Below are 107,736 nucleotides of genomic sequence, written 5' to 3'. Positions count from 1 at the left end.
TCCAGCACGAAGGTGACGAACTCGCTCGTCTCCTGGCCCGCGTCGACGTCGGTTTCGGCGTAGCGAATCGCCTGTTCGACGACCGACTCGTCGTAGTGTCGGTCCTCGGCGTACACCTCGGCAGCGACGGCGGCCGCCTCGAACGACAGCTCCGCGAGTTCCACGACCGCGCCGTCGTGGGTGAGTGCGGGCGGCCCTCCCCGCTCGATCACCTCGGGGTCGTCCCCGAGCGCCCCCAGGAACGATCGGACGGCTGTGAGGTCCACGCCGCGGTACTGCTCGCCGAGGTCGACGAGGTACGCCGCGGCGCTGTCGGCCAGGCCGGTCGCGCCCGCCCAGTTGCGCTCGCTGGCGTGGTGGACGGCGGCGGTGAACTGGATGAGCCCGTGCAGGAACTGCTCGTCGTCGGTGTCCCGTTCCAGACCGAGCCAGTACTCCTCCCAGGCGTCGTGTGCGGCGTGAAAGTCGCCGGCGTTGTAGATCGCCAGTCCCGCCCGGAGGTTCGGCTCCATACGGGCAACCAGGAGCGCCGCCGAGAAATGGATTGGGACTTCCCCGTTAGAGCCGAGTGCGCACGTCCTGTTCGGCACCCGGTAGATCGCAGGGAGGACCCGTCGACACGTGTGAAAATAGATATCTGGGAGCCGGTCCGAGTAGCAAACGTGACGGACAGTCAGGAAGACTCGGGTGGGGAAAACGAGGACTCGACAGTGAGCCGTCGGGACGTACTGCGACGGGCTGCGATCGGGGCAGCAGCGCTGACGGGCGTGGCAGCGGTCGTCGGCGGTACCGAAGCGAAGAGTTGTCTCTCCCTGGCTGGCACCGATGCGCCGGACGACTTTCCGATGATCGAACACGGGAGTACCAGCGGGGACTTCCCAGCGGCCCCCGACGAACTGACGATCTTCGTCCACGGTTGGTTCGAACGCCTCGGCGGTGACGCGACGGGGCAGTCGTATCTCGCGAAGCAGGCGCTCCGCGATGCGGAGTACACCGGCGCAGTCGCCGGCTTCGAGTACGACGGAAACGACCCGTGGTGGTGGGCGGCCAAGGACGACGCCGAAGCGGACGGCCGAACCTTCGCCGACTGGCTCACGACCTACCAGTCCCAGCATCCGGCGACGGACGTCCACGTCATCTGCCACTCGCTCGGCGGGCGCGCATCACTGGCGTGCCTCGACGAGCTCCAACGGGACGACGCGCGCGTGACGTCGCTCTCCTTGCTCGGGGCTGCTGTCGACGCCGGGTCGGTCACCGAGGGCGCGGGGGAAACCGGCGACTGGTACGACGCCGTCGCCGACGGCGCCGACGACGTGTACAACTATCACAGCGCCAACGACGGCATTCTCGAATACGTCTACAGCGTCGGCGAGTTCGGTGACGAAGCGCTCGGCGAGGAAGGCGCCGACGGGACGCCGCCGGACAACTTCACCGACGTCGACGTGACCGACCAGATAGACGACCACTGCGAGTACTTCCAGCCCGACGTCGGCTGTCTCGGCGACGTCGGCAGCCGGCTCTAATCGGCGGGTTCGTCGCGTTTCGTCGTCCACTCGGCCACGCGCGCCAGCACCGTTTCGAGCGTCGTGAGCACCGGATCGACGCCGGGTTCGTCTTCGTACAGGTCAGCCACGATCCCCGTCGACTCGTGGTCGAGGATTGACTCGCGAGCTGCCATTCGATCACGACAGCGTCGTTCGATGTGGGTCACCCTGCTCCGCTCGTGCGCTGTCGCTGTGGCCGTCGCCGCCACCGCATCGAGCAGATCGAGCGCGAGCTGTTCGGTCCGGTCGAGCGTCGCCAGTTCGGCGTCGATGGTCCTGATTCGGTCGACGCGTCGCTCGTGGGCGGTACTCGCGGCATCGACGATGCGCGCCCGCAGCTCCGGGGTCAGCATCGTCGCCCGGCGGACCGTCCGGGCGAGTTGGCTCCCCAATTCCGCGGCGAGGTGAGTCGTGTACGGGTCGTCGTACGCGTCGCGGTAGTGCGGGACGGCCATGACCGTGGTTTCGTACGCACGCCGGACCGCCGCCAGTCCGTCGTCGTCGGGGCGCACGCTCGCCGCACAGGTCGGGTCGGGCGCAACGGTCGCGTGTGCGCCGTCGACGGAGAGCCGTTCGGCGCGCTTGCAGAACTGGTCGAACGCGGCCCGTTCGTCCACGAGTTCGCGACGGACGAGCCGCAACTGCGTTCGGGCTGCGTCGAGCGACGCCGTCGGTGGAATCTGCTGGGCCATCTCACTGCCCCGACGGTGCCATGTCGCCGCCGGACGCTGTCGCGGGTCCCGGCCGCTCGTCCACGAAGGGGAGCTCGGAGAGGAGGCCGCGATCGAGGCAGTCCGCGACGGCCTGCCCGTGTTCCCGCCCCTCGTTCGCGTGTGCGTACGCCTCCTCGAACCCCGCACGGTCGACCAGCGGCACGACGTCGATCGTCGTCCCCCGCGAATCCATCTCGACGTGGAGGAACGACGGCGGGAGCGAACAGATCGCCGGCGCGATGACCTCCCGGACGCCAGCCACGGTTGTGGTTGCCGGCCAGTGGATGTGCCCGGAGATCACGAGTTCGACGCCCCCGTCGGACAACACCGTCGCCAGTTCGCTCGCGTTCCCCATCTGGTAGAAGTCGGCGTTGGCGAACTCACCGGTGTGTTGGTCGGGGTGTGTCAGGTTGTGGTGACAGACGACGACCGGATTCGCGAGCCCTGGCAGGATGGATTCCAGCCAGTCCAACTGGGCCGTCGAAACGTGGCCCGCGTGATCGTCGGTCAGACGGTCGTCCGAGGTCGTCGCCGTGTCGATTCCGACGATATCGACGCCGCCGACGTGCTTGACGAACGGCAGTCGACCGGTCGCGTACGTCTCCGCGAACGTCTCCACGGGCGGCGTCTGGTGACTGTCGAACGCCTTTGGAACGTCGTGGTTGCCCGGCACCGCGACGTGCGGTGCGTCGAGTTCCTTCAGTAACGCGTCGACGCGAGTGAACTCGCGTGGAGCGCCGTCCTTGGTCAGGTCGCCGGCGAACACCACCGCGTCGACGTCGAGGCGATTGGCCTCGGTGATTGCCGTCCGAAGCCGCTGTTCTGTCCGGTGAAGTACCTTCCACGTCCCCGTTCCCCACGGCGTCACGTGTGCATCCGCGAACACCGCAAAACTGGTCGGCGTCGCCGTCTGCGGGCGACGAAGCCGCGCCACTGCCGGCCCCGGCGCACTCCGGTAGAGCATTACACGGTACTGATTCTTACCAGCAAATAAAAATATCGTAATTTTTATATTTTCGGCTACGTTCGGCACTTGGCACCTGCGAGCGGTATTGAGCGCTATTGAGACGACGGGTCACCTACGCTGGCGCCCCCGTGAGCAGCACTGGCAACGTCACGGCGGCCGTCAGACCCGTCGTGCGTGACCGACACCTGGCTCGGCAGCGACTCCGCGAAGGTAAACCGTGCTTCGTAATCGATTTCGACGATCGCCTGGGTACAGGCGTCGCTAGTGGGTACGTCGATCGTCTGGACCGTGACCGACAGGTGGTCGGCCTGTTCGTCGTAGGTCACCTCGCCCAGTTCGGCCGTCGTGCATCCGTCTGCACCGGGGATCGTCCCCGTCACGACGACCTCGGTTTTGTCGGCATCGAAGTCGACCGTCGCGTCGTGTCGCTCGGTGCCGGACCCGGTGTCGGTGACTGTGAACGACTGATTCACGAGGCCGTCCTCGACGGTGGTCGTCGGGTGGTCACCGGAGTCCGTCGTGGTCGTGTCGTCAGTTTCGGTGGTGTCGGTCGAGGGGTCGGTCGGCTGGCTGCCGGGGTCGTCCGAGTCATTCGTGTCGTCGTCGGTGCTGCGGTCACCGGACTGCGTACAGCCGGCGAGCGCGAGCAGGGCAGTCGTGGAGGCGGTTCCCGTCAGGAAACTGCGTCGGCGCATACTCGACGTGTTGGTAGACGTGAAAAAGGACTTTGGGAAGACACAAACGCTCGTTTGACACAGCGGCGACCCGCGAGCGCAGGTGGTCAGCGCGTCTTGACGGACCACTCGCCAGTCTCGTCGACTTCGACGACGGCGTCGAACAGCCCCTTGATCGTCGCGAGCGTCTGCTCGTCGTGGGCGTCGGGATCGAGGTGATAGTGCCCGACGCCGTGCGCGGACTTGACGCGGCCGGTGACGACGTGGAGGAACCGGAAGGCGCGTTTGAGGTCCGCGTACTGGAGGAGCGCAGTCAGCGAGTCGAAACAGAGTCGCGGCCGGTCGACGGCGTCGGCCTCGTAGGCGTACTCCAGGAACTCGCTGAGTTCGATCCCCAGGCCGGTGAGATCGGACGCGTTCTCGATCACCGAGACGGACCAGCGGTCCCCGGCGTCGGGGCTGCCATCCGACGAGAACCGGGGGTCGGCTCGGTCGCCGACGCTGATTACCATTCCGTGTGCAGGGGCAGTGCCAACGTGGGCCTGCCAGTCGTCGATCCATTCGGCCGGCGACTGGCGATAGGAGATGCCCAACACAGTCGCACTGGGAGGGTCCTCACCGGCCAGGAGATCCAGACAGACTCCACTGGTGGAGGTCCCGAACGACGGTTCCATGACGAGGATGTTCGCCGCCCCGCGCAACCGCTCAGAGAGGGAGTTTGTTTCTCGACTTGCGACCGGCTCAGCCATACCACTCATCCGTCACCGGGCAGTATAATATTGCTGATTCAGACAAGAAATTAACCAAAAGCTTGCCAGTGAACGTGAGTAAGTGCAGGCAAGCGAATGTGGCCGGCGAATCGTAACCCCTTTATCTACCACCCCGAAATGGATGAATGAGTCCTGATAGGGTAGTGGACTATCCTCTTGGCTTGCGGAGCCAGGGACCGGAGTTCAAATCTCCGTCAGGACGCTACACTTTCCGAGAACTAACCTGTGAGCGACTTCCATGTCGCTCACTTCGTTCTCGGTTATGCGACTCACGGAGATTTGAGCAGCGAACGAGCGCAGCGAAGTGAGTGAGTTCAAATCTCCGTCAGGACGTTCATTCCTTCGGAATGCTTCGCTTCGCTCAGCATTCGCTCAGTCATCATCGGGCGACTCTGTGAGTCGCCCGATTGTAAGCGAGACCAGAGGTCTCGCCCTATTCACGTCCTGACTTGCCCTACGCTCGCTTCGTCGCCGGCGCGTAGCGCCGGCTGCCAGAGGGACCAAAGGTCCCTCCCTGCTCGCGTAGGACTCCGTCAGGACGTTTCTGCCGACGCAATCCGCCGAGCGACGCTACTGTCGCTCACATCGTTCTCGGCTGTTCCACCGACACGAACAGCCAGTCAGCAACAGCAGTTCACGCTCCTCCCCAACCGCCTGACTCACTACGCTCGTCAGTTGAGCCTTCGCTCGCAGGATTCGCGAAGGCCTCTCGCAACTCCATCGCGGCATGGACGCCGCGACAGCGCGCGCCTCGTCCGGGATCGCGACCGGCCGCATGTTTAAATCGGAGAACGCAGCAGCTACGGGTATGCCTGGCAGGAGAGAGAACACGGAATCGACAGACGGCAGCGGCCCGGAGGAGCGACGACAACGCTTAAGCGGAGCCCAACCTTCCACTTGCACAGACAGATGGGTGCGATAGAGGATATCTACGCGGACGTCGAGGCCGACGACGTTTCTCTCGAGGAGTTCCGTGAGGCCGTCGAGCAGAAGGTCGAGCAGATGGGTGGTCTCGCCGACGAGGAGACGGCGGCGATGCTCCTCGCGCACGAACTCTCCGAGGGCGAGGTCAACGCCATCGCGGACATCGAACCGGGCATGGACGAAGTGAAGTTCATCGCGAAGGTGATGAGCGTCGGCGACCTCCGGACGTTCGAGCGGGACGGCGAGGACGAAGACGGTCGCGTCATCAACGTCGAGGTCGCCGACGAGACCGGCTCGGTGACGCTCTCCTTTTGGGACGAACAGGCAGTGAGCATCGACGAGGGCGAACTCGACGTCGGTCAGGTGCTCCGCATCGCGGGCCGACCGAAAGACGGCTACAACGGGCTGGAAGTGAGCGTCGACAAGGCCGAACCCGACGACGACGAGGAGGTCGACGTCCAGCCGGGCGGCACGACGGCGATCGAGGCGCTGACGCTTGGGCAGTCCGACGTCAACGTCCGCGGGCTCGTCCTCGATACGGAGGGCGTCAGGACCTTCGACCGCGACGACGGCTCCGAGGGGAAGGTCGCGAACCTGGCCATCGGGGACGAATCGGGCCGGGTTCGGGTGACGCTCTGGGACGAGCGCGCGGACAGGGCCGAGGAACTCGATCCGGGCGTGGCCGTCGAGGTCGTCGACGGCTACGTTCGCGACCGCGAGGGCGACCTCGAACTCCACGTCGGCGACCGCGGTGCCGTCGAGGAAGTCGACGACACCGTCGAGTTCACGCCGGAAACCGCACCGATCGACGCGGTCGAGATCGGCCAGACCGTCGACGTCGGCGGCGTGATCCGATCTGCGGACCCGAAGCGGACGTTCGACCGCGACGACGGCTCCGAAGGTCAGGTTCGGAACGTCCGCGTCCAGGACGAAACCGGCGACATCCGCGTGGCACTGTGGGGAGACAAGGCGGACAAGGACATCCAGCCGGGCGACGAGGTGTTCCTGGCGGACGTCGAGATTCAGGACGGCTGGCAGGACGAACTCGAGGCGTCCGCCGGCTGGCGCTCGACCGTCGTCGTCCTGGAAGACGGCGCGTCAGACGCCACGGCAGGGGGCTCGACGGCCGAGAGCGGCGACGGCGCGTCGGCGGACAGTGGCGCCGACACGGGGCTGGATGCGTTCGCCGACGGCGACGGTGCTGGCGGCGGTGCGGCGACAGCGGCGACGACCACACAGGACGACGCCGAGAGCGCGGAGGTCGTCGAGTTCACCGGGACGGTCGTCCAGACGGGCGAGCCGGTCGTATTGGACAACGGAGAGGAAACGATGAGCGTCGAGACGGACGCGACGCTCCAGTTGGGGCAAGAAGTCACAGCACGCGGACGGGTCGACGAGGGTCGCCTGGATGCCGAGGACGTGTTCTAGGGACTCAGCGGGCGCCAACGGCCTCACGGAAAGTCTTAAGAGCGCGACCGCCCCGGTATGGCGTATGAGCGTCGAGCTGCCGTTCGCCCCGGTCGACACGGTCATTCGACGGAACGCAGGGTCCCTTCGGGTGAGTGCAGAGGCGTCCGAGGAACTCGCCCGTCGGATTCAATCGCGAGGTGCGAGTCTCGCCATCGATGCCGCCGAGGAGGCGACGGCGGAGGGACGGAAGACGTTGATGGCCGACGACTTCGGCGTCGCGTCCGTGCCAGACAAGAGCACGCTCGAGCTTCCCATCGCGCCCGTCGACCGCATCGCCCGCCTCGACATCGACGACAGCTATCGGGTGTCGATGGACGCGCGCATCGCCCTGGCAGAGATTCTCGAAGCGTACGCGGACGACGTCGCCGCGGCCGCAGCGACGCTGGCCCACCACGCCGGTCGTCGAACGATCAAGGCCGAAGACATCGAGGCGTACTTCGAACTCGCCCAGTACTTTGAATGAAATTCGGCTATCACGAGGACTGTCTCGAACACACGACGGGCTATCGCCACCCGGAGAGTCCGGACAGGCTCCGCGCGATCCGGCAGTCCCTGGCGAAGAAACACGGCGTCGAGTACGTCGCGGCCGACCCCGCGTCGAAAGCTGCCGTCGATGCGGTCCACACCGACGACTACGTCGAGGACATCAAGGCGTTCTGTGCCGACGGCGGCGGGAACTGGGACGCAGACACCGTCGCCGTCGAGGCCACCTGGGACGCCGCCCTCGCGGCCGCCGGCCAGGCGATCTGGGCGGGCGAGCGCGCGCTCGCAGGTGACGACGGCCGCCAGACGCCGTTCGCGATCGGACGCCCCCCGGGCCATCACGCCGTCGCAGACGACGCGATGGGCTTCTGTTTCATCAACAACGCCGCCGTGGCCGCGCGCCACGCCATCGATCAGGGGGCGGCAGCGCGAGTCGCGATCTTCGACTGGGACGTCCACCACGGCAACGGCATCCAGGACATCTTCTACGACGACGACGACGTGTTCTACACGTCGATCCACGAACAAGGGCTCTACCCCGGCACCGGGAAAGTCGACGAAACCGGCGAGGACGAAGGCGAGGGACGAACGATGAACCTGCCGTTGCCGGCCGGGAGCGGCGACGCCGAGTACCTGACGGCGATCGACGAACTCATCGCACCCGAACTCCGGGCGTTCGATCCCGACCTCGTGCTCGTGAGCGCGGGGTTCGACGCACACCGGCACGACCCGATCTCGCGAATGAGCGTCTCGACCGAGGGGTACGGCGCGATGACGGACCGCTTCCGCGACATCAGCGACGAGATCGGCGCCGGGCTGGGATTCGTACTGGAAGGCGGTTACGGACTGGACACCCTGGCCGAAAGCGTCAGCATGGTCCACGAAGTGTTCGACGGCCGTGAGCCGATGGAACCGGACGACGAGCCGAAAGACCGAGCCATCGCCGTCCTCGACGACGTGCGCGATCAGGGCTTCGGCGAGAAGTAACGCGCCAGGTCCCGCCCGAACGCGGGACAGAGTGCAGTGATCTCCCCACCGACCAGCACCTCGTAGTCGTCTTCGAGTTCCGTCGCGACGTGTGCGCCCAGGCCGACGTCGAACAGCGCTTCGCTCCGAAGGAACTCGACGGCGGTCGCGAACTCGCGTTCGCGTTCGACCACGTAGCGACCGTCCTCGACGAACGGCCCGTACGCGTCCGTCGCCTCGTACTTCTCGTAGAAGCCCGTCGCGTGGTCGCGGACGTGGATCGGCGGACCGTCGTGGCGCTCGATCCGTGGCCGCTCCGGGACGGCGAGTTCGACGAGCAGCACCGCTTCGTCGCCGTCGTCGACGTCGGCAAAAGCCTCGGCGCGGAACACGTCGAAGCCACGGCGGTCGAGTTCGCTCGTCACCCCGTCGAGAGATTTGCGAAGTTGGGGCCAGAGCTGATCCGCGACGATGTCGGGTGCCTCGAACCTGAGTGCGACCGGCGTCGTGCCCCTGTCCTCGACGTACCCGCGGACTGCGTCGGGCGACAGCGGCTCGGGCTCGTCGGGGTCGAAGCGGTCCTCGCGAGGGGCGGCGAGAAAGTCTCGCGCGTAGTGTTGCAGGCGCGCGACGTTCGTCGCCGAGAGCGCGGCGGCGACGTTCCGAGTGGGATCGGTCGGATCGATGACGACCAGCGCGTCGTCAAAGGATTCCGCGCCGTGGGCTTCGGGATCGAGTTCGACCGGTGGATGCCAGTCGGCGGCGGCGTCGAGGAACTCGCGAAAGCCGCCGTGTTCGAGAACGAGCAGCTCCGTGAGATACCCCGAGAAGCCGCGGGTCTTGAGGTTGCTCCCATAGACGCCGATTCCCTTCAGGAACGCCTTGCAGACGCGGACGTCGCCGGCGATCTCGTCGTCTAGCCGCGCCTCCAGATACTCGGTGTGGAAGGGCGTGCGGTCGACGGCCGACTGGATGGCCGTCGCGTCCTCGACGTCGTAACACGGCACCAGATCCACGGTGAACCCCTCGAACTCGCCGACCGTGTACGGATGTTCGGCGTACTCCTCGTGCCCGTCCGGGAGGACCTCGCGACCGATCCGGAGACCGTACTCCTCTAAGCGCTCGCGGTCGAGGTCGTCGGGAAAGCGGACGAACAGGTCCACGTCCCGGTCGCCGGCCAGCCACGTCCCGCGGGCCGTGCTGCCGACGAGCAGCACGTCGGCGTCGACCGGCAACTCGGCGACAGCCGCTTCCGTGCGCTCGGTGAGGCGTTCGGTCGCCGCACGGAGGCGGTCTCGTTCGTCGTCGTCGGGCGTAACGCGCTCACGCACGCTGTCGACGACGGCTGCGAACTCGTCAGTCATACCCGCTCGTTTCCGGTGACCGCGTGAAAGCGTGTCGATGCAGGTCGAAAACGAAAGCCCTTTCAAATAACTCCGGCTACCCAGTAGTGCAGACAAACGGGCCGCCGTAGCTCAGTTGGTAGAGCACCACGCTGTTAACGTGGTTGTCCCAGGTTCGAACCCTGGCGGTGGCGCTTCTCTGATCTCAGTTCCCACGAGCGACGTTGCCGTGATCTCCGCTCGTGCATCCCGATAGGCTAAAGACGAGTGATGCAGAACCACGGCATGCACGGGCCCTTAGCTTAGTCTGGTTAGAGCACCCGGCTCATATCAACTGCTGACCTCGGTCAGAGTTGTGGGACACCGGGCGGTCGGTGGTTCAAATCCGCCAGGGCCCATAGAACCGCGCCGCATTGCGGCGCGTGTGAGATGCTGCACAAGGATTTGAAGCAGGGAGCAGCTTGCTGCGACCGAGGTTCAAAATCCGCCAGGGCCCTCCTGCTGAGGAACAGAACCCAGAGAGACCCATCGAGATGGGAGTATAGAAGGCGTTTAACCCGACAAAACGAGCGATTTGTTACACACCAGGGTCGGAGCGCTGCCGGGACGTGCCAAAGATGACGTTTGCAACGTGATGGTCACTGAGGAGCAGCTGCAGTGACCCCATAACAAATCGAAAGTCGACTATTGGTGTTCGCATGCCAGATGAAACGAACGGCACCGACAGCAGCCTCGATCGACGGAACGTCCTGAAGGGCCTCACTGTAAGTGGCGCGGCGATCGCCGGCTTGAGCGGGCTCTCCGCGAGTTCGGTCGCACAAGAAAGTACGCTTCCGGCACCGTTCTGCGAAGCCGCCTCGTTGCCCCCCGTGCGTCCACCTGGAGGACAGGCGGGTCAGTGTATCAACTGCGTACCGTGTGACAATCCCATCGCCGTCAAGTTGGTTAGCGGCCTTTCCGGCACGTCTTATACCATCGATTCAGATGAGATTCCAGAGAACGCCGAGCACGTCACGTTCAAAGCGGGGCAGAACTGTTTCCTGGGCGAAGTCCCAGAGAATCCAACGGGGGATGTCACGTGGCAACTCGAACAAGACAACGGGCAACCGCCGAAGTTGCAGGACATCAGCAACGCGACGTTCTACACGTGTGGGGGTCAGAACCCGCCGACAGTCGACGACGTGAAGGTTACCTGTGATAAGATTACTTTCACCACCTCGAACATAGAGGACGTTACGACACTGAACGTAGCGGTAAAGTTCTCGGATCAGCCGTCGGATGATCCGCCCGAAGACTTCACCCCGACCTTGGAAAATGGACAGGCAACCGTAAATCTACCAGGTAACCGCGATCCAATACATGTTACAATAACGGATCAAAATGGTCTGATCCTGTTCGACGAGGGAGTGACAGCATCTGACGCACCGTGTGGGGATGCCCCGGCAGTCACCGGTGTCACAGTCAGGTGTGCATCGATCACGATTCAGACCGCGAACATCCAAGAAGGCGAACCGTTGGACGTGACCGTTACCTTCAGCGACGACTCCCAAAAACCGTACACGCCGGAGGTGGACGCCAACGGCGTAGCAGAGGTCACGCTCCCAGGGTATCTCGATCCGGAGTTCCTCGAAGTGCAGTACGACGGGCAGACGCTGTTCGAGGGTTTTGTCGCTGCGGAAGACGCGCCGTGTGCGAAGTGTCCGCCAGACCTCAACATCGCGTTCAAGTACAAGTACGGGACGTGGTGGCCCGACACCTACGACGACATCGGTGAGGAGGTCGACCCCGACGTGTTCTCGATCGACGGAGGCCGGAAGGAAGTGACCATCTGTGGTCCCTTCCCGTTCGCGGTCAGCTACGCGACGCGGACGAAGAAACATCACGACGGCTGCGACGGCGGGAAACATCACGACGGCTGCGGCGACGGAAAACACCACGACAAGAAGAAAAAACACCACGACGACAAAGACGGCCACGACGAGTGGAACAGCTGCGGCGACGGGAAACACCACGAGAAAAAGAAGCGTCACAACGACTGCGACGGGAAGAAGAAACACCACAAGCACCACGACTGCAAGTCGTGTGGCTGCTTCAAGGACTGCGAGGAACAGGAGCCAGTCACCGCCGAAAAAGAAGACGGGCAGTACTGTGCTACGATTTCGGCCACCACGGACGGCAAGAAGAACGGGAAGATCTGCTGGTTCCGCCTGCACTGCCCGGAGAACGACGTCAACGGGTGAGAACCCACGGCACAGACGTCCGCTGGACAGACGTGTCTGAGTCGGCAGCAGCCACACGTCCCCTGACCGGGCCGGGCGCGACGAGGTGGGTTCAGCGGGGAACTTAACGCCGTCCGCGCCCTACTCGGTTCCATGAGCGAAGACCGCTACGAGCAGGCGACGATCGCCGGCGGCTGTTTCTGGTGTATCGAAGCAGCGATGAAGGAACTCGACGGCGTCGTCGCCGCGGTGTCGGGATACACCGGCGGCCACGTCGAGGACCCCAGTTACGAGGCGGTCTGTCGCGGCGAGACCGGGCACGCAGAGGCCGTCCAGGTGACCTACGACCCGGACCGACTCGAATACGCGGACCTGCTGGAGGTGTTTTTCAGCGTCCACACCCCGACGACGAAGGATCGAGAGGGACCGGACGTGGGAAGCCAGTACCGCTCTGCGGTGTACTATCACGACGAGGCCCAGCGCGAGACCGTCGAGCAGTTCGTCGACGAACTCGACCGTTCCGGGGCGTACGACGACCCGATCGTGACGGAAGTCGAGCCGCTGGAGACGTTCTGGGAGGCAGCGGAGTACCATCAGGACTACTTCGAGAAACACCCCAACAAGCCCTACTGTGCGGTCAACGTCCAGCCCAAAGTCGAGAAGGTGCGCCAGAAGTTCGCCGGGAAAGCCGCCGAGTGAGCCTAGCGTCGCCGTGCGAGCAGAGCGAATAGAACCAGCATCGCCGCGAGGGTGACGCCGGCGCTGAACCCGGGGCCGTTCGCGGCCGTGATGGTGTAGGGAGTGAAGCCAGTCGTGGTCCCGGTGGCGCTAGGCCGGCCGTCCGTCGGACCGGGGAACTCGGACGCAGTGGCCGACCGCTCCGATCCGCCGGACGCGGTCGTCGATGTGGTTGGCGCCCGTGTGGTCGTTGCCGGTGGACGGGTCGTCACCGCCGGCGTTCCGGACGTACCGCTCACGTCCACGGTCGCGGAGACGAGCGTACTGCCCGTCCGGTAGGGCCGGTCGGGGCCGCTCCGGTCGAAAATGCGGTCGGTGTCGACGTCGACGTAGGCACTCACGTGGAGCGCGTCCGCCTTGACCGGTTGGCTGAACTGGACGGTCAGTCCGTCGTAGGCCCCGGCCTCGAGGAATCGGTTGCCGACGATCGGGCCGTCGGGACCGCCGGCGCGAACGATCAGGAAGCCGTCATGCGAGAAGTTGGCGCGCTGGAGGCGGATGCGGTCTTTCGTGTCGATCCGATCCGGGACGGAGAGTGACGCGGTGAGATTGGGAATGCGTCCCTCGGCTTTTCCGACGTTCTGGTCGCCGTTCTTGACGACGAACAGGAGGGGGATGCCGTCGGGGGCGTCGACCAGATCGTAGGTGGCGGTGAACGCGGGTTGGTCGCGACCGGTCACGCGGACGGTCTTCGTTCGCTGGAACGGCTCCGCGCCCGTGCCGGTGAGTTCGATTCGCAGTTCCGTCCCGGGTGCGAGCGTCGTGTGTGCACGCACCTGCTGGTCGGGCATCGGGAACAGGACCGGGCTGTTGCCGCTCTCGCCGGCCTCGAAGTCGACGGCGACCGGGAACACCAGGATGCTGGCGTTGGTCGCGTACTCGTCGAGGGCGAACCGGACCTGGTACACGTCACCGGAGTCGATCGGGCGAGTCGCGCCGTCGTCGGGGCGGCCGTTCCGGTTCTTGTCGAGGACGGTGTCGACCGCCGAGAGGTTGACCACCAGTTGGTAGGTGCTGCCGTCGACGTGAGTGACGGCAGTGCTCTCGGGATCGGTCAGCGAGAACACCTTCGGCGTCGTGTCCGACGGCGTGAACGCCTCGGTGCCCGTCAGCGACGCTCGCTCGCCGTCCAGGAGGGAGAAGAACTTGGTCGTCGTCTCGTTGCCGGGCTGGGACCGCACTGCGTCGTCCAGTCCGGGGGCGCTCACCTGCAGGACGAGCGTATCGGACAACGTCACGTGCGAGCGGGCCGTGATCGTCACGTTCCCGTACTCGGCGACGGTGTCTGCGTCCTGCATCGCGTCGAGATGGCTCCCGGGTGCGACGAACACCGTCAGGTTTGCCCCCTCGTCGGCCGCTGTCGCGTCGGTTCCCCCAGCCGTCGTCGGTGCCCCTGCCGCGACCCCGCTGCCCACAGCGAGGGCGAGTCCAGCAAACAGGACCGCCACCACCAGTGTCCGAGCGCGCTGCATCTACCAGTGGTTCCGTAAGCGAACATATGAGTGCTGGGGTAAGAACGATATTCAGACAGGTCAACGCACTGTTCACTCCAGCGTGTGCTCCAGCGCAGCGGTGACGCGGGCTTCGAGCAGTCCGCTGGCGACCAGTGCAGCCACCCGATCGACGTCCGGACTCGGCGGCCGGTCGTCGGTGAGCGGGTCGACGACCTCGCGGACTGCCTCGTAGGCCGCGCCGGTCCCGACGCCGTGAGCGAGATCGTCGTCGACGTACTCGGCGGCCTCGCTGGCACAGAGCAGTTCGATGGCGACGACGGTCAGCGCGTTCTCGACGGCCGTCTCCGCCTCGAACAGCGACTGGGCGCTCATGCTGACGTGGTCCTCCTGGTTGCCGCTGACGGGGACGTTGTCCACGGACGGACGGCCGCGGGTCCGGGCTTCGTCGACCAGCGCGGCAGCGGCGTACTGGGCGAGCATGTAGCCCGAGCGCACGCCGCTGTCGGCCGCGAGAAACGGCGGGAGGTAGTCCTCCTGGACGTGGGGATTGAGCATCCGATCGACTCGGCGCTCACAGATGGCCGCGAGGTCGGCAACTGCCCCGGTGAGGTAGTCGAGCCGGTGAGCCAGCGGCGCGCCGTGGAAGTTGCCGCCGGAGAGCACGGCGACTTCGTCGGTACCGGTGGCGTAGTCGTTGACCTGGTCGCGCGGGTAGATCAGCGGGTTGTCCGTCGCGCTGTTGAGTTCGGTCGCGACGGCCTCGCGGCAGTGGGCGACGGCGTCCCGGACCGCGCCGTGGACCTGCGGGAGACACCGGATGGAGTAGGCGTCCTGGACGCGGTCGCAGTTGCGGTGGGACTCGACGACGTCGGAGTCGGCGGTCACGCGTTTGACGTTGCGGGCGCTCGCAGCCTGCCCGTCGTGCGGTCGAACCGCAGAAATCGCCGCGTCCGAGGACGCCGTCGACCCCATCGTGACCTCCGTGGTGAGCGCGCCGGCCAGATCGGCCATCCGGACGGCCCGCGCGGCGTCGTGAACGACCAGGGCACCGACGCCGCAGGTGAGCTGGGTGCCGTTGATGAGCGCCAGGCCCTCCTTCGGGGCGAGTTCGATCGGGTCGAGCCCGGCAGCGTCGAGGGCCTCGTCGCCTGGCACTCGCTCGGATCCCTCGCCATCGGGCACGTCCGCTTCGCCCTCGCCGATCAAGACGAGTGCCATGTGGGCAAGCGGGGCGAGGTCGCCGCTGGCCCCCAGACTCCCACGGGAGGGCACCACCGGATGGACGCCCTCGTTCAGCAACGTCGTGAGGTGGTCGACGACGACCTCGCGGACGCCCGAGTAGCCTTTGACGAGCGTGTTGCAGCGCGCGACCATCATCGCACGGACCTCCTCGCGGGTCAGTTCGCGCCCGACGCCGGCGGCGTGGCTGCGGACGAGGTTCACCTGGAGGTCGTCCAGGTCGTCCCGGGAGATGCGCTCGGTCACCAGGTCGCCGAAGCCGGTGTTGACGCCGTACACCGCCTCGTCGGTGTCGAGCAGCGATTCGACGCGCTCGCGGGAGGTCCGGACGGCCTCGCGTGCGTCGTCGTCGATCGAGACCGGCGCGTCCTCCCGAGCGACTGCAACCACGTCCGCGATCCCGAGCGTTTCGCCGTCGACGGTCACCTCGTCGGGCAGTCGGTCGTCAGCCGCGGCGTCGCTCACGCCGCTCCCTCCCGGTGGACGAGGGACCCCCGTTTGAGGACCGCGTCGACGACGTTCACGCCGACGTTGTACGGGACGTGGACGTGCGAGGGAGCGTCGAGCACGAGCAGGTCGGCGGGAGCGCCCTCGGTGAGGGTGCCCGTCCCGTCGTCGCGATTCAGCGCCGCTGCGCCCCGGCGCGTCGCCGCGAGCATCGCCTCGGCCGGAGCCATTCCCATGCCGGAACAGCCCAGCGCCACGGCAAAGCCCATGCTCTGTGAGTAGCAGTTCGGATTGCAGTCGGTCGCGATCGCGGGCGGTGCACCGGCGTCGGCGAACACGTCGGGGTCGGCGTAGTCGGCGCCCAGCGAGAACGCGGTCCCGGGAAGGAGGACGGGCGTCACGGCCGCGTCGGCCAGCGCAGCGGCGTCCGCGTCGGTCGCGTGCAGCAGGTGGTCGGCGCTGGCAGCCCCGAGGTCCGCTGCGAGTTGCGCACCGCCGAGTCGCGTGAACTCCTCGGCGTGGACCTTCGGCGTCAGCCCGTGGTCGCGACCGGCTTCGAGGACGCGTCGAGACTGCTCGACGGTGAACACGTCTTCCTCGCAGAACACGTCGCAGAACTCGGCGATCCCCTGGTCGGCGACCGCCGGGAGTTGCTCCTCGACGACCGCAGTGACGTAGTCGTCCACGTCGCGACCGTCTGGGACGGCGTGAGCGCCCATGAACGTCGGGACCACGTCGACCAGGTGCGCGTCGTCAGCGCGTGCGATCACGTCCAGCATTCGCAGTTCCGTCTCGCGATCCAGCCCGTACCCGGATTTCACCTCGACGGTCGTCGTCCCGTGGGCCAGCATGACGTCGAGTTCCCCGAGCAGGTTGTCGAGTAGCGTCTCGTCGCTGGCGTCTCTGACGGCGCGGACCGTTCGGAGGATGCCCCCGCCCTCGGCGAGGATTTCCTGGTAGGTCTTCCCCCGGAGTTTCGCGGCGAACTCGTCGGCGCGGTCGCCGGCGAAGAGCGCGTGCGTGTGCGAATCGACGAAGCCGGGGACGACAGCGCGGCCGTCGGCGTCGATGGCCGTCGCCGCGTTCGCCGGCGGATACTCGCGGGTCACCGCGTCCGTGGGACCGACGGCTGCAACGCGACCGTCGACGACGGCGACGGCTGCGTCCTCGTGAATGTCTGGGTCGGTCGGTCCGGAGGCAGTCACCACCTCGCCCGCGTCGTGGACGACGGCGGTCAGGTCAGTCATCCCCGGCCTCCCAGTCGTCACGGGCAGTGAGGGCAGACAGGAAGTGACCAATTGCACGTGCACCCGCCCGAGCAGTGCGGTCGCCCTCGTCGAGCGGGGGTGCACACTCGACCACCTCGAACCCGGCCACCCGGTCGTCGGTCGCCAGCAGCCGCAGGAGGCGGTACAGTTCCCGTGTGGTGAGCCCACCCGGCGTCGGGGCGCTCACGCCCGGGGCGGCCGCCGCGTCGAGTACGTCCACGTCGAGGCTCAGGTAGATCGCGTCGACGTCGGCCATGGCCTCGCGCAAGCGGTCGGCCGCCATCACGGTGTCCAGTCCCACTTCGTCGGCGGTGACGATGGTGCCACCGCGACTCGTGACGTACTCGGCGTAGGTCGTGCTCGTCTCGAAGTGACGCGCGCCGGCGACGGCGAAGGCGTCGAGACCGGCCTCGTGGAGCTGTCTGTAGGGGGTGCCGCTGGTCGGTTCGCCGCGCACTTCGCGGCAGTCCAGGTGGGCGTCGAAACTCACGACGCCGACCGACCCGCGGTCGAGGAGCGGCGCGACGTTGGCGTAGGTCAGCGAGTTGTCGCCGCCCAGGAACACCGGCAGCGCGCCCCGGTCGTAGACGCGCGCGGCCACGTCTCGAACCGTCTCCTGGACCTCGCTGGAGCGCATGGTCGTCCACTCGCCGGCGATGGCCGCGACGTTACCGAGGTCGCCCACCGAACTGACGGGGCCAGCGTCGAAGTGGTGGGTCTTCATCGCCGCCAGTTCCCGGCGGAGCGCCGACGGCCCCTCGCTGGCGCCCGGCCGTCCGATCACCGCGCCGTCGTACGGTTCGCCGACCAGCACCGCCGTCTCCTCGCTGGCCGTCGTCAGCGTCGCCGGGAAGACCACGTCGCCGAACTGCTCGTCGTTGGGATCGGTCGACGGCCCGTCCCACTCCGGCGGTTGCGTGAACGGGTGGTCCTCCCCGCTCATCGCTCGCGCTCCCGCATCGGAATCGGAACGCCCGACGCCTCGGCTTCGTCGAGTGCGGTCTCGTAGCCGGCGTCGGCGTGCCGGACGACGCCCATCCCGGGATCGGTCGTGAACACCCGGCGCGCTTTCTCGGCGGCCAGGTCCGACCCGTCGAGGACGACGTGGTTGTTCGTGTGCAGCGCGTTTCCGATGCCGACGCCGCCACCGTCGTGGACGCTGACGACGTCCGCGCCGGCCGCGCAGTTCAACAGCGCGTTCAGGATGGGCCAGTCGGCGATGGCGTCCGAACCGTCTTTCATCGCTTCCGTCTCGCGGTTGGGGGAGGCCACGCTCCCCGCGTCGAGGTGGTCGCGGGTGACGACGATCGGTGCCGCGATCTCCCCGTCCGCGACGAGGTCGTTGATGCGCAGGGCGAAGCGAGCGCGTTCGGTGAGACCGTCCGGGTCGTCGGCTGCTCGATAGCCGAGCCAGCAGACCCGCGACGGCAGCCCCTGGAACTCGACCTGCTCCTGTGCGAGGTCGATCCAGCGGTGGAGGGCGTCCTTCTCGGGGAACAGTTCCGTGACGGCCTCGTCGGTCCGGCGGATGTCGTCGGGGTCGCCCGAGAGCGCTACCCAGCGGAACGGTCCTTTCCCCCGGCAGAACAGCGGCCGGACGTACGCGGGGACGAACCCGGGGAAGTCGAACGCGGTCTCCATCCCGCGGTGTTCCCGGACCTGGCCGCGGATGTTGTTGCCGTACTCGAACGCCACCGCGCCCCGTTCCTGAAGGTCGAGGATGGCCTGGACGTGGCGTTCCATCGTGTCCAGCGATTCCGCGACGTACGTCTCGGGGTCTGCTTCGCGGCGGGCGTCCGCCGCCGCGACGGTGTAGCCCGACGGGTAGTACCCCTCTAACTCGTCGTGGGCGCTCGTCTGGTCGGTGACGACGTCGGGGATCTCGTTGCGGTCGACGAGTTCCGCCAGCATGTCCGCGGCGTTCATGTGGACGCCGACGCTGTACGGTTCGCCCCGGTCGGCGTACTCGGCAGCCTGCTGAAGAGCGACCTCCAGGTCGCTCGTTTTGTCCATCAGATAGCCGGTCTCGATGCGGCGGTCGATGCGGTCTTCGTCGACCTCCGCAGCGATGCAGACGCCGTGGTTCATCGTGACGGCGAGGGGTTGGGCACCCCCCATCCCGCCGAGGCCGCCCGTCGCCACGACCCTCCCTTCGAGGGAATTTTCCTCGAACTCCTGACGAGCGAGTTCCGCCAGCGTCTCGAACGTCCCCTGAATGATGCCCTGAGTACCGATGTACGCCCACGAGCCGGCGGTCATCTGGCCGTACATGATGAGGCCCCTCGCTTCGAGCTCGTGGAAGTGGTCCCAGTCGTCCCACTTCCCGACGAGGTTCGAGTTGGCGACGAGGACGCGGGGCGCGCGCTCGTGGGTCTCGAAGCGCCCGACGGGTTTGCCGGACTGGACCAGCAGCGTCTCGGCGTCGCCGAGGTCGCGGAGTTCGGCGAGGATGGCGTCGTAGGCGTCCCAGGAGCGAGCGGCCCGTCCGGTCCCGCCGTACACCACCAGCTCTTCGGGGTTCTCGGCGACCTCGGGGTCGAGGTTGTTGTTCAGCAGCCGGAGGGCCGCTTCCTGCCGCCAGCCCCGACACTCGATGTCGGTCCCCGTCGGCGCACCCCGGTACTCGCGCCACTGCTGGCTGGGTTCACCGACGTCGTGACCCGACTCCCCTGTTTGGTGTGCCATGACGTGCGTTAGGGGACGATCGGACGTAACTGTTGGGCGAGGCCGCTGACGGCCAGGCGTGGCCCCTACTCCGCGTCGAGGCCGTCGAGCAGGTAGCGGGCGCCGGTCTCCGTGGTGGCCAGTGGGACGTCGTGGACGTCACAGACGCGCAGGAGCGCGGAGATGTCCGGTTCGTGGGGCTGTGCGGTCAGCGGGTCGCGGAGGAAGACGATGCCGTCGACGGCGTCGTCGGCGACCTCGCTGGCGATCTGCACGTCGCCACCGAGCGGGCCGGAGGCCTTCCGCTCGACGGTCAGGTCGGTCTCTTCAGTGATCCGCTGACCGGTCGTCCCCGTGCCCAGGAGGTCGTAATCGGCGAGGGTCTCCTCGTACGCCTGGGCCATATCGATGATGTCGGGTTTCCGTTCGTCGTGGGCGATGAGCGCGACGCGCGTCATGGTACACCAGATGTGGCCGTGACACCGTATCCCTTCCGCCGCCGGTGAAAATCAGAATCTGAAACCTCGCCGCGAGCTTTATTCCCGGTGGGTTCGTCTCGCCGGTAGCTGACGTATGGGACGGAGCCGACGGGTTCTCGTGGTGGACCCGGACAGCGAGTGCAGGGAGTCGATAGTGACCGCGCTGGAGTCGCTCGACGAGACGACGGTCGAGACGGTCCAGGCCGACGGGATTCCCAGGGAGGTCACCGGTGACGACAGCCCCGCGTGTCTCGTCACCCGCCACGCGGCCGACGGACCGGACGTGCTGCCGGTGTTCGAGTCGGCCGACCACGACAGCGTCCCCGTGGTCGTCCTGCGCGACCCGGACAGCGAGGAGAGCGCCACCGATCTCCTCGACGCCGGCGCGCGGGAAGTCGTCGAGTACGAGGGAGAGTGGAAGCGCCTCCTTCAACGGAGGGTCGAGCGGGCGCTCGACGACGTGGGTCGACGGTCGGCCCTCGACACCTACGAGACGATCGTCGAGACGATGCGGGAGGGCGCGTTCGTGTTGGACGAGGACGGCGATCGGCTGTTCGTCGACGAGCGGACGAGCGAGGTGCTCGACCGGCCAGCGACCGAGTTGGTCGACGCGTCGGCGGAGAGTTACGCCGAGGCCGGGATCATCGACGAGGGGACGCTCACGCACTACCAGCAGCGCCGCGACGCGGTACTGTCGGGCGACAGCGAGAGCGAACAGATCGAAGTGGAGATGGACCTGCCGACCGCCGAGGAGTCGATCACGGCCGAAACCCGCCTCAGTCGGATCGACCGGAACGGCAGCGACGGGGCGGCCGTCGGCATCACCCGAGACATCTCCGAGCGGAAGGAACTGGAACGGCAGCTCCGAGACAGCGAACTCGCGCTCAGAGAGCTCACCGCGGTCTCCTCGCGGACGGACCTGACCTTCGAGGAGAAGGTCCAGCACGTCCTCGACATCGGCCGCGAGCGGGTCGGCCTCGAATCAGGGTTTCTCGCCGTCATCGACCCGAAAGTGAACCCCGAGCAGGCCGGCTTCCGGATCGTCGTCGACGACGGCAACGACGAGCAGTTCGCCGAGCGAACCGACCAGCCGCTGTCGAAGACGTACTGTCGGAAGACCATCGACGCGCACGGGCCGTTGGCGGTCACCGACGCCACCGAGGAAGGGTGGGAGGACGATCCCGCCTACGAGAAGTACGGACTGGGCTGCTATCTCGGCGGGACGGTGACCGTCGACGGCGAGCTGTACGGGACCCTCTGTTTCGCCGCACGCGAGGCGCGAACGGAGCCGTCCACCGAGAGCGAGCGCCAGTTCGTCGAACTACTCACCCAGTGGGTCAGCTTCGAACTCGAACGCCGCCGGCGCGAACACGAGCTCAGACAGTTGCTCGCCCGGATCAACGGCCTCATCCGCGACGTCATCGAGGTGCTCGTCGAGTCCGCGACCCACACGGAGATCAACGAGCGGGTGTGCGACCAGCTCGCGGCGGTCGACGGCTACGACCTCGCGTGGATCGGCGACGTCGGCGTCAGCGGCGGGTCGCTCGAACCGACCGCGTGGGCCGGCGAGACCGACCTCGACGTGGCCGACCTGTCGCTCCCGCTCGACGCCGACGAACCGGGGCCGAGCGTCCAGGCGCTCCGCGAGGGACGGACGCGACACCAGGAGTTCACCGCCGGTGCCGAGACCGGCGAGTTCGCGGCCGACTCGGAACACGGCCTCCGGGCAGCGATCGCCGTGCCGCTGACCTACAAGGACACCGAGTACGGCGTCATGACGGTCTACACGACCGATCCCGACGCGTTCGACGCACACGAGCAGGCCGTGCTCTCGACGCTGGGCCGCGCCATCGCGAACGCCTACAACGCCATCGAGACCGGGCGCATCCTCGGGACCGACCAGGTCGTCGAACTGCAGTTCACCGTCGGCGACGACGACCTGCTGTTCAACCGGGTCGCCGCCGCCGCGAACTGCCACCTGACCTACGCGGGCTCGGTCTACAAACCGGACGGCGCCCTGCGGCTGTTCGCCGAAGCGTCGGGAGCCGACGCCGAGGCAGTGCTGGCCGCCGCCGAAGAGGCGGGCGTCGAGAGCGCCGCCTGTCTCGCCGACGAGGACGAGCAGTTGTTCGAGTTCATCGTCACCGACGCGTTCGTCGAACTGCTGGCCGACCGCGGGGCAGTGATGCAGGCGTTGACGAGCGAAGCGGGGCAGGCGCGTGTGACGGTCGAACTGCCGGCGAAGGCCAGCGCCCGCGAGTTCTTCGAGTTCGTCGCCGACCGGTACGACGGAACGGACCTCGTCGGCTACCACGAACACGATCGCCCGGTCGAGACCCGCCAGGAGTTCCGGGCGGCGCTCGAAGACCGGTTGACCGACCGCCAGCAGACCGCGCTCCAGTCTGCGGTCCTCAGCGGCTTCTTCGAGTGGCCCCGCCCCGTCTCCGGCGACGAACTCGCCGAGTCGATGGACATCTCGCGCCCGACCTTCCACCAGCACCTCCGCGCGGCCGAGCGGAAGGTCTTCACGGAGTTGTTCGATCCCGAGTGACTCCCGCTGGCCAGCTACCTAACGAGATAGGCATATAGCATATACTGTTCCTCCCGATAACTAGTCGTGCGGTACCCGCCTGCTCGGGCGCTGCGTACCCAAGGCTCCGCTCCACACGCACCGAGTCGGCGACCGCACCGACGCAACGCCACCGTCACGGCGCCACCACACGACCCAGACCACCACACGGCTCCTGCTACCGCACGCCGGACGGACGGTACGAGCGTCTCTCTCGCAACCATCTTCTCAGAATCCCACACGTCGCGAGCGTCCACGCTGGCGAACCGGTCGCTCGATTAGTGCTGGTCGGCCAGATCCGGTTCCGACGCGCTCTGTCTGGTGAGGTCGCGGATCACGCCGGCCGTCCCCTGGTACGCCCCGTCGTCGTCCGCGAGGAGGCGAAACCGGACCTCACACGGGATCGACTCGCCATCGGCGGTCTGGACGTCGAGGGCGAGCGTGCCCACCTCCTGATCGGCGTCGCGGAGTTCGTCGCGCGCAGCGAGGGCGTTTTCGGTGTCCGCCTCGTCGAGGATGAGGCTGGCCGACGAACCCACGAGTTGCTCGCGACCGTACCCGGACAGGTCCGTCATCGCCTCGTTGACGGTCACGAAGCGGAAGTCGTTGTCGAGGACGTAGACGCCGTCGCCGACCGTCTCGACCATTGTCTCGTACTGTTCGAGTTCGCGCTCTCGTTCCTTGCGGTCGGTGACGTCGATCAGGGCACCGAGCAGTGCGGGCTCGCCTTCGTACTCGATGATGCCGCTGTGAACCTCGAAGACGAACTCCGTCCCGTCCTTCCGGACGCCGGTCAGTTCGTACTGCAACTCTCCGACGTCACCCTGCTCGCGGCGGTCGATGTTCTCCCGTAACAGGTCGTGGTCCTCCTCGGCGACGATGTCGAAGGCAGTCATGCCGTCAGTCATCTCCTCGGGCGTGTAGCCGAAGACGCTGGCCGCCTTGGGATTGACGTACTGGATGACGCCGTCCTGGATGATGTAGATCGCAAAGAGGTTCTGCTCGACGACGCGACGGTAGCGCTGTTTCGTCTGCCGGAGTTGGCCCTCGCGTTCCTTCTGTTCGGTGATGTCCGTGATGACGCCCTCCAGAACGGCAGTCCCGTCCGCGGTCGTCTCGACGGCGCGGCCCTGCTCCCAGACCCAGCGGGTCTCCCCCTGTTTCGTCTCGACGCGGTATTCCAGTTTGTACGGCACGCCGTCGTCGACCGCAGCCTGGACCGCCTCCCAGACGGCCTCCTGGTCCTCGGGATGAACGACGTCCTCGCCGTAGGAGACGTCGCCGCTCGTCAACTGGTCGGGCTCGTACCCAGTGACGTCGATCGACCCGTCGCTGACGAACGACATCGGCCAGTGCCGTTCGTTCCGAGCCCGGTAGACGATCCCCGGCAGGTTGCTCATCAGCGTCGAGAGCACCCGCTCGCTCTCTTCGAGCGCGTCGACGGTTCGCTGTTCGCCGACGGCCCGCTCGATTCGGTTGGCCAATAGGGTGTACTGATCGGTGCCGACCTCCTTCTGGAGGTAGTCGGTGACGCCCGCCGAGATCGCTTCGCTGGCGATCTCTTCGCTGCCTTTCCCGGTAAAGAGAATGAAGGGGAGGTCCGGGTGGGTCTCGCGAACGGCTTCGAGGAACTCCAGGCCGTTCATCCGCGGCATGTCGTAGTCACTGACGATGCAATCGACGTCGTCCTCGGCCAGTCGGTCGAGCGCGTCCTGCGCACTGGTTTCGGTCACGACCGAGAGCCGGTCGCCGACCTTCTCTAACCAGACTGCCGACGTTTCGACCAGGGTGGACTCGTCGTCGACGTGAAGGACGCGGATCTGGCGCTCACCAGTCACCGCGACTGGTTCACGATCCACCGGGTCACCCGCCGCGTCGCTCATTGGAGGAGGTTGGACAGGTCTACATATAAATAGTGCTTCAGTTTCGAAGCGGAAGTCGCGCAGAGTTACAGATGTTCGCCCTGGTACGACCCGTCGTAGGTCCCCTCGTGATCGGCACCGGCCAGCACCAACTGCGCGATGCGAGCACCGGGTTCGAGTTCGATCTCGTGGTGGACTTCAAGCAGCCCCTCGCCGCGACCCTCGTAGCCAGCGTCCCAGACGGCCGTATCGAGCATGCAGGAGTTACGTAACAGCGACGAGCGGGGGTAGAGGAAACCGACGTGTTCTTCCGGGATGGCGATGCGCTCGGCGTACCTGACGACGTACCCGCCCGGCTGCAGTCGGTAGAGTTCTCCGTCGTCGGTCTCCGCAGGGGTGAGTTCGCGGCGGTCGCCGATGGTCTTCCCGTCGCGTTCGATGCGGCCAGGACTCGTCTGCTCGAAGACGGCACCCAGCGTGAGGTCGACACCGTTGGGCTGTACCTGTTCGTCCCGGAGGTCGCCGAGTTGCTCGGCCAGAAAGGCCCCGCTTCTGAACATGCCTGGTGAGGTGGCGAGCGTGAGTAAAACACTGCCGGTCCGCGGCGCCTCGCAGGCGCGACGACGCATCCAGTCACCACTAACTGTTTATCTAGTATCTACCGCGTCAAAAAGCTGTCCGTGAAGGACCGAAAACAGGTCAAAGGGATACTAGTACTGTGGGATACAGTGGAATACACTAATTGAATTAACTCGCATGATTTATGGGCACGGACCCGTCACCGTCAGACGTTATGGGACAGACGCTTACTGAGAAGATTCTCGACGATCATCTCGTCGAAGGCGAACTCGAAACCGGTGAGGAGATCGGCATCGAGATCGACCAGGTCCTGACACAGGACACGACTGGCACGCTCGTATGGCTGCAGTTCGAGGCGCTCGGCCTGGACGAAGTCCAGACCGAACTCGCCGCACAGTACTGTGACCACCAGACCTACCAGTTCGACTTCAAGAACACGGACGACCACCGCTTCCTGCGCTCTGCGGCAGGCACGTTCGGTGCGTACTTCTCGCGCCCCGGCAACGGTATCTGCCACAACGTCCACAAGGAGAACTTCGCGGCCCCCGGCAAGACGCTGCTGGGCTCGGACTCCCACACGCCGACCCCCGGCGGGATGGGGCAGCTCGCCATCGGCTCCGGTGGCCTGGACGTCGCCGTCGCCATGGGTGGCGGTGCCTACTACATCGAGATGCCCGAAGTCGTCAACGTGCGTCTCGAAGGCGAACTCCCCGAGTGGGCGACCGCCAAGGACGTCATCCTCGAGATGCTGCGCCGCCTCTCCGTGAAAGGTGGCGTCGGCAAGATCTTCGAGTACACCGGGCCGGGCGTCGAGACGCTCACCGTGCCCGAGCGGACGACCATCACCAACATGGGCACCGAGCTCGGTGCTACCTCCTCGGTCTTCCCGACCGACGAGAAGACCAGAGACTTCCTCGAGCGCGTCGGCCGTGAGGACGAGTACGTCGAGATCGGCCCCGACGAGGACGCCGAGTACGACGACCAGATCACCATCGACCTCTCCGAGCTCGAGCCGCTCATCGCCGAGCCCTCGATGCCCGACAACGTCGTGCCCGTCCGCGAAGTCGAGGGGCAGGACGTCGAGCAGGTCATCGTCGGCTCCTGTACGAACGGCGGCTACGCGGACATCCTCCCGGCAGCGAAGATGCTGGAAGGCCGCGAAGTCGACATGAAGACCGAGATGATCGTCGCACCCGGCTCCAAGCAGGCCTCCGAGATCCTCGCCCGCCAGGGCTGGAGCGCCGAGATGATGGCCGCCGGTGTGAACTTCTCCGAGGCGACGTGCGGTGCCTGTATCGGCATCGGCCACGTGCCCGCCTCCGATTCGGTCTCGCTGCGTACCTTCAACCGCAACTTCGAGGGTCGCTCCGGGATCGAAGACGACAACGTCTACCTCTGTTCGCCCGAGGTTGCCACCGCGGCAGCCATCAAAGGCGAGATCGTCGACCCGCGTGACCTCGCGGACGAACTCGGCGACATGGAGGCACCCGGTCTGGAGCTGCCCGACAAGTTCGACGGCTCCAAGACGGACATCATCGAGCCCGAGGAGGCCGTCGACGACGACCTCGTCAAGGGCCCGAACATCGGCGACGTCCCGCTGAAGGACGAACTCGACGCCGACATCGAAGGGGAAGCGCTCCTGAAGATGGACGACAACATCACGACCGACCACATCATCCCTGCGACCCAGGACATCCTGATGTACCGGTCGAACATCCCGAAGCTCTCCGAGTTCACCCTCTCGCGCGTCGACGACACCTTCGCCGACCGCGCGCTCGACGCCGACGGCGGCTTCCTCGTCGCCGGCGAGAACTACGGCCAGGGCTCCTCGCGTGAGCACGCCGCACTGTGCCCGATGTACCTCGGTATCGAGGGCGTCCTCGCACAGAGCTTCGCCCGCATCCACAAGGCGAACCTGTTCAACTTCGGCATCATCCCGCTCTCGATCGACGCCGACGACTACGAGCAGATCGACCAGGGCGACGACATCGAGATCGTCGACGACGTCGCCGAGGCCGTTCGCTCGGGGCAGGAGGAGTTCACCGTCCGCGTCAACGACGACTGGGAACTCACCGCCACGCTCGACGCCTCCGAGCGCGAACGCGAGATCCTCGCCGACGGCGGGAAGCTCCCCCACACCAAAAAGCAGACCGAAGGCAGCGGCGCCGCGCCCGCCGACGACTAGATCGCTCCGTAACTCTCACGTTTTTTCGACTCGCTCGCCGCGTAGCCGCAGCTTGGCCAGCAGCGCAGTTCGCAGGCGAGTCGTTTCGACAGGACCTGGCGGTCCACTCCAACACCGGCTCGGACTACGGGCCGGGTAGTATCTCACCAGCCGACGCCACGGTGTTACCACTCGTCGATCGGTAGCAGAAAAATGTCCGTGGCCGGTATAACGAAAGAACAGCCGGATTAGGCGACGAAGCCGTTCCAGCCGCAGTCCACACACCCGAGCACTCCCTGCCCGTCGAGGACGCTGCTCTCACACTCGGGGCAGGTCGCCACGTGGCTCGGCACCGCATCGTAGTCCGCCGTTAGTCCGCCAGTCACCGTCTTCGTAGATTTGAGTTTGAGTGCCATCTGGGTCACACCTCCGGTCGGGTTACCACACCTGGCCCCAGACGGGGCCGTTCGACCGTACCTGAAAATTCGGCCCATCCGTATAAAGAGATGCCCGTTTATATACCCCCAAATCGCCAGACGGCAGGTTAGAGTGATGATGACCTAATATGCATAATAATATCACGACCAGTGACAGAACAGAGTCGACTGACGCTGTCGCTGGGCAGGCGTCGTGTTTGTATCAGGAGTGATGGTACGCCACGTTGAGAGTGGTGGCTCGGGTGAATTCCTCGTCACAAGGGGCTCAGAGGGGGTAACTGTTCGTCACGGCCACCAGCGAGAGATAGAGTGCCGTGTCGGAAAAACTCGTCTATCGAATCGGACGGACCGTCACTCGTACGCGAGTTCTTCGTAAATCTCTTCGTGCTCGTCGAGATCCTGTCTTCCGAGGAACCGAATCAGGTATCGCCTGGCCTCCTCGGGTGACAGATCGTCCGGCAGACTGGGTCCGTCGCTCTCAGCAGCCATATCTAGTTGTTACTACGCGAGTCTGAGTCATAATCGTTGGGTTCACCGCGGTTCTGGCTCTCGGACGGGTCGGGCTCGATATCATCCGGGATTCGTTCAGCGTCCATAATTTGTGCTAACCACAACTCGATTGTCGCTTTGTATTCCGGTTCGAGTGGCTCAGTGTGTTCGCGGAGATACGAAAGAACGACTTCTTTCTCGACGTTCGTTTCGTCCGTAGCCAACGTTTTCAGAATCTCCTTGATCTGACGGTCGTACGCGAACTCCAGTCCGTTCAACGCGCAGAAGACACGGACCGACATGAGTGCCGTTCGTTTGTTCCCGTCGACGAACGGATGGTTGACGTCGATGAGACGGAGTAGCTGGAACGCTTTCTCGTGGAACGACTCGGGGACGTGGCCAAAGTGACCCTCACGGATGTGCTCGACGGCGTATTCGATGTCGCCGGTCGAGGCGACGCCAGCCTCAGTATCCTCGTTCGACTCGACGATCAGCTCGTGGATCGCGAGGATGTCGTCTGTAGCGAGGTAGTTGAACGAGTCTGATCCCTCGGCCATCACTCTCGGCTATCGTCGGTAGACGTATCCAAGTACTGATTTCGGAAACTGACTGTTGCTTCCGACGGATCTATTAATAGAACCTGGCTCTCAGAGGGGGTAACTGTTCGTCACTGCCACCAGTCGCAAGTTGCAGTCCGTGGCCCAAAAGCAATCCGTTCTACCCTCTACCTGCAACCGCGTGTGGTCACACCGAAACCGGACTTCACGAAGGTTCGTCGGTCACGTCTATCTGCTACCCAGTCGGAGCAATCTCAGTATTCTTCCACATCAACGACTTTCTTGGTCTCTTCGTGCGTGAGATCTCCATCTGCCGAAACCACCGGCGCATCTAGCTCACGCCCGACGGCGGCGATAAGCGCGTCGAGACCGCCGAGGAACGGACCCTCGGGCCCGACCTCGTTTGCAATCTCACCTGCGAGGACAGCCGTGTGTTCGTCGACAGCGTGTTTCTCGCCCCACGCGAGGTCAGCACGGGCATCCTCCACATCGCCACCCGGGAAGTTCCCTTCCCCGACCAACACCTCGGCGTACGCCGGGACCGGAATCACCCACCGCTCGGAGTCCCCACCTTCGTCCTCGTAGAACTCCTTGGTCGCCACGACGCCGTTGAGGTAGTCGATGAGAAAACTCGCGTCGAGAACCTTCATGCGTCCGGGTCCTCGCCCTCGTCACCGCCCAGTCGCCGCATCCGCGCTTTCCGCTTCTCTTTGGCCTGCTCGCGCTGTTCGCGAACCCGCTCGGCCTTCTCGTCTGACCACCGGCCGAACCCGTCATAGAAGTCCCCGCCTTCTTCCTCTTCGAGAACACGCTCGAGGACATCGTTGTACGACTCACCCTCGTGCCGGCGTCGATCGAGGATACGCTTCACCCGGTCGCTGACTCGAATCTGCTCGTCGGCTGTTGCCATCGTTACGTTGACGTTGGCGTTGACATCGGTTAATTGTTTGCCCGGGCAGCCCCGTTCGGAATCTATTCATACTTCTGTTGACATTGGTCAGCAACCGATACATGTCGAGTATACAACACCTCCACAGAAACCTGTCACTGTTGGGGAAACCGTCGAGACAGCCAATCTATTAATAGAACCTGGCTCTCAGCGGGGGTAACATTTCGTCACTGCCACCAGTCGCAGGTTGCAGACCGTGGCTGAAAAGCAATCCGTTCCGGCACCGCCCCAGACCGCACAAATCAGCGTACCGTGATAAAAAGAGCGTGCTGACTACAGAACGCGTAGTCGGTAGAAACACTTCGGACAGAGGTATGCCTGCTATCGGACGAAACGACTATGCGTAAGACTAACGTATTACTTCTATATGTCTGAAGCAACTACAGGCGGTGACGACGGAGACGAAATCGTCACGGTGAACTTCAAGGCCACCGAGTCGTTCCTCGACGACATCGACGACACGTGGCAGGGCCGTGGCTTCAACAGCCGAAGTGAGTTCATTCGCTATACGCTCCGGGACGCGATCGAATTTCCGACGTTCGACCGCGACGAACTCATCGCACTGCTCAAAGCCGAGGAAGAGGTCCGCGAGGGGGAGACGATGAGTGCTGCCGAGGCACGCGAGCAGTTCGGCACGAACGATGAGTGACGACGGATGGGTGTGGGAACTCTCCTCGACAGCACAGGACGATATCGGTTCACTCGATCCTGCTGAACAGGATCAGATCCTCGACAAACTCGATGAGGTTGTCGACTCGCCGTGGCGTGATCCGCCCGACTACGGTGAACCGCTCCAGAACAGCCCATATAAGAAGATACGAATCGGTGAGTTTCGTCTCTCAGTAACGTTCAAACGGGGCGACCAGCGTCTCGTCGTCGCACGAATCAAACGTCGCGGCGGTGCATACACTGCCGATGATGATTAACCGGTCTCCCGGAATCCCGGATGTGGCCGATATACGCCTTGTATGCAGTACGACCACTGGAACCTGTAACTGTTGGAGAATTCGATAAGACCAACAATCTATTGATAGAAACTGGGGCTCAAAGGGAGTAACTGTTCGTCACGGCCACCAGCCGGAGGTCCCAGTCCGTGGCTGAAAAGCAATCCGTTCCAGAACCGGTCTCAGACCGCAAACCCGGGTATCGTGACAGAAAGACCGCGCTGACTACAGAGGAAACGCTCAGTGGCGGGCCACTGGTAGTGTGACCGCACACTACATTTTTCAAGGATGCTCTCCTTGTTTCGTCTATGAGCAGTGAGGGCGTCGACTCAGAGAGCAAGGTCTCGGGGAACCAGGCGAACATTCCCGCCCGCATCCGTAACGAGTTAGATATCGACGACGGTGACACACTCCGCTGGCACGTCGAGGACGACGGCACGCTTCGCGTTCAGGTCGTCCAACAGCGCAGCGGGACGTTCAGCGACTTCGACGGTTACGAAGGCGATCGGGAGACGAAGGTCACGGCCGAACACGACGCGTGGGGCGTCGACGCCAACTAAATGCCGCGCGCACTCGTCGATACGTCGGTTCTTTTCGCATCGGTGTACCGTCGGGACGAGGCACACGACGACGCCCTTCCCATCCTCACAGGGATCGACTCGGCGGACCTACCGGAAGCAGTGGTCCTCGATTACGTGCTCGCGGAGACGCTGAATGGCTTGACGACGCACGCTGGTCACGACGCCGGTGTCGATTTCCTCGACCGAGTCGAAGAGAACAGGCGCTTTCACATCGACTCCCTGACTGCGGACGCGTTCGCCACGGCGAAAGCGCTCTTCCGGCAGTACGAGCAGTTCTCGTTCGTCGATGCCGCGATTGTCGCGTATATGCAGGCAGACGGGCTCGGATATCTCTACGCGTTCGACGACGACTTCGATGCCGTCGAGGACGTCTACCGTCTCAACACCGCAACCAACCCCTATCGACCAGAGTGACCGTCCGACGACCGAGACACGTCCTGAGTACAGCACGGTCACTGAGACCTGGCACTGCTGGGGAGTCCACCAAGCCACCGATCTACTAATAGAAACTGGGTCTCAGAGGAGGTAGCTGTTCGTCACTGCCACCAGCCGACTGTATGGGACACGCGGCGAAAAGCCCATACATCTCGCCGCCCGCGGTCGGGCCGTCGGCAAGCAGCCGCCTTCATTGTCCTGCGGGACATACCTCCGGAAAATGACAGTCCGACACGACGGGCTCACCGCCGAGTGGCTGGGCTACGCCACCCTCCGGGTCGCCGGCGATGACACCGTCGTCTACATGGACCCCGGCCGCTACGGCGTCCTCACCGGCGAGTGGGAACCCGACGAGGACGGCGTCGGTCACCCACCGAGCCGCGACTATCGCCCGGAGGACGGCGACGTGATCTGCGTGACGCACGTCCACCACTACGACCCGGAGGGCATCGAGCGGGTCGCCAGCGACGACGCCACCATCGTTGCCTTCGAGGGCATCAGCGGTCGCGACGTCGACCGCGACCTCCCGCCGGTCGTCGATCTCCCGTACGACGTGGTCGAAGTGGGTATGAAAGAGAGCCGCACCGTCGACGGCGTGCCATTGTGGACGATCCCGGCGTACAACGAACCCGGCGGCCCGCACACGCGCCCCGACGGGACGCCGTACCATCCGCGGGGGTTCGGCTGCGGCTTCCTCGTCGACGTCGAGGGAACGAGAGTGCTCTGGACGGGCGACACGGACGTGCTGCCGGGACACAAACAGGTCGACGTCTCGCTGTTCTGTCCGCCGATCGGCCAGCGCTTTACGATGAACCGCCACGAGGCCGCCGCGCTCGCGGCCGTGATGGAGCCCGAACTCGTCCTGCCCGTCCACTACAACACGTTTTCGACCCTGGCGGCCGATTCCCGGGCCTTCGCCGCCGACGTGGCCCAGGCCGGGATTCCGGTCGTGCTGGACGAGTCCTGAATCCCGGGGTCAGTCCTGCCACGCCGCCCTGGCGCTGTGTTCGTCGGCGACGGCCCGGACCGCATCGCCGTCGAGCAGGCCGTCCTCGGTGACGACGCCGGCCAGCAGGTCCGGTGGCGTCACGTCGAACAGCGGGACCGACACGTCGAGGTCGGCGTCCCCGTCGTACACGTCGGTGGGGTCGGCGGTCTCGACGTCGACTGCCGAGTCCGGACTGATCTTGTCGCTGGCCGCGACCGCGTAGATCGGGACGTCCTCGTGGGCGCCCGCGAGGGCAGCAGCGCGCGTTCCGACCTTGTTGACGACGCGCCCGTCCGGGAGGACGGTGTCGGCCCCCACGAGCACAGCGTCGTACTCGCCGTTGGCGAGTTCCCACGCCAGCCCGGCGTCCGAAACGAGCGTCACGTCCGCGCCGTCGGCAGCGAGCGCTTCGGCGACGCCGACGCCCTCGCGACCCGGCCGGGACTCCGCGACCAGCACCGCCTCGGGGTCGGCGCGAGCGAGCGCAGTCGAAACGGTCCCCGACCGCGAGAGCGTCGCGATCCGCTGCCCCGCGAGTGTCTCCCCGGCGGCCTCGGCCGCCGCATCGTCAGCCTCCAGCGCGGCGTCGATCGCCTCGTGAGCGGCGTCCTCGACGGCACGAGCCGTGCGGTCCGCGACGGCGGCAGCCATCACCCTGTTGACGCGATTGGCGACGACCGTCATCGTCGGGCGAGCGGCAAGCAGTTCCCCGGCGAGCGACGCGAGCGAGTCCCAGTCGCCCGCGTCGCGGTCGGCGGCCAGCGCAGCCGCGTCCCGGAGGACCTCCAGCGCCCGGACCGAGATGTAGGCCGCGCCGTGCTCGCGGTCGTCGGCCACCGTCTCGACTGACGGCCGGACCCGATCGTAAGAGGTCCAGAGGTCGGGGACGGTCTCGCGGCGCAGCATCTCGGTCGGCGGGACCCACTCGTACTCGGTCGTCTCCTCGTTCGGCGTCACGTCGCGCGTCGCGCAATCGAACAGGTACGGATGGACGACCCAGCGTGTCCCCAGGTCGGCGTCCTCGACGGTGAAGGGGTCGCCGCGGCGCACGAGCGTGACGGCGTCGGCGAGGTCGGCCTCTTCGTCGATCTCCTGGCGGGCGGCCCAGTCAGGGTCGGGCTCGTCCGAACCGGGTTCGGCAGCGTGGCCCGCCACGGCGCCCCACTGGCCCGTGTAGGAGCCGACCTCTCCGCTCCGACGGAACAACAGGACGCGCCCGCGATTGCGCAGGAAGCAGGTGACGACGTGGGTTTCCTCCATGGCGAAGCCTGCGGCCGGTGCGACCAAAAGTCCCGTCCCGAGAGCGCCAGCAGGGACGACTTTTGTAGGTGGCAGCGAAACCACCGGCCATGAACGTCGCGATCATCAGCGACACCCACGTTCCGTCGCGCGCGAACCGCCTTCCGACCTGGGTTCGCGAGCGGGTCCGGGGCGCCGACCACGTCATCCACGCCGGGGACTTCGACGGGATGGACGTCCTGGCGACGATCGAGGACCTCGCCACCTCGTTGACGGCCGTCTCGGGGAACATGGACCGGGGGCTGGGTCTGCCGACGGTCGAGACCGTCGACCTCGGCGGCGTGGAGTTCGTCGTCACGCACGGCACCGGAAGCAAAACCGGGTACGAGGAGCGCGTCGCGACCACCGTCCGCGAGCACGCGGGCGACGGACCGACGGTCGGCGTCTCGGGTCACACCCACGAACTGCTGGACGCGACCGTCGGCGGCGTGCGACTGCTCAATCCGGGGAGCGCGACCGGCGCGGCGCCGGCGACGAGCACGTCGATGCTGACGGCCCACGTCGAGAACGGGGAGCTGTCCGTCACGGTTCACGAGCGGTGACGCGTCGGCAGTGCCGCCGGCTGAGTGAACGGGAGAGAGTGGAGCGTGGCGGGGAAAGGGGGAACCCCGCCGTGGGGGACGTCGCGGCGGGTAGGGGAGCGCCCCGCCGCGAGGGGAACGGATCCGGAGGGGAGTGGTGACCGGAGCCGCAGTGTGGGGGAACGAGAGTGAGCGGTGACCCGATCAGCCCGCAGCGCGACCGAGCGCCGTGTTTCCGGCAGACCGCAGCACGTAACCGACGATGACGACGTCGACCGGCGCCATGAACAGCCCGTAAAACAGCAGGAAGCTGTTCATCGGGGCCAGGAACATGAACGGGAGCAGGATGAACCGGCCGAAAAACAGGATCATCGCCACCTCACCGAGCGCCACCGTCTCGTCGACGGCGGCGACCAGCAGGAACAGATCCATCGGCGCCATCCAGATCAGCGGCAACACGACCGACTGCGTCTGCGTCGTCAGGAACCAGCCCTCGGCCGCGATCAACGCACACGTCGCTACCAGGAGCTTCAGATCGACCTCGGGAACGGCGAGTCGGGATCGAGTTGCGGTTGCCATCGGAGTCACCGTGCACTCGATAGTTCGCCAGTTCCGCCACTTCAATCTATTGTCCACACCTGATATATCCCCCCGCGACAATAGCCGGTCATTTTTATACAGAATATAAAAAGACCCACCCATATTCGGATTTAAGATACCTGAGAGTTACGGCCACAGATGTCCGGGTGTTTATGCCGTCGGCACCTCGGTGCCGGCGCCAGACCGGTCCGTCGAACCCACCGCGCGCACAGATCCGGAAATTGTTGCCTATTTTGGCCGACATTGCTCCTAACGCGGTCCTTTTTGGTGGCCACTCCGCAGTGAGGGTATGGAAGTGTTCGCGGTTCCGGGGCTCCCGGAGGTCGAGGCGGGCGACGACCTGGCCAGTCTCGTCGACGAGCGCGTCCGCCTCCGGTCTGACGACGTCGTCGTCGTGGCGAGTACGGTCGTCTCGAAGGCCGAGGGACGACGAGCGTCGCTCGACGACTTCGCCGCGGGCGACCGGGCCGAGGCCATCGCCGCCCGGCTGGAGCGCGTGACCGGCGAGTCGAAGGACCCGCGGTTCGCCCAGGCCGTGATCGAGGAGAGCGCGGACCTGCTGATGGAGGCTCCGTTCCTGTTGACGCGGACGCGGTTCGGCCACACGACCGTCAACGCGGGCATCGACCGCTCGAACGTGCCTGACGCGGACCTGCTCTTGCTCCCCGAGGACCCGAGCGCGAGCGCCGAAGCGCTCCATCGCGATCTCGGCGTCCCGGTCGTCGTGACGGACACGTCGGGCCGCCCGTTCCGACACGGCCAGCGCGGGGTCGCGCTCGGTTGGGCGGGCATGCCCGCGAGCCGCGACTGGCGGGGCGAACGCGACCGCGACGGTCGCGAACTCGACGTGACCGTCCAGTCAGTGGTCGACGAACTGGCCGCCGCGAGCAACCTCGTCGCCGGCGAGGGTGCGGGCGGAACGCCCGTGACCGTCGTTCGCGACTGGGCGTTCGGCGACCACGCGGGCAGCGACGAACTGTACCGCGACCTGGACGGCGACTTCGTGCAGCAGGCACTCCGCGAGTGGCAGTACCAAGACTCATGAAAGCGATCGAACTCACCCCGGAACATCCAGTCGAAGAGCTCACCGAACTCGCAGTCACGGCAGAGGAGGCGGATTTCGACGCCGTCTTCGCGGCCTGCCACTACTTCAACCGCGACCCGTTCGTGACGCTGTCGCGGATCGCCGACGCGACCGACGAGGTCGCGCTCGGCCCGGCGGCGGCCAACCCCTACGACAGCCATCCGCTGACGCTTGCCTCGCGGGTCGCGACCCTCCAGGAAGTCAGCGACGGCCGCGCGGTCATGGGCGTCGGCCCGGGCGACCGGTCGACGCTCTCCTCGCTCGGCGTCGAGCGCGAGAAGCCGCTCCGCAGAGTACTGGAGACGTTCAAGACCGCCCAGGACCTCTGGGCCGGCGAGTCCGTCGACCTCGACGGCACCTTCACCGCCAACGACGCGGCCCTGGAGTACGAGGTGCCCGGCACGATTCCGGTGTACGTCGGTGCCCAGGGACCGCACATGATACGGATGGCAGCCAAACACGCCGACGGCGTCCTCTACAACGGGTCGCACCCGCGAGACTTCGCGTGGGCGGCCGAGCAGGTCGAGAAAGGCCTGGAGGAACGGCCAGACGAGCGCGGCGAGTTCGACTTCGCGGCCTACGCCAGCGTCAGCGTCGCCGAGGACGAGGAAGCGGCCCGAGAGGCTGCCAGACCGCCGGTCGCGTTCATCGCCGGCGGTGCCGCGCCACCAGTGTTAGATCGACACGATCTGGACAGCGAGCGAGCGACCGAGGTCGGCCAGGCCATCGAAGCCGGCGAGTTCAGCGAGGCGTTCGGACTGGTGACCGAGGAGATGATCGACGCGTTCTGCATCGCTGGGACGCAAACGCAGGTCGAAGAACAGATGGCTGCCGTCCGGGAGTACGTCGACAGCTTCGTCGTCGGGTCGCCGCTCGGACCGGACCTGGCGGACGCGATCAGGCTTGCCGGGCAGGCCCTTCGCTGACCTCGGGCGTCACGAGGTCGACGACTGCCCCGAGCGTGAGGTACGTGAACGCCAGCACGGAGCCGCCGACGAACAGCGACCCGAACAGGATGAGGATGGCGCTCAGGGGGTCCGACAGCGCGATGTTCGTGAACTCGGTGATCATCGTCGTAACGTTGCCGATGAGGTCGACCATACTCGGCGGTTGCGAGCGCTGGTACTTGGTTCTCGTGGTTGCGGGCTGTCCCGCTACCCCTAAGGTCGCGGCCGTTCGAGAACGGCGCATGGACGACGCATCGCTGGACGATTTCATGTCAGACGGCGACGAGTCCGACGCCGGCGACGACCCGGCGGCTGCCGACCCGGGTCCCGACACGACGTCGGACACCGAGGACGACAGTGGGGACGTCCCGGCAGTCGGCGCGGCCGACGTCGACCCGGCGGTCTCGACCTACGCGTGGAGCGACGACGCCGCGACGTGTGGCGCGTGCGGGGAGCCGGTCGAGCGGCGCTGGCGTGACGGGGACCAGCTGGTCTGTGCTGACTGTAAGGACTGGTGAGGACTGGGTCGAGGGGTGCAGTGACCGGGAGCATTAGGTAGTGCAACCCCATTGACTACCCGTGAGTGCAGCTACCAGGTGTGGTGGGACCGGTGGAACCGCCGGTATCGCGTCTCGGTCACTGGTGAGGGGAAAACACTTGTTCCTCGCGCCGACACGTCCGAGCGACCGCCCTCCAGGAGCCAACCCCGCGAGTTAGCCATGACTGATGCAGACACATCGAGCGCCGGAGCCCGAGCCGACGAATCCGTCGAGGAAGCCGGTGCACTGGCCCGCCGCGTCGCAGCGAACGTCGAACAGGTGATCGTCGGCCACCGCGACGAGATCGAACACATCCTGACCGCCCTCCTCGGTCGCGGCCACGTCCTCCTCGAGGACGTACCCGGCGTGGGCAAGACGATGCTCGCGAAGTCCATCGCCGCCTCCTTCGACGGGTCGTTCAAACGCGTCCAGTTCACGCCGGACCTGCTTCCCACCGACATCACCGGCGTCAACGTCTTCAACCAGAAGACACAGGAGTTCGACTTCCGCCCCGGCCCCGTGTTCGCCAACGTCGTGCTGGGCGACGAGATCAACCGGGCGCCCCCGAAGACCCAGAGCGCCCTGCTGGAAGCCATGGAGGAGGAGCAGGTCACCGTCGACGGGGACACCCACGAGATGCCCTCGCCGTTCACGGTGATCGCGACCCAGAACACCGTCGAACGCGACCGGACCTACGAGTTGCCGATGGCGGAGCTCGACCGGTTCATGAAGAAACTCCATCTCGGGTATCCGGGCCAGGACGAGGAGGCGGCGATGCTCGACCGCGTCGTCGGCGACCATCCCATCGAGGAACTCTCGTCGGTCGCGACGCTCGACGACCTCCGAGACGCGCGCGATGCGGTCTCGAACGTCACCGTCGAGAAAGCCGTCCGCGAGTACGTCACCCGGCTGTCGGGCTACACGCGCGAGCACGCTCAACTCGGCGTGAGTCCCCGCGGGTCGATCGCCCTGCTGCGGGCCGCACAGGCCCGCGCAGCGCTGGCCGGTCGCGCCTACGTCGTCCCCGACGACGTCCAGGCGGAAGCGCGGGTCGTCATGCCCCACCGGGTCCAGACGACGACCGCCGAAACCACCGGCCAGGACGTCGTCTCGGCCGCACTGGACACCGTCGCCGTCGAATGACGCTGCGTCCGACAGTCCGCGGCGTCGGGGTCGCCGTGGTCGCCGGCGGCGCCATCGGAATGGCGTCGGCCGCCGGGCCGCGAGCGCTGAACGCCATCGCAGCGCCCGCGCTCGTCGCACTGCTCGCGGGCGCCGTCCAGATCATCCTGGCCGACGTCCCCGACGTCGACCGGTCCGCACCAGCTGCCGGCTTCGCCGGGGAGCGACGAACAGTCACGCTCGACGTCGCGGGCAGCGGCGTCGCGCGGCTCACCGACCGACTTCCCGGCGGCGTCGCAGCCGTCAGTCCCGCAGTGAAAGCGACGTTGCCGGCGACCGTCAGCTACGAGGTCGAACTCCGGTCACGCGGGGAGTGGACGCTCGGGCCGCCCGAAATCGTCATGACCGACGTACTGGGGCTGTTCGTCCGGACGGCGACCCCCGAAGCGACGACGACCGCTCTCGTGTATCCAGACGTGTACGACCTGCGGGGCGACGACGCGTTTGCGGGGCTGTTCACGCACGGAACGTCGAACGACCGGCAGGCGTTCGACAGCATCCGCGAGTACGCGCCGGGCGACCCGTTGCGCGACGTCCACTGGAAGTCGAGCGCCAAGCGCGAAGCCGACGAACTGGTCGTCAAGCAGTTCGTCGCCGAGGAGACGACCGAGGAGTTCCACGTCGTCGCCAGCGCCGCCCCGGGCCACGCCGACGCGATGGCGTCGGGCGCCGCGAGCGTCGCGCTCCTCGGGCTGCAGGCCGGGCTCTCGGTCGCAGTCACCTGTCCCGCCGGCGAGGTCCAGCCCGGACGCGGCGACGCGCATCGCCGCCACGTTCTCGAACTGCTCGCTCGGACCGAGGCCGGCGACGTGCGCAAACAGGCTCGCGAACGCGCGGACGCGGCGGTGACCGCCGACGGCGACGGCGTGATCGTGACGGTCGGCGACCAGGAGCACGCGCTCGACGTCGAACCGGAGCGCCGTCGGACCGCGGTCGCCGATGGGGGTGACCGCCGATGAGTACCGAGACGGGGCCGGAGAGCGTGAGTCAGACAGCCGACGACGAGAGCGCGACCGCGAGCTGGCTCTCGCCGCGTCGATTGGCGCTGGCGTCGGCGGGGACGCTCGTGTTCTCGTTCGTCGTCGCGCTGTACGAGATCATCGAGGTCGTCGGCGAGCCGGACGCGTTCCTGCTGGTCGTCGGCGGGTCGCTGGTCTTTGCAACGTTGCTCTCGCGGGTCCTCCGAGAGGAGATCGCGTTCGTCATCGGGGCGGTGTTGCTCGTCGGGGGCATCTGGTCGTACGCGTCCGCGCTGGGCGTGGACGTGTTCGCGATGCAGGACCCCATCATCAGCGACGTCATGTCGCTGTTGACCGGGCTGTCGGTGCTCCGACTGGAGAAAATCGAGTTGTGGGTGCTGGGCGTGACGCCGGCGCCCGTGTTCCTGACGTGGTACCTGGCGATGCGACGGCGCTACGTGGCGGCCGTCGTCGCCGGCGGCGCGACGCTGACGTTTTTCGTCCTCACCGGTGACGTCGGGACGACCATCGCCCTGTTCGGCGTCCTCGGTGCGGCGGGAACGATCGGCTTCGGCCGGCTCGAACGGTTCGGGGGCGACCACTCCACGACGGACGTGCTGGCCGTCGTCCTCGCCGCGATGGTCGTCCTGACCGTGACCGTCAGCGTCGTTCCGGGCGGATCGGGGCAGCCGTTTCAGCTGTTCGGGAAGGGCGGCGATCGCACGATCGAAGCGAGCCTGATGAACTCGGATCAGCGCCTCACCATTCAGGGGAGCATCGAACTCTCGCCGAAGGCCCGGTTCACCGTCGAGAGCGACGAGCGCGCATACTGGCGCGTCGCCGCCTACAATCGCTACACGGGCGACGGCTGGGTCAGGAGCGGGTCGTCACAGAAGTACCCGGGGCAGTTGCCGAACCCACCGGGACGGTACGAGACGATCGAACAGCGGTACGTCGTCGAGTCCCGGCTCAACGCGATGCCGGCAGCGTGGCGGCCGGTGCGGGTCTCGGAGACGGACAACGCGCGCGTCTCGGCGCTGGCCGGACTCAGGCCGGCGACGCCGTTCACCGCCGGCGACAGCTACCGCGTGACGAGCCGACGACCGGCCCCGACCACGGCCGAACTCGAAGCGGCCGGCGACGACTACCCGGAGGGGCTCGAAGACCGCTACACGCAACTGCCAGCCACCATCCCCGACCGGGTTGACGAGCGCGCCGACCGCATCACGGCGGACGCCGACACTCCCTACGAGGCGGCCACGCGGATCGAACAGCACCTCGAAGACAACAAGGCGTACTCCCTGGACGTCGAGCGGCCGGACGGCAACATCGCCGATTCGTTCCTCTTCGAGATGAACGAGGGGTACTGCACCTACTACGCGACGACGATGGCGACGATGCTGCGCACTCAGGACATTCCGGCGCGGTTCGTCACCGGCTACACGCCCGGGGAGAAGACCGCCGAAGACGAGTACGTGGTGCGCGGCCTGGACTCACACGCCTGGGTCGAGGTCTACTTCCCCGAGATCGGCTGGGTGAAGTTCGACCCGACGCCGGCCGGCCCGCGAAGCGACGCCGAGCAACAGCGCCTCGAGGAGGCGGGCGTCTCCAACGACGCCGACATCGACATCGACGACGAGGACGACGACACCGACACGCCGACCGACACCCCGGATCGACGGACCGCGGACACGCCCACGCCGGCGGGGCCGATCACGCCCACCAGTCCCCCTGGGTGGCAGTCGACCACCCAGTCGGGCGACGATCGGACCACCGAGCCCGAGACGACGGCGCCGGACCGGGAGGACGGCGGGCTCTCGCTCCCGGAGCCGCCGTCACGCGAGCAGTTGGCGCTCGCGCTCGTCGTCGTGGCCGGGCTCGCAGCGGGGGTCCGCCGCACGGGCGCGGCCGAACGGGCGTATCGCGCGGTGTGGCTTCGCTGGCAGCCCCGTTCCGACCCGGCGAGTGACGTCGAGCGCGCGTTCGCGCGCCTCGAGTACGTCCTGGCACGGGAGCATCGGCCGCGGCGGCCCGGCGAAACGCCGCGACAGTACCTCGCGGCGATCGGTGCCGACCCGCGCGTCGAGCAAGTGTACGACTGCTACGAGCGCGCACGCTACGCCGGCGAGACGACCGAGCAGGTCGCCGACCGGGCGGTCGAGCTGGTGAACGAAGTAGTCAGCGACCGGGTCGGACCCTTCGGGAACTGAACACGAAATCCGGTCGTCTCGGCGACGAAACCCGCTGTGGCGTCCGGTCACCCGACAGTATTTAATAGGTAGATTTCGTAGGGTCGGCCTGTAATGTCGGAAGTCTGCTCGACGTGCGGGCTGCCCGAGGAGCTCTGCGTCTGCGAGGACGTCGCGAAAGAGTCCCAGGAGATCAGCATCCGCATCGACGAGCGCCGATACGGGAAAGAGGTAACGGTCATCGAAGGGTTCGACCCCAAGGACGTGGACATGGACAGCCTGTCCTCGGACTTGAAATCGAAGTTCGCCTGCGGGGGAACGGTCGAAGACGACCAAATCGAGCTCCAGGGCAATCACACCGGGCGCGTCGAGGATTTCCTCCGCGAGAAGGGATTCAACGTCGCCTGATCTCTCTGTCTCCCGGCCGACTCGCCGGTCCGGGTATCACCATCTAAACTCAGAACGGAGCCGACGGCCCCTCGTCGGGTTCCGAGTCCGAACCGCCGTCAGCGGTTGCCACGGGGCCGTCCCACGCTTCGAGTCCGCCCGCGAGGCTGACGGCCGTCCCGTCGTCGATACCTTCGTAGGAATTGATGAGCCGAGCGGCCTGAATGCTCGATTTGCCGTGGGGGCACACCGTGACGATGCGGTCGGCGTCCGCGAGCCGGTCGACCTGCGTCGCCAGTTGCTGTAGCGGGAGGTTCTCGCTGTCGGGGATGTGGCCGTGGCGGAACCCGTGGGGCGAGCGGATGTCGACGATGCGGAGGCCGTCCTCGTCGAGGCGATCCTGGAGTTCCTCGCCGGTGATCTCGTCGACCATCAGAGCAGTCCCTCCGCTTTCGCCAGCAGGATTCCCTCGATGGTGGCGTCGTTGGCGGGGTCGCGGCGGGCGACGTCGAGGGCGTCCTCGACGGGGACGGTCGTCACGTCGAGGAACTCGTTGTCGTCCAGGTCGGTCTCGACCGGTTCCAGCCCCTCGGCGAAGACGATGCCGCGGCGGTGCCGGAGGACGCCGGTCGAACACCAGAACTCTTCGAGCAGGGAGACGCCGGCCGCGTCGAAGCCGGTCTCCTCGCGGAGTTCGCGCGCGCCGGCGGTCGTGTAGGACTCGCCGTCCTCGACGATGCCGGCGGGGAGTTCGAGACACTGCTCGCGGATGGTCGGCCGGAACTGGTCGACCATCACGAGGTGGTCGATGCCCTCGCCGCCGTGTACGCCGGGGCCTTCGACGGTCGCGACGACGACGACCGCTGGCGGGAGATCGGCCCAGTAATAGGACTTCTCGGAGCCGTCGGGCTGTTCGACGCGGTCGTAGCCGCCGGTGTACCACCCGGTGTCGTACTCGGCCTCGGATTCGGTGACCGGCCAGTCGTGGTCCGGGGGCGCGCGAGCGGGCTCGCGGTCGGGATCGAACTGTCCGGGGACGCGGTCGGTATCGTCGTCAGTCACGGTTGTTGTGTAATGTCCAGGCGGTAAACCGTATTGTTCTGTCGGACGTAGACGGTGTCACCGTCGACTGCGCTGGTGTTCCGCTGCGTGAGTGCGTCGCGTTCGTCGAACGGCGAGTGGGTGAACGCGCCCTTGATGCCGATCGGCCCCTTCCAGTAGGGGTCCGACTGGCCGGTCTCGTTGGCGGAGGCGTTGGCCAGCGCACCCGTGGTGTAGGGGTACCGGTCCGGCGCCAGGTCGGCACTGTCGATGGCGGTCCGGTTCTCCGCGACGGGCGTGGCGGTGAGATAGTAGGGATCGCCGCTCTTGAGATAGCTCGGGAGGGCACCGAGCGCGAGCAGGAGCGCGACGACGAGCAGGATGCCGAGAACGAAGTTCCGCGTGACGCGGCGCATACTCGCGGTAGGTGTAGCGAGCGGAAAATCGTGCCGAAATCCACCGTCGCCTCAGGCCGTCTCGGTCACGATCTCGCGGTAGACGCTGCCGAACGCCTGGCGGCGGAGCGTGCCGACGGCGGCCGCCTCGCGGTCCTGGAAGGTGGCGGCGACGACGGTCTCGGCGAACGGGACGGCGTGCCAGACGACGTTGTCGACGTTCTCGCTGCCGATCGTCTCGACTTCGAAGTCGGGGTGGTCATCGCACCAGTCGTCGAACTCCTCGCGGGAACCCACCCGAACTTCGAGCAGCGAGGCGAAGATGGCCTCCCGTGCGGTCTCGACGACGGCACCGGTGACGCGGTCGTCGTACTCGTCCTTGTCGAAGTCCATCGCCTTGGCCACCTCACTGACGGTGGTCTGGGCGGTCGGTCCCACTGCCTCGTACCGGTCGCGCGCCGCGTCGGCGGTCGCCGGTGCGAGCAGTCCCTCGGTGTGCATGGCTGGAAGTGGGCGTCGCTGCCGTTACTCGTTTTCGGCTTCGTCCGCATCCTCGAGCATCCGCTCCGTCATTTCGCGGGCGTCTTCGAGGATGCGTTCGGCGTCGGCGTCGAGTTCCCGGCCCCCCTGGGCGCGTTCTCTGGCGTCGGCGGCGAACTGCGGTTCGTCGTCGAACAGCGCACCCGAGCGTTCGTGGGCGGGGTCCCGGCCGTGCTCGTGATCGTGGTCCGTCGCGTCGCCGGACTGCGTCCGGCTGCTCGTCGACCGTCGGTCGACGGTGTCCTCGAACACCTGAGGGTACTCTTTCTCCTCGGCGTGTTCGGTGACGATCGCCGAGAGCGCGTCGGCGTCGCGCTCGCTCCAGTCTGGGGCGTGCTCGTCGAGCCACGCCTCGTGGTCGGCGTCGCCCAGCATCGCTGTGAACGCGAGGTGGTTCGCGAGGTGTTCGGCGTCGGCCTGGGGGTCGTCACACACCGGACAGGCGTATCCCATACTCGCGGGAAGGGTGCGAAAACAGAAATCAGTTGTCAACGGTGAGGTCCGCGAGCATCACGAGGGCATCCTCGCCGTTGTCGTAGTACCGGGGAATCGTCCGGGCGTGCTCGAAGCCGAACGTCTCGTACAGCGAGCGTGCCGTGTCGTTGGACTCCCGCACTTCGAGTTTCACCGAATCGATTCCCTGGGCTGCCAGCACGCCGATCGCCCGCTCCAGCAGCAACGAGCCGATCCCCTCACCGCGGTGGTCGGGATGGACGGCGATGTCTTTGATGTGGCCCAGCGGCCGCCCGTGGTTCGGGACCGCGTCGGCGACCACGTAGCCCGCGATTCCGGGGCCGAGTTCCGCGACGAGAAAACCCGGTTCGTCGACGTAACGCTCGAACGCAGCGAACGGCCACGGTTGCGGGAACGAAGCCTTCTCGATCCGGAAGATCGCCAGCAGGTCAGCCGTTACCGCCGTCCGGACCGTCGGCGAAGCGGGGTCCGACTCGGATGCGGGCGTCGTCACACGCGGGGCTACGACACCCACCCACTAAGCCCCATCGGCCGTTCCACCCCCATCCGGGGTGTGAACTAGCCGAAACGTTGAATATTATCAAGTATGAATATCCGCGTGCACCCTCGTTTCGGGTGCCACCCCCAACACCCCTCTACCCCCGTTTTCCACGCTACGAGCGCTAGCTGTAACTATTCCAGCCACCAGCACGGACAGCGAGAGATCGTCCGAACGGTTCTGTTTTCGTTGTTGATAATCAAAGGGCGGGCGACAGGCGCGGGACTCTCAGAAGAACTGCAGCAGGTCGTCGCGTTGCTGCTCGTGGAGGTGGTCCCGGACGGCGTCGGTGAGCGGCTCGATACTGCCGCGTTTGGCCGTGATGGGAGCGATCGTGTCCTGCCACTGCTTCCAGGGCGGGTAGAGTCCGAGACGGTCACAGAGCTCGTTCAGTCGCTCGTCGCGGTCGTCGACCTTGTCCATCTTGTTGACCGCGACGACGACGGGGATCTCCAGTTCCCGCAGGAAGTGGAACATCTCCACGTCGTGCGGGATCTCGTCGGGACCGGAGTGACGGTCGATGATGTCGATGACCGACTTCCCGTCGACGACGAGGACGGCAGCGAGGATCTTCTCGGCGTGTTCCTCCAGGTAGCGGACGATGTCCGTCTTGATCTCTTCGCGAACGTCGTCGGGGACGCCCGACATGAAACCGAAACCCGGGAGGTCCGTGATGACGAAATCCTCGCTGGTCCAGTCGTAGTGGTTCGGTTGGCGGGTCACGCCGGGGCGCTGGCCGGTATCGAACGTGTGGCCGGTCAGTTCGCGCATCAACGTCGACTTCCCGACGTTGGACCGTCCGACGAGGACGACTTCGGCACTCCGATCCGGCCGCGACTCGAACATGGGCGCGGCTAGGCGACAGCCGCTGATAAGCGTGGCGAGCGGCGGCCGTCGGGCCCCGATCGGCCGAACTAAGCCGGCCTTACCGACGCCACTCCGGGCTTACTGGAGGCCACCGGGGAGTAACCACTCTATAGTTACACGGCTGGCAGGCCTCCAGTCCGGGGATGGCCGCAGCGACTCAGCGACAGTTCCTCCCGATGCCGGCTGCGCTCTCGTCGCGCGCGGCGCGACTTGAGCCGTTCGACTGGTACCGGGAGATGCGAACCGAGGCACCGGTCCGGTACGACGACGACCGTCAAGTCTGGGACGTCTTCAGATACGACGACACGAAGCGGGTACTCGCCGACACCGAGTCGTTCTCCTCGGACGTCGCCAGAGCGGACGTGTTCGAGTTCCCCGACGAGGACCTGTTCAGGCCGCTCCAGCGAAGCATCCTCCGGAGCGACCCGCCCCGTCACACCTGGTTGCGGGACGTCGTCGACGATCAGTTCCAGCCCGGCGCGATCGGCGCGCTCGCACCCCACGTCAGAGAGATCGCCGACGAGTTACTCGACGAGCGGCTGGCCGACGGCGAGATGGACGTCGTCGAGGACCTGGCGTATCCGCTTCCGGTCATCGTCATCGCGGAGTTGCTCGGAGTCCCGGCCGACGACCGCGACCGGTTCAAGCAGTGGTCTGACGTGCTGGTCGCCGACGTCAGCGCCGCCGCCGACCCACAGACGATCATCGAACGCCAGGAGGAGACGATCCGCGAGCTCCGGGCGTACTTCGAGGACCTCATCAAACAGCGCCGCGCGATCCCCGAGGACGATCTGATCACTCACATCGCGACGACCGACCCCGACGGCCACCGCCTGACCGACGAAGACGTCCTGGGGTACTGCATCCTGCTGCTCGTCGCCGGCAACGTCACGACCACAAACCTCATCGGGAACGCCATTCGCTGTTTTGACGAGCGGCCGGAGCTGTACGACGAACTCGCGGCCGACCGGGACGTGCTCGCGGCAGCGATCGAGGAGGTGTTGCGCTACCGGTCGCCGGTTCAGGCGCTCTCGCGCGTGGCGACGACCGACGTGGAACTCCGCGGCGAGACGATCGAAAGTGGGGACCTGGTCGTCACCTGGCTCGGGTCGGCCAACCGCGACGAGTCCCAGTTCGACGACCCCGACGAGTTCCAGCCGGAGCGGCGCCCGAACCAGCACATCGCCTTCGGCCACGGCGTCCACTTCTGTCTGGGGGCCCCGCTAGCTCGGCTCGAAGCTCGCATCAGTCTGGGGCGGCTGCTCGACCGCGCCGAGGGGATCCAGTGCGTCGCCGAGGAGAGGCCCCCGGTGTCGAGTTCCTTCCTCCACGGCGTCGAGCAGTTGCCGATCCGCTTCGAATCGGTCGAGTGATCCCGAGCGGCGGCGCGGAGCGATCGCGGCGTAGTCCCCCACGTATTTGCCGCCGCCGTGCGAGAGGCGAGTGTGCGGCTCCTCCAGGTCACCATTCCGACGGGGAAGCGCGACGCAGTGCTCACCGCGCTCGACGACGAGGGCGTCGACTACGTCGTCACTGACGAGACCAGCGGCCGGGAGTACACCGCCATCGTCTACGCACCGGTGCCGACCCCAGCAGTCGAGCCGATCCTCGAACGGCTTCGGGAGGCCGGCATCGACGAGCAGGCGTACACCGTCGTCATGGAGGCCAGCACGGTCATCTCTCGTCGATTCGAGGAGCTGGAGAGCCACTACGCCGAAGAGGAAGACGAAGACCGCATCGCCCGCGAGGAACTGGAGACGCGAGCCAGCGAACTCGCGCCGACGCTGCGCACCTACGTCGCGATGACGGTCATCAGCGCCGTCATCGCGACGGGGGGACTGTTGCTCGACTCGCCCGCCGTCGTCGTGGGCTCGATGGTCATCGCCCCGCTCATCGGCCCGGCGATGGCCGCCAGCGTCGGAACCGTGATCGACGATCAGGAGCTGTTCGTCAGGGGAGTCAAACTCCAGGTGCTCGGCATGGGCCTCGCCGTCGTCAGTGCCGCCGCGTTCGCTGCGTTCGTCAGATACGCCCACCTCGTTCCACCGGGCATCGAGATCACGTCAGTCCCGGAGATCCAGGAGCGCCTGGCACCGGACTTCCTCTCGCTGGCCATCGCGTTCGGGGCCGGGATCGCGGGGGCGGTAAGTCTCGCGACGGGGATCTCCTCTGCGATCGTCGGCGTGATGATCGCCGTCGCGCTCATCCCGCCGGCCGCGACCGTCGGCATCGGCATCGCCTGGGGACTCCCCATGGTCAGCGTCGGCTCTGGCGTCCTCGCACTGGTCAACGGGCTCTCGATCAACCTCGCCGCGATCGGCGTGCTCTGGTACAACGGCTACCGCCCGGAGCGGTGGTTCCGGTTCGACGAGACGCGCAGTACGATGCTCAAGCGCGTCGCCGTCCTCGTGACCGCCATCGCCGTCCTCTCGCTGTTCCTCGGCGGCGTCACATACAACTCGTACCAGAACGCCGTGACCGAAAACGAGATCCGCGACGACGTGGAGACGGTCCTCGCCGGCACCGAGTCCGCGACGCTCCTATCGACGGAGGTCCAGTTCTCAGATCAGGTGCTGTTGCGACAGCCCGACCGGGTCGTCGTCACCGTCGGCGTCCCCCCGGAGAACGGCGAGCGAGTCAGCGGACTGGCGACCAGGATCGACGCCCGCATCGACCGCACCGTTGGCCGAAACATCGAGACGCAGGTCCGGTACGTGACGACCGAGCAGGGTAACTGAAAACTAGTTCTCGTCGAAGGGGAGTTCCGGCTCGTAGCCGACGGCCTCGACGGCCGCGTCGAGGACGCCCTGGACGTTCTCGCCCTCGGTGACGCTCATGTAGTGGTCGGCGTCGACGTCGCGTGAGCGGTCGCTCTTGTTACAGATCGTCAGCACGGGCACGTCGTCGAACTGCTCGGCGATGGCGTCGCGGAGCTCCAGCTGGGCGTCGAGCGGGAAGCCACACTCGGCGCTGGCGTCGATGAAGACGAGCACCGAGTCGGCGAGGTGTTCGACTGCGCTGACCGCCTGGGACTCGATCTCGTTGCGATCCTCCGGCGGCCGGTCGAGCAGTCCGGGCGTGTCCACGAGCTGGTAGCGGATGTGGTCGCGCTCGATGTGGCCCACCCGGATCTCCGTGGTCGTGAACGGGTAGGATGCCGTCTCGTTGCGCGCGTTCGTGACGTCGTTGACGAACGAGGACTTCCCGACGTTCGGGTAGCCGGCGACGACGATGGTCGGCTCGTCCGGACGGATGTCCGGGACGTCGCGCAGGTCGTCGCGGGCCTCGCTCACGGCCGTGAGGTCGCCCTCGACTTCCTCGACGATGTCGGCGAGACGAGCGAACGCCTGTTTGCGGAGCTTCTTGGCGCCCTCGGCGTCGACGTTCCGGAAGCGGGTCTGGTACTCGTCGCGGATCTCGTCGGCCTTCCGGGAGGCCCAGGTGAGTTCCGAGAGGTGCTGGCGCAGGTCGTCGACGCCCACGATGGCGTCGACGAGTTCGTAGTAGAACGGATCGAGCGTGTCGATGTCGGGCCAGGTCGTGACGACGTTCTCGAGGTTGTCAGAGATGATGTTCGACGCCGTCTGGAGCATCGACTGCTGTGCCTCGTACCCGGATTTCGCTCGCCCCGCGCGGGCCGCCCGGGAGAAGGCCTTGTCGATCAGCTCCTCCGACGTCGGCGTCGTCGGAAGGTCCTCGAGAATCATTTGGTCCTCGTAACAGGGACGGCCATAAAAGGGCGTCCGTTTGGACTCGCCCTGAGAGGGGCCACCGTGCGTGGTCGGCCCACGACCCGCAACCGGGCGGCAACGAGGGTGACAGCGCAGTTTTTCTCCCCAGACGCCCTACGGACGGGTATGACAAACTGGCGCGCCGTCGGCATCGGCTTTCTCGTCAGCATCGTCGCCGGAGTCGTCGCGTTCACGCTGCCCGTCGTTGGCCACATCGGCGCGGGCCTCATCGGCGGGTTCGCGGCGGGCTACGTCGCCGGCGGCGGCATCGGGAACGGCCTCTGGCACGGCCTGCTCGCGGGCGCCATCGGCGGCATCGTCCTCGCGCTGCTGTTCGGCCTGGGCGCCGGCTTCATCGGGACGATCGGTGCCGGCCCCGTCGGCGGCTTCGTCGGCGCGGGCGTGTTCGTCGTCGGCGTCGTCATCGCCGTCGTCCTCGCGCTGGACAGCGCGATCGGCGGTGCCGTCGGGGCGTTGCTCGCGCGGTAGAAAAAAGCGGAAAGCGGAATTATCGCAGCGTCACGGCCACGGGCCGAACTCTTCGGCGGCGGCGTCGACGCGGCCGAGCGCGACGACGTAGGCGGCGACGCGGAGCGTCGAGAGGTCGTGTTCCTCGTAGGCGTCGACGAGGTTCCAGAACTGCTCGACGATGACGTCTTCGAGTTCCTCGTTGACGCGCTGTTCCGTCCAGTGGAAGCGCTGGCGGTTCTGCACCCACTCGAAGTAGGAGACGGTGACACCGCCCGCGTTGGCGAGGATGTCGGGGATCACGATGACGTCTTTCTCGGCGAGCACTTCGTCGGCGTCGGGCGTGATCGGGCCGTTCGCGGCCTCCGAGATCACGTCGGCCTGGACGTCCTCGGCCAGGTCGGCGTCGATGGCGTTGCCCAGCGCGGCGGGCACGAGCAGATCGACGTCCATCGTGAGGAGTTCGTCGTTTGTGATCGCCTCGTCGGCGCCGTGGTAGTCGACGACGCTCCCGGTCTCGCGCTTGAAGTCCTTGACGGCGACCGGATCGAAGCCGTCCTCGCTGTAGATGCCGCCGCTGGAGTCGGAGACGGCGACGACGGTTGCGCCCATCTCGTCGACGAGCTTCGCCGTGATCCACCCGGCGTTCCCGTAGCCCTGGATCGCGACGGTCGCGTCCGCGATGTCCTCGTCGCGGTACTCGAAGGCCTCGCGGGCGGCGAGCACGGTCGAGCGGCCCGTCGCCTCGACGCGACCCTCGCTGCCGCCGTCCTCGATCGCCTTGCCCGTGATGACGCCGGGCTCGGTCGTGTTCTCCAGCGTCTCGTAGGTGTCCTTGATCCAGTTCATCTCCCGCTGGCCAGTGTTGACGTCCGGCGCGGGGATGTCCTTGTCCTCACCGATGAACGGGCGGAGCTCGGTCGCGAACGACCGCGTGACGCGTTCGAGTTCGGTCTCGGAGTACTCGCTCGGGTCGATGACGATGCCGCCTTTCCCGCCGCCGAGCGGGATACCGACGACGGCCGTCTTGTACGCCATCCAGCCGGACAGCGCCTTCACTTCCTGGCGGTTGACGTCCGGGTGGTACCGGATGCCGCCTTTGTACGGCCCGCGGTCACCGTTGAACTGCGACCGGTAGGCACGGAAAATCTCCGTCGAGCCGTCGTCCATCTCCACGGTCAGGTTCGTCTCCAGCACGCGCTCTGGGTTCTTGAGGCGCTGGAGCATGCCGTCCTCGATGTCGACGTACTGTGCCGCGTCGTCGATCTGTTCCTGAAGTGATTCGAATGGGTCGACCTCGTCTGCCATGTTACTACCTGGCAATTTGAACACCCGGGTTAAAAATTAGACGAATCATATGTCATATTCACTCGCGAATACATCATGATTTTGGACGTATGTAAGTCCCTTTGAGACATTATATAATATAATTATGCGGTGTCAGCGGAATGGTCTTATTTTCGTTACTACTTCTCGCGGATAGTATCCGCCAGCGGAACGGTATTGGTCGGACGCGTTGCTCGGAGATGGGGTTGTTGTCAATCAGACACGGGGACGTCGGACGGGCAGGTAGATGAAACGCAGTATCACGGAGTTGATCGTCCGCAGAGCGACCCCTATCGTCGATCGCGCAGTTCCGCTCGCAGCTCTTCCAGATCCATGTCCTTCATCGAGAGCAAGACGAGCATGTGATAGACGATGTCGGCGGCCTCGTGGGCGATCTCCTCGCGGTCGTCGTCCTTGGCAGCGAGGAGGAGTTCCGTCGCTTCCTCGCCGAGTTTCTCCAGCACGGCGTTCTCGCCTTTCTCGTGGGTGAACAGCGAGGCGGTGTAGGAGTCGTCGGGCAGCGTCTCTTTGCGGTCCTCGATGACGGCGAACAGTTCTTCGAGGATGGCGTCGGTGTCGTCCATACCCGCCCCTGCACACTACTGGGCCATGACTTCTTCGCAGGAGCGTCGCGAACCGGCGGTCACAGGGCGGTCGCTCCAGCATCCGCGGCGCCCCCGGCGCCGCGGTTCACGGGACCGAACAGCGAGGGACCGGAGGTCCCTCTGGCAGCCGGACGCAGTCCGGCGACGAAGGGAGGTCCCGCCTGTTTGGTCCACCGGAAGAGCAAGCTCTTCCGAGCTCCCGCTCGCAAGCTCGCGGGAACAGATTTTTTCGAGGGTCACGAGAGCACAGCTCTCGTGAGCAAACCAGAAAACGGAGATTTCTGGTGTGAGTGGTTCGGGCCGCAGGCGCGAACTCGACGAGAAAACGGTGGGTGGTCAGACTTCCATCACTTCGCGAATGTCGTCCAGGTCGTCGAACTCGTCGGGGTCGCGGCCACCCGCCTCGAAGACGTGCTCGGCGATCTCGATGGGGGCGTTCGTTCGCGCCGCGAGCGCCAGGGAATCGCTCGGGCGGGCGTCGACGACGACCCCCTCGCGGGGCGTGGCCAGGTGCAGATCCGCGAGGTACGTCCCGTCGTCGACGTCACTGACGACGACGCGTTCGACGCGGCCGCCGAGTTCCTCCACGATGTCGAGCGTGAGGTCGTGGGTCAGGGGGCGGTCGACGTCCTCCGCGTCCAGTCCGCGAGCGATGCTCGCGGCCTCGTCGAAGCCGATGAAGATAGGGAGGAACTCGGACTCGGCAGCCGTCGTCAGCAGGACGACCGGGACGGGGCCAGTTGGCGTCCCCGCGACCCGGACGCCCTCGATAGACGCGTCCATATCCGGTGCAGGAGATGCGGCGTGAAAAACCCACACCTGTGCGCTCACCTGTCAGCGCGCAGGGACGGCTACGCAGTGACGTGCTCGAAGAAGGCCAGTCCGTGCAGTCGGTGGTCGGTCGTCAGTTCCGGGTGGAAAGAGGTCCCGACGACCGGCCCCTGCTGGACGGCGACGGGACGGCCGTCCCACTCGGCGAGGACCTCGGCCTCGCCCACGTCGTCGATGAGCGGCGCGCGGATGAACACCGCGTGGAACGGGTCGTCGAGCCCCGTCACGTCTAGCGGAGCCTCGAAGCTGTCTTTCTGCCGGCCGAAAGCGTTGCGCTCGACGGAGACGTCCAGCAGGTCCAGCGTCTCGACCCGGTCGTCGTTGGCGTCCGACGAGAGAACGATCAGTCCGGCGCAGGTCGCCAGCACCGGTTTCCCGGCGTCGACGTGGGCCGCGATCTCGGGGGCGATTTCCTCGCGATGGAGAAAGCGGGAGATCGTCGTCGACTCGCCGCCCGGCACCAGGAGCAGATCGCACTCGGGGACGATACCGGCGTGGCGGATCTCGCGGACGTCGGCCTCCTCGTCGTGGGCGCGGGCGGCCGCCCGGATCGCGTCGGCGTGTTCGCTGACGTCGCCCTGAACGGCGACGACGCCTGCCGTGACAGTCATCAGCCGCTGTACGGACGGGAGCGGAAAAACTCCACCGTTTGCCGACGGCTCCCGAACAGCCGGAGCACGCGAGACCAGAAACTCCCCTCAGTCGTCCGCGGGCGTCGGCTCGCCCGACTCGGCGTCAGTCGCCGCCTCGACGTCGGCGTCGTCGTCCTTTGTCGGCGGCGCACTGTACATGATGCCGCGACTGGCGCTGTAGCGTGTCATTATCCCACTGTGTCCGACTCACACACAAAAGGATGCCCCTAAGTCGGATTTATAGAGTATAATGATTATTCGGCATCGGCCGATTACCAGAGTGCATACTGACGGCGAGGAGCCAAAGCGTTAGGTGTGCGCCGGGCTACCTGGGGGACATGGCAGAGAGACGCGACCCGGTCGAGGCGAGAGACGACGGGTCGATGGACCTCTACGAGATTTCGGGCTGGGAGGTCAGGTCGTCGTTCGATCGGTTTGCCGTCTGGTTCTACGGAATGGTGGTGTCCGCGGTCAGATGGGCGGTCATCTCCCTGGCGGTGCTCATCCTCGTCGGCCAGTTCGCGCTCGGTGGGCTCGGCCTGCTGACCGACCCGCGCGTCGGCGCCTTCGTCGTGTTGTCGGTCGTGCCGGCGTTCATCCTGGCGGCGTTCCTCTGGTACGCGGACGTGACGGCCGCCGAACCCCTGGAGGAACTGGTCGCGACCTTCCTGTTGGGCATCCTGTTTGCGGGTTTTGCCGGCGTGTTGAACTCCCAGCTCGGCGGGCTCGCCGCCGGCCTGGGGTCCGGCTTCGGGGCCGTCCCCGTGCTGGGCGTCATCGCCCTGTTTTTCCTGGTCGTCGGACCGGTCGAAGAGACCGTGAAGCTGCTGGCTGTCCGGTTGCACGCCTACCGGTCGGACTCGTTCGACGCGGTCATCGACGGCGCGGTGTACGGCGCCGTCGCCGGCCTCGGCTTCGCCACCATCGAGAACGCCCTCTACATCACCCAGTCCGTCGAGTCGCTGTCGCAGTCGATGAACCTCATCAACGCCGGCGCGGGCATCACGACGGTCCGCGCGCTGGCCGGCCCGGGCCACGTGATCTACTCCGGGTTCGCGGGGTACTACCTCGGACTCGCGAAGTTCAACCAGAAGTACGCCGGCCCGCTCGTCGTCAAGGGGATCACCATCGCCGCGCTCATCCACGCCGTCTACAACACGTCTGCGACGATTCTCGTGCCGGCCCTGACGCAGATCCTCACCGGCGTCTCGGAGTTCGCCGTCTTCCTCGGGTTCGTCATCGTCTACGACGGCCTCTTTGGCTACCTGCTCATCCGGAAGCTCTCGAAGTACAACAGCGCCTACCGCTCGGTGCAAAGCAGCGCCGAGAAAGGGAACACCATCTCCTCCGAGCAGACCGAGTTCGAGTAGCTACTCCTCGAAGCGCTCGGCGTACGGCGTCTGGGCTTCGCCCGCCTCGCTCCCGAGCATCGACTCGACGTACTTGGCGACGACGTCCACCTCGAGGTGGACCGGATCGCCGACGTCCTTCTGCGAGAGCGTCGTCAGTTCGTAGGTCGCGGGGATGATGGCGACGCCGAAATCCTCCGCCGCTCGCGGGCGTTGCCCGCTCGCGCTGTCCGAGGCGCTTCGCGCCTCGCTGGCAAGGTCCGCGATAGTGAGACTGATCCCGTCCACCGTCACCGACCCCTTCTCGACGAGGTAGCGTTCGAGGTCCTCCGGCACCGAGAACCGGAACTCCCAGTCATCTCCGAGTTCTTCGATCCCGGTCACCTCGGCGGTCCCGTCGACGTGGCCCTGGACGAAGTGACCGTCGAAGCGACCGTCGGCCGGCAGCGCCCGCTCGACGTTCACCAGGTCGCCCTCGGTCACGTCGCCGAGGTACGTCCGCTCGATGGTCTCCTGGGAGAGAAAGAGGTCGAACCAGTCCGAGCCGAACTCCTCGACGGTCAGGCAGACGCCGTTGATCGCGATGGACTGCCCGTGATGGAGGTCGTCCAGGTCGGCTTCGACCCGCACGCGGCGGCCGCCCTCGTCGTCGGCCGTGCTCAGCACCTCGCCCGTCTGCTCGACGATTCCGGTAAACATGGACGCCGCTAGGACGTGGGGGGCGAAAGGCGTTGTTCATTCACCGTTGGCGTTCTCGAACAGCGACGAGGACCGGTAGCCGACGACCATCTCGTGGACGAACAGACTGCCGAGGAGGATGGCGGTGACGCCGCCAGCGAGCCACCGACCGGGCTGGGCTGGCGCCATCGACGCAGACAGCCCGAATGCCACCAGCCCGGAGACGAACAGACTGACGCGAACGCGCGTCCGCGGCGAGACGTTGTCGGTCTCGTCACCAGTCGCTGCCAGATACAGCTGGGGCAGGAGGAACGGGATGATCGGGAAGAACAGGACGCTGACGAGCACCCCCAGGGGCGTCCGGAGGCCGACGTCGAGCACGAGCCCGGCGACGAGGAGGAGGAGTACCGAGAGGGCGAGGCCGGTGAGATACACGCGGGTTTCGCGGGAGACCATACGTCTTCGACGCAGTCCCCGGAGAAAAAGACAGTGCAGAGTCACGTGGGGTCGCATCGTTTTTTGCCATCGGCTGTGAAAGCCGGAACGAGATGGGGAAGGGTATCATCGGCACGATCACGATGTTCGGGACCGTCGCGGTCGCCGCGATGATCGGCATGATGGGCGTCGACTTCTTTCTGCAGGGCAAGCACCTCGTCGGCGGCGGCTTCGTCGCCTTCGCCGTCCTGATGGTACTCGTCGAGGAGTACGTCACGACGCCGGGGGACGTCGCTGGCGACGTTGCAGCGACGGTCGTCGGGAAAGTCGCGAAAGAACCGGACGACGACGAACAGTAACTTACTGGGCGGCTAGCGGCTCTTTGGCTTCCGCGAGGAGTTGGTCGATCGACTTCTCGCTGGGTTCGTTTTCCAGGAGGACGTCCACGGGAAGCGTCGGCGCGCCGTCGACCAGCCCTTCGAGCAGGACGAGCCGTTCGCGGGCACGGCTCATCCCGACGTAGAAGACGCGGCGTTCGTTGTCCGTCAGCGTCGGGACGGGGTCGGTGTGTTTGGTGAACTCCTCGACGCCGGGCACGTCGCGGCCCTGCTGTTCGACGGTCGCGGCCATCTGCTCGACGACCTTCTCCGTGAGGTCGGTGGCGACGAACACGTGGTCGGCCTCGCGACCCTTCGCGGAGTGGATCGTGCCGAGGCGAACGCGCGAACTGTCCATCCCCTCGTACTCACCCTGGAAGTACGCGCCGACGGTGCGCTCCTGGAAGTTCGTCACTTTCCGGAGCATGTCGGCGGCCGAGCGCGGGTCCGGCACGAAGGGGGCGTACTCGCGGACGAACTCCGGTTCGACCATGATCTCGGCGAGGTCGTCGAGCTCCGACTCCTCTTTGACCTCGTCGATGGCGTCGAAGAAGTCGTCGCGTTCGCCGGTCCCGAAGGCCGAGTCCGCGAGCATGTCGGCCAGGCGCCGAGCCTGCAGCGCGGTGACCTGTTCGTCCTCGTCCAGCGCCTCGACCGCGCGCACGTACTGGGTGAGCCGATCGGTCCACATCCGCTGGTCGGTCAGACACTGGAACGGGATGCCCTCGCCGATGAACTCGTCCATGAACTGGAACATCTGGTAGCGAGCGCGGAACAGCAGCATGACCGTTCCCTCGGGGTCCTCTTCGATGGTGGCGCGGACGTTGCGCACCAGATCGAGCATCGACGGGCCGCGGACGGCGTTGACCCGGCCGCCCTCCTTGCGGGGTTCGAGGTCTTTCTCCTGGCGCTTGTCGATGTGGCTGATCTCCTTGTTGACGACGTTGAGAATGCGCGACGGGAGACGGTAGGAGTTGGGCAGGATGTTGTCGTCGCTGACGTCCTCGTCCAGCAGGAGGTCCGGATCGGCGCCCTGCCAGGCGTAGACGACCTGGTCGTCGTCGCCCGCGATGAGGATCTTCTTCATGTGGGGTTTCCACTCCTCGTAGACGTCGTACTGCAGGGTCGTGATGTCCTGGAACTCGTCGATCACCAGGTACTCGACGTTCGGGAGCAGCGAGCGCTGCTTGACGCGTTCGAGCATGTCCGCGAACCCGACGAGGCCGTTCTCCCCCTTGTAGCTGCGCCAGGCCCGGATCGCCTCGGGCACGTCGATCCGGTCGTCGTCGGAGGGCCAGGTCGGGGTGTACTTGTTCCCGGTCTGGGCGTTCTCGTCGATCTCGGGCGGCAGGCGCACCTTCTCCTCGTTCCACTGGAAGGGAACGTCGTACCAGTCGGCGACGTCCCGGCGGGTGCGCTGGAGCCACTGGCTGGTCGCGATGACTTTGTTCCCGATGGTCGTCGAGCGGGCGCTTCGGCGGCGCGCCCCCTTGTTCTCGTCCTCGTACTCGACGCCGTACTCGTCACAGAACTCCTCCTTGTCCGACTCGCTGACCACGTCGCCACGCGAGAGGTTCAGCAGCTCGTACGCTTTCGCGTGCATCGTACAGACGTTCCCCCGAAGGGCTCGCGGCGTCGTATCGAGCCGTTCGGCGAGGCGTTCGCGGATCTCGGCGGCCGCTGCACGCGTGTACGAAACGACCAGAATGTCTCTGACGTCGGCTCCCTCGTCCTGTAATCCTTCCACCCGGTCGAGCAGCGCCGTCGTCTTCCCGCTGCCCGGACCACCGAATAGGCGAACCACTTCAGGCGTCGTGTCGGTCATTGGACCACTAATAGTCCTGCTCACCCATAAGCAACGTGGCTTCGAGGCGCAACCCGACGCGGGGTTTCTGCCACGCTCACGGCAACTTCCGCGGGCCGGCGCGTCCACTCACCTGTACAGCGAGAGATACAACATGGCGAACCCGACGATAAACGGGATCGTTTCGGTCATCTGGAGGAAGATCGTCGTCAACGACGAGTCCGCCGCACCGGCCCCGAGCTGGGTGATGACGTTGCTGACCGCCACGCCCATACTGATGAACGCGAAGCCGATGAACGCCGTCTGTAGCTTGTCGGACTGTTTCTTTCGGTACGCCTGGAAACTGATCAGCGTGATGCCGAGCGTCAACCCGAACGTAACGAGACGAAGGAGAATGAGCAGCCCCCGCGCAAGCGCCACCATGTCGACCATGGACGCTATTGATCACTCGTCCAATATAAAGCTACGTCGGACGTTTATTCCGGGTTGAGTTCGTCCCAGAGCTGACTGAACCGGTCCGGAAGGTTCTCCTCGCGGTAGATGCGCACCTTGTACTCGCCTTCTTCCTCCAGGGAGATGACGGTGCTGTCGAAGTTCGACTCGTAGATCTTGTAGTGGTTGCCGTCGTCGGCGACCAGAGTCCGGTCTTTCACGAGCTCGTGTTCTTCGAGGATCTCGATCCGGCGGTAGACGGTCGGAAGCGAGAGATCGCACTCCTCGGCCAGTTCTTTGGCCGAGCGCGGCTCGATGCTGATAGCCGCGAGAATCTCGCGAGCGTGTTCGTCCCCGATCGTATCGAGGACCTGCTCGATACTGCGTTCCTCGGACACTACTAACACGTCAGCGCACCACCGTAAAAAGATATTGCGCACGGTATCACTCCTGAGAAATTGATCGCAATCCGGTGAGTGGACCGGCGTCGACTGGGGGTTCTTTCAGCTCGTGAAAATACCTTTATATACCCATTTTCATTCGCGGAAATCGCGGGGGAGGCATTATGTATGGGTACCAGAGAAGAGTGAGTGTGGATCGAGTCCAAGTGATGTACCATGTCCGGAGATAATGTGAGCACGAGTCCGCTGGTGAACACGCTGATAGAAGAGCTATCGGCCGGCGAAGACGCTGGAATCGACGCACCCTCACCGGATGCTCCGAAGGCCGGTAGCGAGAGCAATCCCGAGCAGGTGTTGTCTTCGGTCATGGAGACGCTTGCAGTCGAGGAGTCGTTCACGTTCGACGACGAGATCGTCAAGCAGAACCTCGACGAGATCCTCATCGCGCTGATCGCGCTGCGAGACGGGACCCACGGAAAAGCACTCATCGACGACCTGTCGCGGCTGTTCGACGCACAGCTGAGTCCAGGCACCGTCTACCCGCGCCTCCACGACATCGAGAACGACGACGTCCTCTCGATGCACGAACTGGTGCGGACCAAAGAGTACTCCGTGGACGACGACGACGCTGCCAGAGAACAGATCGAGCGCGCCATGTACCACCACCTCGCGCTCGGCCTGTTCCTCCACGACTCACTCGACGAGTTGTAACCCCACAGAACCCTACCGAAGCTCTCTCGCGACTGGTATCTCCCCTTCTCTCCCCCAGAGTGTTTCCCTGTCATTTTCCACCCCCACTGATTTCTCACGCGCCGGTTCTCAGCTAGCCAGCGAGCGACTGCAATACCCTCCCTGAGAAGTATCTCAACAGCGAGCGACGACTCCGAAAAAATGCGCGACTGACGGCCGTAGCTACGCTTCTGGTGCCCACCCGCACACCGAGCACTCTGTCGCCCCGTTGTCGTGAAGACCGCCGCACTCCGGACACTGCTTTTTGTTATAGCTTTCGTCCCAACCGACAACCTCAGTTTCGTGCCCGCGGTCGGACAGGAACTCGTCGAAAAGTTCGTCGTTGCTCGGTGCTGACGCCATACATGCTATGGTATAGCACACCACCTTATAGCTTTGTTGGTACGACACACACCTGCCGGCAACCCCGGACCGTCAGGCACTCACCAGTCGTCCGAGCGGCGGTGATGGATTTACAGCCGGCGAGTGCCAACGGGAGACCGATGGTCGAATCGCTGTCGGCTTCGCAGTTACAGGAGAAGCTCAGCCGTGACGAGGACGTACAGGTCGTCGATACGAGAGTGCCGGCCGCCTTCGCCAAGGGACACGTCCCCGGTGCGGAGAACGTCCCGTATCCGGAGCTCGCGGCCCGAATCGCGGACGTCGACTGGGGCGAGGAGATCGTCTTCGTCTGCGAACGCGGCGAAAGCTCGCTGCAGGCCGCTCGCATCCTCGAGTCGTACGAGGGCATCGACGAGGACACCCTGGTCGCCAACCTGACGGACGGGTACGAAGGATGGGACGGCGACCTCGAAACGGAGTGAGGCCACCCGACGGAGTTTGTACGACGCGCGCGTAGGCCACGGTATGAGTTCGCTCGACGACCTCCCCGAGACGGTGCCAGCCCTCACGTGTACGCGCTGTGACGAACCGATCGAGCGCGGATACGTTACCGCGACGCGCGCCGGCGAGACCTATCAAGTCACGGCGGAGACGGCAGTGTGTGACACCTGTGGCTGGGCCGACGTGGGTGCGACGGGGTGTGCGCCGACGCTCTCGGACTTCCAGACCGGTGACCTGCTGGTCCGCGTCGAACGCGGAGACGGCGTTCTCGTTCCGGCGTCGATCACTGACGAGCAGTCGTGAGTACGGTCCTCAGACGTCTGGTGTGTCGTCGGACACCGACGTCTCGTCGGCGCCCGCGAACGCCTGTAGCTGGAGTTCCAGATCGTCGAGCACGGCTTCGGAGATGCGGAGTTCGACCTCCATCGTCTCGCCGCGGTGCTCGCGAGCACGGTTCGTGAACTCGCGTGCGCGCTCGGGCGGCATCGAGAGCGGGAGCCGGACGTTCCCTCGCATCGCTGCCAGATGTGCCGTCAGCAGGCCGGTCATCGCATCGAGCGACACGTCAGCGCGCTCGGCGTCCGTTAGCAGTTCCACGAAGGCCGCTCGGAAGTCGTCGACGTCTTCGATCTCAGTCATCGACGGGTCACTACAGGCAACGGGCGGAAAACCGTACTCCTGTGCGGGCGGTGCGTGCTACCGCTGCGCAGGCTTATATGCACGTAGTACGAAGTTCGAGGGGTGACATTCGATGGGCTTGTTCGAGTCCCTCAGGGAGGCAGTCACGCCAGAACACGAGCAGGCGGCCCGCTATCGGTGCCAGCACTGCCGGCGGCAGTTCGCGTACAGGGCCGATCTCTCCGACCCGACCTGTCCGTACTGTGACGCCGGTGCGCTCGAAGAGATCGACAGACCGTGAAAACCAGAAGGCGGGTTCGTCCGGGTTAGCTCTCCTCGGCGACGTAGCCGCCGGACAGCAGGAACGCGAGGACGGCGATGCTGCCGACGATGACGCGGCCACCAGGGAGCGGATTACTGATGATCTGCAGGAGGAACCCGATCACCAGCGCGCCGAACCCGGCGACGCCGAGGGCGGTCGCCGGATGACTCGACGGCAGCCCCGAGAGCGGCGCGGGCAGGAACTCCGGCATGCCCGAACCGCGCACGTCCGCAGCGACCTCCACCAGCGAAGCGGCGATCAACAGGACGATGCCGGCAGTCATCAGGACTTTAACCATGGTATCCACTCCCGTCGGGCTCCTCGCTGTCGCCGACGATGAAACCGCCGGAGAACAGGAACGCGATGGCCGCGATCACGCCCACGAACATGCGGCCACCCGGGAGCTGGTCGAGCGCCATCAGGACGCCGACGGCGAGTCCGGCCACGCCGGCGACTGCCAGTGCCGTCGCCGGGTGACACGAGGGCAGTCCAGCCAGCGGCGCGGGGAGAAACTCCGGCATGCCCGAACCGCGCACGTCGGCGTACACCTCGACGATCGACGCGACGATGAGCAGCAGGATCGAGAGATCCATGATCACCCGGACCACGAAGCTCTTAACCATGGATGCTCCCCCCCGTTCCTGCGTGCTGTTGCGTGCGAACTCCGACCCCACTCGGCTGCGATCGTGTTACTACTCTCTCCATGGATGATACCCCCATCCTTGATACAATGTGAACGTGTATCGTATTTATGACTGTTGGAATATAACACATATTCTAATAGTAACAATTCTCTGCCGCGTGTGACCGCTGATTCGACCGTCCAGCGAAAGCCGACACCCACGTGGCGTGCTGTCACCGTGCCAGAGACGGGCCGACGAGCACGCCTCAGGAGTCGCGTTCCAGTGCCTCGCGTCGTTGCTCGTATTCCTCGTCGCTCAGGTCGCCACGGGCGTACGCGACGCGCAGTTCCTCCATGGCGCGGTCGGTGGACTCGCTGTTCCCGCTGAGCGTTCGATAGAGCAGGTACGCACCGCCAATCAGCGCGGCGAGGAACGCCAGCCGCATCCCGAGCCAGGCGAGCACCAGCCAGCCGGGAACTGCGCCGCCGTCACCCCACATGCCGTGGCCCCAGCCACCCATCATCGGGCCGCCGCCCATCATCCCGAACCCCATGAAGAGCAGCGGGAGGGCGATGAGGGCACCGAGGACGACGAGCACGATCGTAACGAGTCGCCCGTCAGTTGTCTCAGTAGCCATGATACTCACACCGAGTGTCTGAAACGGTACTGAGAGATACGCGTTCGTACTTCAATGCAGTTCCCCCTCACAGACCGGTGTGCAACGCCGCGCTTACTTTGGATTCGAAACCGTCGATCGAGCAGGGCGCCAGTCAGGTACACCGTCCGGCGTTCAGCGCGCGAGCAGTCGCTGTGTCCCACGTTTTCGGTTCGAAGGCGAAACGTGCAAAATTCTGGCACCGATAGGATCGAAGTGGATGACCACCACACTTACTGTCGAAGGCATGAGTTGCGAACACTGCGAACAAACCGTCACAGAGGCGCTCGAAGCCGTCGACGGCGTCGCGGCGGTCACCGTCGATCACGAAACGGACTCGGCGACAGTCGAGGGAGACGCCGACGTCGAAACGCTGCTGGCGGCCGTCGAGGACGCCGGGTACGACGCCGCGGCCTGAGAGAGCCGTCGTCTCCCGGAGGACTGCAGGAACAGTCGACTTCCAGCAAGCGGGGACACCCGTCGGGAGTCGGAGACCGACGTCTCGCTGCTGGCGCGACCCAGTGGTTTTCCGCGCCCACGGCGTACGTGGGCCGTCGATGTGTCCCCACCAGGCTGACGCTCGCGACGGCCCCAGCGAATCGAGCGGCGTCACGAACTGGCTCCTTCTGGCTGGGAACAGACTCGTCATCGCGGGCGGGCTCGTTCTCCTCGTGTTTCTCTGTCTCGTCGGCGTCGGCGTCACGTTCGGGACCGCCGTCTTCCGCGCGCACAGCCCCGTGTACTTCCTGTTCAGTTCGCTGCTCACCGGCAATCTCACTGTCCTGACGGTCGTGGTCTCGATCAACCAGCTCGTGCTCTCACGGGAGCTCGGCGAGCCGGGTGAGCTCCGAACTCGCATCGAGGAGACGCTGGACTATCGGAGCACCGTGGAGTCGGTGGCGGGAACGCCGGTGAGTCCGTCGTCGCCCGGGAAGTTCCTGCGATTTCTCCACGAGACGATCGCAGAGCAGGGGGAGAAACTCGACGAGCGAGCGACGGCAGCGACCGACAGCGACCTGCAGGACCGGCTGGAGTCGCTGTCGCGGTCGCTCGTCCGAGACGCCCGACGGGTCAACCGAACGCTCGACGACCAGCAGGGTCGAATCTTCGCAGTGGTCGCCGCGACGCTGACGACGAATCACGCCGACCAGATACACGACATCACCGAGATCCAGCGGACGCACGCGGACGCCTTGTCCGAGACCACGCGAACCCAACTGGAGCGGATCGAGCGAACGCTCCTCCAGATCGACGTGGGTCGAAAGTACTTCAAGACCGTCTACGTCCAGAAGGAACTCGCCTATCTCTCACGCATCCTGCTGTACGTCGGCGTGCCCGCCATCGTCGGCAGCGGCTTCGTCCTGTTGCTCTACAACGCCGCGACGACCGCGAACGTCCCGAGTTCGGTACTGGCTCCAGCCGTCGCGGGAGCGTTCGCCCTCGGCGTGACACCGCTGGCGCTCCTCGTCGCGTTCGTCCTCCGACTCGCGTGGGTCGCCCAGCAGACGGCGACGATCGTGCCCTTCACCTCGACGACGGAGTACCGGCCGTAACGCAGGGGACGAGGCTGCGAGCGACGGTCGTGACGATACCCGACGTGTCAGGGAAGCGCGAGCGAAGAACCAACCGACGCGAGCGCGAACGACAGAGACGATGGCCGACACCGAACTCACCGTCGAAGGGTACCTCATGGACGTGGGCTGTATCCGGAAGAACCCGCGGGACGAGCTGGTGGCGAGGGCGCGTGACCACACCCGCGACTGTGCGCTCATGGGCCACTGCGTCGAGAGCGGCTACGGAATCGTCACCGAAGACGACCGGGTAACGGTCCTCGATCCGGACGCCACGCCGCAGGTCGTGACCACCGTGGAGGCGACGGACACCGAGCGCGGGATTCGCCTGCGAGTGACCCGCGAGGAGCGGGACGGACAGATGGAGACGACAGCCGTCGAGGAACTGACGTAACCAGAGCGCACAGCCGGGCGACCACCCACACCGGAAATCCGAGGAGCCAGAACAGCGTCGAAGGGCCTGCACGCGCAGGCAACACCCACTTTCGCGGTTCAGTGTAACGCTTGCAGGACTGCACATGAACACGTGGAGAGTGCTCGCCGTGGGCGTCGCGGCGCTCGTGGCGATCCTCGTCGCAATCCAGCCGCTCTACGTCGTCGCGCTCACGCTCTTCGACTACGGCCAGACGCCCGAGGAACCGTACGTCACGATGCAGACGAAAGACGCGAGCCGGTTCCCCGCGAGCGACCCGGGTCAGTTGAGTGCGTACACTGCACAAGCGGCCAGGCCGTCGGGCTCGAACCTCTCGTACGAGACCGTGGTCCGCGTCCCCGAGAACGACTGGCGGACGGCGCTCGCGGCGTCGCGACTCCGGGCTTCGTCGGACGCAATCATCCTCGCCGGGAACGCGAGTCGCCCGGGCGGGAGCCAGGGAGCCGCGGGGAACGTCTCGACCGTCCGACTGTCAGGTGGGACCCCCGCTGAGTCGGCCGCTGCCATCGCGACGCGCGGGACCGACGACGAGAACGGTCCGACCAACGTGGTCATCGTCGGGAGCGACGACCCGCAGTGGGCGATGCCCGCCGCGGCCTGGAGCGCCTACAGCGGCGATCCGATCCTCTACGCCAGCGAGGACGGGGTTCCGGCAGCGACCCAGCGGGCCATCGAGCAGACCAATGCCTCGCACGCGTACGTCCTCGCGCCGCCGGGGCAGGTCAGCCGGGACGCGCTGTCCGAACTCGACGTCGAGTGGACGCGCGTCGCCGGGTCGACGCCGCAGGACCACGCCGTCGAGGTCGCGAAGTTCCGCGACGAGTCGCGTGACTTCGGCTGGGGCATCGACCAGCGTGACAAGGTCGGCTACTACAACTTCGTGGTCGTGAACCCGGACCGGCCGGGCCACGCCGCGGCCGCCAGCAACCTCCAGTGGGGGAAGGCGGGGCCGCTGTTGCTCGCCCACGAAGATGGGACGCTGCCGGCGATCACCGAGAACTACCTCTGGCGCTCCCAGCCGTCGTGGTTCTCGACCCCCGCCGAAGGGCCGTACAACCACCTCTTCTTCATGGGGACGCTCGACCAGGTCTCCTGGGTGTCCCAGGCACGGAGCGACTACGCCGTCGAGATCACCCCGTACCGACTCCAGGGAGCCGGCATGAGCCCGCTCGACGCCCTCTCTTCGATCTGGGCGGCGTTCGGCATCCTCGGCGCGACGTTCGTGTTCGCCCACTCTCGTCGCCGCATCCCGGAGATGGGGACGTGGACGCGGCTGGTCTGGCCGCTGTTCACGCTCGTGCTCGGTCCGTTCGGGTTGGCGTTCTACTGGTTCGCCTACCGAGGCAGAGAGGTCGTCGAGCGCGACGGGAAACATCGCGTCGTCCGCCCGTACTGGTTGCGGGCGGCGACGGCGACGGCGATGGGCGTCGGGTTCGCCGCGAGCACGATGATCGCGACGGCGTTCCTCCTCACGTTCTTCGGGATGCCGCTCGTGGTGTTCGAGGGACCGCTGTTCGCGCTGGGGAGTTCGATGGTCCTGCTGATGGCCATCGTCTACGTCGTCGCCTTTCTCGTCTCCTGGGTCGTCTTCCACGTCCCCATGTTCGAGGACGCGCTCGGTCTTGACCAGGAGTCTGCCGTCCGGCGGGGCCTGCTTGCCGTCGCGGTGAGCATGACCAGCGTCTCCGTCGGAATGATGGGGTCGATGTGGCTGTTGATGATGCTCAACCTGCCGATGATGCCCGGCGACGACAACATCCTCTGGTACGGCGTGATGGTGTTCTCGACGCTGATCGGCTTCCTGATCGCCTGGCCCGTGAACGGCCTGCTCGTCCGCCGGAACGTCAAACCGGGTGGTGCGCTATGAGCGACGGCAGCCGCAGGAAATTCCTCCGCGATCTGGCCGCGCTCCCGGCGGCCGCGACCCTCGGCGGCGTCGCGCTGGCCCAGTCACAGGACGACCAGCAGACCGGCCCCGAAACCGCGAAGTTCACCGACTGGACCGCCACCACGATGACGACCAGGCTCGCCGGGGCGAACGACTACGAGACCGCGGCCGCGTTCAGCCAGAACGTCTACACCGCCATCAACGAGCACACCAGACCCGGGGCGATCATCCTCGTCAACGACAGCGTCCTCGAAGCCTCGCTCCCCGGCGTCGGTCTCATCCACCACCCCATCGACGGCGCCGTCCTGCTCACCCGGCAGGACTCGCTCCCGGAGGCGACTCGCACCGAGATCGAGCGCGCCCATCCGGAAGGCGTCGGCATGGACAGCAACGTCCAGGTGTATCTCGTCGGGGGCGAGCGCTACATCAGCGACGGCGTCCGCCGCGAGGTCGAGTCCATGGGGATGGAGGTGCGCCGCATCCCGGGGACAACCCCCGTGCGCGTCGCGGCGAACGTCGACCAGTACGTGAGCTCGATGCACGGCAACCACGAGGACGAGGTCCTCGTCGCCAGCGTCGACGCCGCCCGGCGCGCCGTCCCGGTCCAGTCCTGGAACGCCCACGGTGGCGACGGGTTCCTCTACGTGCGCTCGGACTCGATCCCCGAGGAGACGGCCCGACAGCTCGACGCACGGTACGACTACGCCTACATGTACCTCCTCGGCGACGAGGACGCAATCAGCCCCGAGGTTGCAAGCGACCTCGCGCAGTTCGGCCACGTCCAGCGCGTCCCCGGTGCGACGGACCCCTACGCCCTCAGCGCCGCGTGGGCTGGCTACAAGGACATCGGTCGGAACCAGGGCTGGTGGTTCGGCGAGTGGTCCCGATCGATCGGGTGGGGCATCGCCGAAGCCGGCCACAACTTCATCTTCGCGAACCCCGAGCACTGGCAGACCGCCCTCCCCGCCAGCGTCGAGAGCCACCGCGGCAAGCACGGCCCGATGCTCGCGGTCAGACAGGACACCCTCCCGACACCCACCGAAAATTACATGCAGAAGTTCATCCGCCCCGACGAAGGTGCACCGTACGACAGCAAGTACAACCACGGCTGGATCGTCGGCCCACCCGATCAGGTCAGCCGCGGCGTGCAGGCGCGCGTCCACACGCTCCTGCAGGAATCGGGTGAGGGAACGTGAAGCGCGTCGTCGCCGAGTACGAGGACGCGGACGACGCGAGCGCAGCCGAGGCCGACCTCCGGGACGCCGACCTCGAACCCGTGCGGCCCGACGTCGACAACCGGTTTTTCGACCCGGCGGCCCGCCCACCGGAGGCACGTGGGCTCGTCTGGGGCGGCCTCGTCGGCGGAGTCCTCGGCACGGTACTCCTGGGAGCGATGGCCCTCGACTTCCTGTGGCTTCCCCGCCTGAGTCCGATCATGACTGCCAGCCGCCTGACGTTGCTCGTATTCGGCTTCGGCCTCGGCGCCGCCGCCGGCGGCTTCGTCGGCGGCGTCTGGGGAACCTACCAGGACATCCCCGACCCGACCGGCCCGCGCGTGGCCGTCGACGCACCCGACGACCGCGCGAGCGACGCGAAAGAACGCCTCCGAGCGCACGATCCGTCCGCACTCGACGAGGCAGTGACCACGCACAGGTAGTAACTCGACCCGTAGCCCGACAGCGAGGGACCCGAACGACGCCCACGTCGGTCAAATCTTCGAACCGTCGCTGTCGCTCACGAATTAGTCGCGACAAGCAGCGGGCGGCGAGGGATTTGAACCACGCCCACGTCGGTCGCTTCGCTCCCTCGTGGTCTACTTCAAATCCCACGTGACGCTTTCACTCGTCACGTCCGTTCCTCGCAGAAAGCGGGCGGCGAGGGATTTGAACCACCTGAACTTCGCTCCCGAAGGTCGCTCGTTCCGTCGTTCAAATCCCACGTGCCGTTTTCACGGCTCACATTGTTCGCCGGAAAACGGGCGGCGAGGGATTTGAACCCCCGACCATCTGGTCCGGAACCAGGCGTTCTGTCCGCTGAACTAGCCGCCCTCGAATGATTCTAACGGAGGGGCCGGTATAACGATTGTGAACCGCGCGGAACAGATACGGTTGCGGTATCACCAGTATCCGCCGAGCGAAGCGAGGGGATTCACGGGCGCGAACGGAGTGAGCGCCCGCCTTTTTTGGTCCAGATTTTTTGGCCTGCGAGGGACCAGAGGTCCCTCGGGCCGTGCGAACGGGCGCGAAGCGCCCGTGAGCAGACGGGTTTGAGAGCGGCTTCGCCGCTCGAGGACCCCGTGAAAAAAGGTGGGTTAGGGCTGTTCGCCCGTTTCGAGCGTGAACGAGTCGGTCGGGTACGCGGTACAGGTCAGACAGTACCCCTGGTCCATCTCGTCTTCGTTGAGCGTATCGTTGTTGCTGTGGCGGACGTAGTCCTGAGCCGAGCCATCCTCGACGTGGCCGGCACAGGAGAGACAGGAGCCTTCGCGGCAGGCGTACGGCATGTCCCAGCCCTGCTCTTCGCCCATGTCGAGGATGTTCTCGTTGTTCGCGATCTCGATCGTCTCGCCCTCTTTCGCGAACTCGATCTCGTAGACCTCGACCTCGTCGTCCGGAATCGCGTCGGGGTCGAAGCCCGCGTCCTCTTCTTCCTCGCCCTCTTCGAGTTCACCCTCGGTTCCGGCTGCGACGGCGCCCGCCGGGACGCCACCGCCACCGATGGACCGGTTCATCGGCTCGGGGAAGCTCGTCTCGGGAACGCTCGCCGCACGCTTTTCCAGAACCTTCTGGGAGATGTCGTCGTTGGGCTCCCAGCCAGTGCCCTTCGAGTAGTGCATGGCGACCGCGATGAACGTCAGCGCGGCCCCGAGCGCGATACCCACGATTTGCTCAGCCATGTCCGGCGCTACGCAATACTGGTTTAACTAACTGACGTTATCTCCGAGCGACCCCTCACCGCCGCCGCGAGCGCCGATAACGGCGATTCTACGCAGGAGAACTGCCCTACCGACGAGTTTCCACCGGTAACCCGACTCACCGACCCAGGACCGGTCGTTCGACCGCCTACTCCTCCCGGCGCTTGACTTCGTGGCGACCGAAGCCGTACCGCAGCCGGTTGGCCAGCCGCCGAGAGAAGCGTCCCTCCCCGTCGCCGGTCGCCCGCGAGTTGAACCGCTCGGTGAGCGCCTGGTAGATCAGCGGTACCGGCACTTCCTGTTCGAGCGCCTCCTGGACGGTCCAGGTGCCAGTCGAGCCCCCAGCGACGTGGTCGGCCACGTCGCCCAGATCCGAGCCTTCCTCGCGGAACGCTTCCTCGCAGAGTTCCAGCAGCCACGAGCGGATGACGGCACCGTTGTTCCACGTGCGCGCGACGGCTTCCAGATCCAGGTCGAACCGGCCGTTCGCGAGCAGCTCGAAGCCCTCGCCGTAGGCCTGCATCAGCGCGTACTCCACGCCGTTGTGGACCATCTTGACGTAGTGGCCCGACCCCGCCGGCCCCATCCGGTCGTGACCTTCCGGGCCGGTGGCGACGGCGTCGAAGACGGGCGTCAGTTCCTCGTAGGCCCACTCGGGGCCGCCAATCATGAGCGAGAAGCCGAGTTCCGCGCCCGCGGGACCGCCGGAGGTTCCGCAGTCGAGGAAGGCGGCGTCCGTCTGCTCGGCGCGTCGGAGCGAGTCCTGAAAGTTCGAGTTGCCGCCGTCGACGATCACGTCCGAATCGTCCACGTGGGGCGCGAGCTCGTCCAGCGCGGCGTCGACGGGATCGCCCGCGGGAACCATCAGCCAGATGCGCTTGTCGTCGCCGAGCTGGTCGGCGAGGTCCGTGAGGGAGTCGGCGGGGTTCGCGCCCGCGTCCGCCGCGTCCGCGACGGCCTGTTCGTCCACGTCGAAGGCCGTCACGTCGTGACCAGCGTCCATGACGCGGTCGACGACGATGCGGCCCATCCGCCCGAGACCGATAACACCGAGGTGCATACCCGTCAATCCGAGAGCACGGAAGTCAGAGTTGTGGTTTCACCCGGCCGCCCCGGGCGATCACTGCCGCTGGCTTACGCGATGTCGCCGGCGTACACGTTCGCCGTGAACGTGTCCCCGAGGATGTCGACCTCGTGCTGGTCGACCTGCTCGAAGTGCCGTTCGTAGAACGCGTTCCCGACCTCGTTTTCGGCGAGCACCGAGTCTCGCACCCGTTCGATCCCCTGCTCGGCGAGGAAGTCAGTCGCCTCCGCCAGCAGGCGGCTGCCGATCCCTTCGCCCCAGTACTCGGGGTCGACGTACACGCTCACTTCGGCGTCGGCGTCTCCCTCCTCGCCCGGTTCGCCGTTGGCGTAGCCGACCACCTCGTCGTCGTCGGTCGCCACGAACAGTTCCGCCACCGACGAATCGATGACTGACTGCAGCGACTCCTCGGCGTAGCCGCCCTCCAGCATCGCGTTCACTACCTCGTCCCCGAGAACACCCTCGTAGGCCGCGTCCCACGACCGGCGCGCCACCGCCTGGATCGCCCCGACGTCTTCCGGTTTCGCCGTCCGCACCGTGATATTCGACGCCATACCACATAGTAGTTCCACGGCGAGCCAAATCAGTGTGCCCGTGCGTGCCGTGGAAGCGAAAAGTTATACACTCGACCGGGCAAAGCCACGGATATGGGCCTGATGTCGTCGGGAGTACGGTAGCAGGGGACCAGTCGCTCGTCTTTTGGACCCACCGACGACCAGCGCATTCGCAACTATGAGTGAGTTACCCGACAGCTACGACCCGGACAGCGTCGAGCCGAAGTGGCGCGACCAGTGGCAGGAGATGGACGTCTACGAATACGAGGGGAACGGGGACACCGACTACGTGGTGGACACGCCGCCGCCGTACCCGACCGGCAACCTCCACATCGGCAACGCCCTGGGCTGGTGTTACATGGACTTCGCCGCCCGCTATCACCGCCTCCAGGGCGACGACGTGCTCTTCCCACAGGGGTGGGACTGCCACGGGCTGCCGACCGAGGTGAAAGTCGAGGAGAACAACGACATTCACCGGACGGACGTCCCGCGCGACGAGTTCCGCGAGATGTGCATCGAGCACACCGAGGACCAGATCGACGCGATGAAAGAGACGATGCACACGCTCGGGTTCTCCCAGGACTGGAATCACGAGTTCAAGACCATGGATCCCGAGTACTGGGGCACCACCCAGCGCTCGTTCGTCGAGATGGCCGACGACGACATGGTCTACCGCGACGAGCACCCCGTCAACTGGTGTCCCCGCTGTGAGACCGCCATCGCCGACGCCGAAGTCGAGACCGAAGAGGGCATCGACGGCACGCTCTACTACATCACTTTCGCGGGCGCGGACGAAGACACCGAGGACATCGAGATCGCGACCACTCGCCCGGAACTGCTGGCGGCGTGTGTCTCGATGGCCGTCCACCCGGACGACGAGCGCTTCGAGGACCGCATCGGCGACACCTTCGAAGTCCCGCTGTTCGGCCAGGAAGTCGAACTCATCGCCGACGAGGAGTCCGACCCCGACTTCGGGACCGGCGCAGTGATGATCTGTACCTTCGGGGACAAACAGGACGTGACCTGGTGGGCCGAACACGACCTGGACCTCCGGATGGTGTTCACCGAGGACGGCCACCTCAACGAGGACGCCGGCGAGTACGCCGGCCTCACGATCGAGGAAGCCAAAGAAGCGATCGTCGACGAGCTCGACGAGGAGGGGTACCTCAACGACACCGAGCCGACCGAACAGGCCGTCGGGCAGTGCTGGCGATGTGACACGCCCATCGAGATCCTCTCGAAAGAGCAGTGGTTCGTCGAGGTCGACCAGGACGACATCCTGAGCAAGGCCGACCAGGTCGACTGGATTCCCGAGCACATGTACGACCGGCTCGAGGACTGGACCGAGGGCATGGACTGGGACTGGGTCATCTCCCGCCAGCGCGTGTTCGCCACGCCCATCCCCGCGTGGTTCTGCACGAACGAAGACTGCGACCACATCCACGTCGCCGGCCCCGACGAACTCCCAGTCGACCCCACCGACGAGGACCCGGCAGTCGAGGAGTGTCCCGAGTGTGGCGGCGACGAGTGGACCGGCGAGACCGACGTGATGGACACGTGGATGGACTCCTCGATCACGCCGCTGTACGTCCGCGGCTGGCCCGAGGCCGACTTCGAGCCGACCACCCTTCGGGAACAGGGTCACGACATCATCCGCACGTGGGCGTTCTACACCATCCTGCGCGTCTCGGCCATCGAGGACGAGATCCCGTGGGAGGAAGCGCTCATCAACGGGATGGTGTTCGGCGAGGACGGCAACAAGATGTCCAAGTCCCGTGGTAACTTCGTCCAGCCCGAAGAGGCCGTCGAGGAGTACTCCGCCGACGCGTTCCGCCAGGCGATGGCGCTGGGTGGCCAGCCCGGTTCCGACATCCAGTTCCAGTGGAAGGAGGTCAAGTCCGCCTCGAAGTTCGGCACGAAGATCTGGAACATCACCCGCTTCGCCACGGGCCACTTAGACGAGGAGGGCCCGACCGCGGAGGACCCGGCGTACCGCGACGCCGACAAGTGGATCCTCTCGCGGACCTCACAGGTCGCCGACACCGTCGCCGAGCACATGGACGAGTACCGCTTCGACGCCGCGATGCGCGAGCTTCGCGAGTTCATCTGGCACGACCTCGCCGACGACTACCTCGAACTCATCAAGGGCCGCCTGTACGAGGGGCGTCCCGGCGAGCGCAACGCCGCTCGGAAGGCACTGGAGACTGCGCTCACGTCCGCGCTGCGGATGCTCTCGCCCTTTTCACCGTTCCTCACGGAGGAAGCGTACGACGCGATCCCCTCGACGGAGGGGAGCGTCCACGCCGCCGACTGGCCCGAGATCGACATGCACGACGAGGACGCCGAACTCGCTGGCGAACTCATCGCCGACGTGGCCTCGACGATCCGGGGCTGGAAGTCCGACGAGGGCATGGCGCTGAACGCCGAACTCGACAAGGTCGAGGTGTTCCCCGACGAGACGCCCGAGCGGGCCGTCGACACGTACGACCTCTCGGAGGCCGTCAACGCGCCGGTCCACGTGCTGAAGGGCGAGCCGGCCGTGGAACTCGTTCCCGTCGAAGTCGACCCCGACCACAGCGTCATCGGCCCGGAGTTCCGCGACAAGGCCGGTCAGGTCGTCGGCGCGCTCGAAGGAGCCGATCCCGGCGAAATCAAACAGCAGCAACAGCTCGACGGCGAAATCGAACTCGACCTCGGCGACGAAGTGGCCGTGGTTCCGGGTGACGCCGTCGACGTCCGCGAGGAACACCGCGCCGAATCCGGCGAGGAAGTCGAAGTCATCGAGAGCGACCAGGCGACGATCCTGGTCTACGACGAGTAGGCAGAGCCCGGCAGTTGCAGGCCCCGCGTTTTTCCACGTTCGTCGGTTTGTTCCCAGGAGCGCATGCCCCATCAGCACGGAACGCCACACCCACACCACGGGAACCAGCAGTCACAGCGCCAGCAGGCGAACGCTCACACCGGACGCGGAACCCACCGCGGCCACAGCGGCCAGCGACACGTCCAGCAACACACCCGGGAGAACCAGCAGCACGACAGCCGCCAGCAGCAGGCCTCGGGACAGCAACACTGGCAGCAACGCCAACAGCGGCAACCGCGTGGCCACTCCCAGCAACACCAGCAGCAGGGCCAGCAGACCGGTCACGCCGAGGGATTCGGAAGCGAGCCCCAGGGCAACGACCAGCGACGGTCGATCCCCCAGCGCGGCCCCGGTGAACGACGGCAAACCGAGATCCGCTCGACGAAGTCGACGAGCAATCCCCGAGAGGGGAGCCAGCGCGGCGAAGACAGCGTGCAGGGCGTCTCGGGACGGGCCGGCGGCCAGTACGGCGACCTGCACGGCCACCACCGGACCCAGACCCAGCAGGCCGGCTTCCACGCCGAGGACCGGTACGCCGGCGAGGGGATGAGCACGCAGCAACACCGATTCGGAAGCCGCCAGGGGCACGGGACGCGCCGCCGGGACCCGCACCACGGCCAGTAAGCCGCCGCCCTTGTACCCAGGCCGTCGTCTTCTCTCGAGCGAACACCACACGGATCGAGTGACCCTCGTCGTTTTTGTCACGCCGACCGCATCCACGGGTATGGACGAACGCGTACACGCACACGCCGAGACGCTGGTGGACTGGAGCGCCCGCATCGAATCGGGCGACGACGTCGTGCTCCGCGTTTCTGAGGGTGCCCACGACCTGGCAGTCGCCGTCGCCGAGCAACTGGGTGAGCGCGGCGCGAACCTCGTGACGGTCTACGACTCCGCGGAGGTCAGCCGCGCGTATCTCACGGCCCACGACGGGGAGTTCGAGGCCGATCCCGAGTACGAGCGCTCCCTCTATGAACAGGCGGACAGCGTCCTCTCGCTGGGCGGTGGCCGGAACACGACCGCCCTGGCCGACGTCCCGGGAGAGCGACGGCAGGCGGCCGGGAAAGCCCACGAGGGGATTCGCGAGGCGCGACTGGCGACCGACTGGGTCTCGACGGTCCACCCCACCCGTTCGCTCGCCCAGCAGGCCGGCATGGCCTACGAGGAGTACCGGGACTTCGTCTACGACGCCGTCCTCCGGGACTGGGAGTCGCTCGCCGAGGAGATGGGCCGACTCAAGGACATCCTAGACGACGGGGAAGAGGTACGGATCGTCGGCGAGGGAACGGACGTCACGATGTCGATCGCCGACCGGATCGCAGTCAACAGCGCCGCCTCAGTGGCGTACGATTCGCACAACCTTCCCAGCGGCGAGGTGTTCACCGCGCCCGCCGACACCGAAGGCGAGGTCACCTTCGACGTGCCGATGACGATCAACGACCGGCGCGTCCGAGACGTCCACCTCGTCTTCGAGGACGGCGAAGTCGTCGACTACGACGCCCAGCAGGGCGAGGACGTCATCACAGAACTGCTCGACACGGACGCCGGTGCCAAGCGACTCGGCGAACTCGGCATCGGAATGAACCGCGGTATCGACCGTCCCACGGACACGATCCTCTTCGACGAGAAGATGGGCGGCACCGTCCACATGGCGCTCGGCCGCGCCTACGGCGCGAACTTCCCCGAGGGCCACGAGGACGAGCAGAACGAGTCGGCCGTCCACGCCGACCTCATCACCGACATGGGCGAGGGGTCCCGGATGGAAGTCGACGGCGAAGTCGTCCAGCGGGACGGGTCGTTCCGGTGGGAGGAGGGGTTCGGAGGGTAGCGCAGTCGAGCAGCGAGAGACCTCGAAACAACGAACGGCGAGCGAAGCGAGCCGTGAGTAGCGAGGGTGAGCAGCGCGAGCGAGCCCGAGAACCGGTCAAGTGACAGTCGTGGTCGAAAGTGCCGGGGAGCACACGCCAGAACCCACGCGCAGGTGCCGTCGCTCGCGAGCGTAAAGTGTGGCTGAGGGGAGTAAGCCCCCTTCTGTTCGTCCCGGCATTCGGCTGAGCATCCACGCCATCCCCGGAAGCCGGGGTTCGCCGAGCGAGGCTCGACGGCGGTGTCCGGGCTACCTACGGCGCGGACTTGCACCAGTGAGGTTTCGCCGTTCCATCCGTTCTCCGCGGTCCGCGTGCCCAAAGGGCACGGTACGGCGTGGCGGTGAAACCGCCACGCGCGCTCGGTGGGTTAACTCCCCGTCTCTTCGCCGAGTGGCTCGATCCGGGTTCGCGCACCTCATCGCTCACGCGGAGTGGTCTCGTTTCTGTTCCAGAGCCAGCGGTCTCCCGCTCCGGGTTTGCACCCGGTCACCTGCCCGAATGGTGGGGGGACTTTCCTCATGCCCGGTCCGAACGGACCGTAGTGCGGCGTCGACCGCCGATCCGAGCGGGCCAGGCACGGGAGCCAGGCTCCCTCTGCCAGCGACAGCTAGTCACCGACCGGGATTAAGCCGTTCGGTCAGGCGAGCAAAAACGATGGGTAGCGATACCACAGCACATGGAATCTGAAGGGACACGTTGAAACGGCTGGTCGTCATAGAAGTGACAATGCCAGGGGCAGCCGCTGAACTGACGCCGACGGATGGAACCCGAGCCGTGGAACTGGCTCGCAACGCCGTCGAAACGTTCGTCGAAAACGGTGCACGAGAGCAACTGGGCAGCATGCGGGACGCCTTCTACACGCGGACCGGGGCGTTCGTCCGTCTGGAGAAGACCCGCGGACGCGGGCAGCTCCGGGGCTGTGCAGGGAGCTACGACTGGAGCGACCACCTGGGCGAAGCGCTCGTCGACGCCGCCATCGGCGCCGCCAGCGGTGACTCCTGCGGGTCGGCCGTCGACGCCGCCGAACTCGACACGCTGCGGGTCTCGGTCTGTATCGTGGGCAACGTCGTGCTGACCGACGATCCGCTCGCCGACCTCGAACTCGGCCGCCACGGCGTCGCCGTCGAGAACGGGAGCAATCGCGGCTGGCTCTACCCGACGGTCCCAGTCGAGAACGACTGGAGCGAAGCCGAGTACCTCGACCGCGCCAGCCGGAAAGCCGGTCTCCCGCCGACCGCCTGGGAGGACGACGACACGATGGTCACGCTGTTCGAGGGCCGCGTCTTCCGCGAGCGCGACCCCAACGGCGCCGTGCAAGAACTCCGCGTTTAGATCAGCGGCCGAGCGCGACACTCGAACGCAGTTTTTCGCGGACGAACACGACACTCGCGAACTACAGGACTGTCGTCAGAGCTGACAGCACGGCCGGTTGGCGTCGTCAGGGCAGCGAAAAGCAGGTACGCGAAGGGCGTGTGACTCGCCCGAAGCGTCAGCGGGTCGTCCATCGCCACTTCACCCCCGTGGAGCGGGTGCGTCAGTTAGGCCGCCGTGACGTTCGTGGTCTCACCCTCCGTCGTGTTCTCCGGTGCCTGGCCGTCGTCCGGCGACGCGGTCTCGTTGCCAGCGGTTTCCTCGCTGTCGTCGCTCGGCGTCACGTCGCTGACGGCGTCACCGAGCGACCCGTCGAGGTCGCCACCGACGAACTGCCGGATCAGGTCGTGAATCTCCGCGACGTGGTCGGGCACCTGACTCGGTAGATCCGTGGGCGGTCCACGCTTGTCAGCGGCTGCGGCGCCGTGACCGCGGGCAGACGGGTTCGCCGCGGCGTCAGCTCGCTCGTCGCTCGACTGATTCTCGTGGTTCGTCTCGCGATTCGCCGCATCGTCGGCGGCGTCGTTCGCGCCCGCGTCCACGGGAGCGTTCCCCGGGAGCGCGGCGGCTGTTCCTGCAAAGACCAGCAGTGCGGCCAGTGCGACCGCGAGTAGTGTGGTCGATTTCATCGTTGCCTCCACCCGAGTCACAGTGGCGACGCCATCTTGAAGGGGGTAAACCGCAAAGCCGACTTTCGGCAGTTTGAGCGCCAGTTAACCGATTTTAACGTCGATTAAACCGACTTAATCCGGGTGAAACGGCCCGGGAGACAGAACAGGCGGGAGAGCGCGGGTGCGTCACTCGGGCGCGGCGAAGTCGACGCGGTCGGCGTCGGTCAGCGCGCGCTCGCTCGCGTCGTCGATGTCGAACTCGCGGACGATCTCCCCGTCGCGGACGAGGGGTTCGAGGAGTTCCTCGCCGTCGACCGGGCCGTCGCGGTCGGCGAGCCCGACGTGGTGGCCGCCGTCGAGCGTCCGGTAGACCTGCTTCGCGCCCGAGAGTTTGCCTCGCTTGGCCGCGGGTTCGCCGTCGACCTCGACGATGTCCAGCGCGAAGTCGATGGGCTCGGCGTTGCTGACGTAGCCGCCGACGCCGAACCCCTCGACCACGTCCGAGAGGTGGCGCAGTTCCGCGGGGCCGAGACCGCCGCTGGCGAAGATGCCCACGTCCTCGAAGCCGCGGGCGTCGAGTTCCCAGCGCACCTCCTTGATGATGTGGCGGAAGTCGCCCCGGCGCGACCCGGTCGTGTCCAGGCGGACGCTGTCCAGCGCGTCGACGGCTTCGGCCGCGCGAATGGACTCGTCTTTCTCGTCGGAGTAGGTGTCACAGAGGGCGACCCGCGGCACGTCGGGGCCGGCGGCCTCGTCGAACGCCTGCCAGGCGGCCTCCTGGTTACCCCTGCCGAAACAGATCACGAGCGCGTGGGGCATCGTGCCGCTGGCCTCTCGACCCAGTACGTCCCCGGCAGCGACGTGTGAGATGCCGTCGAGCCCGGCGACGAGCGCGCCCCGCTCGACGACCGCCGCGATCGAGGGGTGGACGTGGCGCGCGCCGAAACTCAGTACGAGCGATTCGGGAGCCGCCCGGCGCGCGCGCAGGGCGTTGGTCGCGATGCCGGACGCGTGGGAGAGGAATCCGAGGAGTGCGGTCTCGAAGACGCAGAACTCGCGGTAGCTCCCCTCGATGCGGAGCACCGGCCCCCCGTCGAACAGCTGGCCTTCCCGGAGGGCGTCCACGTCGACGTCGTGGCCTTCCAGCAGGTGTGCGGCGTCTTTGACGCCGGCGAACACCTCGAACTCGCCGGTCGGGAACTGGTCGGCGGTGACTTCCGCGACGACCCGCGGGTTCACGCCCTCGTGGTCGAGTGCCGCGACGGTCCGGTCGAAGTACGCGTCAGTGGCGCGTCCCTCCCGGATCGCGGCCGGCGGGACGATGTCGAAGTCGGTCATACTACACGATTTCAGCCGGCAGCGAAAAAGATGCCCGGTGTACCGCTTGGGCGTCAGTCCGGCGCGTGAACGGCGTCCAGGTCCCCGACGGTCGGCGCGTTGACGACCCGGACGCGGGTCCCCTCGCGAGTCACGCGGAAGGCGTCGCCGAACGGATCCGATTCGGGCAGGACGTACGTGGCGTTTGTCGGCTGGGTCACCGAGCGGTCGGCGAGGATCGCCCGGTAGGCCCCGGCGAACTCTCGGGCGTCAGCACGGGTGTCCCAGGCCGTCTGCCAGACGTAGCCGTAGCGGTCGCCGTTCCGGTAGGGCACCACCGTGTCACCGGCCCACCCCGCCGACAGCGGGTGGTCGTAGTCGTACGTGTCGTGTGTCGTGCGGTTCACCTGCCCGTTGGCCCAGAACGTGGCGTAGATGGCCGCTTCACCCACCGTCTCGCCGACAGGCTCGCGGTCGAACCGCTCCCACTCCCCGTTCGACCGGTCGGGAACCGTGACGGTCCGCGGCCGCTCGTCCGGGTACGCGTCGGGGTGGATCACCTGCTCGCTGCTCGTGGGATACCGGTCGTAGAGGGCGTCGACGCCGGCCCACCCTTCTCGGTCGTGGACGCTCGCGACGAACGACTCGCCGGCAGCGTACGGCGCGTACATGGTCAGGAACACGCCTCTGTCGAACCCGGCCAGATCGTCCTCGGTCCGGTTCGGGCGGGGAAGACAGTCCCAGGACCGCTCACAGCGCTGCTCGTACTGGGCGGCGACGTAGTTGGCGTCGCCCTCGACGACGCCGTTGCGGCCGCGGCGTCGGTCCTGGGTCCGCGGGTACTCGTCGAGACCGAACTGCTGGTCCTGGAGCGCGTGGACGAGTTCGTGGGCCAGCGTCCACCGGTCGACGGTCGGCGTCTCGGCGTCGCTGACGAGCACGATCGCCTCCTCGCCGGGGTCGTAGAACCCACGGACGCTGGCGTCGAAGGTCGCCCCGAACGCGCTGCTGACGGTGGTGTCCTCGCCGACGAGCAACAGCGCTTCCCAGACCTGTTCCCGCCAGTGGTCGGTGCCCGTCTCGTTCTGGCCGCCGTACTGTTCGCGGTACTCGGCGCGGGAGATCACCTCGACGCCGACCGAGCGCTCGAACTCCAGGCCGCGAATCCGCTCGACGCGCGCCATCGTTCGCGCGACGACCGCCTCGCGTTCCCGCTCGGTGAGGCCGTCAGAGGCGTCGACCGAGAGTTCGTCGTCGTACCAGTAGCCGTTCTCCCAGCCCCGCTGGTCGGCCGCGGGGTCTGGGCGAACGTCGGCGGTCGTCGGCGCGTTACACCCCGCCAGGACGAGCAGGCCAGCGAGTCCGACCAGCAGGAGGCGGCGCCCGATCACGGCTCAGGAACCGTCCCTGACGTCGCCGAGGTCGTCGACCGTCGGTGCGTTCACGACGGTGACCGTCGCGCCGTCTCTCGTGACGCGGAACGCGTCCGCGAAGCGGTTCCCGTCGGGAACGGTCCAGGTGTTCGCCCGGTCGGTCCGCTCGCCGCCCCAGTACCGGAGCAGTTGTCGGTAGCCGCTCGCGAACTCGCGGGCGTCACCGGCTGACTCCCACTCGATGCGCCAGACGTACGCCGTCTCGTTGGCGTCGGTGTCGGGGTTGCGATACACGTGCATGCGGTCGCCCTCCCAGCCGCTCGTCACCGAGAGCCCGTAGTCGTACGGGTCAGAGCGGTCGATCTCGCCGCCCTCGACGTTGAGGAACTGTCTGGGCTCGATCACCGGCTGGCCGCGGTCGGCGTAGGCCGTGTACGCGAACATCGCGCTCAGCGCCGACTGCCCCAGCGTCGCGTAATCGGGGCGTTGGCCGTTGGGAGTCTGCGGGTCGGGCCGGACGCGCTCCCAGCCGTTCGTCGCCGAATCCCGCAGTTCGACCGCGACGGGGTCGTCAGCCGGGTCCGTGTAGCGGTCGGGGTAGATGACCTGCTCGGCGCTGGTCGGCGGACTCGCGAACGCGTCGTCGACGGCGCTCCACCCGCCCTGCTCGTACAGGTGTGAGACGAATCCCGGACCGTCGCTGTACGGGAAAAACTCCAGGAAGTAGATACCGAAGTGAAGGTCCGACGACTCCTGGCTACCCGACGAACCGTCGACGCACTCCCATTCCCCACCGCAGCGATCCTCGTAGCGCTGTTGAACGTAGTTGGCTTCGCCCTCGACGACGCCGTTCTGGGCGTTGTATCCGTCCCGGGTGCTCGCCCGCATCGTCGAGAGGTTGTGGCGCTGGTCCTGCAGTGCGTGGACGAGTTCGTGGGCCAGCGTGCCCTCGCCGTCGAGGGTGGGCTGTCCGCCGTCGGCGACGAGCTTGATGGTCCCGTTCTGGGGGTCGTAGTAGCCCAGCACGCTCGCCCCCATGTTCTGGCGCTGGACGGCCAGGGCGTCCCGGCGTTCGCCGACGAAGAACATGGCCTCGAACTTCGCGTTGTCGAAGGTCCGGAACGTCCGGGTGTAGTTGCCCGCCTGAGCGGCCCGGTACTCCTCGCGCGAGATGATCTCGACGGGGACCGACTGGTTGAACTCCGCGTCGCGGATGTATTCGATTCGGGCCATCGACCGCGCGACGACCGCCTCGCGCTCGCTCGCGTTCAGTCCGTCCTCGTTGGTCACGTCGAGAGTCCCGTTGTGCCAGTGACCGTTCTCCCAGCCGACGACGTCCGCGGTCGGGTCCGGGGGCGCCTGCGACCCGCCGAGGAGATTGCAGCCAGAAAGGACGACCAGGACGACGAGCACCAGCCAGGGGGCCTTGCGCATACGCCAGCCAGGAGGCCCGGCGGCAAAAATTGACCGCACTCCGGCGGAGACGGCCCGTCGACCACGAGTCGGGAAACGGTTTTTCCGGGCGGGTCCGTACCCTCGCACATGGAGTTCGACACCGAGACCACGGCGCTGGTGGTAGTGGACATGCAGAACGGCTTCTGCCACCCCGAGGGGAGCCTCTACGCGCCCAAGAGCGAGGGCGCCATCGAGCCCGTCAGCGAACTGGTCGAGCAGGCACGGGATGCGGGCGTGCAGATCGTCTTCACGCGCGACGTCCATCCGCCGGAACAGTTCGAGGACGCGCACTACTACGACGAGTTCGACCGCTGGGGCGAACACGTCGTCGAGGGGTCGTGGGAGGCCGAACTCGTCGACGAACTCGACGTCCGCGACGAGGACCTCGTCGTCGAGAAACACACGTACGACGCCTTCCACGAGACGGAACTCGACGGCTGGCTGTCCGCACGCGGGATCAGGAACCTGCTCTTCTGCGGAACGCTGGCGAACGTCTGCGTGCTGCACACGGCCGGGAGCGCCGGCCTCCGCGACTACCGGCCGGTGCTCGTCGAAGACGCGATCGGAGCGATCGAAGACGACCACAAGGAGTACGCCATAGAACACGCCGACTGGCTGTTCGGCGAGGTCGCGCGGCGCGAAGATCTCGCGTTCGTCTGAACGGACCCGTCAGTTCTCGACGCGGAATACGCCCTGGCCGGTGGCGATCGATTCCATGTTCCCCGTGGCCGTCCGGCTCTCGACGGTGATGGTGGCGATCGCAGACGTCTCCCGCATCTCGACGACTTCCGCGTAGCCGGTGAGGTCGTGGACCGCGTCGTGGAGAAAGTTGACGTTGATGTTCAGCGGTTCCACGAGGTCGTTGACTGGATCGTCGAGCGTCGTCCGGATCGCGAGTTCCCCCGTCTGCTCCATCAGCGTCGTGACGATCCCGTTGTGCACCGTCGGCGGGGTCTCCTCCTCGTCGGTGAACTTCTCGTCGAACGGGATGGTCAGCTTCGATTTGCCGTACTGGATGTTCTGCATCTGCACCCCGAGCCACGAGAGATAGCCGTTCTCGCGCTCGACGGACATGCGTAACATCACCGGCGCGCCCTCGGGAAGATCGTTGGCCATGTGTTGTGTTACCGCTACGATGTCATCTGACTTTTACTCACTGGTAATCATATACGGACTGAGATATTCTCGGAGACGGCGGTCGAACGCCGACGTGTCCGACTCAGTGAGCCACGCAGCAATCCAGCCTCCAACCAGGGGGAGACGGCACGTTGACGCGAGTAATCGGCTGCGTGCTGCAGAAATACGGAGGGGTCTCGCGGCCGTTAGCTCTCGTCACGATGCCCACCGAGAGACGGCGGCCGACCCGCGACAAGTATCGGGAGGCGCAGTTCTTCCTCCAGCGACTAGAGCGGGCCGACGACGGCCACGTTCGCAACGTCCGGAGCCAGACCGACAAAGACGAGTTCCGGTACTACTGCAGTGCCTTCGCCAGCGCAGTCGACGAGATCCACACCCACGTCGAGCGAGTCGACGAAGATCACCCGGCGTTCGAGGAGTGGGCCGCAGACCGGCCGCTCCGCGACCTCCACCAGTTCTTCGCCCAGCGAGCGAACGACGTGATCGACGTCCGGCCGGCCGACCGGCAGGAACCCGACAGCGGCCCCAGAGGGACGACCGGGCTCACCGTCGAATCGACTGTCGGACAGTACTGTCTCGGCGACGACGGGGTGCCGGACACGCTCGCGATGGAGTACGGGAGCGGACGCGACGAGGGCGGACTCTCGGTGACCGACCTGGCCGAGGCGTATCTGGATCACGTCGACGCGTGGCTGGCCGAGCTGGACGCCGAAACCAACGACACCGACGCTCCAGACGAAGGGTAACGCCCCACCGCTCACGCACTGTCTATCGACACCGTCACGTCCTCGCCGACGGCGAAGGACTGCTCCGGACAGACCAGTTTCACGCCGAACGCCTCCCGCGCGAGAAACAGCGAGAGCCCGGTGATCGGCCGGCCGTTGGCGCGAACGGTCACGTCGTCCCAGGCGACCGTCCGGCCCTCCGCGGTCCCGACGCGCTGGCCGGCGAGCGTCACCGGCCCGTCCGCCCCGCCGAGGGCACCCCCGCCGTCGTAGTGGGGCAGGCCGCCGTCGAGGACGCAGTCCCCGCCGTCGACGCCAACGAAGTAGTCGCCCGGTGCAGGGTGTGCCGGCGCGTCGAGGACGGCGTACGTCTCGGCGGTCTCGACGACCGTCCCGTGGCCGTCCCACTGGCAGGGGCGAACGTCCACGTCGACCGCGACGGGGAGCGAACCAGACGCACGGTACGGGTTGGCGTCGGGGTCGCGGAATCCCAGGTGGACGTGGTTGTCGACCCAGGGGGCGAAAAAGCCAGAGCGGACGAGCCGCCCCAGGGAGTCACCGACGGCGACGTGATCGCCGGGTTCGACGGTCGGCTCGACGTGGAGGACGCGAGCGACGTACTCGTCGGTCTCGATCAGGACGAGGTGGTCGTGGGGGCCGGCGTAGGGTTTCGGCGGGGCGTCGACGGTCCGGGTGTCGAGCACCTCGCCGGCGACCGGTGAGGGAGCCGTCCCGTCGCCGTCGGGGTAGAGGTCGATCGCACAGCCGCGGTCGTGGGCCGTGTAGGGGGAGTTGTACAGCGAAACGCGCGGGTAGCGACCGACGACGTCCCCGTCGAGCGTGACTGCCATCGACCCGGCGTTGGCGGGGCGGCCGCTTGAACCTCTCGACCGGCCCGCGAGGACGGCAGCGAACGCGGGTCCCGAGGCGTCAGACCCATATTATCCGGGACCCGAGAGGAAGCCATGCGCGTGGTTCGGGGTCGCGGTGACGACATCGAGGCCGACAGGTCGGTCACCCAGCGACTGCTCGCGTGGGCCGGCACCGCCGGTGAGCCGGCGGTCCGCGTCTGGCGCCCCCACCGACAGGTCGCGTTCGGGCCGCGAGACGCCAACAGCGACGGCTACGAGCAGGCCCGACAAGCCGCAGCGGACCAGGGGTACGCCGTCTCCGAGCGCCAGGTCGGCGGCCGCGCCGTCGCTTACACCGGCGACACCATCGCCTTCGCCCGCATCGAACCCACCGACGACGGCCGCCAGGGCATCGAGGAACGCTACGCCGCCGTGCGCGTGGACATCAGGGACGCCCTCCGGGAACTCGGTGTGGATGCCGACCGCGGCGAACCCGACGAGACGTTCTGCCCGGGGAGCTACTCGCTGCAGGCACCGGGCGGCAAACTCGTCGGCATCGCCCAGCGCGTCACCGGCGACGCGGTGCTGGTGGCCGGCCTGATCGTCGTCGACGGTCACGACGAGATCGCCGACGTGCTCGATCCAGTGTACGACGCGCTCTCGATATCGTTCGACCCGGACACGGTCGGGAGCATCGAGCGCGGCGGCGGGAAAGTCGATCCCGTCGCCATCATCATGCGCGTCGAGGACGCGCTGGTCGGCGACCACCTCGGTACCGTGGAGTGGGTCGACGATCTTGCGACTGTGGAGTGGACCGGTGAGTGAGCGGTCCCGAACGAGAAGTACGTTCTGCCGCTGACGCGGGAGCGCTATCAGCGTTGGCCCTGCGACAAACGTAGTGCACCGTCCGCGAGATTTACCACCCACCCACCCCGAGAGTGGGTATGCTCATTCGGAACGCGACGCTCCCCGACGGACGGGAGCGCGACGTACTCATCGAGGGGGAGACCATCACGGAGATCGGCGAGGACTTAGAGATGCCCGACGCGGCCGACGAGCGGTTCGTCGACGCCAGCGACAAACGCATCATGCCCGGGATGATCGACACCCACGTCCACTTCCGCGAGCCGGGCTACTCCCACAAGGAGACCTGGGAGACCGGCAGCAAGTCCGCGGCCGCGGGCGGCGTGACGACCGTCGTCGACCAGCCCAACACGGACCCGCCGACGATCGACGGGGCGTCGTTCGACCAGAAGGAAGAACTGGCCGAGAAATCCCTCGTCGACTACGGCATCAACGGCGGCGTCACCGAGGAGTGGGTGCCCAGCGCCCTCTTCCAGCGGCCGATGTTCGCGCTCGGGGAAGTCTTCCTCGCCGACTCGACCGGCGACATGGGCATCAGCGTGGAGCTGTTCGCCAGCGCGGTCAAAACCGCCAACCGACAGGACACAGTGGTCACCGTCCACGCCGAGGACGCCAGCGAGTTCGAGCCGGGCTCGAAAGAGCGCGACGACGCGGACGCCTGGAGCGCGTTCCGCACCGCCCGCGCGGAGCCGGCCGCCGTCGAAGCGGCCGCCGAGGTCGCTGACCGACTCGACGCACAGGTCCACATCGCCCACACCTCCACGCCGGAGGGCATCGACACCGCGGCCGAACACGGCCTCACCTGCGAGGTGACGCCCCATCACATGTTCCTCTCGCGGAAGGACCTCCGCGAGCTGGACACGTACGGGCGGATGAACCCGCCGCTGCGCCGCGAGCGCCTCCGCAGGAAGGTGTGGGACCGCGTCGTCGACGGGACGGTCGACATCGTCGCGACCGACCACGCACCCCACACGAAAACGGAGAAAGACGCGAGCATCTGGGACGCGCCGTCGGGCGTGCCCGGCGTCGAGACCGCCCTCCCGCTCCTGCTCGAAGAGGCCCGCCAGGGCAACATCACCTACGAGCGGATCAGGGATCTGACCGCCTCGAACCCGGCCCACATCTTCGACCTCCCGACGAAGGGGCTCGTCAAGGAGGGGATGGACGCCGACCTCGTGCTGTTCGACCCCGATGACAGTCAGGAGATCCACGGCGACGACCTCCACTCCAAATGCGGGTGGACGCCGTTCGAGGGGAAACGGGGCGTGTTCCCGGAGCTGACGCTCGTTCGCGGACAGGTCGTCTACGAGCGCCACGGTCCGGAGACGCTGGTCCTCAAAAGCGAAACCGGAGAGACGGAGTCCGAATCCTTCGGCGGCCCGGTCGGCACCAACGTCCGGACCCTCGACCGCACGGCCGAGGAGTCCGGCGACGCAGAGACCAGCGACGCGGACGCCGAACCGTCACAGGACGAGTGAGCGACGCGCGGGCACGCAGCGGCTCGCAGTAGCCGCCGCTTACCGTCGATACACCCCACTCTTCGGACCATAACTAACCGACCAGCGCGGGGGAGTGTAGGTGATGGTGCGTCACTTGCCGGAAACGCTCTGGTGTAGCGCCAAGCACTACGCCATGCTCCAGCGGGACCGACCGACGGGGCCGGTCGACGAGGACGCGTTCGCGGAGATTCTCGACGCCTACGACGAAGACGAGGTGTTCGTCCACGTCGGCCTGAGCGACGTGAGTTCCGCCTTCGAGGGGAACCCCTACGAGTTCGTCGTCGACCACCTCGACGAACGGTTCGACGCGATCCTCACGCCAGCGTTCACCCAGTCGTTCCGCGATTCGGGGTACTTCCACCGGAAAGAGTCGGAGCCCGAACTCGGCGCGTTCGCCAGTCTCTTCTTCGACGACGCCGACTACCGGACGGCCGATCCCCTCCACTCGATCCAGGTGCGCGGCGATTACCGCTTCGAGAACTGCAACCACCGGGACACCTTCGGCCCCGACGGCTGTTACGCGAAACTCGACGACGACGACGTGCGCATCGTAAACGTCGGGACTCGCTGGCTCATCAGCACCCAGATCCACTACGTCGAGCGCGTCATGGACGTCCCCTACGTCGAGACCGTCGACGTCGAGGGGACGGTCTACCACGGCGGTGGCGACCACGAACAGGTCGCACAGACGACCTACGACAAGAACAAGTACCTCTACTACTGGGACCGGCTGAAACTCATGCGCGATCTGATGACCGACGGCGTCCTCGACCACTACGATCTCAACGGGCTGAAAGTCATCTCCGTCTCCGCCAGAGACCTCCGAACCGCGCTCGAACCGCGGATCGAGGACGATCCGTACTACGTCGTGAAATGAAAGTGGCTAGTCGTCGGCCTCGGCCGTCGTCCCGCTACTGTGGTCCTCGTCGCCTTCGAGTTCCCCGCCGCAGTGAGGGCACTCGTCGTGACGGAGGGCGGCGCTGTGTTCCCGGACCTGGCGCATGACGTCGGAGATGCGATCCTCGGCTTCGAGTTCCTCCTCGACGGAGAGTTCGACACCTTCGACTTCGAGCAGGAACTTCGCGACCTCGGTGGCCTCGTACATCACGTCGTCGAGTTCCTCGGCGGTGAAGAAGTCACACATTGCTCCGTAGAGGAAGGTCGCACCGGCCTGGCGGACCTTCTCCTCGAAGGAGGCGCGGGCCTGGTTGACCGCCTGGGGCGTGTACGTGTCCGTCATGAACGGTACGAGTTCGGGGAGGTTCTCGCCGATCTTGGTCATCTCGACGCCGGTCTCGGTGCGAAAGTCCGCACAGAGGCGGGCGATGGCCCACTCACGAGCGGTGATGTAGGTGCGCTCGCGGAGGAACTCGTTGGCGCGGTCGTACGTTCCGCCCTCGATTTTCTTGAAGCGGTCGTACTTTCGCACCTCTTCCGGAACGTCCGAATCCACTGCCTCGTCGGCAGGGGGAACGTCGGTCGCGACAGAATCGTCCTCGACGTCGTCCGGCGCGTCCGCGGCATCGTTCGTCTCCGGCACCGGGGTATCGGGCATACAGGCCATCTGTACTGCGGGTGAAAAAGCGTATCGGCGGCGTCTGACGCACGGCGGACGGTCGATGGGTAGTGGGTTTTTGGTTCGCGGGTGCAAGGGAGCGTATATGAACGTCTTGCTGGGTATCGACGGCAGCGATGTGTCGTTCGATGCACTCGACGACACGATCGCCCGGACGAACGAGACTGGTGACGACCTCACCGTCGCCATCGTCGACCGGGACGAGGTCGAGCTGGACCCCGACGAGATCGAAACGCGCGTCCGCGATGAGTTGGCTGACGCCGACCTCGATGCACCGATCGAGCGGCTGTCCGGACACCCGGGGAGCGAACTGGTCGAGCTCGCCGACGGCGACGGGTTCGACCGGCTGGTCATCCCCGGCGGAAAGCGAAGCGCCCTCGGGAAGATCCGCCTCGACGAGATGATCGAGTTCGTCCTGCTCAACGCCGAAACCACGGTGACTCTCATCAGATGACAGACCGATTCCCGGACGAGACCGCCGAATCGTTCCCCCGTCCCCCAGCGACGGTCACCGACAGGAACGACCGCGAGATACGGATTCGGATCGCCGACGGGGACGACGTCGACGCGCTGGTCGAGATGTACCTCGAGTTCGACCCCGAGGACCGCGCCCAGGGAATCCCGCCCGTCCGCGAGGAGCCCATTCGCACCTGGCTCGACAACCTGTTCGGAGCCGGCTGTCTGAACCTCGTGGCGCTCCACGACGACGAACCGGTCGGCCACGCGACGCTCGTCCCCGACGTCGAGGACACCTACGAGTTGGCGATCTTCGTCCTCCACACCTACCAGGGCGCCGGCATCGGGACGCTCCTCATCGAGCGCCTGCTCGGCTACGCCCAGGAACAGGACGTCGAGCGCGTCTGGCTGTCCGTCGAGCGCTGGAACGATCCCGCCATCGCGCTGTACAAGAACGTCGGCTTCGAGATGAGCAGCACCGAGAGTTTCGAGTTAGAGATGGGAATCAGACTCTAGACGGAGAGCACGGGCTGGCTGGCGTACATGAGAACGTACTCGGCGGCTTTGCCGAGGACCTCGTCGGGGTCGCCCGAGACGGGCTCGCGCGGAACGACCAGGAAGTCCGCATCGACCTCTTCTGCGGTGTCGAGGACGACGCTGCCCGGGTGGTGAGTGAGCTGTGACGGGCTGAAGCCGAGCGCTTCCGAGTGAGTCAGCGCGACGTCGCTGTCGGCCGCCAGCTCCGTGACGGCGTCCATGAACTCGATGGTTTCGGCGGCGATGGTGTCTTTCTCGACCTCGCCGGCGTGGATGCTTCGGGCGACGGCCTCTTCGAGAACGTACAGTGCGTGCACGCTGGCCTCGTACCGCTCGGCGATAGCAACGGCGTACTCGGCGGCAGTGAGCGACTCCTCGCTCCCGTCGAGGGGGACGAGAACGCGGTCGATCTCCACAGCAGTCATACTGGCTCTTCGCCACGGCAGGGAGAAAAAGCCACCGAGCGGGTCTCGCCGACAACGCACATTTATACGCGCGCCGCCAGTAGGCGCCTCTATGTTTGACACGGTGGTCATCGCGACGGACGGCTCCGAGAGCGCCGAACGATCTATCACCGTCGCGCTCGATCTCGCCACCCAGTTCGACGCGTCGGTCCACGCGCTGTACGTGGTCGACACCGGCGACATCGACGGCTCTCCCGAGTCCGTCCGCGATGAGATGGAGACCGCGCTGACCGAAGCGGGCGAAGAGGCCCTGGCCGCGATCGAAGAACAGAGCGACCGCGAGGTCACCACGGCCGTCCGCGAGGGCCAGCCCACGGCCGAAATCTGCAAGTACGTCGGCGAAGTGGACGCGGACGTCCTCGCCACCGGCACTCGTGGTCGCCACGGAGAGCACTCGTTCCTGCTCGGCAGCGTCGCGGAGGCCGTCGTCCGTCGCTGTCCGGTGCCGGTGCTGACCGTCCGGCAGCTCGACGCCAGCGAGGAACCGGCACCGGAAGCCCGGTGAAACCCAACCGAGTCCTTCATTGAGCCCGGCACGCTGGAAGCCGTATGGACGACTGGCTCATCGACGACGACCGGCTCTCGATCGCCCGGAAGTCGGTCCTCCCCGGGGAGGGCTTTTTCCACCCGGACTCGATCGAGGAAGTACAGGAAGAGCGCGAAACCAAAGAAGCAGTCACGGACACGCCCGCCGTCGTCATCGCCGACCCCGACGCCGACGGCCTGGCCTGCGTCGCCCTGCTCCGAGCCGTCGTGGCCGACGCGGCGCTGGTCCCGGCCGGCCCCCACGACATGGGCGACGCCATCGAGCGCGTCTCCGAGTACGTCGACCCCGACGTGCCCGTCTACATCTGTGACCTCTGTCCCGACTCCGAGGAAGACGTCGCGTTCCTCGAGGTGCTCGCCGAGCGCGCCAGCGACGTGTTCTGGTACGACCACCACCAGTGGAACGAAGAGTTAGGGACGCTCGTCGACGAGCACGTCACCGACCGCGTCGTCGGTGACTCCGAGGAGGAGTGCACCGCCGACGTCGTCGCCCGCTCGCTCGACGCCGAGGTCCCAGCCTACCTCGAAGAGCTGGCGGTCGTCACGCGGGACCACGACCTCTGGCTCCGCGAAGACCCACGGAGCGACGACCTGGCCGACTTCTCCTACTGGGCCGAACCCGAGGAGTACATCGAGGTCGTCGCCGAACACGGCCCGGACCTGCCCCCGGAGATCGAGGAGTTCCTCGCGGAGATGCGCGTCGAGAAGGAGGCGCTCATCGAGAAGGCCATCGACCGGGCGGAGATCCACGAGATCGGCGACTGGACCGTCGGCGTCACCTACGGCCGGTGTTCGCAGAACGAGGTCGCCGAAGCCCTCCGCCAGGACGGCACCGACGCGGCCGTGATCGTCAAGCCCGCCGGAAGCGCCTCCATCCGCGGCACCGAGGAGTTCCAGCGCGCCCACGAGGTCGCCGCGAAAGTCAACGGCGGCGGTCACCCGAAAGCCGCCGGCTGTAAGCCCGACATCTACGACGACATGCTCGACTACGCGCACCACTGGACGACCCGCGGTGCCGTCGCCAAGCAGGTCATCATCGAGGCGTTCCACGACGTCAAGCGGGAGGCACGCGCTGAAGCCGACGAAGAGAAAGCACCGGACACGGAAGAAGAGACCGAACAGTAACGAGACACTTGCGACTTCGGTTTCGGTAAGATACCACGTCGATCCGACTGCAGTCGTGCGGTTTTGGTGTCGAAACCGTTTTTACCACCCGCTCGACATCGAAGGCAGATGAGTGGCCCATCATTTACTCGGACCGTAGCGAATAATCCACGTCTGTTTCTCGCGCTCGTCGCTGTCGTCGGCGTCGGAGCCGTAACGATGCAAGCCGTCGCCGAGCTCGTCCCAGACAGCGGGTCGCTCCAGGCCGGCGTGTTCGTCGCGATGGCACTGGTCGCCGCTGTCTACGTCGGCTCGACACACGAACCGCCAGAAGCAGAGGAGTGACGACTCAGGCGCGGTCGCTGACGAGCCACTTGTCGGAATAGGCAGTGCCGCACTCACAGAGCGCGTAGGCGTGAACCACGTCGCCCTCGGCGTAGATGTCGTCGACCTCCTCGTTCTGTTCCTGAGCGAACCCGAAGATGAAGCGTGGCCAGTGCTCGCCCTCCTCGTCGCGGTCTCGCGGTTCGCTCGACTGTTCCGCGGAACTCCGTTCCGCGCTCTCCGGACACTCGCTTTCGATATCGTCCAGGGTGATCCGTGACTCGGTGTCCATCGCGGAGCCGGCGAGTTGCATCGGATCGACGCCAGTGGCTCGCTGGAACGCGGTTCGTCCCTCCTCACCGGGGAGGACGAGGACGACGCCGTTCTCGACTACTTCACCGGCCTTGGCGAGGCGATCTAGACCGTCGACGGCTGCCTCGTTAAAATAGAGCAGCACGTCGTCCGGGCGGTCCCCGGCGAGGAACTGCTCGCGTTTCTCGTTCATACCTTCTCTCGCCGATGCGCGCACAAAAGGAACGCGACACGAGGCGAACGAGGCGCCAACGAGCGCGCCCCTCGCGGTCACGCCCCGTCGTTCGATCGCTCCGGGTTCACCAGATGAGACAGCGGTTCGTACTTGCCAACGTCGGTCCCGTCGACCAGCACCTCGTCCATCACCGACTGGTGTTCGTGATCGATGTCGTGGAGTGAGTCCTCGAACGCTTCGAACGCGCTGACGACGTCGTCAGCGTCGAGGTACGTGACGAGATACGTGCCGTCGTCGGTGTGTTCGAGAAACACCGTCTCGGCGTTGATCCCCTCGTCCGTGAACGTCTCCATCACCTCGTCCTCGCGGTCGCGGAGTTCCGCCATCCACTCCCGGAGACGGTCGACTTTCCCGGGCTCGACCTCCTGTTTCGTCAGAATGGCTTCTGGCATGGCTGTGAGTGAGACCGGCCGGGTGAAAATCCTTCGATAAGGACAAAAGCGGCGTGAGGCATCCGCGCGAGCGGGAGTGAGCGCGGGTCACTCGGCGCGAGATCAGCGGCCGAGCGCCGAGCAGTTTTTAGTCCACCGTCAGAGCAAGCTCTGACAAGTGCTCACGAGAGCGAAGCTCTCGTGGCATACCAGAAATCTCCGATTTCTGTGGACTCCCGCTCGCAAGCTCGCGGGAACAGGTTTTTGCGATGGGGGTACCCGCAAGGCCGCCGAAGACGGCCGAGGATACCCCCGACGTAAAAAGAGTGGTTAGATAGCCAGGAACGAGTCGACCATGTTCTTCGTGAAGATGGAGATGAGCGAGCCGAGCCACGTGATGATCACGAAGTGCATGTAGGCGTTCAGCTTGTGGCCGCCGTCGGTCTCCCGGATCATCAGCGACGAGAGGAACGCGTTGAACACGATGACGACGATGAGCAGGAACTCGATGAGCGGGATGTTGTAGACGCTGGTGTTGATGATCGACCCGACGTCGAACTGACCCCCGGTGCTGAGGTTGAGGGTCATGTTGGCCAGGATGTTCACGACCTGGAGTCCGATGAAGAACGCGAACGTCGACGCGGCCGAGATACCGTACAGGAGGCCGATGAGCGTGGTAGTCGCCTGGTTTCGCTGCTGACGAAGCTGGAGGACGACGTTCATGTTCGTGGAGATGATCTCACCGAGTTGTTTGGGGCTGCCACCCATCTCGCGGCCGATGAGATACATCTCGGAGAACTTCTGGATGAGGTAGGAGCGACAGTCGGCGGTGAAGTACCGCCAGGCCGCCGTCGGCTCGATCCGCATGTTCAGTCGCTTGTACAGGTTGTCGATGTCTTCGGTCAGTTTCCCGAAGTCCTTCTTCCGGAGGCTCTGGAGCACCATCGAGGAAGTCGCCTGCTTTGCGCCTTCTGCGGAACCGAGTGCGCGGATGAAGCTGGGGAACTCCTCGTCTTTGGCCTTGATTTTGTCCTCGGCGCGGCGCATGTACAGCCCGGGAATGAGGAGGGGCGTGACCGGAACGGCGATGTACAACGGGAGTGGGACCGGCGACATCGGGAGGAGCATCTCCAGCGAGAGGGGGCTCACGCCGAAGAAGCCGCCGATGGAGATGACCGCGAGGAAGATCGTCAACGAGACGCCAGTCGCGAAGGTGGCGATCATCCACTTGTCGAGGTCCGTCGTGATGCCCTCCGGGTGGTACCACAGAGGATCGAACGGTGCCATCGCACGAATGGCGATGTAGAAGCCGGTCTGGACGAAGATGAACATCGCAATGACGGCCCCCACTGTCATCGTCGGGTCGGTCCCCGTGAGGACGGGCAGCACGACCGCGAACACCAGCGCGAACGTCATCGAGAGAATCATCGACAGGTACAGGTCCTTCATCACGTCCAGGTTGTCCAGCGAGCCGCTGTAGACGGTCTCGTAGTTCTGCATCACCTGTTCCTGCTCGGAGACGAGGAAGTCCTCGAGGGACTGCCCGGCACCGAGCGTGTACGCAAGGCGATCGAAGACGTCCGACAGCGCGTCACTGGGGACCTGTTTCGCTCGCCGCCGCAGCGCGTCGTCGAGGCTCTGATTCCAGGCGTCGACCAGCTGGACGATCCGGCGCATCTCGGTGGTGAGCGCGCCGTACTCCTCTTCCTCTGCGAGCGCCCGGAACACTTCCATGCGGTCGATCCGCGTGGTCGCCAGCACGGTCATGTGGGTGACGAGAAGGTGGAGCCGGTTGTTCAGGGCTTTGCGCTCCTGGGAGAGCATCACCTTCGGGTAGAAGACGGCGGTGGCGAATCCCAGAACGCCCAGCAGCGGGATCGGCACACGCACCATGAGCGGGAGGAAGCCCAGGAGGAGAAAGCCGACGATTGTGAACACCAGAAAGCCGATGGACGGCAGGAGGATGAGAAACACGTACCGCCGGATCGGCATGTGCATCCGATGGTAGGACTCGAAGAGATCGCTGAAAAAATCCCCAACTGCGTCCCGCATCTGGCCGGCCGTTGCGTCGGATTCCTGGGATGCCATTCAAATCTCGCGATGGATGTCGAACGGGAGTCCTTCGATACCGTCACGCTGGAAACTGTCGATCATGTCGTCGACTTCGTGATAGCCGAGTATGTCCTCCTGAATGGCTCGTTCGATGATTTTGGCACGGAAATCGAGGTCGTCGTAGATGTCCCGGGTGTCCTCGTACCCGAGCAGCGTCGCGATCTGCTCTTCTAAGACGTAGGAGTTGTTCATCCCCTGGAAGACGATCTCGTCCTCGACAGGGTCCCAGTAGAACGCCTGGCGAGTGACGACGCCGTCCATCTCCTTGGAGTACCCCTCGATCTCCTGAACGGACGTGACGCGACGCAGGACCTGGTCGCCCTGCTTGACACGGTTCTGGAACAGCGCCACGTCGGCGTTGTCCATGAACGTCTCCGGGACGTTGATCGGCTCCCCGGTGAACCGCTGGATCATGGACACGATGTCGGACGCGTGGAACGTCAGCATCACGGGGTGACCGGTCTGTGCGGCCTGGAACGCCATCCGACCCTCTTCACCACGAACCTCACCCACGATGATGTAGTCCGGGCGGGAACGCAGTGCGGCCGCGACCAGGTCGAACATGTCGACGCTGGTCCCTTCGTCTTCACCCTCACGCGTGAGGAGTTGCTGCCAGGTGTCGTGGGGCGGGAGCACCTCCGCGGTGTCCTCCGCGGTGTAGATCTTCGAGTCTCGCGGGATGAACGCCATGATGGAGTTCAGCGTCGTCGTCTTCCCCGACGCCGTCTCCCCGACCACGAACACCGTCTGCTCGTTCTCCAGGCAGAGCCAGAGGTACGCCGACAGGCGCGGGGACAGCGTCCCCCACTTGGTAATCTGGAAGATCGACAGGGGCACCTCGTCGCCCTGCCGGATGGTGAGGCTCGGCCCCTTCAGCGAGACGTCGTCCGAATAAATCAGGTTGAGACGCGACCCGTCCGGCAGCGTGGAGTCCACGATGGGGTCGGAGTCTGACACGGGGTCGCCGATGCGTTCGCCCATGTTTCGCAACCACTGGTCGAACTCTTCGGGCGTCCCGAAGTCGACGGTGGTGCCGATCATGCCGTAGACCCCGTGGTCGACGTACGTCTCGTGAGGCCCGATGACGTGAATGTCCTCGTTCGCCGGGTCGCGCATGATCGGTTCGAGCGGGCCGAGTCCGACGATGTCTCGGTTGAGGACGTACCGGATGTTCTCGTAGGTCTCCTGTGAGACCTCGACCTGCCCCATGTCGAACACGGACGGAATACGGTCGAAGAAACTGTCGTTCTCGCTGTCTTTGATCCGGGTCGTCTCCTGGAGGAGTTCTTCGATCCGGTCGTCGTATTCGGCTTCGTTCTGTGGCGCCGGTTTCGTGACGGACTTCTGGAGGAGTCGGTCCCGGACTTTCTCGTAGACGACCTGTTCGGTCTCGTCGAGTTCCGGTTCGACGGTGTAGTACTTCGTCGCCTGCCCGACGTCGCCGTAGATGTGACAGAAGATCGGGCCACCGACCGGATACAGGACGTTCGGCCGATCGGTTTCGTACTCGTCGTCGGCCTCTTCGATGAACATCGGGAACTCGCCAGTGATCTGTTTGATCTTCCGCAGGTGCTCCTGCAGGTGCGGACGCCTCGCTGCGTACTGCCTGAGTTCGTCCGACGGTTTGGCGGTTCCTTGTTCGGTCATGGCTCTCCTGTTATGCGACGCTACGGCTCTCGATGACGATGCCCGTATCAGAGCGGACGGAGTACCCGATCGTGTCACCGACCTGTTCGCCCATCCCCGCGAATCGTTTGACGGAGATCTGACGGCGAACGTCGTTCCCGACCTCGACCATCTCGAGTTCGAGGAACACGTCCGCGATCGAGCGGAACGGACCGATCGCCGACTCGTCCAGCGTCGAGGGGTCGACGGTGAGGACGATGACTTTCCCCTGGGAGATCAGGTCACGGAAGAACCCGATGATCTCCAGGGCGGCTTGGCGCTCCTCGTTCTGGCGAACCAGCGCCTCGAACTTCGGATCGTTGCGCAGGATCGAATCGAACGTGTCGACGATGATGACGTCCGTCGACCACATCACTTCGGCCTCCATCAGCCGCTTGAGCAGGTCCTTCCGTTCGCTCTCGTCGTCGCCACCGGTGAGCGTGTTCGTGTCACCGATGTCGGCGTGGAGGAACAGACAGCGTTCCTGCAGGATGTGGTCGACCATGTCGTACGACAGCGAGTTCATCTGATCGAGGAAGCTGCCGATCGTCAGCTCCGTCGACAGCATCGTGACGGTGTGGCCTTCCTCGCAGAAGCCGTAGGTGAACCGTTGGCTGATCGCGCTCTTGCCGGCCCCGTAGTCGCCCTCGATGAGGACGATACTCCCCGGTGGAATACCGCCACCGAGTTCCTTGTTGAGGCGGTCGTGATCCTCCATGCCCAGCGAATACAGGTCTTTTGTCCCGACGCTCATGTATTGAACCTAAACATTTCTTCGTCTTGATTGATTATAACCTTCACACGAGTATCGCCACTGAGACCGGACTCTTCAATCTCCAGTTTTGCAACTTCGCCAGACCGCCAGGTCGACGCATCACCTTCCAGACTCACGGACATGGCGTCTGCCGATTTGTACCTTCCATTGACAAATACGTCTATCTGGTCAGGCCTGGCGGTCAACGTCTCCGAACCGGTGTTCTTGACGTGAATCGTGATCGTGTCGTCCTCATAGACGGCCGCAGAGCCGCTGTCGCTGATGATCTCGATGTCGGTCCGTATGTCCTCGCTCACTGACACCCCGCGCTGGTCGATCGCTTCGCTCACCTGCGAGATGCTGTCGGTGAACACGCCGACGACGCTCGCCGCCACCAGGATCGAGGCGATGAACAGGATCATGTGTGAAACAGACACACTCGCCATTACAGCATCACCGCCTGGCGGTGGGGCGAACGGGGTCGGTCAGTGAGCGAATCGCCTAACACGAGTCATCACCGTTTGGAAACGCAAACGCCGCGACACCCGAACCAGCCACGACCGCGACGCGTGGTGGTCCAGCCTTGGAACCGTTCCGCAGTTCTACGAACGCGGATTTACACGCGGGCCAAATATCAGTATCGCCGCCAGTATCGTATATAGTAACGAGCGGGTCAGCAGTCGGCCCGTCGGGCCGAGAGCAACTGCTGAACCCGGCTTCCGTTTCGGAAACCGGCGGTTTCGTTACGCTATCTGTGGCGACAGTGATAATGGACCCGAAATCATCTGATCTGAGTCGTTCTGTAGGTGTAACGTTGTTAGCTGTATCTACTAATAATCCCAGCTTTTTGTCAGACGGATGGCAGACGGGCTGTGAACGTTCACGGCTGTTCGGCGTCGCGGATCCACGCCGGGAGCGCCCGTCCGGTGACGGACAGGCGTCACGGTCCGCAGCGACGCTATCGTGGACACGATGCGAAACAGCGGCTGCCACAGCTACAGCACCACCTGGGTCTCTCCGCTCACGATCACTGTGTCAGCGATCCCGTGTTCTGTGACGATCTTGACGCGGTCACTCTCGTACAGGCTGTCGCCTCGAACCGTGATATTGAGCTGCTCGCCCGGTGCCCACAGGTTCGTGTCCGGTTGCGATCCATCAGTTTGGATAACTGTTGTATCATCAGGGACGAGATACTCGTTGTCGACGATAAGGTCGGTTTCCTCGACGTTCACCACCTTCGAGCCCGTGTTGTTGACGAGAATCGTGAGCCGATTCGGCGTCGTATCGCTCCGCTCGTAGTAGACGATCTCGATGTCGACGTTGCGCTGATCGACGACTCGATCAGAGTTGTCGTGTTGCGCCTCGGCGACGCGCTCGAAGCTGTTCGAGGCTGCTCCGTAAAAGATGCTAAACGCGATGAACATCCCGGCGAAGACGATTGCTGCCGATCCGCTAACGCTGAAGCCCATCACCACCACCACGTTGCAGGAGTTGCATCGCCGTCGTGCCTGCGGCGTCGCCGCTGAGCTGGCTGATGTAGCGGAGACTCTTGGTGTGGTGATCGATGGTTAGGGTAGCGTCGGTGTTGCCGGCAGAGTCCTCGAACGCGACCAGGAACGACCGCAGGTCCTCGGCAACGTCCTCGTCGATCCAGTCGATGCGCTCGTAGTAGTTGATCGCCTGCGACGCCTCGTGGACGTTCGACTCCTGGATGAGGAAGTCGAGCCACTCGACGACGGTCAGGTCGGTCGAGTAGCCGCTCGGGAGCGTTTTGAGGTACGGCTTGCCCGGGGAATCGTCGGTCGTCTCCGAGGTGGTGGCCGACTCGTCGAGTTCCTCGGCGGCCTCGAAGTCGTCGTCTGCGTCCGCGGCAGCGTCCGCGGGCACGACGTCGTCCGTGTCCGCCTCGTCGTCGCCGGGGAGCACGTCGTCGACGTCACCGGTGACGACGTCGTCCTCGTCGTCTTCGTCAGCCGAGGGGAGCACGTCGTCGGCGTCGCCGGATTCGAACATCTCGTCGCCCTCGTCGTCCAGGTCGTCGAAGTCGTCGTCCATCTCCATGCCGTCGGCATCGAGATCCTCGGCTTCACCGTCTTCCGCCCAGTCGGCGTCGCCCTCTTCGTACTCTTCTTTGAGGTCCTGGAACGACTTTGCGCCCTCGCCGTCACTGCCGTCGCCGTCGTCGAGCATGTCGTCGCCCGCGTCGTCGAAGTCCTCGTCGAACGCACCGCCGTCGTCCTCGAGGCCACCGTCGTCGTCTATTGCGTCGTCGAATCCAGCGTCCAGATCGTCGACGTCGTCGTCGCCGTCGTCTTCCGTCAGGTCGTCGTCGAAGAACCCTTCGGCGTCCGCGTTGGCGATGTCGTCGTCGATCTGTTCTTCCTCTTCGCCCTCTTCGTCGTCGTCGAAGAGGCCGAACCCGCCCGCGTCCATGCCGCCGCCAGCGCCACCGCCGGCCGCGCCCGGCTGGATGTCGTCGGCGAACGGGTTGACGCCGCGAGTGACCATCTCATAGATGTCGAGCAGCTTCCGAATATTCTCCTCGATGTCGGTCACCTGCTCGCCGATCTGTTCGTTTTCGTTTCGGACGGTGTTGACGGTCGATTGGAGGCTACCGACCTCGTTTTCGAGTTCGTCAAGACGGTTTTCGAGTTCGTCGGTGGCTGCGCCGCCGCCTCCGCCACCCTCGTCGAACATGTCGTCACCGTCGTCATCGAACCCACCGAAGTCGTCGCCACCGAGCCCGCCGAGGTCGTCCAGGTCGTCGTCTCCTTCCTCAGACATGAGGCCACCTCCGTCGCCGCCGCCACCGCCGAGGTCGTCTCCACCAAGATCGTCGCCTCCGTCGCCGTCCTCGTCGGACATGATCGAATCGAAGACGTTCTTGATACTCATTCCCACTGCGCCACTGGCGAACGTCACCAGGACTGGTACCAGACTGTCCGGCACCGGGGAGCTCGTTGCGGTTACGATTTCTAGGACGAGCACGACGACGTGGCTCGCGGCGAGACTGCTCATCACTGTCGGTATACAGACCTCATTAACTTCAACTTAACGCCGATATCATCACAAATGATACTGGCTTAGCGTTTCATGTGGAGATTTTCGCCAGAATTGGCCATAGACGGCCCAGCAATTATCAGGATTAGAAATACTATCTGCAGGTGTAATCCTATTGAGTGTATCACTTGGTTACTGAGATCGTAGGCGTCTATTGTCACCGTCAGACGGGCGGCTGTCGGGCGTTCGTCAGGCGTCAGATGACCTGGCTTCCTTTGTTCGCGCTCTTGACGGTCAGGTCCCCCGAGTTCCCGTCGAGCCTGAGCGACCGGCCGTGATCCCCACCGACGTCTCGACTGACGATCGGGATTCCGAGTTCGGCCAGCGTCGCTTCGACCTGCTCGGTGTTGCGGACGCCGATGCCGGAGCCGTTCTCCGAGAAGTCGAGCATGTCGCTCCCGCCGGCGATCTTCGCCTCGATCCGGCGTTTGGCTGCCCCTTCGCGCTCCATCTCTTCGACCAACAGCTCGATGCCGGTGTCTGCGAATTTCGCTTTGTTGGCGTCGTCGACTTCGGCTGCCGAGGGGAGCATGACGTGGACGAGACCGGCGACGCCGGCGACGTCGTCGTACATCGCGACGCCGAGACACGATCCGAGTCCGCTGGTCGTCAGGTCGGCGCCGGACGTCGTCACTTCGTACTCGGCGATCCCGACCTTGAGACGCTCCTGTTTCGGTTCGGAGCCCGTCTCGGTTGAGCCATCGTAGACCTTCATTGTTCCCTCGTGTCAGAAGATGCGCTCGACGTCCGCCTCGGTCTCGTCCTTGCGGTCGACGTCCAGGTTCTCCAGCGCCGCGCGCAGTTCCTCGTCGTTCGGCAGCGCGTGGATCTCACAGCTGAAATCGAGATCGTCCGTCTGCATTCGCGACTCGATGATGAACGCGTGACTCTGGTGTTGGCCGACCTGCGCTGCCAGGGGGTCCATGATCGCCTGTCCCATGTCGTGGACGACTTTCGGTGGCGTGTGTTCGACGGACGTCTGGAGCACGTTCGCCCAGCCGTCGACGAACCCGCTGGTCATGATGTTCCCCATCTCCTCGATGGCGCTCTCGTGCATCGACGTGAACCCGTCGCCGTCGGGCTCCATCGGCATCAGCGCCTCGGCGACGTTCATCGCCGACTCTTCGTCGAACAGGATCATCAGATACCCCGAGGGCATCCCGTCGAACTCCACGACGGTGCCGACGTAGGCGCTGCTGTCGACCTGCTTCGGCACGTCCTCGATGGGCGCGAAACTGATCTGGGTGACTTCCGCGTCCGTCTCGATGCCGGTCATCGCAGTGACGTTCTCGGCCGCCTTCTGGGTGCCCTCCTTGGTCATCTGGTTGAACACGGAGAGCTTGTCGACGGGGATCGCGTTCGCGCCCGTCTCCGTGCTGGCAGCCATGACGTCGGTCATCTCCGTGTACTCGGGCAGCATGTAGATGTAGAAGTTCAAGTCCTCGCCCGGCCAGTCGATCTGGCTCTTGAACACGAACACCTGTTCGGAGTCGTCGCTGTCAGTCGCGGGCAACACGTCGGCACCCGTCGCTTCGAGGTACTCGGGCGGCGAGTGTTCGATCGTCGTGCCGAGGTAGTCGGCCCAGCCGTCGATGAAGCCGCTCATCATGATGTTGCCGATCTCTTTGACGCTGCTTTCGGCCATCGACTCGTCCCCCGACCCGCCGGGCAGGGCGTCGACGATCGGGTCCCGACACTGTTCTTCGAACACGAGCGTCGTGTCACCGGTCAGCGCGCCCTCCATGGCGAACTGGATCCCGACGAACGCCCGGCCGGCGAGTTCCTCACCGATGTCGGCCCGGTCCATCAGCGTGATCTTGGTCACGTCGACGACGGCCTCGATGCCCGTCATCTGGGCCATCATCGCCGTGGCTTGCTCGGCACCCTCGTAGGCCAGTTGGTTGAACGTCTCCAGCGACTGGATGTCGACTCTCATCGGCTCCCTTACGCTCCGACTGCGTCCTCGATAGCCTCGATAACACTCGGTTTCTGGAACGGTTTCGTGATGTACCCGTCCGCGCCGGCCTTGACGGCCTCTTTCATCTTCTCTTCCTGTCCGACGCTGGTACACATGATGACCGTCGCGTCCGGGTCGGAGCTTTTGATCTCGTCCGTCGCTTCGATGCCGTCCCGGATGGGCATCACGATGTCCATCATCACCAGGTCCGGCGACTCCTCTTTGTACACTTCCACTGCCTCGACTCCGTTCTCGACCTCGCCGACGATCTGGTGGTCCTCCTCCAGGATCTCTCGCAGGAGGTTCCGCATGAACTCCGAATCGTCCGCAATCAGTACCTCTGGCATATTCGCTCGTCACTCTCTTTTCCGAATATCCCAATAAACGCTTCCCACAGATTATCGAGATTGATAGAGATATCCCCGAGATTCCGCCGGCAAGCGTCACGTCTGACGTATCTCAGCACGGTTGCACGTCGAGAGTTTCGTCCGGTAAAATCGAGAGCGTCCCCAATCCGTCAGTCGTCGACCGTCACCGTGACGTTCCGGTGATAGACGACCGTATCCATCTCGAAACTCTGGACGCGCACGACCACCTCGGCCCGATAGGAGTCGTTTTTGATCGATTTCGGGGCGAAGGCCCGATCATCGAGGTGAACTGTGGTTCGGCCGGTCGAATCGACCATTTCGGACGTCGAGTCCGTGTAATCCAGCCCCGGGACCGACACCTTGTACGTGAGTTGCGGTCGGCCCTCGATCGACGACACGTCGACGACTGCCGGCGGCATTCGGAGGTAGTACACGCCGGTTCCGAACCGACCCTCGTCGATTCGGAGGTCCTTCGCCGGGTCCGACGCCATGGTCACGTCGGCCGTTCCGTCGCCGAGGCTGTCCGGACTCGACTGTTCGGGCGTCAGATCGACGACTCCGACTGCCGGGCCAGAGATCAGCAGCACGAACAGTATCACGCCGATCGTCAGAGCGCGGACGCGCCACACGAAGTCCATCTCGTTCGATGTTGACAGGGGAGCTACCTAAAACGCTCGGACGACCACACTGCCCGTCACAGCTGCAGGCCCTGATTCTCCTTGACTTCCCGCATCAGATCGGCGATCGTGTCGTCGGCCGAGAGGCTCGTCGACTTGAGCGCGCGCCGGATTGCTTTCGGTGGATAGCGAACGGGCACGTTCGCTTCCATAAGCAGGATACCGAGCACCTGTTCAACGGGCGTGTTGCGATCGACTTGCTGGGCGTACCACATCACGAGCGTCTCGAAGGTGGTGACGACGTCGTTCGAGACCATCCGTTGCTGGGAGACGTCACCGCCGAAGTTCGCCGTGATGTCGAACGCGTACTCCGAGTTCGCGGCCTGGAGATCGTCCGACAGCCAGTTGTGGACCGATCGGGCGTCGAGAGAATCTGACGGTGCCGGCGGCTCGGGTTCGTCGTTTGGTGGGGCTTCCAGCGGCGTCGGATCGTCGTTCTGTTCGATCGCTGGATTCGGTCCGGTCTTGTACTCGTCTCGCGCCGGCGAGTCGGACGGACCCGACTCTAACTCACCGGCTGGTTCGGACTGTTGATTCGAGACGGGACCACCCGACGAGACGACGTAGCGCCCGTCGTCGATCTCCTTGACGCGCTCGTCGTTCGAGATGTCGAGTTCCTCCGGAGATAGGACAGGCCCCTCTTCGACGTCTGCGTCCTCGTCCAGGCCCGAGGGCATAGTATGGTACTCCGTGACGAATGAATATAATTCCGTTGGTTGTTACTCAGTACCGTACAGGTTGCTGCTAAAAAAGAAAACGTTGCTGCGAGCTTACAGGCGAACTGCCGTCTTGCCGCTCAGCGATTCGGGCACGACCAGCTGGACGGTCGACGCGGTTCCGGAGGCAGTCGTGATTCGGATCGACGCGGTGTCGCCCTCGTCGAGACCGCTGTCACGAACAGTAGCAGGTGCGTCATCACCTTCGTATGCGTCCAAGTTGTCATCTGTACCTATGTCGATGACGAGGTTGATACGGTCGTCCGGACTGTTGATCACCGGCGAGTCGGAGTCCCGAACCGAGTCGTCCTCGTCCTTGACGGCGTCCTGTGCGAACGTACCATCTTGGTCGTTGTATTCATTCTCGTGAACGATGTCGTAGGTGCCCTCGTCGTCGACCCACTGCATCGTGATGCCGCGCATCGCGATGTCTTCTGCACCCGGAGCCTTCGTCACGACCATCGTGACCGCACCGATCGCATTGTCACCAGAGGTCCCTGTTTTCTGTCCACTAGTTTGGAGGATCTGCAGGCGGTTAGTGACTTGCTCACCGGCCTGCTGTCCAGTCGATTCGGACTTGCTCTGCAGGAAGCCTGCCGTGTTGATCAGCACACCAGCCGCGATCGCCGCGACCAGCACCATCGCGATGAACACGATCAGTGTCCCGATCCCGACCTGTGCGCGAAGCCGCTCTTTGAGTTCTTCTTTTTCGTCTTCGTTGATATCGAACATGGGTATCACATGCCCAAGCGACGAATCGACACTCACTCGGGCCGTACCAGTGTCAAAACAGGGGCACTATATAAACCCACCTCGCAAAATATCACGAAAAAAAATAGCCGTAACCGGTGATCAGAAGACTATCGTATGGTAATAATCACGAGATCGAAAGTGGGATTTTTAACCAAATTGATAGGTTTTGTTCGCGTTCACTCCATAAGAGCTTCACGGGGAATCACCGCGTTACTGTAAGCGGAGTAAGCGCCCTCTATTCGACGTAGAAAGAGCTGTAGCTCAGCAGGTGAAAAATACGGAAAGAAGGGTTCGGGTTTAGAGGCGGACTGCCGTCTTGCCGCTCAGCGATTCGGGCACGACCAGCTGGACCGTCGATGCAGTCCCAGACGCGGTCGTGATCCGAATCGAGGCTGTTTCACCTTCTTCGAGACCAGTATGCCCATCCCTAATTATATCTTCTTGGTCAGGATAGGGCGATGAGTAACCATCGAGGTCATCAGTGTCGCCGATATCGATAACGAGATTGATTCGGTCATCAGGACTGTTGATAACAGGGGAATCTGAATCCCGAACCGAGTTGTCCTCGTCTTTGATCGCCTGCTGTGCGAACTGACCGTCTTGGTCAGTGTATTCCTCCTCATGCACGAGATCGTAAGTACCCTCATTGTCGACCCATTGCATTGTGATCCCGCGCATTGCGATGTCCTCTGCCCCGGGCGCTTTCGTCACGACCATCGTCACCGCACCGATCTCATCGTCAGCAGAGCTCTCAGTTTTTTCACCACTGACCTGCAGGACCTGCAGCCGGTTGGTCACCTGCTCGCCAGCCTGCTGTCCAGTCTGTTCGGACTTGCTCTGTAAGAAGCCCGCCGTGTTGATCAGGACACCGGCCGCGATTGCCGCAACCAGCACCATCGCGATGAACACGATCAGTGTACCGATCCCAACCTGTGCACGGAGCCGCTCTTTCAGTTCCTCTCGTTCGTCCTCGTTCATATCGAACATGGGTATCACAAACCCAAGTGATGAACCACCGTTCACTCGGGCCGTGTCACTGTCTAATCATGAATCGTATATAAGCCCACCTCGAAAAATATCACATGTGAAAATGGCAGAGAGTTTCATTTATGATTATGGATTTTACACCGGCACCGCCACATTCAAAGAACAGGTAGTTTGCTAGGCAAAAGCTAATCCATAATCAATGTACCTAGCGGTAGCACGACCAAGAAAATCAGAGAAGAGTACAGGTTTAGAGTCGGACAGCCGTCTTGCCGCTCAGCGACTCGGGCACAACCAGCTGGACCGTCGAGGCAGTCCCGGATGCGGTCGTGATCCGAATCGATGCCGTTTCGCCCTCCTCGAGACCGCTGTCCCGAATCAGGTCCTCGCTATCCGGGTCGTCATTGTACGCACCGAGGTCGTCAGATTCCCCGATGTCGATGACGAGGTTGATGCGGTCGTCCGGACTGTTGATCACCGGCGAATCGGAGTTCCGAACCGAGTTGTCCTCGTCCTTAATGGCCTCCTGTGCGAACTTCCCGTCCTGGTCGTTGTACTCTTCCTCGTGGACGATGTCGTAGGTGCCGTCGTTGTCGACCCACTGCATCGTGATGCCGCGCATCGCGATGTCTTCCGCACCAGGGGCCTTCGTCACGACCATCGTGACGGAACCGATCCTTTCAGGCTCGTCAGGGGGTGTGATTGAAGTGCTTGTCTTCTCCCCACTGACCTGCAGGACCTGCAGTCGGTTGGTGACTTGCTCACCGGCCTGTTGTCCAGTCTGCTCGGACTTGCTCTGCAGGAAGCCTGCAGTGTTGATCAGCACACCAGCCGCGATCGCCGCGACCAGCACCATCGCGATGAACACGATCAGTGTACCGATCCCGACCTGTGCGCGAAGCCGTTCTTTCAGTTCGTCTTTTTGTTCTTCGTTCATGTCGAACATGGGTATCACCTGTGCCCGAGCGATGGTTCCGCTACCGGCCCGGACTATAGGCGATATATCTGGGACTTGGGTGATAAATTTGACCTGCCAATTATCAAAGGTGAAAA

122 protein-coding genes, 4 tRNA genes and 1 other RNA gene (1 of these 127 only partly in view) are annotated in these 107,736 nt (G+C 65.4%); 53 read left to right on the top strand and 74 right to left on the bottom strand.

The genetic code is table 11. The annotated features are described in order from the left end of the window. Window positions 1–512, bottom strand: partial view of a DUF309 domain-containing protein gene (locus MU553_RS18775; protein WP_247380530.1) — the 5' portion only. 106 nt of this gene lie to the left of the window's left edge; only the first 512 of its 618 coding nucleotides appear in the window; it begins with the start codon at window positions 510–512; the stop codon falls past the left edge of the window. 150 nt (window positions 513–662) lie between these two features. Here MU553_RS18775 and MU553_RS18770 point away from each other — a divergent pair, with 150 nt between their 5' ends. Continuing rightward, entirely contained in the window at window positions 663–1,523 is an 861-nt protein-coding gene (locus tag MU553_RS18770) for a lipase family alpha/beta hydrolase (RefSeq protein ID WP_247380529.1), read from the top strand. Here the strand turns inward: MU553_RS18770 and MU553_RS18765 are convergent. From MU553_RS18765 to MU553_RS18750, 4 genes are all read right to left on the bottom strand, one after another. Continuing rightward, window positions 1,520–2,236 (bottom strand): DUF7260 family protein, encoded by a 717-nt coding sequence (locus tag MU553_RS18765; RefSeq protein ID WP_247380526.1) that lies wholly within the window; start codon window positions 2,234–2,236, stop codon window positions 1,520–1,522. The genes MU553_RS18770 and MU553_RS18765 overlap by 4 nt on opposite strands. Before the next feature lies 1 nt (window position 2,237). Then, window positions 2,238–3,221: a metallophosphoesterase family protein gene (locus tag MU553_RS18760; RefSeq protein ID WP_247380524.1), complete on the bottom strand. Its 984-nt coding sequence runs from the start codon at window positions 3,219–3,221 to the stop codon at window positions 2,238–2,240. A 95-nt stretch (window positions 3,222–3,316) separates the two neighbouring features. Continuing rightward, window positions 3,317–3,919 carry a twin-arginine translocation signal domain-containing protein gene (locus tag MU553_RS18755; protein WP_247380522.1) on the bottom strand — a complete coding sequence of 201 codons (603 nt, stop codon included), beginning with the start codon at window positions 3,917–3,919 and terminating at the stop codon, window positions 3,317–3,319. Window positions 3,920–4,005: 86 nt separating this feature from the next. Continuing rightward, on the bottom strand, window positions 4,006–4,647 hold the full coding sequence (locus MU553_RS18750) for a DUF7504 family protein (protein WP_247380520.1): 642 nt from the start codon (window positions 4,645–4,647) through the stop codon (window positions 4,006–4,008). Between the two features lie 150 nt (window positions 4,648–4,797). Here MU553_RS18750 and MU553_RS18745 point away from each other — a divergent pair. The 4 genes from MU553_RS18745 to MU553_RS18725 all read left to right on the top strand — a co-directional run bounded on the left by MU553_RS18745 (window position 4,798) and on the right by MU553_RS18725 (window position 8,532). Then, window positions 4,798–4,870 (top strand) — tRNA-Arg (locus MU553_RS18745). 707 nt (window positions 4,871–5,577) lie between these two features. After that, window positions 5,578–7,020, top strand: a complete 1,443-nt coding sequence (locus MU553_RS18740) for a single-stranded DNA binding protein (protein WP_247380518.1) — start codon at window positions 5,578–5,580, stop codon at window positions 7,018–7,020. Between the two features lie 64 nt (window positions 7,021–7,084). After that, entirely contained in the window at window positions 7,085–7,525 is a 441-nt protein-coding gene (locus MU553_RS23660) for a histone family protein (protein ID WP_282594368.1), read from the top strand. Then, window positions 7,522–8,532 carry a histone deacetylase family protein gene (locus MU553_RS18725; protein ID WP_247380516.1) on the top strand — a complete coding sequence of 337 codons (1,011 nt, stop codon included), beginning with the start codon at window positions 7,522–7,524 and terminating at the stop codon, window positions 8,530–8,532. The genes MU553_RS23660 and MU553_RS18725 overlap by 4 nt, the downstream gene beginning before the upstream one ends. Here the strand turns inward: MU553_RS18725 and cca are convergent. Beyond that, complete coding sequence (gene cca, locus MU553_RS18720) at window positions 8,511–9,875, bottom strand: CCA tRNA nucleotidyltransferase (protein WP_247380514.1); 1,365 nt, start codon at window positions 9,873–9,875, stop codon at window positions 8,511–8,513. The genes MU553_RS18725 and cca overlap by 22 nt on opposite strands. A 100-nt stretch (window positions 9,876–9,975) precedes the next feature. Here cca and MU553_RS18715 point away from each other — a divergent pair. The 4 genes from MU553_RS18715 (at window position 9,976) to msrA (ending at window position 12,772) form a co-directional block, all read left to right on the top strand. Further along, a tRNA-Asn gene (locus tag MU553_RS18715) sits at window positions 9,976–10,048 on the top strand. A 97-nt stretch (window positions 10,049–10,145) separates the two neighbouring features. Then, a tRNA-Ile gene (locus MU553_RS18710) sits at window positions 10,146–10,252 on the top strand. A 300-nt stretch (window positions 10,253–10,552) separates the two neighbouring features. Further along, window positions 10,553–12,094: a hypothetical protein gene (locus MU553_RS18705; RefSeq protein WP_247380512.1), complete on the top strand. Its 1,542-nt coding sequence runs from the start codon at window positions 10,553–10,555 to the stop codon at window positions 12,092–12,094. 132 nt (window positions 12,095–12,226) lie between these two features. After that, entirely contained in the window at window positions 12,227–12,772 is a 546-nt protein-coding gene (gene msrA, locus MU553_RS18700) for a peptide-methionine (S)-S-oxide reductase MsrA (protein ID WP_247380510.1), read from the top strand. A 2-nt stretch (window positions 12,773–12,774) separates the two neighbouring features. Here the strand turns inward: msrA and MU553_RS18695 are convergent, their stop codons facing one another. From MU553_RS18695 to MU553_RS18670, 6 genes are all read right to left on the bottom strand, one after another. After that, window positions 12,775–14,283 carry a DUF7282 domain-containing protein gene (locus MU553_RS18695; RefSeq protein ID WP_247380508.1) on the bottom strand — a complete coding sequence of 503 codons (1,509 nt, stop codon included), beginning with the start codon at window positions 14,281–14,283 and terminating at the stop codon, window positions 12,775–12,777. 72 nt (window positions 14,284–14,355) lie between these two features. Then, window positions 14,356–15,942, bottom strand: a complete 1,587-nt coding sequence (gene hutH, locus MU553_RS18690) for a histidine ammonia-lyase (protein WP_247380915.1) — start codon at window positions 15,940–15,942, stop codon at window positions 14,356–14,358. A gap of 23 nt (window positions 15,943–15,965) precedes the next feature. Beyond that, window positions 15,966–17,198 carry an imidazolonepropionase gene (gene hutI, locus MU553_RS18685; protein WP_247380506.1) on the bottom strand — a complete coding sequence of 411 codons (1,233 nt, stop codon included), beginning with the start codon at window positions 17,196–17,198 and terminating at the stop codon, window positions 15,966–15,968. Continuing rightward, window positions 17,191–18,162, bottom strand: coding sequence for a formimidoylglutamase (gene hutG, locus MU553_RS18680; protein WP_247380505.1), 972 nt, complete (start codon window positions 18,160–18,162; stop codon window positions 17,191–17,193). The genes hutI and hutG overlap by 8 nt, the downstream gene beginning before the upstream one ends. Beyond that, complete coding sequence (gene hutU, locus MU553_RS18675; RefSeq protein ID WP_247380502.1) at window positions 18,159–19,904, bottom strand: urocanate hydratase; 1,746 nt, start codon at window positions 19,902–19,904, stop codon at window positions 18,159–18,161. The genes hutG and hutU overlap by 4 nt, the downstream gene beginning before the upstream one ends. A gap of 65 nt (window positions 19,905–19,969) precedes the next feature. Then, window positions 19,970–20,341 (bottom strand): methylglyoxal synthase, encoded by a 372-nt coding sequence (locus MU553_RS18670; RefSeq protein WP_247380500.1) that lies wholly within the window; start codon window positions 20,339–20,341, stop codon window positions 19,970–19,972. Between the two features lie 115 nt (window positions 20,342–20,456). On the opposite strand from MU553_RS18670, the gene MU553_RS18665 reads away from it, so the two are divergent. Continuing rightward, window positions 20,457–22,913 (top strand): bacterio-opsin activator domain-containing protein, encoded by a 2,457-nt coding sequence (locus MU553_RS18665; RefSeq protein ID WP_247380498.1) that lies wholly within the window; start codon window positions 20,457–20,459, stop codon window positions 22,911–22,913. 296 nt (window positions 22,914–23,209) lie between these two features. Here the strand turns inward: MU553_RS18665 and MU553_RS18660 are convergent, their stop codons facing one another. Both MU553_RS18660 and MU553_RS18655 read right to left on the bottom strand, forming a co-directional pair. Then, entirely contained in the window at window positions 23,210–24,814 is a 1,605-nt protein-coding gene (locus MU553_RS18660) for a hybrid sensor histidine kinase/response regulator (RefSeq protein ID WP_247380497.1), read from the bottom strand. Window positions 24,815–24,879: 65 nt separating this feature from the next. Beyond that, entirely contained in the window at window positions 24,880–25,422 is a 543-nt protein-coding gene (locus MU553_RS18655; RefSeq protein WP_282594367.1) for a deoxyuridine 5'-triphosphate nucleotidohydrolase, read from the bottom strand. A gap of 164 nt (window positions 25,423–25,586) precedes the next feature. On the opposite strand from MU553_RS18655, the gene MU553_RS18650 reads away from it, so the two are divergent. Further along, entirely contained in the window at window positions 25,587–27,557 is a 1,971-nt protein-coding gene (locus MU553_RS18650; RefSeq protein ID WP_247380493.1) for an aconitate hydratase, read from the top strand. A 227-nt stretch (window positions 27,558–27,784) separates the two neighbouring features. Here the strand turns inward: MU553_RS18650 and MU553_RS18645 are convergent, their stop codons facing one another. The 5 genes from MU553_RS18645 to MU553_RS18625 all read right to left on the bottom strand — a co-directional run bounded on the left by MU553_RS18645 (window position 27,785) and on the right by MU553_RS18625 (window position 29,929). Next, the gene (locus tag MU553_RS18645) at window positions 27,785–27,952 is read right to left on the bottom strand and encodes a hypothetical protein (protein ID WP_247380491.1); all 168 of its coding nucleotides are present in this window, start codon (window positions 27,950–27,952) and stop codon (window positions 27,785–27,787) included. A 372-nt stretch (window positions 27,953–28,324) separates the two neighbouring features. Continuing rightward, window positions 28,325–28,462 carry a hypothetical protein gene (locus MU553_RS18640; RefSeq protein ID WP_247380489.1) on the bottom strand — a complete coding sequence of 46 codons (138 nt, stop codon included), beginning with the start codon at window positions 28,460–28,462 and terminating at the stop codon, window positions 28,325–28,327. Window positions 28,463–28,464: 2 nt separating this feature from the next. Then, on the bottom strand, window positions 28,465–29,019 hold the full coding sequence (locus tag MU553_RS18635) for a type II toxin-antitoxin system death-on-curing family toxin (protein ID WP_247380487.1): 555 nt from the start codon (window positions 29,017–29,019) through the stop codon (window positions 28,465–28,467). A gap of 254 nt (window positions 29,020–29,273) precedes the next feature. Next, window positions 29,274–29,669 (bottom strand): PIN domain-containing protein, encoded by a 396-nt coding sequence (locus MU553_RS18630; RefSeq protein WP_247380485.1) that lies wholly within the window; start codon window positions 29,667–29,669, stop codon window positions 29,274–29,276. Then, a complete protein-coding gene (locus MU553_RS18625) occupies window positions 29,666–29,929 on the bottom strand; it encodes an antitoxin VapB family protein (protein ID WP_247380483.1) in 264 nt (87 codons plus the stop codon). The genes MU553_RS18630 and MU553_RS18625 overlap by 4 nt, the downstream gene beginning before the upstream one ends. A gap of 406 nt (window positions 29,930–30,335) precedes the next feature. Here MU553_RS18625 and MU553_RS18620 point away from each other — a divergent pair, with 406 nt between their 5' ends. The 5 genes from MU553_RS18620 (at window position 30,336) to MU553_RS18600 (ending at window position 32,895) form a co-directional block, all read left to right on the top strand. Beyond that, window positions 30,336–30,617: a ribbon-helix-helix domain-containing protein gene (locus MU553_RS18620; protein ID WP_247380480.1), complete on the top strand. Its 282-nt coding sequence runs from the start codon at window positions 30,336–30,338 to the stop codon at window positions 30,615–30,617. Next, window positions 30,610–30,894, top strand: coding sequence for a type II toxin-antitoxin system RelE family toxin (locus MU553_RS18615; RefSeq protein WP_247380478.1), 285 nt, complete (start codon window positions 30,610–30,612; stop codon window positions 30,892–30,894). The genes MU553_RS18620 and MU553_RS18615 overlap by 8 nt, the downstream gene beginning before the upstream one ends. Before the next feature lie 326 nt (window positions 30,895–31,220). Next, window positions 31,221–31,472 (top strand): AbrB/MazE/SpoVT family DNA-binding domain-containing protein, encoded by a 252-nt coding sequence (locus MU553_RS18610; protein WP_247380475.1) that lies wholly within the window; start codon window positions 31,221–31,223, stop codon window positions 31,470–31,472. Next, window positions 31,473–31,907: a PIN domain-containing protein gene (locus MU553_RS18605; RefSeq protein ID WP_247380473.1), complete on the top strand. Its 435-nt coding sequence runs from the start codon at window positions 31,473–31,475 to the stop codon at window positions 31,905–31,907. Between the two features lie 241 nt (window positions 31,908–32,148). Further along, window positions 32,149–32,895 carry an MBL fold metallo-hydrolase gene (locus tag MU553_RS18600; RefSeq protein ID WP_247380471.1) on the top strand — a complete coding sequence of 249 codons (747 nt, stop codon included), beginning with the start codon at window positions 32,149–32,151 and terminating at the stop codon, window positions 32,893–32,895. A gap of 9 nt (window positions 32,896–32,904) precedes the next feature. Here the strand turns inward: MU553_RS18600 and MU553_RS18595 are convergent, their stop codons facing one another. After that, a complete protein-coding gene (locus MU553_RS18595) occupies window positions 32,905–34,176 on the bottom strand; it encodes an eIF2B alpha/beta/delta subunit family protein (RefSeq protein ID WP_247380469.1) in 1,272 nt (423 codons plus the stop codon). Between the two features lie 89 nt (window positions 34,177–34,265). Between MU553_RS18595 and MU553_RS18590 the strand changes: the two genes are divergently transcribed. Further along, on the top strand, window positions 34,266–34,757 hold the full coding sequence (locus MU553_RS18590) for a metallophosphoesterase family protein (RefSeq protein WP_247380912.1): 492 nt from the start codon (window positions 34,266–34,268) through the stop codon (window positions 34,755–34,757). Window positions 34,758–34,940: 183 nt separating this feature from the next. On the opposite strand, the gene MU553_RS18585 is transcribed toward MU553_RS18590, so the two are convergent. Next, entirely contained in the window at window positions 34,941–35,315 is a 375-nt protein-coding gene (locus tag MU553_RS18585; protein ID WP_247380468.1) for a hypothetical protein, read from the bottom strand. A gap of 310 nt (window positions 35,316–35,625) precedes the next feature. Here MU553_RS18585 and MU553_RS18580 point away from each other — a divergent pair, with 310 nt between their 5' ends. Next, on the top strand, window positions 35,626–36,381 hold the full coding sequence (locus tag MU553_RS18580) for a coenzyme F420-0:L-glutamate ligase (protein ID WP_247380466.1): 756 nt from the start codon (window positions 35,626–35,628) through the stop codon (window positions 36,379–36,381). Beyond that, window positions 36,378–37,346 carry a 5,10-methylenetetrahydromethanopterin reductase gene (locus MU553_RS18575; protein ID WP_247380464.1) on the top strand — a complete coding sequence of 323 codons (969 nt, stop codon included), beginning with the start codon at window positions 36,378–36,380 and terminating at the stop codon, window positions 37,344–37,346. Before MU553_RS18580 ends, MU553_RS18575 begins: the two co-directional genes overlap by 4 nt. Here the strand turns inward: MU553_RS18575 and MU553_RS18570 are convergent. Beyond that, complete coding sequence (locus MU553_RS18570) at window positions 37,318–37,521, bottom strand: DUF8024 family protein (RefSeq protein ID WP_247380462.1); 204 nt, start codon at window positions 37,519–37,521, stop codon at window positions 37,318–37,320. The genes MU553_RS18575 and MU553_RS18570 overlap by 29 nt on opposite strands. An 88-nt stretch (window positions 37,522–37,609) precedes the next feature. Here MU553_RS18570 and MU553_RS18565 point away from each other — a divergent pair, with 88 nt between their 5' ends. The 5 genes from MU553_RS18565 to yciH all read left to right on the top strand — a co-directional run bounded on the left by MU553_RS18565 (window position 37,610) and on the right by yciH (window position 42,644). Then, the gene (locus tag MU553_RS18565) at window positions 37,610–37,885 is read left to right on the top strand and encodes a DUF7573 domain-containing protein (protein WP_247380460.1); all 276 of its coding nucleotides are present in this window, start codon (window positions 37,610–37,612) and stop codon (window positions 37,883–37,885) included. Between the two features lie 201 nt (window positions 37,886–38,086). Continuing rightward, window positions 38,087–39,049, top strand: coding sequence for an AAA family ATPase (locus tag MU553_RS18560; RefSeq protein ID WP_247380458.1), 963 nt, complete (start codon window positions 38,087–38,089; stop codon window positions 39,047–39,049). Then, window positions 39,046–40,047 (top strand): DUF58 domain-containing protein, encoded by a 1,002-nt coding sequence (locus MU553_RS18555; protein WP_247380456.1) that lies wholly within the window; start codon window positions 39,046–39,048, stop codon window positions 40,045–40,047. The genes MU553_RS18560 and MU553_RS18555 overlap by 4 nt, the downstream gene beginning before the upstream one ends. Further along, a complete protein-coding gene (locus MU553_RS18550) occupies window positions 40,044–42,257 on the top strand; it encodes a transglutaminase TgpA family protein (protein WP_247380454.1) in 2,214 nt (737 codons plus the stop codon). The genes MU553_RS18555 and MU553_RS18550 overlap by 4 nt, the downstream gene beginning before the upstream one ends. Before the next feature lie 93 nt (window positions 42,258–42,350). Further along, window positions 42,351–42,644 (top strand): stress response translation initiation inhibitor YciH, encoded by a 294-nt coding sequence (gene yciH, locus MU553_RS18545; RefSeq protein WP_136716721.1) that lies wholly within the window; start codon window positions 42,351–42,353, stop codon window positions 42,642–42,644. A 49-nt stretch (window positions 42,645–42,693) separates the two neighbouring features. On the opposite strand, the gene MU553_RS18540 is transcribed toward yciH, so the two are convergent. The 7 genes from MU553_RS18540 to engB all read right to left on the bottom strand — a co-directional run bounded on the left by MU553_RS18540 (window position 42,694) and on the right by engB (window position 46,457). After that, on the bottom strand, window positions 42,694–43,056 hold the full coding sequence (locus MU553_RS18540) for a rhodanese-like domain-containing protein (RefSeq protein WP_247380451.1): 363 nt from the start codon (window positions 43,054–43,056) through the stop codon (window positions 42,694–42,696). Then, window positions 43,056–43,685: an NUDIX hydrolase gene (locus tag MU553_RS18535; protein ID WP_247380449.1), complete on the bottom strand. Its 630-nt coding sequence runs from the start codon at window positions 43,683–43,685 to the stop codon at window positions 43,056–43,058. Before MU553_RS18535 ends, MU553_RS18540 begins: the two co-directional genes overlap by 1 nt. After that, window positions 43,682–44,080, bottom strand: coding sequence for a hypothetical protein (locus MU553_RS18530; RefSeq protein ID WP_247380447.1), 399 nt, complete (start codon window positions 44,078–44,080; stop codon window positions 43,682–43,684). Before MU553_RS18530 ends, MU553_RS18535 begins: the two co-directional genes overlap by 4 nt. Window positions 44,081–44,131: 51 nt before the next feature. Then, window positions 44,132–44,560 (bottom strand): DUF5809 family protein, encoded by a 429-nt coding sequence (locus tag MU553_RS18525; RefSeq protein ID WP_247380446.1) that lies wholly within the window; start codon window positions 44,558–44,560, stop codon window positions 44,132–44,134. A 24-nt stretch (window positions 44,561–44,584) separates the two neighbouring features. Then, the gene (locus MU553_RS18520; protein ID WP_247380443.1) at window positions 44,585–45,052 is read right to left on the bottom strand and encodes a DUF5810 domain-containing protein; all 468 of its coding nucleotides are present in this window, start codon (window positions 45,050–45,052) and stop codon (window positions 44,585–44,587) included. Window positions 45,053–45,080: 28 nt separating this feature from the next. Continuing rightward, window positions 45,081–45,566 carry a ribosomal protein S18-alanine N-acetyltransferase gene (gene rimI, locus MU553_RS18515; protein ID WP_247380441.1) on the bottom strand — a complete coding sequence of 162 codons (486 nt, stop codon included), beginning with the start codon at window positions 45,564–45,566 and terminating at the stop codon, window positions 45,081–45,083. 273 nt (window positions 45,567–45,839) lie between these two features. Beyond that, window positions 45,840–46,457, bottom strand: coding sequence for a GTP-binding protein EngB (gene engB / locus MU553_RS18510; RefSeq protein ID WP_247380439.1), 618 nt, complete (start codon window positions 46,455–46,457; stop codon window positions 45,840–45,842). 164 nt (window positions 46,458–46,621) lie between these two features. On the opposite strand from engB, the gene MU553_RS18505 reads away from it, so the two are divergent. Together MU553_RS18505 and MU553_RS18500 are read left to right on the top strand one after the other, a co-directional pair. Further along, window positions 46,622–47,851: a cytochrome P450 gene (locus tag MU553_RS18505; protein ID WP_247380437.1), complete on the top strand. Its 1,230-nt coding sequence runs from the start codon at window positions 46,622–46,624 to the stop codon at window positions 47,849–47,851. Between the two features lie 72 nt (window positions 47,852–47,923). Continuing rightward, window positions 47,924–49,216 carry a TIGR00341 family protein gene (locus tag MU553_RS18500; RefSeq protein ID WP_247380435.1) on the top strand — a complete coding sequence of 431 codons (1,293 nt, stop codon included), beginning with the start codon at window positions 47,924–47,926 and terminating at the stop codon, window positions 49,214–49,216. 3 nt (window positions 49,217–49,219) lie between these two features. On the opposite strand, the gene MU553_RS18495 is transcribed toward MU553_RS18500, so the two are convergent. After that, entirely contained in the window at window positions 49,220–50,185 is a 966-nt protein-coding gene (locus MU553_RS18495; protein WP_247380432.1) for an NOG1 family protein, read from the bottom strand. A 150-nt stretch (window positions 50,186–50,335) separates the two neighbouring features. Here MU553_RS18495 and MU553_RS18490 point away from each other — a divergent pair, with 150 nt between their 5' ends. After that, a complete protein-coding gene (locus MU553_RS18490) occupies window positions 50,336–50,698 on the top strand; it encodes a DUF5518 domain-containing protein (RefSeq protein WP_247380431.1) in 363 nt (120 codons plus the stop codon). 30 nt (window positions 50,699–50,728) lie between these two features. Here MU553_RS18490 and MU553_RS18485 read toward each other — a convergent pair whose 3' ends face one another. From MU553_RS18485 to MU553_RS23655, 5 genes are all read right to left on the bottom strand, one after another. After that, the gene (locus tag MU553_RS18485; protein WP_247380429.1) at window positions 50,729–51,985 is read right to left on the bottom strand and encodes a Glu/Leu/Phe/Val family dehydrogenase; all 1,257 of its coding nucleotides are present in this window, start codon (window positions 51,983–51,985) and stop codon (window positions 50,729–50,731) included. Window positions 51,986–52,293: 308 nt separating this feature from the next. Then, complete coding sequence (gene hisE / locus MU553_RS18480) at window positions 52,294–52,587, bottom strand: phosphoribosyl-ATP diphosphatase (RefSeq protein WP_247380427.1); 294 nt, start codon at window positions 52,585–52,587, stop codon at window positions 52,294–52,296. Between the two features lie 357 nt (window positions 52,588–52,944). Continuing rightward, window positions 52,945–53,391 carry a bifunctional nuclease family protein gene (locus MU553_RS18475; protein ID WP_247380425.1) on the bottom strand — a complete coding sequence of 149 codons (447 nt, stop codon included), beginning with the start codon at window positions 53,389–53,391 and terminating at the stop codon, window positions 52,945–52,947. 68 nt (window positions 53,392–53,459) lie between these two features. Next, complete coding sequence (pdxT, locus tag MU553_RS18470; protein ID WP_247380423.1) at window positions 53,460–54,050, bottom strand: pyridoxal 5'-phosphate synthase glutaminase subunit PdxT; 591 nt, start codon at window positions 54,048–54,050, stop codon at window positions 53,460–53,462. Window positions 54,051–54,137: 87 nt separating this feature from the next. Then, the gene (locus MU553_RS23655; protein ID WP_282594366.1) at window positions 54,138–54,260 is read right to left on the bottom strand and encodes a hypothetical protein; all 123 of its coding nucleotides are present in this window, start codon (window positions 54,258–54,260) and stop codon (window positions 54,138–54,140) included. Between the two features lie 149 nt (window positions 54,261–54,409). Between MU553_RS23655 and MU553_RS18465 the strand changes: the two genes are divergently transcribed. After that, window positions 54,410–55,441, top strand: coding sequence for a PrsW family intramembrane metalloprotease (locus MU553_RS18465; protein WP_247380421.1), 1,032 nt, complete (start codon window positions 54,410–54,412; stop codon window positions 55,439–55,441). Here MU553_RS18465 and MU553_RS18460 read toward each other — a convergent pair whose 3' ends face one another. After that, entirely contained in the window at window positions 55,442–56,119 is a 678-nt protein-coding gene (locus MU553_RS18460) for a riboflavin synthase (RefSeq protein ID WP_247380419.1), read from the bottom strand. It lies immediately after the preceding gene. A gap of 36 nt (window positions 56,120–56,155) precedes the next feature. Next, window positions 56,156–56,554: a hypothetical protein gene (locus MU553_RS18455; RefSeq protein WP_247380417.1), complete on the bottom strand. Its 399-nt coding sequence runs from the start codon at window positions 56,552–56,554 to the stop codon at window positions 56,156–56,158. A 92-nt stretch (window positions 56,555–56,646) separates the two neighbouring features. On the opposite strand from MU553_RS18455, the gene MU553_RS18450 reads away from it, so the two are divergent. Beyond that, window positions 56,647–56,892: a DUF7533 family protein gene (locus MU553_RS18450; RefSeq protein WP_247380416.1), complete on the top strand. Its 246-nt coding sequence runs from the start codon at window positions 56,647–56,649 to the stop codon at window positions 56,890–56,892. Window position 56,893: 1 nt separating this feature from the next. On the opposite strand, the gene MU553_RS18445 is transcribed toward MU553_RS18450, so the two are convergent. The 3 genes from MU553_RS18445 to MU553_RS18435 all read right to left on the bottom strand — a co-directional run bounded on the left by MU553_RS18445 (window position 56,894) and on the right by MU553_RS18435 (window position 59,544). After that, the gene (locus MU553_RS18445) at window positions 56,894–58,735 is read right to left on the bottom strand and encodes a UvrD-helicase domain-containing protein (RefSeq protein WP_247380413.1); all 1,842 of its coding nucleotides are present in this window, start codon (window positions 58,733–58,735) and stop codon (window positions 56,894–56,896) included. 108 nt (window positions 58,736–58,843) lie between these two features. Continuing rightward, entirely contained in the window at window positions 58,844–59,146 is a 303-nt protein-coding gene (locus MU553_RS18440) for a DUF7521 family protein (protein WP_247380411.1), read from the bottom strand. A gap of 44 nt (window positions 59,147–59,190) precedes the next feature. Continuing rightward, the gene (locus MU553_RS18435; RefSeq protein WP_247380409.1) at window positions 59,191–59,544 is read right to left on the bottom strand and encodes an ArsR/SmtB family transcription factor; all 354 of its coding nucleotides are present in this window, start codon (window positions 59,542–59,544) and stop codon (window positions 59,191–59,193) included. 219 nt (window positions 59,545–59,763) lie between these two features. Here MU553_RS18435 and MU553_RS18430 point away from each other — a divergent pair, with 219 nt between their 5' ends. Beyond that, on the top strand, window positions 59,764–60,258 hold the full coding sequence (locus MU553_RS18430) for a helix-turn-helix domain-containing protein (RefSeq protein WP_247380406.1): 495 nt from the start codon (window positions 59,764–59,766) through the stop codon (window positions 60,256–60,258). Window positions 60,259–60,459: 201 nt separating this feature from the next. On the opposite strand, the gene MU553_RS18425 is transcribed toward MU553_RS18430, so the two are convergent. Further along, window positions 60,460–60,639 carry an HVO_0416 family zinc finger protein gene (locus MU553_RS18425; RefSeq protein ID WP_247380404.1) on the bottom strand — a complete coding sequence of 60 codons (180 nt, stop codon included), beginning with the start codon at window positions 60,637–60,639 and terminating at the stop codon, window positions 60,460–60,462. Window positions 60,640–60,743: 104 nt separating this feature from the next. On the opposite strand from MU553_RS18425, the gene MU553_RS18420 reads away from it, so the two are divergent. After that, complete coding sequence (locus tag MU553_RS18420) at window positions 60,744–61,100, top strand: rhodanese-like domain-containing protein (RefSeq protein WP_247380402.1); 357 nt, start codon at window positions 60,744–60,746, stop codon at window positions 61,098–61,100. 43 nt (window positions 61,101–61,143) lie between these two features. Continuing rightward, the gene (locus MU553_RS18415; protein ID WP_247380400.1) at window positions 61,144–61,422 is read left to right on the top strand and encodes a hypothetical protein; all 279 of its coding nucleotides are present in this window, start codon (window positions 61,144–61,146) and stop codon (window positions 61,420–61,422) included. A gap of 9 nt (window positions 61,423–61,431) precedes the next feature. On the opposite strand, the gene MU553_RS18410 is transcribed toward MU553_RS18415, so the two are convergent. Next, on the bottom strand, window positions 61,432–61,758 hold the full coding sequence (locus MU553_RS18410) for a hypothetical protein (protein ID WP_247380398.1): 327 nt from the start codon (window positions 61,756–61,758) through the stop codon (window positions 61,432–61,434). A 112-nt stretch (window positions 61,759–61,870) separates the two neighbouring features. Between MU553_RS18410 and MU553_RS18405 the strand changes: the two genes are divergently transcribed. Further along, window positions 61,871–62,038 carry a hypothetical protein gene (locus tag MU553_RS18405; protein WP_247380396.1) on the top strand — a complete coding sequence of 56 codons (168 nt, stop codon included), beginning with the start codon at window positions 61,871–61,873 and terminating at the stop codon, window positions 62,036–62,038. Window positions 62,039–62,063: 25 nt separating this feature from the next. Here the strand turns inward: MU553_RS18405 and MU553_RS18400 are convergent, their stop codons facing one another. The 3 genes from MU553_RS18400 to MU553_RS18390 form a co-directional block, all read right to left on the bottom strand. Then, window positions 62,064–62,357: a hypothetical protein gene (locus tag MU553_RS18400; RefSeq protein ID WP_247380394.1), complete on the bottom strand. Its 294-nt coding sequence runs from the start codon at window positions 62,355–62,357 to the stop codon at window positions 62,064–62,066. Continuing rightward, complete coding sequence (locus MU553_RS18395) at window positions 62,350–62,682, bottom strand: hypothetical protein (RefSeq protein ID WP_247380392.1); 333 nt, start codon at window positions 62,680–62,682, stop codon at window positions 62,350–62,352. The genes MU553_RS18400 and MU553_RS18395 overlap by 8 nt, the downstream gene beginning before the upstream one ends. A 265-nt stretch (window positions 62,683–62,947) precedes the next feature. Then, the gene (locus MU553_RS18390) at window positions 62,948–63,319 is read right to left on the bottom strand and encodes an SHOCT domain-containing protein (protein WP_247380391.1); all 372 of its coding nucleotides are present in this window, start codon (window positions 63,317–63,319) and stop codon (window positions 62,948–62,950) included. Window positions 63,320–63,557: 238 nt separating this feature from the next. Between MU553_RS18390 and MU553_RS18385 the strand changes: the two genes are divergently transcribed. The 6 genes from MU553_RS18385 to MU553_RS18360 all read left to right on the top strand — a co-directional run bounded on the left by MU553_RS18385 (window position 63,558) and on the right by MU553_RS18360 (window position 68,886). After that, window positions 63,558–63,755, top strand: coding sequence for a CopZ family metallochaperone (locus MU553_RS18385; protein WP_247380389.1), 198 nt, complete (start codon window positions 63,558–63,560; stop codon window positions 63,753–63,755). Window positions 63,756–63,894: 139 nt separating this feature from the next. Further along, on the top strand, window positions 63,895–64,890 hold the full coding sequence (locus MU553_RS18380; RefSeq protein ID WP_247380387.1) for a DUF7972 family membrane protein: 996 nt from the start codon (window positions 63,895–63,897) through the stop codon (window positions 64,888–64,890). Window positions 64,891–64,990: 100 nt separating this feature from the next. After that, window positions 64,991–65,302 (top strand): hypothetical protein, encoded by a 312-nt coding sequence (locus MU553_RS18375; RefSeq protein WP_247380386.1) that lies wholly within the window; start codon window positions 64,991–64,993, stop codon window positions 65,300–65,302. Between the two features lie 124 nt (window positions 65,303–65,426). Next, the gene (locus tag MU553_RS18370) at window positions 65,427–67,208 is read left to right on the top strand and encodes a DUF4396 domain-containing protein (protein ID WP_247380385.1); all 1,782 of its coding nucleotides are present in this window, start codon (window positions 65,427–65,429) and stop codon (window positions 67,206–67,208) included. Then, window positions 67,205–68,425, top strand: coding sequence for a cell wall-binding repeat-containing protein (locus tag MU553_RS18365; protein ID WP_247380383.1), 1,221 nt, complete (start codon window positions 67,205–67,207; stop codon window positions 68,423–68,425). The genes MU553_RS18370 and MU553_RS18365 overlap by 4 nt, the downstream gene beginning before the upstream one ends. Next, window positions 68,422–68,886: a hypothetical protein gene (locus tag MU553_RS18360; protein WP_247380381.1), complete on the top strand. Its 465-nt coding sequence runs from the start codon at window positions 68,422–68,424 to the stop codon at window positions 68,884–68,886. Before MU553_RS18365 ends, MU553_RS18360 begins: the two co-directional genes overlap by 4 nt. 318 nt (window positions 68,887–69,204) lie before the next feature. On the opposite strand, the gene MU553_RS18355 is transcribed toward MU553_RS18360, so the two are convergent. From MU553_RS18355 to MU553_RS18340, 4 genes are all read right to left on the bottom strand, one after another. Then, window positions 69,205–69,277, bottom strand: a tRNA-Arg gene (locus tag MU553_RS18355). Window positions 69,278–69,540: 263 nt separating this feature from the next. Further along, the gene (locus MU553_RS18350) at window positions 69,541–70,125 is read right to left on the bottom strand and encodes a 2Fe-2S iron-sulfur cluster-binding protein (protein WP_247380379.1); all 585 of its coding nucleotides are present in this window, start codon (window positions 70,123–70,125) and stop codon (window positions 69,541–69,543) included. A 166-nt stretch (window positions 70,126–70,291) separates the two neighbouring features. Continuing rightward, a complete protein-coding gene (gene gnd / locus MU553_RS18345; protein ID WP_247380377.1) occupies window positions 70,292–71,203 on the bottom strand; it encodes a phosphogluconate dehydrogenase (NAD(+)-dependent, decarboxylating) in 912 nt (303 codons plus the stop codon). A gap of 74 nt (window positions 71,204–71,277) precedes the next feature. Beyond that, on the bottom strand, window positions 71,278–71,781 hold the full coding sequence (locus MU553_RS18340) for a GNAT family N-acetyltransferase (protein ID WP_247380375.1): 504 nt from the start codon (window positions 71,779–71,781) through the stop codon (window positions 71,278–71,280). A gap of 178 nt (window positions 71,782–71,959) precedes the next feature. On the opposite strand from MU553_RS18340, the gene MU553_RS18335 reads away from it, so the two are divergent. From MU553_RS18335 to MU553_RS18325, 3 genes are all read left to right on the top strand, one after another. After that, window positions 71,960–74,602 carry a valine--tRNA ligase gene (locus MU553_RS18335; RefSeq protein ID WP_247380373.1) on the top strand — a complete coding sequence of 881 codons (2,643 nt, stop codon included), beginning with the start codon at window positions 71,960–71,962 and terminating at the stop codon, window positions 74,600–74,602. Between the two features lie 63 nt (window positions 74,603–74,665). After that, window positions 74,666–75,265 (top strand): hypothetical protein, encoded by a 600-nt coding sequence (locus MU553_RS18330; RefSeq protein ID WP_247380371.1) that lies wholly within the window; start codon window positions 74,666–74,668, stop codon window positions 75,263–75,265. A 100-nt stretch (window positions 75,266–75,365) separates the two neighbouring features. Then, entirely contained in the window at window positions 75,366–76,469 is a 1,104-nt protein-coding gene (locus MU553_RS18325; protein ID WP_247380368.1) for an aminopeptidase, read from the top strand. A gap of 180 nt (window positions 76,470–76,649) precedes the next feature. Here MU553_RS18325 and rnpB read toward each other — a convergent pair. Continuing rightward, window positions 76,650–77,108, bottom strand: an RNA gene (rnpB, locus tag MU553_RS18320) — RNase P RNA component. A gap of 127 nt (window positions 77,109–77,235) precedes the next feature. On the opposite strand from rnpB, the gene MU553_RS18315 reads away from it, so the two are divergent. After that, window positions 77,236–77,841, top strand: a complete 606-nt coding sequence (locus MU553_RS18315) for a TIGR00296 family protein (RefSeq protein WP_247380367.1) — start codon at window positions 77,236–77,238, stop codon at window positions 77,839–77,841. A 206-nt stretch (window positions 77,842–78,047) separates the two neighbouring features. Here the strand turns inward: MU553_RS18315 and MU553_RS18310 are convergent, their stop codons facing one another. From MU553_RS18310 to MU553_RS18295, 4 genes are all read right to left on the bottom strand, one after another. Then, window positions 78,048–78,509 (bottom strand): hypothetical protein, encoded by a 462-nt coding sequence (locus MU553_RS18310; protein ID WP_247380365.1) that lies wholly within the window; start codon window positions 78,507–78,509, stop codon window positions 78,048–78,050. A gap of 168 nt (window positions 78,510–78,677) precedes the next feature. Continuing rightward, window positions 78,678–79,829 (bottom strand): nicotinate phosphoribosyltransferase, encoded by a 1,152-nt coding sequence (locus MU553_RS18305; RefSeq protein ID WP_247380363.1) that lies wholly within the window; start codon window positions 79,827–79,829, stop codon window positions 78,678–78,680. 53 nt (window positions 79,830–79,882) lie between these two features. Beyond that, window positions 79,883–81,196, bottom strand: coding sequence for an Hvo_1808 family surface protein (locus MU553_RS18300; RefSeq protein WP_379814513.1), 1,314 nt, complete (start codon window positions 81,194–81,196; stop codon window positions 79,883–79,885). A 6-nt stretch (window positions 81,197–81,202) separates the two neighbouring features. Then, the gene (locus MU553_RS18295) at window positions 81,203–82,615 is read right to left on the bottom strand and encodes an Hvo_1808 family surface protein (RefSeq protein WP_247380359.1); all 1,413 of its coding nucleotides are present in this window, start codon (window positions 82,613–82,615) and stop codon (window positions 81,203–81,205) included. A 108-nt stretch (window positions 82,616–82,723) separates the two neighbouring features. Here MU553_RS18295 and MU553_RS18290 point away from each other — a divergent pair, with 108 nt between their 5' ends. After that, window positions 82,724–83,296 (top strand): cysteine hydrolase family protein, encoded by a 573-nt coding sequence (locus MU553_RS18290; RefSeq protein ID WP_247380357.1) that lies wholly within the window; start codon window positions 82,724–82,726, stop codon window positions 83,294–83,296. 9 nt (window positions 83,297–83,305) lie between these two features. On the opposite strand, the gene MU553_RS18285 is transcribed toward MU553_RS18290, so the two are convergent. Further along, the gene (locus tag MU553_RS18285; RefSeq protein ID WP_247380355.1) at window positions 83,306–83,752 is read right to left on the bottom strand and encodes a PaaI family thioesterase; all 447 of its coding nucleotides are present in this window, start codon (window positions 83,750–83,752) and stop codon (window positions 83,306–83,308) included. A 221-nt stretch (window positions 83,753–83,973) separates the two neighbouring features. Here MU553_RS18285 and MU553_RS18280 point away from each other — a divergent pair, with 221 nt between their 5' ends. Then, window positions 83,974–84,519: a hypothetical protein gene (locus MU553_RS18280; protein WP_247380353.1), complete on the top strand. Its 546-nt coding sequence runs from the start codon at window positions 83,974–83,976 to the stop codon at window positions 84,517–84,519. Window positions 84,520–84,530: 11 nt separating this feature from the next. On the opposite strand, the gene MU553_RS18275 is transcribed toward MU553_RS18280, so the two are convergent. Continuing rightward, window positions 84,531–85,349 (bottom strand): DUF8155 domain-containing protein, encoded by an 819-nt coding sequence (locus tag MU553_RS18275; RefSeq protein WP_247380351.1) that lies wholly within the window; start codon window positions 85,347–85,349, stop codon window positions 84,531–84,533. Between the two features lie 114 nt (window positions 85,350–85,463). Here MU553_RS18275 and MU553_RS18270 point away from each other — a divergent pair, with 114 nt between their 5' ends. The 3 genes from MU553_RS18270 to MU553_RS18260 all read left to right on the top strand — a co-directional run bounded on the left by MU553_RS18270 (window position 85,464) and on the right by MU553_RS18260 (window position 88,589). Further along, window positions 85,464–86,174, top strand: a complete 711-nt coding sequence (locus MU553_RS18270; RefSeq protein WP_247380349.1) for a lipoate--protein ligase family protein — start codon at window positions 85,464–85,466, stop codon at window positions 86,172–86,174. Between the two features lie 119 nt (window positions 86,175–86,293). Continuing rightward, a complete protein-coding gene (locus MU553_RS18265; RefSeq protein WP_247380347.1) occupies window positions 86,294–87,691 on the top strand; it encodes a dihydroorotase in 1,398 nt (465 codons plus the stop codon). Window positions 87,692–87,794: 103 nt separating this feature from the next. Beyond that, entirely contained in the window at window positions 87,795–88,589 is a 795-nt protein-coding gene (locus MU553_RS18260) for an AAC(3) family N-acetyltransferase (protein WP_247380345.1), read from the top strand. 6 nt (window positions 88,590–88,595) lie between these two features. On the opposite strand, the gene MU553_RS18255 is transcribed toward MU553_RS18260, so the two are convergent. Beyond that, window positions 88,596–89,267, bottom strand: coding sequence for a DUF5806 family protein (locus tag MU553_RS18255; protein ID WP_247380343.1), 672 nt, complete (start codon window positions 89,265–89,267; stop codon window positions 88,596–88,598). Between the two features lie 106 nt (window positions 89,268–89,373). Here MU553_RS18255 and MU553_RS18250 point away from each other — a divergent pair, with 106 nt between their 5' ends. Together MU553_RS18250 and MU553_RS18245 are read left to right on the top strand one after the other, a co-directional pair. After that, window positions 89,374–89,742, top strand: coding sequence for a universal stress protein (locus MU553_RS18250; RefSeq protein ID WP_247380341.1), 369 nt, complete (start codon window positions 89,374–89,376; stop codon window positions 89,740–89,742). Further along, a complete protein-coding gene (locus tag MU553_RS18245; protein ID WP_247380339.1) occupies window positions 89,739–90,260 on the top strand; it encodes a GNAT family N-acetyltransferase in 522 nt (173 codons plus the stop codon). The genes MU553_RS18250 and MU553_RS18245 overlap by 4 nt, the downstream gene beginning before the upstream one ends. Here MU553_RS18245 and MU553_RS18240 read toward each other — a convergent pair. Beyond that, window positions 90,257–90,706 carry a universal stress protein gene (locus MU553_RS18240; RefSeq protein WP_247380336.1) on the bottom strand — a complete coding sequence of 150 codons (450 nt, stop codon included), beginning with the start codon at window positions 90,704–90,706 and terminating at the stop codon, window positions 90,257–90,259. The two genes, MU553_RS18245 and MU553_RS18240, sit on opposite strands and share 4 nt — an antisense overlap. A gap of 91 nt (window positions 90,707–90,797) precedes the next feature. Here MU553_RS18240 and MU553_RS18235 point away from each other — a divergent pair, with 91 nt between their 5' ends. The 3 genes from MU553_RS18235 to MU553_RS18225 all read left to right on the top strand — a co-directional run bounded on the left by MU553_RS18235 (window position 90,798) and on the right by MU553_RS18225 (window position 92,740). Further along, window positions 90,798–91,250, top strand: coding sequence for a universal stress protein (locus tag MU553_RS18235; RefSeq protein WP_247380335.1), 453 nt, complete (start codon window positions 90,798–90,800; stop codon window positions 91,248–91,250). Between the two features lie 44 nt (window positions 91,251–91,294). Continuing rightward, window positions 91,295–92,416 carry a DHH family phosphoesterase gene (locus tag MU553_RS18230; protein ID WP_247380333.1) on the top strand — a complete coding sequence of 374 codons (1,122 nt, stop codon included), beginning with the start codon at window positions 91,295–91,297 and terminating at the stop codon, window positions 92,414–92,416. A gap of 108 nt (window positions 92,417–92,524) precedes the next feature. Then, window positions 92,525–92,740: a hypothetical protein gene (locus MU553_RS18225; RefSeq protein ID WP_247380331.1), complete on the top strand. Its 216-nt coding sequence runs from the start codon at window positions 92,525–92,527 to the stop codon at window positions 92,738–92,740. A 4-nt stretch (window positions 92,741–92,744) separates the two neighbouring features. On the opposite strand, the gene MU553_RS18220 is transcribed toward MU553_RS18225, so the two are convergent. The 16 genes from MU553_RS18220 to MU553_RS18145 form a co-directional block, all read right to left on the bottom strand. Next, window positions 92,745–93,224: a DUF5807 family protein gene (locus MU553_RS18220; RefSeq protein WP_247380328.1), complete on the bottom strand. Its 480-nt coding sequence runs from the start codon at window positions 93,222–93,224 to the stop codon at window positions 92,745–92,747. A 77-nt stretch (window positions 93,225–93,301) separates the two neighbouring features. Beyond that, entirely contained in the window at window positions 93,302–93,658 is a 357-nt protein-coding gene (locus MU553_RS18215) for a DUF6176 family protein (protein WP_247380325.1), read from the bottom strand. 309 nt (window positions 93,659–93,967) lie between these two features. Next, a complete protein-coding gene (gene flaJ, locus MU553_RS18210; RefSeq protein ID WP_379814482.1) occupies window positions 93,968–95,725 on the bottom strand; it encodes an archaellar assembly protein FlaJ in 1,758 nt (585 codons plus the stop codon). Beyond that, entirely contained in the window at window positions 95,726–97,396 is a 1,671-nt protein-coding gene (locus MU553_RS18205; protein WP_247380324.1) for a type II/IV secretion system ATPase subunit, read from the bottom strand. 10 nt (window positions 97,397–97,406) lie between these two features. Continuing rightward, on the bottom strand, window positions 97,407–98,168 hold the full coding sequence (arlH, locus tag MU553_RS18200) for an archaellum protein ArlH (protein WP_247380323.1): 762 nt from the start codon (window positions 98,166–98,168) through the stop codon (window positions 97,407–97,409). After that, window positions 98,165–98,614: an archaellum stator protein ArlG gene (gene arlG / locus MU553_RS18195; RefSeq protein ID WP_247380322.1), complete on the bottom strand. Its 450-nt coding sequence runs from the start codon at window positions 98,612–98,614 to the stop codon at window positions 98,165–98,167. Before arlG ends, arlH begins: the two co-directional genes overlap by 4 nt. Before the next feature lie 549 nt (window positions 98,615–99,163). Further along, window positions 99,164–99,637 carry an archaellum stator protein ArlF gene (arlF, locus tag MU553_RS18190; protein ID WP_247380321.1) on the bottom strand — a complete coding sequence of 158 codons (474 nt, stop codon included), beginning with the start codon at window positions 99,635–99,637 and terminating at the stop codon, window positions 99,164–99,166. Then, window positions 99,621–101,186 (bottom strand): FlaD/FlaE family flagellar protein, encoded by a 1,566-nt coding sequence (locus MU553_RS18185; protein ID WP_247380320.1) that lies wholly within the window; start codon window positions 101,184–101,186, stop codon window positions 99,621–99,623. The genes arlF and MU553_RS18185 overlap by 17 nt, the downstream gene beginning before the upstream one ends. Window positions 101,187–101,424: 238 nt before the next feature. After that, entirely contained in the window at window positions 101,425–101,943 is a 519-nt protein-coding gene (locus MU553_RS18180; protein WP_247380318.1) for a chemotaxis protein CheD, read from the bottom strand. A gap of 12 nt (window positions 101,944–101,955) precedes the next feature. Then, the gene (locus tag MU553_RS18175) at window positions 101,956–103,164 is read right to left on the bottom strand and encodes a chemotaxis protein CheC (protein WP_247380316.1); all 1,209 of its coding nucleotides are present in this window, start codon (window positions 103,162–103,164) and stop codon (window positions 101,956–101,958) included. 8 nt (window positions 103,165–103,172) lie between these two features. Further along, on the bottom strand, window positions 103,173–103,532 hold the full coding sequence (gene cheY / locus MU553_RS18170; RefSeq protein WP_247380313.1) for a chemotaxis protein CheY: 360 nt from the start codon (window positions 103,530–103,532) through the stop codon (window positions 103,173–103,175). 170 nt (window positions 103,533–103,702) lie between these two features. Beyond that, window positions 103,703–104,191, bottom strand: coding sequence for a hypothetical protein (locus MU553_RS18165; RefSeq protein WP_247380310.1), 489 nt, complete (start codon window positions 104,189–104,191; stop codon window positions 103,703–103,705). 56 nt (window positions 104,192–104,247) lie between these two features. Next, a complete protein-coding gene (locus MU553_RS18160) occupies window positions 104,248–104,907 on the bottom strand; it encodes a DUF7500 family protein (protein WP_247380308.1) in 660 nt (219 codons plus the stop codon). A 93-nt stretch (window positions 104,908–105,000) separates the two neighbouring features. Next, window positions 105,001–105,678, bottom strand: a complete 678-nt coding sequence (locus MU553_RS18155) for an archaellin/type IV pilin N-terminal domain-containing protein (RefSeq protein WP_247380305.1) — start codon at window positions 105,676–105,678, stop codon at window positions 105,001–105,003. Between the two features lie 318 nt (window positions 105,679–105,996). Beyond that, the gene (locus MU553_RS18150; protein ID WP_247380302.1) at window positions 105,997–106,677 is read right to left on the bottom strand and encodes an archaellin/type IV pilin N-terminal domain-containing protein; all 681 of its coding nucleotides are present in this window, start codon (window positions 106,675–106,677) and stop codon (window positions 105,997–105,999) included. Window positions 106,678–106,933: 256 nt separating this feature from the next. After that, a complete protein-coding gene (locus MU553_RS18145) occupies window positions 106,934–107,620 on the bottom strand; it encodes an archaellin/type IV pilin N-terminal domain-containing protein (protein ID WP_247380299.1) in 687 nt (228 codons plus the stop codon). Window positions 107,621–107,736 lie beyond the last annotated feature (116 nt).

Source organism: Halorientalis brevis, assembly GCF_023077655.1.
This window is presented reverse-complemented; position numbering and strand designations above follow the sequence as displayed.

Bases quoted from the DNA above. Each gene is read 5' to 3' on its own strand.
- MU553_RS18430 (WP_247380406.1), top strand. From the start codon at position 59,764: ATGTCCGGAGATAATGTGAGCACGAGTCCGCTGGTGAACACGCTGATA.
- MU553_RS18650 (WP_247380493.1), top strand. From the start codon at position 25,587: ATGGGACAGACGCTTACTGAGAAGATTCTCGACGATCATCTCGTCGAA.
- MU553_RS18450 (WP_247380416.1), top strand. From the start codon at position 56,647: ATGGGGAAGGGTATCATCGGCACGATCACGATGTTCGGGACCGTCGCG.
- MU553_RS18370 (WP_247380385.1), top strand. From the start codon at position 65,427: ATGAACACGTGGAGAGTGCTCGCCGTGGGCGTCGCGGCGCTCGTGGCG.
- MU553_RS18615 (WP_247380478.1), top strand. From the start codon at position 30,610: ATGAGTGACGACGGATGGGTGTGGGAACTCTCCTCGACAGCACAGGAC.
- MU553_RS18540 (WP_247380451.1), bottom strand. From the start codon at position 43,056: ATGGTCGACGAGATCACCGGCGAGGAACTCCAGGATCGCCTCGACGAG.
- MU553_RS18740 (WP_247380518.1), top strand. From the start codon at position 5,578: ATGGGTGCGATAGAGGATATCTACGCGGACGTCGAGGCCGACGACGTT.
- MU553_RS18630 (WP_247380485.1), bottom strand. From the start codon at position 29,669: ATGAAGGTTCTCGACGCGAGTTTTCTCATCGACTACCTCAACGGCGTC.
- MU553_RS18420 (WP_247380402.1), top strand. From the start codon at position 60,744: ATGGATTTACAGCCGGCGAGTGCCAACGGGAGACCGATGGTCGAATCG.
- MU553_RS18660 (WP_247380497.1), bottom strand. From the start codon at position 24,814: ATGAGCGACGCGGCGGGTGACCCGGTGGATCGTGAACCAGTCGCGGTG.
- MU553_RS18255 (WP_247380343.1), bottom strand. From the start codon at position 89,267: ATGCCCGATACCCCGGTGCCGGAGACGAACGATGCCGCGGACGCGCCG.
- MU553_RS18165 (WP_247380310.1), bottom strand. From the start codon at position 104,191: ATGGACTTCGTGTGGCGCGTCCGCGCTCTGACGATCGGCGTGATACTG.
- MU553_RS18295 (WP_247380359.1), bottom strand. From the start codon at position 82,615: ATGCGCAAGGCCCCCTGGCTGGTGCTCGTCGTCCTGGTCGTCCTTTCT.
- MU553_RS18315 (WP_247380367.1), top strand. From the start codon at position 77,236: ATGCCAGGGGCAGCCGCTGAACTGACGCCGACGGATGGAACCCGAGCC.
- MU553_RS18655 (WP_282594367.1), bottom strand. From the start codon at position 25,422: ATGCGTCGTCGCGCCTGCGAGGCGCCGCGGACCGGCAGTGTTTTACTC.
- MU553_RS18205 (WP_247380324.1), bottom strand. From the start codon at position 97,396: ATGACCGAACAAGGAACCGCCAAACCGTCGGACGAACTCAGGCAGTAC.
- MU553_RS18590 (WP_247380912.1), top strand. From the start codon at position 34,266: ATGAACGTCGCGATCATCAGCGACACCCACGTTCCGTCGCGCGCGAAC.
- MU553_RS18400 (WP_247380394.1), bottom strand. From the start codon at position 62,357: ATGGTTAAAGTCCTGATGACTGCCGGCATCGTCCTGTTGATCGCCGCT.
- MU553_RS18395 (WP_247380392.1), bottom strand. From the start codon at position 62,682: ATGGTTAAGAGCTTCGTGGTCCGGGTGATCATGGATCTCTCGATCCTG.
- MU553_RS18465 (WP_247380421.1), top strand. From the start codon at position 54,410: ATGGCAGAGAGACGCGACCCGGTCGAGGCGAGAGACGACGGGTCGATG.
- engB (WP_247380439.1), bottom strand. From the start codon at position 46,457: ATGTTCGAGTCGCGGCCGGATCGGAGTGCCGAAGTCGTCCTCGTCGGA.
- MU553_RS18270 (WP_247380349.1), top strand. From the start codon at position 85,464: ATGCGCGTGGTTCGGGGTCGCGGTGACGACATCGAGGCCGACAGGTCG.
- gnd (WP_247380377.1), bottom strand. From the start codon at position 71,203: ATGCACCTCGGTGTTATCGGTCTCGGGCGGATGGGCCGCATCGTCGTC.
- MU553_RS18705 (WP_247380512.1), top strand. From the start codon at position 10,553: ATGCCAGATGAAACGAACGGCACCGACAGCAGCCTCGATCGACGGAAC.
- MU553_RS18580 (WP_247380466.1), top strand. From the start codon at position 35,626: ATGGAAGTGTTCGCGGTTCCGGGGCTCCCGGAGGTCGAGGCGGGCGAC.
- MU553_RS18550 (WP_247380454.1), top strand. From the start codon at position 40,044: ATGAGTACCGAGACGGGGCCGGAGAGCGTGAGTCAGACAGCCGACGAC.
- MU553_RS18325 (WP_247380368.1), top strand. From the start codon at position 75,366: ATGGACGAACGCGTACACGCACACGCCGAGACGCTGGTGGACTGGAGC.
- MU553_RS18335 (WP_247380373.1), top strand. From the start codon at position 71,960: ATGAGTGAGTTACCCGACAGCTACGACCCGGACAGCGTCGAGCCGAAG.
- MU553_RS18755 (WP_247380522.1), bottom strand. From the start codon at position 3,919: ATGCGCCGACGCAGTTTCCTGACGGGAACCGCCTCCACGACTGCCCTG.
- MU553_RS18240 (WP_247380336.1), bottom strand. From the start codon at position 90,706: ATGACTGCTGTGGAGATCGACCGCGTTCTCGTCCCCCTCGACGGGAGC.
- hutU (WP_247380502.1), bottom strand. From the start codon at position 19,904: ATGGCACACCAAACAGGGGAGTCGGGTCACGACGTCGGTGAACCCAGC.
- MU553_RS18460 (WP_247380419.1), bottom strand. From the start codon at position 56,119: ATGTTTACCGGAATCGTCGAGCAGACGGGCGAGGTGCTGAGCACGGCC.
- MU553_RS18220 (WP_247380328.1), bottom strand. From the start codon at position 93,224: ATGAACGAGAAACGCGAGCAGTTCCTCGCCGGGGACCGCCCGGACGAC.
- yciH (WP_136716721.1), top strand. From the start codon at position 42,351: ATGTCGGAAGTCTGCTCGACGTGCGGGCTGCCCGAGGAGCTCTGCGTC.
- arlG (WP_247380322.1), bottom strand. From the start codon at position 98,614: ATGGCGAGTGTGTCTGTTTCACACATGATCCTGTTCATCGCCTCGATC.
- MU553_RS18225 (WP_247380331.1), top strand. From the start codon at position 92,525: ATGAGTGGCCCATCATTTACTCGGACCGTAGCGAATAATCCACGTCTG.
- MU553_RS18185 (WP_247380320.1), bottom strand. From the start codon at position 101,186: ATGAGCAGTCTCGCCGCGAGCCACGTCGTCGTGCTCGTCCTAGAAATC.
- MU553_RS18565 (WP_247380460.1), top strand. From the start codon at position 37,610: ATGGACGACGCATCGCTGGACGATTTCATGTCAGACGGCGACGAGTCC.
- MU553_RS18290 (WP_247380357.1), top strand. From the start codon at position 82,724: ATGGAGTTCGACACCGAGACCACGGCGCTGGTGGTAGTGGACATGCAG.
- MU553_RS18230 (WP_247380333.1), top strand. From the start codon at position 91,295: ATGGACGACTGGCTCATCGACGACGACCGGCTCTCGATCGCCCGGAAG.
- MU553_RS18385 (WP_247380389.1), top strand. From the start codon at position 63,558: ATGACCACCACACTTACTGTCGAAGGCATGAGTTGCGAACACTGCGAA.
- MU553_RS18410 (WP_247380398.1), bottom strand. From the start codon at position 61,758: ATGACTGAGATCGAAGACGTCGACGACTTCCGAGCGGCCTTCGTGGAA.
- MU553_RS18265 (WP_247380347.1), top strand. From the start codon at position 86,294: ATGCTCATTCGGAACGCGACGCTCCCCGACGGACGGGAGCGCGACGTA.
- MU553_RS18600 (WP_247380471.1), top strand. From the start codon at position 32,149: ATGACAGTCCGACACGACGGGCTCACCGCCGAGTGGCTGGGCTACGCC.
- MU553_RS18555 (WP_247380456.1), top strand. From the start codon at position 39,046: ATGACGCTGCGTCCGACAGTCCGCGGCGTCGGGGTCGCCGTGGTCGCC.
- MU553_RS18585 (WP_247380468.1), bottom strand. From the start codon at position 35,315: ATGGCAACCGCAACTCGATCCCGACTCGCCGTTCCCGAGGTCGATCTG.
- MU553_RS18605 (WP_247380473.1), top strand. From the start codon at position 31,473: ATGCCGCGCGCACTCGTCGATACGTCGGTTCTTTTCGCATCGGTGTAC.
- hutG (WP_247380505.1), bottom strand. From the start codon at position 18,162: ATGAGCGGGGAGGACCACCCGTTCACGCAACCGCCGGAGTGGGACGGG.
- MU553_RS18530 (WP_247380447.1), bottom strand. From the start codon at position 44,080: ATGCGCCGCGTCACGCGGAACTTCGTTCTCGGCATCCTGCTCGTCGTC.
- MU553_RS18560 (WP_247380458.1), top strand. From the start codon at position 38,087: ATGACTGATGCAGACACATCGAGCGCCGGAGCCCGAGCCGACGAATCC.
- hutI (WP_247380506.1), bottom strand. From the start codon at position 17,198: ATGACTGACCTGACCGCCGTCGTCCACGACGCGGGCGAGGTGGTGACT.
- MU553_RS18330 (WP_247380371.1), top strand. From the start codon at position 74,666: ATGCCCCATCAGCACGGAACGCCACACCCACACCACGGGAACCAGCAG.
- MU553_RS18280 (WP_247380353.1), top strand. From the start codon at position 83,974: ATGCCCACCGAGAGACGGCGGCCGACCCGCGACAAGTATCGGGAGGCG.
- MU553_RS18310 (WP_247380365.1), bottom strand. From the start codon at position 78,509: ATGAAATCGACCACACTACTCGCGGTCGCACTGGCCGCACTGCTGGTC.
- MU553_RS18455 (WP_247380417.1), bottom strand. From the start codon at position 56,554: ATGGTCTCCCGCGAAACCCGCGTGTATCTCACCGGCCTCGCCCTCTCG.
- MU553_RS18665 (WP_247380498.1), top strand. From the start codon at position 20,457: ATGGGACGGAGCCGACGGGTTCTCGTGGTGGACCCGGACAGCGAGTGC.
- MU553_RS18495 (WP_247380432.1), bottom strand. From the start codon at position 50,185: ATGATTCTCGAGGACCTTCCGACGACGCCGACGTCGGAGGAGCTGATC.
- MU553_RS18670 (WP_247380500.1), bottom strand. From the start codon at position 20,341: ATGACGCGCGTCGCGCTCATCGCCCACGACGAACGGAAACCCGACATC.
- MU553_RS18390 (WP_247380391.1), bottom strand. From the start codon at position 63,319: ATGGCTACTGAGACAACTGACGGGCGACTCGTTACGATCGTGCTCGTC.
- MU553_RS18475 (WP_247380425.1), bottom strand. From the start codon at position 53,391: ATGGACGCGTCTATCGAGGGCGTCCGGGTCGCGGGGACGCCAACTGGC.
- msrA (WP_247380510.1), top strand. From the start codon at position 12,227: ATGAGCGAAGACCGCTACGAGCAGGCGACGATCGCCGGCGGCTGTTTC.
- MU553_RS18440 (WP_247380411.1), bottom strand. From the start codon at position 59,146: ATGGTCGACATGGTGGCGCTTGCGCGGGGGCTGCTCATTCTCCTTCGT.
- MU553_RS18640 (WP_247380489.1), bottom strand. From the start codon at position 28,462: ATGGCTGCTGAGAGCGACGGACCCAGTCTGCCGGACGATCTGTCACCC.
- cheY (WP_247380313.1), bottom strand. From the start codon at position 103,532: ATGCCAGAGGTACTGATTGCGGACGATTCGGAGTTCATGCGGAACCTC.
- MU553_RS18155 (WP_247380305.1), bottom strand. From the start codon at position 105,678: ATGTTCGATATCAACGAAGACGAAAAAGAAGAACTCAAAGAGCGGCTT.
- MU553_RS18635 (WP_247380487.1), bottom strand. From the start codon at position 29,019: ATGGCCGAGGGATCAGACTCGTTCAACTACCTCGCTACAGACGACATC.
- hisE (WP_247380427.1), bottom strand. From the start codon at position 52,587: ATGGACGACACCGACGCCATCCTCGAAGAACTGTTCGCCGTCATCGAG.
- MU553_RS18695 (WP_247380508.1), bottom strand. From the start codon at position 14,283: ATGCAGCGCGCTCGGACACTGGTGGTGGCGGTCCTGTTTGCTGGACTC.
- MU553_RS18485 (WP_247380429.1), bottom strand. From the start codon at position 51,985: ATGGCAGACGAGGTCGACCCATTCGAATCACTTCAGGAACAGATCGAC.
- MU553_RS18490 (WP_247380431.1), top strand. From the start codon at position 50,336: ATGACAAACTGGCGCGCCGTCGGCATCGGCTTTCTCGTCAGCATCGTC.
- MU553_RS18425 (WP_247380404.1), bottom strand. From the start codon at position 60,639: ATGGCGTCAGCACCGAGCAACGACGAACTTTTCGACGAGTTCCTGTCC.
- MU553_RS18760 (WP_247380524.1), bottom strand. From the start codon at position 3,221: ATGCTCTACCGGAGTGCGCCGGGGCCGGCAGTGGCGCGGCTTCGTCGC.
- pdxT (WP_247380423.1), bottom strand. From the start codon at position 54,050: ATGACTGTCACGGCAGGCGTCGTCGCCGTTCAGGGCGACGTCAGCGAA.
- MU553_RS18405 (WP_247380396.1), top strand. From the start codon at position 61,871: ATGGGCTTGTTCGAGTCCCTCAGGGAGGCAGTCACGCCAGAACACGAG.
- MU553_RS18305 (WP_247380363.1), bottom strand. From the start codon at position 79,829: ATGACCGACTTCGACATCGTCCCGCCGGCCGCGATCCGGGAGGGACGC.
- MU553_RS18415 (WP_247380400.1), top strand. From the start codon at position 61,144: ATGAGTTCGCTCGACGACCTCCCCGAGACGGTGCCAGCCCTCACGTGT.
- MU553_RS18340 (WP_247380375.1), bottom strand. From the start codon at position 71,781: ATGGCGTCGAATATCACGGTGCGGACGGCGAAACCGGAAGACGTCGGG.
- MU553_RS18365 (WP_247380383.1), top strand. From the start codon at position 67,205: ATGAGCGACGGCAGCCGCAGGAAATTCCTCCGCGATCTGGCCGCGCTC.
- MU553_RS18750 (WP_247380520.1), bottom strand. From the start codon at position 4,647: ATGGCTGAGCCGGTCGCAAGTCGAGAAACAAACTCCCTCTCTGAGCGG.
- cca (WP_247380514.1), bottom strand. From the start codon at position 9,875: ATGACTGACGAGTTCGCAGCCGTCGTCGACAGCGTGCGTGAGCGCGTT.
- MU553_RS18625 (WP_247380483.1), bottom strand. From the start codon at position 29,929: ATGGCAACAGCCGACGAGCAGATTCGAGTCAGCGACCGGGTGAAGCGT.
- MU553_RS18575 (WP_247380464.1), top strand. From the start codon at position 36,378: ATGAAAGCGATCGAACTCACCCCGGAACATCCAGTCGAAGAGCTCACC.
- MU553_RS18215 (WP_247380325.1), bottom strand. From the start codon at position 93,658: ATGCCAGAAGCCATTCTGACGAAACAGGAGGTCGAGCCCGGGAAAGTC.
- MU553_RS18175 (WP_247380316.1), bottom strand. From the start codon at position 103,164: ATGAGAGTCGACATCCAGTCGCTGGAGACGTTCAACCAACTGGCCTAC.
- MU553_RS18505 (WP_247380437.1), top strand. From the start codon at position 46,622: ATGGCCGCAGCGACTCAGCGACAGTTCCTCCCGATGCCGGCTGCGCTC.
- MU553_RS18595 (WP_247380469.1), bottom strand. From the start codon at position 34,176: ATGGAGGAAACCCACGTCGTCACCTGCTTCCTGCGCAATCGCGGGCGC.
- MU553_RS18235 (WP_247380335.1), top strand. From the start codon at position 90,798: ATGTTTGACACGGTGGTCATCGCGACGGACGGCTCCGAGAGCGCCGAA.
- MU553_RS18285 (WP_247380355.1), bottom strand. From the start codon at position 83,752: ATGGCCAACGATCTTCCCGAGGGCGCGCCGGTGATGTTACGCATGTCC.
- MU553_RS18375 (WP_247380386.1), top strand. From the start codon at position 64,991: ATGGCCGACACCGAACTCACCGTCGAAGGGTACCTCATGGACGTGGGC.
- MU553_RS18520 (WP_247380443.1), bottom strand. From the start codon at position 45,052: ATGGGATACGCCTGTCCGGTGTGTGACGACCCCCAGGCCGACGCCGAA.
- MU553_RS18160 (WP_247380308.1), bottom strand. From the start codon at position 104,907: ATGCCCTCGGGCCTGGACGAGGACGCAGACGTCGAAGAGGGGCCTGTC.
- MU553_RS18350 (WP_247380379.1), bottom strand. From the start codon at position 70,125: ATGGCTGAGCAAATCGTGGGTATCGCGCTCGGGGCCGCGCTGACGTTC.
- arlH (WP_247380323.1), bottom strand. From the start codon at position 98,168: ATGAGCGTCGGGACAAAAGACCTGTATTCGCTGGGCATGGAGGATCAC.
- MU553_RS23660 (WP_282594368.1), top strand. From the start codon at position 7,085: ATGAGCGTCGAGCTGCCGTTCGCCCCGGTCGACACGGTCATTCGACGG.
- MU553_RS18610 (WP_247380475.1), top strand. From the start codon at position 31,221: ATGAGCAGTGAGGGCGTCGACTCAGAGAGCAAGGTCTCGGGGAACCAG.
- MU553_RS18570 (WP_247380462.1), bottom strand. From the start codon at position 37,521: ATGGTCGACCTCATCGGCAACGTTACGACGATGATCACCGAGTTCACG.
- MU553_RS18645 (WP_247380491.1), bottom strand. From the start codon at position 27,952: ATGGCACTCAAACTCAAATCTACGAAGACGGTGACTGGCGGACTAACG.
- MU553_RS18765 (WP_247380526.1), bottom strand. From the start codon at position 2,236: ATGGCCCAGCAGATTCCACCGACGGCGTCGCTCGACGCAGCCCGAACG.
- MU553_RS18150 (WP_247380302.1), bottom strand. From the start codon at position 106,677: ATGAACGAGGACGAACGAGAGGAACTGAAAGAGCGGCTCCGTGCACAG.
- MU553_RS18725 (WP_247380516.1), top strand. From the start codon at position 7,522: ATGAAATTCGGCTATCACGAGGACTGTCTCGAACACACGACGGGCTAT.
- MU553_RS18260 (WP_247380345.1), top strand. From the start codon at position 87,795: ATGGTGCGTCACTTGCCGGAAACGCTCTGGTGTAGCGCCAAGCACTAC.
- MU553_RS18380 (WP_247380387.1), top strand. From the start codon at position 63,895: ATGTGTCCCCACCAGGCTGACGCTCGCGACGGCCCCAGCGAATCGAGC.
- MU553_RS23655 (WP_282594366.1), bottom strand. From the start codon at position 54,260: ATGACACGCTACAGCGCCAGTCGCGGCATCATGTACAGTGCGCCGCCG.
- MU553_RS18275 (WP_247380351.1), bottom strand. From the start codon at position 85,349: ATGGCAGTCACGCTCGACGGGGACGTCGTCGGTCGCTACCCGCGCGTT.
- MU553_RS18180 (WP_247380318.1), bottom strand. From the start codon at position 101,943: ATGAAGGTCTACGATGGCTCAACCGAGACGGGCTCCGAACCGAAACAG.
- MU553_RS18620 (WP_247380480.1), top strand. From the start codon at position 30,336: ATGTCTGAAGCAACTACAGGCGGTGACGACGGAGACGAAATCGTCACG.
- MU553_RS18525 (WP_247380446.1), bottom strand. From the start codon at position 44,560: ATGCACACCGAGGGACTGCTCGCACCGGCGACCGCCGACGCGGCGCGC.
- arlF (WP_247380321.1), bottom strand. From the start codon at position 99,637: ATGGGCTTCAGCGTTAGCGGATCGGCAGCAATCGTCTTCGCCGGGATG.
- flaJ (WP_379814482.1), bottom strand. From the start codon at position 95,725: ATGGCATCCCAGGAATCCGACGCAACGGCCGGCCAGATGCGGGACGCA.
- MU553_RS18250 (WP_247380341.1), top strand. From the start codon at position 89,374: ATGAACGTCTTGCTGGGTATCGACGGCAGCGATGTGTCGTTCGATGCA.
- MU553_RS18445 (WP_247380413.1), bottom strand. From the start codon at position 58,735: ATGACCGACACGACGCCTGAAGTGGTTCGCCTATTCGGTGGTCCGGGC.
- MU553_RS18245 (WP_247380339.1), top strand. From the start codon at position 89,739: ATGACAGACCGATTCCCGGACGAGACCGCCGAATCGTTCCCCCGTCCC.
- MU553_RS18145 (WP_247380299.1), bottom strand. From the start codon at position 107,620: ATGAACGAAGAACAAAAAGACGAACTGAAAGAACGGCTTCGCGCACAG.